General features: G+C 70.4%; 105 protein-coding genes, 1 tRNA gene and 7 pseudogenes (1 of these 113 cut by a window edge). 52 read left to right on the top strand and 61 right to left on the bottom strand.

Features of this window, described 5'->3' with window-relative positions; genetic code table 11:
* On the bottom strand, positions 1-885 hold the 5' portion of the coding sequence (locus ACH4SI_RS00565; protein WP_398290975.1) for a helix-turn-helix transcriptional regulator. Its footprint begins 66 nt before the window's first position; the window shows 885 of its 951 coding nt (coding positions 1-885); it begins with the start codon at positions 883-885; its stop codon lies off the left edge, out of view.
* Between the two features lie 63 nt (positions 886-948).
* Between ACH4SI_RS00565 and ACH4SI_RS00560 the strand changes: the two genes are divergently transcribed.
* A complete protein-coding gene (locus ACH4SI_RS00560; protein ID WP_398290973.1) occupies positions 949-3,183 on the top strand; it encodes an ATP-binding cassette domain-containing protein in 2,235 nt (744 codons plus the stop codon).
* Between the two features lie 724 nt (positions 3,184-3,907).
* Here ACH4SI_RS00560 and ACH4SI_RS00555 read toward each other — a convergent pair.
* The 16 genes from ACH4SI_RS00555 to ACH4SI_RS00480 all read right to left on the bottom strand — a co-directional run bounded on the left by ACH4SI_RS00555 (position 3,908) and on the right by ACH4SI_RS00480 (position 19,969).
* Positions 3,908-4,723, bottom strand: coding sequence for an SDR family NAD(P)-dependent oxidoreductase (locus tag ACH4SI_RS00555; RefSeq protein ID WP_398290971.1), 816 nt, complete (start codon positions 4,721-4,723; stop codon positions 3,908-3,910).
* A 520-nt stretch (positions 4,724-5,243) separates the two neighbouring features.
* Entirely contained in the window at positions 5,244-6,077 is an 834-nt protein-coding gene (locus tag ACH4SI_RS00550; RefSeq protein WP_398290969.1) for a DUF427 domain-containing protein, read from the bottom strand.
* A complete protein-coding gene (locus ACH4SI_RS00545) occupies positions 6,074-6,274 on the bottom strand; it encodes a hypothetical protein (protein WP_398290967.1) in 201 nt (66 codons plus the stop codon). Before ACH4SI_RS00545 ends, ACH4SI_RS00550 begins: the two co-directional genes overlap by 4 nt.
* A gap of 1,662 nt (positions 6,275-7,936) precedes the next feature.
* On the bottom strand, positions 7,937-9,481 hold the full coding sequence (locus ACH4SI_RS00540) for an NCS1 family nucleobase:cation symporter-1 (protein WP_398290965.1): 1,545 nt from the start codon (positions 9,479-9,481) through the stop codon (positions 7,937-7,939).
* A gap of 969 nt (positions 9,482-10,450) precedes the next feature.
* Complete coding sequence (locus ACH4SI_RS00535; protein ID WP_398290963.1) at positions 10,451-11,215, bottom strand: 2-keto-4-pentenoate hydratase; 765 nt, start codon at positions 11,213-11,215, stop codon at positions 10,451-10,453.
* On the bottom strand, positions 11,212-12,000 hold the full coding sequence (locus tag ACH4SI_RS00530) for a 2-keto-4-pentenoate hydratase (protein ID WP_398290961.1): 789 nt from the start codon (positions 11,998-12,000) through the stop codon (positions 11,212-11,214). The genes ACH4SI_RS00535 and ACH4SI_RS00530 overlap by 4 nt, the downstream gene beginning before the upstream one ends.
* Positions 11,997-13,028, bottom strand: a complete 1,032-nt coding sequence (gene dmpG, locus ACH4SI_RS00525) for a 4-hydroxy-2-oxovalerate aldolase (RefSeq protein ID WP_398290959.1) — start codon at positions 13,026-13,028, stop codon at positions 11,997-11,999. Before dmpG ends, ACH4SI_RS00530 begins: the two co-directional genes overlap by 4 nt.
* Complete coding sequence (locus tag ACH4SI_RS00520; protein ID WP_398290957.1) at positions 13,025-13,930, bottom strand: acetaldehyde dehydrogenase (acetylating); 906 nt, start codon at positions 13,928-13,930, stop codon at positions 13,025-13,027. The genes dmpG and ACH4SI_RS00520 overlap by 4 nt, the downstream gene beginning before the upstream one ends.
* 10 nt (positions 13,931-13,940) lie before the next feature.
* A complete protein-coding gene (locus ACH4SI_RS00515; protein WP_398290955.1) occupies positions 13,941-14,840 on the bottom strand; it encodes a shikimate dehydrogenase in 900 nt (299 codons plus the stop codon).
* Positions 14,837-14,983 carry a hypothetical protein gene (locus ACH4SI_RS00510; RefSeq protein ID WP_398290953.1) on the bottom strand — a complete coding sequence of 49 codons (147 nt, stop codon included), beginning with the start codon at positions 14,981-14,983 and terminating at the stop codon, positions 14,837-14,839. Before ACH4SI_RS00510 ends, ACH4SI_RS00515 begins: the two co-directional genes overlap by 4 nt.
* On the bottom strand, positions 14,980-15,435 hold the full coding sequence (gene aroQ / locus ACH4SI_RS00505; RefSeq protein WP_398290951.1) for a type II 3-dehydroquinate dehydratase: 456 nt from the start codon (positions 15,433-15,435) through the stop codon (positions 14,980-14,982). The genes ACH4SI_RS00510 and aroQ overlap by 4 nt, the downstream gene beginning before the upstream one ends.
* 9 nt (positions 15,436-15,444) lie before the next feature.
* Positions 15,445-16,791 carry an MFS transporter gene (locus ACH4SI_RS00500; RefSeq protein WP_398290949.1) on the bottom strand — a complete coding sequence of 449 codons (1,347 nt, stop codon included), beginning with the start codon at positions 16,789-16,791 and terminating at the stop codon, positions 15,445-15,447.
* 74 nt (positions 16,792-16,865) lie between these two features.
* The gene (locus ACH4SI_RS00495; protein WP_398290947.1) at positions 16,866-17,690 is read right to left on the bottom strand and encodes a sugar phosphate isomerase/epimerase family protein; all 825 of its coding nucleotides are present in this window, start codon (positions 17,688-17,690) and stop codon (positions 16,866-16,868) included.
* A complete protein-coding gene (locus ACH4SI_RS00490) occupies positions 17,687-18,655 on the bottom strand; it encodes a VOC family protein (protein WP_398290945.1) in 969 nt (322 codons plus the stop codon). The genes ACH4SI_RS00495 and ACH4SI_RS00490 overlap by 4 nt, the downstream gene beginning before the upstream one ends.
* Positions 18,652-19,101, bottom strand: coding sequence for a carboxymuconolactone decarboxylase family protein (locus ACH4SI_RS00485; RefSeq protein ID WP_398290943.1), 450 nt, complete (start codon positions 19,099-19,101; stop codon positions 18,652-18,654). The genes ACH4SI_RS00490 and ACH4SI_RS00485 overlap by 4 nt, the downstream gene beginning before the upstream one ends.
* 100 nt (positions 19,102-19,201) lie before the next feature.
* The gene (locus ACH4SI_RS00480) at positions 19,202-19,969 is read right to left on the bottom strand and encodes an IclR family transcriptional regulator (protein WP_398290941.1); all 768 of its coding nucleotides are present in this window, start codon (positions 19,967-19,969) and stop codon (positions 19,202-19,204) included.
* Positions 19,970-20,186: 217 nt separating this feature from the next.
* On the opposite strand from ACH4SI_RS00480, the pseudogene ACH4SI_RS00475 reads away from it, so the two are divergent.
* Positions 20,187-20,332: pseudogene (locus tag ACH4SI_RS00475) on the top strand (phosphotyrosine protein phosphatase); the annotation flags it as partial.
* Between the two features lie 237 nt (positions 20,333-20,569).
* Here ACH4SI_RS00475 and ACH4SI_RS00470 read toward each other — a convergent pair.
* The 3 genes from ACH4SI_RS00470 to ACH4SI_RS00460 form a co-directional block, all read right to left on the bottom strand.
* On the bottom strand, positions 20,570-22,174 hold the full coding sequence (locus ACH4SI_RS00470) for a carboxylesterase/lipase family protein (protein ID WP_398290939.1): 1,605 nt from the start codon (positions 22,172-22,174) through the stop codon (positions 20,570-20,572).
* Positions 22,175-22,309: 135 nt separating this feature from the next.
* The gene (locus ACH4SI_RS00465) at positions 22,310-24,769 is read right to left on the bottom strand and encodes a beta-glucosidase (protein WP_398290937.1); all 2,460 of its coding nucleotides are present in this window, start codon (positions 24,767-24,769) and stop codon (positions 22,310-22,312) included.
* A gap of 324 nt (positions 24,770-25,093) precedes the next feature.
* Positions 25,094-26,062 carry a hypothetical protein gene (locus tag ACH4SI_RS00460; protein ID WP_398290935.1) on the bottom strand — a complete coding sequence of 323 codons (969 nt, stop codon included), beginning with the start codon at positions 26,060-26,062 and terminating at the stop codon, positions 25,094-25,096.
* A 218-nt stretch (positions 26,063-26,280) separates the two neighbouring features.
* Between ACH4SI_RS00460 and ACH4SI_RS00455 the strand changes: the two genes are divergently transcribed.
* Together ACH4SI_RS00455 and ACH4SI_RS00450 are read left to right on the top strand one after the other, a co-directional pair.
* Entirely contained in the window at positions 26,281-26,928 is a 648-nt protein-coding gene (locus ACH4SI_RS00455) for a Tn3 family transposase (protein ID WP_398290933.1), read from the top strand.
* The gene (locus tag ACH4SI_RS00450) at positions 26,925-27,980 is read left to right on the top strand and encodes an aldo/keto reductase (RefSeq protein ID WP_398290931.1); all 1,056 of its coding nucleotides are present in this window, start codon (positions 26,925-26,927) and stop codon (positions 27,978-27,980) included. The genes ACH4SI_RS00455 and ACH4SI_RS00450 overlap by 4 nt, the downstream gene beginning before the upstream one ends.
* A 40-nt stretch (positions 27,981-28,020) precedes the next feature.
* Here ACH4SI_RS00450 and ACH4SI_RS00445 read toward each other — a convergent pair whose 3' ends face one another.
* The 4 genes from ACH4SI_RS00445 to ACH4SI_RS00430 form a co-directional block, all read right to left on the bottom strand.
* Positions 28,021-29,247, bottom strand: coding sequence for a PP2C family protein-serine/threonine phosphatase (locus ACH4SI_RS00445; RefSeq protein WP_398292283.1), 1,227 nt, complete (start codon positions 29,245-29,247; stop codon positions 28,021-28,023).
* Between the two features lie 419 nt (positions 29,248-29,666).
* A tRNA-Met gene (locus ACH4SI_RS00440) sits at positions 29,667-29,743 on the bottom strand.
* Positions 29,744-30,321: 578 nt separating this feature from the next.
* Positions 30,322-32,955: a family 78 glycoside hydrolase catalytic domain gene (locus ACH4SI_RS00435; RefSeq protein WP_398290929.1), complete on the bottom strand. Its 2,634-nt coding sequence runs from the start codon at positions 32,953-32,955 to the stop codon at positions 30,322-30,324.
* Entirely contained in the window at positions 32,952-34,244 is a 1,293-nt protein-coding gene (locus ACH4SI_RS00430; protein ID WP_398290927.1) for an MFS transporter, read from the bottom strand. Before ACH4SI_RS00430 ends, ACH4SI_RS00435 begins: the two co-directional genes overlap by 4 nt.
* 197 nt (positions 34,245-34,441) lie before the next feature.
* Between ACH4SI_RS00430 and ACH4SI_RS00425 the strand changes: the two genes are divergently transcribed.
* A complete protein-coding gene (locus ACH4SI_RS00425) occupies positions 34,442-35,164 on the top strand; it encodes a hypothetical protein (RefSeq protein WP_398290925.1) in 723 nt (240 codons plus the stop codon).
* A 189-nt stretch (positions 35,165-35,353) separates the two neighbouring features.
* Here ACH4SI_RS00425 and ACH4SI_RS00420 read toward each other — a convergent pair whose 3' ends face one another.
* The 15 genes from ACH4SI_RS00420 to ACH4SI_RS00350 all read right to left on the bottom strand — a co-directional run bounded on the left by ACH4SI_RS00420 (position 35,354) and on the right by ACH4SI_RS00350 (position 50,709).
* Positions 35,354-36,478 carry an LLM class flavin-dependent oxidoreductase gene (locus tag ACH4SI_RS00420; protein ID WP_398290923.1) on the bottom strand — a complete coding sequence of 375 codons (1,125 nt, stop codon included), beginning with the start codon at positions 36,476-36,478 and terminating at the stop codon, positions 35,354-35,356.
* 13 nt (positions 36,479-36,491) lie between these two features.
* A complete protein-coding gene (locus ACH4SI_RS00415) occupies positions 36,492-37,595 on the bottom strand; it encodes an LLM class flavin-dependent oxidoreductase (protein ID WP_398290921.1) in 1,104 nt (367 codons plus the stop codon).
* Positions 37,592-38,968 (bottom strand): NtaA/DmoA family FMN-dependent monooxygenase, encoded by a 1,377-nt coding sequence (locus tag ACH4SI_RS00410; RefSeq protein WP_398290919.1) that lies wholly within the window; start codon positions 38,966-38,968, stop codon positions 37,592-37,594. The genes ACH4SI_RS00415 and ACH4SI_RS00410 overlap by 4 nt, the downstream gene beginning before the upstream one ends.
* 22 nt (positions 38,969-38,990) lie before the next feature.
* On the bottom strand, positions 38,991-40,205 hold the full coding sequence (locus ACH4SI_RS00405; protein ID WP_398290917.1) for an LLM class flavin-dependent oxidoreductase: 1,215 nt from the start codon (positions 40,203-40,205) through the stop codon (positions 38,991-38,993).
* Between the two features lie 71 nt (positions 40,206-40,276).
* Positions 40,277-40,384, bottom strand: coding sequence for a putative leader peptide (locus ACH4SI_RS00400; protein WP_398290915.1), 108 nt, complete (start codon positions 40,382-40,384; stop codon positions 40,277-40,279).
* 196 nt (positions 40,385-40,580) lie between these two features.
* Positions 40,581-41,981, bottom strand: coding sequence for an LLM class flavin-dependent oxidoreductase (locus tag ACH4SI_RS00395; protein WP_398290913.1), 1,401 nt, complete (start codon positions 41,979-41,981; stop codon positions 40,581-40,583).
* Complete coding sequence (locus tag ACH4SI_RS00390; protein ID WP_398290911.1) at positions 41,978-42,886, bottom strand: carbohydrate ABC transporter permease; 909 nt, start codon at positions 42,884-42,886, stop codon at positions 41,978-41,980. The genes ACH4SI_RS00395 and ACH4SI_RS00390 overlap by 4 nt, the downstream gene beginning before the upstream one ends.
* The gene (locus tag ACH4SI_RS00385; protein ID WP_398290909.1) at positions 42,883-43,812 is read right to left on the bottom strand and encodes a carbohydrate ABC transporter permease; all 930 of its coding nucleotides are present in this window, start codon (positions 43,810-43,812) and stop codon (positions 42,883-42,885) included. Before ACH4SI_RS00385 ends, ACH4SI_RS00390 begins: the two co-directional genes overlap by 4 nt.
* Entirely contained in the window at positions 43,809-45,158 is a 1,350-nt protein-coding gene (locus ACH4SI_RS00380) for an ABC transporter substrate-binding protein (protein ID WP_398290907.1), read from the bottom strand. Before ACH4SI_RS00380 ends, ACH4SI_RS00385 begins: the two co-directional genes overlap by 4 nt.
* Positions 45,159-45,177: 19 nt before the next feature.
* Positions 45,178-46,374, bottom strand: coding sequence for an acyl-CoA dehydrogenase family protein (locus ACH4SI_RS00375; RefSeq protein WP_398290905.1), 1,197 nt, complete (start codon positions 46,372-46,374; stop codon positions 45,178-45,180).
* Between the two features lie 12 nt (positions 46,375-46,386).
* Entirely contained in the window at positions 46,387-47,574 is a 1,188-nt protein-coding gene (locus tag ACH4SI_RS00370) for an SfnB family sulfur acquisition oxidoreductase (RefSeq protein WP_398290903.1), read from the bottom strand.
* Positions 47,575-47,925: 351 nt separating this feature from the next.
* A complete protein-coding gene (locus tag ACH4SI_RS00365; protein ID WP_398292281.1) occupies positions 47,926-48,006 on the bottom strand; it encodes a putative leader peptide in 81 nt (26 codons plus the stop codon).
* Positions 48,007-48,081: 75 nt separating this feature from the next.
* Positions 48,082-48,708 (bottom strand): ABC transporter ATP-binding protein, encoded by a 627-nt coding sequence (locus tag ACH4SI_RS00360; protein WP_398290901.1) that lies wholly within the window; start codon positions 48,706-48,708, stop codon positions 48,082-48,084.
* Positions 48,642-49,205 carry a hypothetical protein gene (locus ACH4SI_RS00355; RefSeq protein ID WP_398290899.1) on the bottom strand — a complete coding sequence of 188 codons (564 nt, stop codon included), beginning with the start codon at positions 49,203-49,205 and terminating at the stop codon, positions 48,642-48,644. The genes ACH4SI_RS00360 and ACH4SI_RS00355 overlap by 67 nt, the downstream gene beginning before the upstream one ends.
* 73 nt (positions 49,206-49,278) lie before the next feature.
* Positions 49,279-50,709 (bottom strand): FAD-binding oxidoreductase, encoded by a 1,431-nt coding sequence (locus ACH4SI_RS00350; protein WP_398290897.1) that lies wholly within the window; start codon positions 50,707-50,709, stop codon positions 49,279-49,281.
* A gap of 649 nt (positions 50,710-51,358) precedes the next feature.
* On the opposite strand from ACH4SI_RS00350, the gene ACH4SI_RS00345 reads away from it, so the two are divergent.
* The 7 genes and pseudogenes from ACH4SI_RS00345 to ACH4SI_RS00315 all read left to right on the top strand — a co-directional run bounded on the left by ACH4SI_RS00345 (position 51,359) and on the right by ACH4SI_RS00315 (position 58,547).
* Positions 51,359-52,348, top strand: a complete 990-nt coding sequence (locus ACH4SI_RS00345) for a methionine ABC transporter ATP-binding protein (protein ID WP_398290895.1) — start codon at positions 51,359-51,361, stop codon at positions 52,346-52,348.
* Entirely contained in the window at positions 52,345-53,004 is a 660-nt protein-coding gene (locus tag ACH4SI_RS00340; protein ID WP_398290892.1) for a methionine ABC transporter permease, read from the top strand. The genes ACH4SI_RS00345 and ACH4SI_RS00340 overlap by 4 nt, the downstream gene beginning before the upstream one ends.
* Positions 53,005-53,063: 59 nt before the next feature.
* Positions 53,064-53,969: a MetQ/NlpA family ABC transporter substrate-binding protein gene (locus ACH4SI_RS00335; RefSeq protein ID WP_398290890.1), complete on the top strand. Its 906-nt coding sequence runs from the start codon at positions 53,064-53,066 to the stop codon at positions 53,967-53,969.
* Positions 53,966-55,327, top strand: coding sequence for an LLM class flavin-dependent oxidoreductase (locus ACH4SI_RS00330; RefSeq protein ID WP_398290888.1), 1,362 nt, complete (start codon positions 53,966-53,968; stop codon positions 55,325-55,327). Before ACH4SI_RS00335 ends, ACH4SI_RS00330 begins: the two co-directional genes overlap by 4 nt.
* A complete protein-coding gene (locus ACH4SI_RS00325; protein ID WP_398290886.1) occupies positions 55,327-56,664 on the top strand; it encodes an NtaA/DmoA family FMN-dependent monooxygenase in 1,338 nt (445 codons plus the stop codon). Before ACH4SI_RS00330 ends, ACH4SI_RS00325 begins: the two co-directional genes overlap by 1 nt.
* Positions 56,661-57,881, top strand: coding sequence for an acyl-CoA dehydrogenase family protein (locus tag ACH4SI_RS00320; RefSeq protein WP_398290884.1), 1,221 nt, complete (start codon positions 56,661-56,663; stop codon positions 57,879-57,881). The genes ACH4SI_RS00325 and ACH4SI_RS00320 overlap by 4 nt, the downstream gene beginning before the upstream one ends.
* A gap of 67 nt (positions 57,882-57,948) precedes the next feature.
* Positions 57,949-58,547 (top strand): annotated as a pseudogene (locus ACH4SI_RS00315) (GNAT family N-acetyltransferase).
* Positions 58,548-58,568: 21 nt separating this feature from the next.
* Here the strand turns inward: ACH4SI_RS00315 and ACH4SI_RS00310 are convergent.
* The gene (locus ACH4SI_RS00310; RefSeq protein ID WP_398292279.1) at positions 58,569-59,390 is read right to left on the bottom strand and encodes an LLM class flavin-dependent oxidoreductase; all 822 of its coding nucleotides are present in this window, start codon (positions 59,388-59,390) and stop codon (positions 58,569-58,571) included.
* A gap of 37 nt (positions 59,391-59,427) precedes the next feature.
* On the opposite strand from ACH4SI_RS00310, the gene ACH4SI_RS00305 reads away from it, so the two are divergent.
* The 3 genes from ACH4SI_RS00305 (at position 59,428) to ACH4SI_RS00295 (ending at position 61,442) form a co-directional block, all read left to right on the top strand.
* A complete protein-coding gene (locus ACH4SI_RS00305; RefSeq protein WP_398290882.1) occupies positions 59,428-59,712 on the top strand; it encodes a hypothetical protein in 285 nt (94 codons plus the stop codon).
* 14 nt (positions 59,713-59,726) lie between these two features.
* Positions 59,727-60,764, top strand: a complete 1,038-nt coding sequence (locus ACH4SI_RS00300) for an aldo/keto reductase (RefSeq protein ID WP_398290880.1) — start codon at positions 59,727-59,729, stop codon at positions 60,762-60,764.
* A gap of 285 nt (positions 60,765-61,049) precedes the next feature.
* Positions 61,050-61,442, top strand: a complete 393-nt coding sequence (locus ACH4SI_RS00295) for a hypothetical protein (RefSeq protein WP_398290878.1) — start codon at positions 61,050-61,052, stop codon at positions 61,440-61,442.
* A gap of 74 nt (positions 61,443-61,516) precedes the next feature.
* On the opposite strand, the gene ACH4SI_RS00290 is transcribed toward ACH4SI_RS00295, so the two are convergent.
* A complete protein-coding gene (locus tag ACH4SI_RS00290) occupies positions 61,517-62,398 on the bottom strand; it encodes a LysR family transcriptional regulator (RefSeq protein ID WP_398290876.1) in 882 nt (293 codons plus the stop codon).
* Positions 62,399-62,494: 96 nt separating this feature from the next.
* Between ACH4SI_RS00290 and ACH4SI_RS00285 the strand changes: the two genes are divergently transcribed.
* From ACH4SI_RS00285 to ssuE, 11 genes are all read left to right on the top strand, one after another.
* Entirely contained in the window at positions 62,495-62,656 is a 162-nt protein-coding gene (locus ACH4SI_RS00285; protein WP_398290874.1) for a hypothetical protein, read from the top strand.
* 188 nt (positions 62,657-62,844) lie between these two features.
* On the top strand, positions 62,845-63,600 hold the full coding sequence (locus ACH4SI_RS00280) for an alpha/beta hydrolase (protein ID WP_398290872.1): 756 nt from the start codon (positions 62,845-62,847) through the stop codon (positions 63,598-63,600).
* Positions 63,597-64,448 carry a sulfurtransferase gene (locus tag ACH4SI_RS00275; RefSeq protein WP_398290870.1) on the top strand — a complete coding sequence of 284 codons (852 nt, stop codon included), beginning with the start codon at positions 63,597-63,599 and terminating at the stop codon, positions 64,446-64,448. Before ACH4SI_RS00280 ends, ACH4SI_RS00275 begins: the two co-directional genes overlap by 4 nt.
* A gap of 51 nt (positions 64,449-64,499) precedes the next feature.
* Positions 64,500-65,429 carry an ABC transporter permease gene (locus ACH4SI_RS00270; RefSeq protein WP_398290868.1) on the top strand — a complete coding sequence of 310 codons (930 nt, stop codon included), beginning with the start codon at positions 64,500-64,502 and terminating at the stop codon, positions 65,427-65,429.
* Positions 65,426-66,172, top strand: coding sequence for an ABC transporter ATP-binding protein (locus tag ACH4SI_RS00265; protein ID WP_398290866.1), 747 nt, complete (start codon positions 65,426-65,428; stop codon positions 66,170-66,172). The genes ACH4SI_RS00270 and ACH4SI_RS00265 overlap by 4 nt, the downstream gene beginning before the upstream one ends.
* On the top strand, positions 66,169-67,188 hold the full coding sequence (locus ACH4SI_RS00260) for an ABC transporter substrate-binding protein (protein ID WP_398290864.1): 1,020 nt from the start codon (positions 66,169-66,171) through the stop codon (positions 67,186-67,188). Before ACH4SI_RS00265 ends, ACH4SI_RS00260 begins: the two co-directional genes overlap by 4 nt.
* 8 nt (positions 67,189-67,196) lie before the next feature.
* Positions 67,197-68,297: an LLM class flavin-dependent oxidoreductase gene (locus tag ACH4SI_RS00255; RefSeq protein ID WP_398290862.1), complete on the top strand. Its 1,101-nt coding sequence runs from the start codon at positions 67,197-67,199 to the stop codon at positions 68,295-68,297.
* Between the two features lie 42 nt (positions 68,298-68,339).
* On the top strand, positions 68,340-69,377 hold the full coding sequence (locus tag ACH4SI_RS00250; protein ID WP_398290860.1) for an ABC transporter substrate-binding protein: 1,038 nt from the start codon (positions 68,340-68,342) through the stop codon (positions 69,375-69,377).
* Positions 69,374-70,549 (top strand): acyl-CoA dehydrogenase family protein, encoded by a 1,176-nt coding sequence (locus ACH4SI_RS00245; protein WP_398290858.1) that lies wholly within the window; start codon positions 69,374-69,376, stop codon positions 70,547-70,549. Before ACH4SI_RS00250 ends, ACH4SI_RS00245 begins: the two co-directional genes overlap by 4 nt.
* Positions 70,546-71,997, top strand: coding sequence for an FAD-binding oxidoreductase (locus ACH4SI_RS00240; protein ID WP_398290856.1), 1,452 nt, complete (start codon positions 70,546-70,548; stop codon positions 71,995-71,997). The genes ACH4SI_RS00245 and ACH4SI_RS00240 overlap by 4 nt, the downstream gene beginning before the upstream one ends.
* Positions 71,998-72,051: 54 nt before the next feature.
* Entirely contained in the window at positions 72,052-72,609 is a 558-nt protein-coding gene (gene ssuE / locus ACH4SI_RS00235) for an NADPH-dependent FMN reductase (protein WP_398290854.1), read from the top strand.
* A gap of 16 nt (positions 72,610-72,625) precedes the next feature.
* Here the strand turns inward: ssuE and ACH4SI_RS00230 are convergent.
* The 11 genes and pseudogenes from ACH4SI_RS00230 to ACH4SI_RS00180 form a co-directional block, all read right to left on the bottom strand.
* A pseudogene (locus ACH4SI_RS00230) lies at positions 72,626-72,778 on the bottom strand (LLM class flavin-dependent oxidoreductase); the annotation flags it as partial.
* A gap of 73 nt (positions 72,779-72,851) precedes the next feature.
* A pseudogene (locus tag ACH4SI_RS00225) lies at positions 72,852-72,941 on the bottom strand (transporter); the annotation flags it as partial.
* An 87-nt stretch (positions 72,942-73,028) separates the two neighbouring features.
* Entirely contained in the window at positions 73,029-73,310 is a 282-nt protein-coding gene (locus tag ACH4SI_RS00220) for a hypothetical protein (protein ID WP_398292373.1), read from the bottom strand.
* 205 nt (positions 73,311-73,515) lie between these two features.
* Positions 73,516-74,028 (bottom strand): annotated as a pseudogene (locus ACH4SI_RS00215) (SDR family oxidoreductase); the annotation flags it as partial.
* 56 nt (positions 74,029-74,084) lie between these two features.
* Positions 74,085-74,531, bottom strand: coding sequence for a type II toxin-antitoxin system RatA family toxin (locus tag ACH4SI_RS00210; RefSeq protein WP_398290852.1), 447 nt, complete (start codon positions 74,529-74,531; stop codon positions 74,085-74,087).
* Between the two features lie 36 nt (positions 74,532-74,567).
* On the bottom strand, positions 74,568-75,737 hold the full coding sequence (locus ACH4SI_RS00205; protein WP_398290850.1) for an acyl-CoA dehydrogenase family protein: 1,170 nt from the start codon (positions 75,735-75,737) through the stop codon (positions 74,568-74,570).
* Positions 75,738-75,956: 219 nt separating this feature from the next.
* Positions 75,957-76,610 carry an HAD family hydrolase gene (locus ACH4SI_RS00200; protein WP_398290848.1) on the bottom strand — a complete coding sequence of 218 codons (654 nt, stop codon included), beginning with the start codon at positions 76,608-76,610 and terminating at the stop codon, positions 75,957-75,959.
* A gap of 56 nt (positions 76,611-76,666) precedes the next feature.
* Positions 76,667-77,449: an ABC transporter permease gene (locus ACH4SI_RS00195; RefSeq protein ID WP_398290846.1), complete on the bottom strand. Its 783-nt coding sequence runs from the start codon at positions 77,447-77,449 to the stop codon at positions 76,667-76,669.
* Complete coding sequence (locus tag ACH4SI_RS00190; RefSeq protein WP_398290844.1) at positions 77,442-78,410, bottom strand: ABC transporter ATP-binding protein; 969 nt, start codon at positions 78,408-78,410, stop codon at positions 77,442-77,444. Before ACH4SI_RS00190 ends, ACH4SI_RS00195 begins: the two co-directional genes overlap by 8 nt.
* Positions 78,400-78,981 carry a hypothetical protein gene (locus tag ACH4SI_RS00185; RefSeq protein ID WP_398290842.1) on the bottom strand — a complete coding sequence of 194 codons (582 nt, stop codon included), beginning with the start codon at positions 78,979-78,981 and terminating at the stop codon, positions 78,400-78,402. Before ACH4SI_RS00185 ends, ACH4SI_RS00190 begins: the two co-directional genes overlap by 11 nt.
* Complete coding sequence (locus ACH4SI_RS00180; RefSeq protein ID WP_398290840.1) at positions 78,978-80,021, bottom strand: hypothetical protein; 1,044 nt, start codon at positions 80,019-80,021, stop codon at positions 78,978-78,980. The genes ACH4SI_RS00185 and ACH4SI_RS00180 overlap by 4 nt, the downstream gene beginning before the upstream one ends.
* Positions 80,022-80,252: 231 nt before the next feature.
* Here ACH4SI_RS00180 and ACH4SI_RS00175 point away from each other — a divergent pair, with 231 nt between their 5' ends.
* Together ACH4SI_RS00175 and ACH4SI_RS00170 are read left to right on the top strand one after the other, a co-directional pair.
* Positions 80,253-81,524, top strand: a complete 1,272-nt coding sequence (locus ACH4SI_RS00175; protein ID WP_398290838.1) for an aspartate aminotransferase family protein — start codon at positions 80,253-80,255, stop codon at positions 81,522-81,524.
* 73 nt (positions 81,525-81,597) lie between these two features.
* Positions 81,598-82,509, top strand: a complete 912-nt coding sequence (locus ACH4SI_RS00170) for a class I SAM-dependent methyltransferase (protein WP_398290836.1) — start codon at positions 81,598-81,600, stop codon at positions 82,507-82,509.
* 64 nt (positions 82,510-82,573) lie between these two features.
* Here ACH4SI_RS00170 and ACH4SI_RS00165 read toward each other — a convergent pair whose 3' ends face one another.
* Positions 82,574-83,104, bottom strand: a complete 531-nt coding sequence (locus ACH4SI_RS00165) for an IclR family transcriptional regulator (protein WP_398292277.1) — start codon at positions 83,102-83,104, stop codon at positions 82,574-82,576.
* Between the two features lie 36 nt (positions 83,105-83,140).
* A pseudogene (locus ACH4SI_RS00160) lies at positions 83,141-83,278 on the bottom strand (helix-turn-helix domain-containing protein); the annotation flags it as partial.
* A 273-nt stretch (positions 83,279-83,551) separates the two neighbouring features.
* Between ACH4SI_RS00160 and ACH4SI_RS00155 the strand changes: the two are divergent.
* Genes ACH4SI_RS00155 through ACH4SI_RS00110 form a run of 10 tightly spaced genes read left to right on the top strand, consistent with a single transcriptional unit; the run spans position 83,552 to position 93,439 of the window.
* Positions 83,552-85,156 carry a B12-binding domain-containing radical SAM protein gene (locus tag ACH4SI_RS00155; protein ID WP_398290834.1) on the top strand — a complete coding sequence of 535 codons (1,605 nt, stop codon included), beginning with the start codon at positions 83,552-83,554 and terminating at the stop codon, positions 85,154-85,156.
* Between the two features lie 12 nt (positions 85,157-85,168).
* Positions 85,169-86,428, top strand: a complete 1,260-nt coding sequence (locus ACH4SI_RS00150; RefSeq protein ID WP_398290832.1) for a radical SAM protein — start codon at positions 85,169-85,171, stop codon at positions 86,426-86,428.
* Positions 86,425-87,393, top strand: coding sequence for a phosphotransferase (locus tag ACH4SI_RS00145; RefSeq protein ID WP_398290830.1), 969 nt, complete (start codon positions 86,425-86,427; stop codon positions 87,391-87,393). The genes ACH4SI_RS00150 and ACH4SI_RS00145 overlap by 4 nt, the downstream gene beginning before the upstream one ends.
* Positions 87,390-88,385, top strand: a complete 996-nt coding sequence (locus tag ACH4SI_RS00140) for a hypothetical protein (protein WP_398290828.1) — start codon at positions 87,390-87,392, stop codon at positions 88,383-88,385. The genes ACH4SI_RS00145 and ACH4SI_RS00140 overlap by 4 nt, the downstream gene beginning before the upstream one ends.
* Positions 88,382-89,212, top strand: a complete 831-nt coding sequence (locus ACH4SI_RS00135) for a hypothetical protein (protein ID WP_398290826.1) — start codon at positions 88,382-88,384, stop codon at positions 89,210-89,212. Before ACH4SI_RS00140 ends, ACH4SI_RS00135 begins: the two co-directional genes overlap by 4 nt.
* Entirely contained in the window at positions 89,209-90,225 is a 1,017-nt protein-coding gene (locus ACH4SI_RS00130) for a thymidylate synthase (RefSeq protein WP_398290824.1), read from the top strand. Before ACH4SI_RS00135 ends, ACH4SI_RS00130 begins: the two co-directional genes overlap by 4 nt.
* Complete coding sequence (locus ACH4SI_RS00125; protein ID WP_398290822.1) at positions 90,212-90,736, top strand: nucleoside 2-deoxyribosyltransferase; 525 nt, start codon at positions 90,212-90,214, stop codon at positions 90,734-90,736. The genes ACH4SI_RS00130 and ACH4SI_RS00125 overlap by 14 nt, the downstream gene beginning before the upstream one ends.
* On the top strand, positions 90,733-91,587 hold the full coding sequence (locus ACH4SI_RS00120) for a hydroxymethylpyrimidine/phosphomethylpyrimidine kinase (RefSeq protein ID WP_398290820.1): 855 nt from the start codon (positions 90,733-90,735) through the stop codon (positions 91,585-91,587). The genes ACH4SI_RS00125 and ACH4SI_RS00120 overlap by 4 nt, the downstream gene beginning before the upstream one ends.
* Complete coding sequence (locus tag ACH4SI_RS00115) at positions 91,584-92,717, top strand: NAD(P)/FAD-dependent oxidoreductase (protein ID WP_398290818.1); 1,134 nt, start codon at positions 91,584-91,586, stop codon at positions 92,715-92,717. Before ACH4SI_RS00120 ends, ACH4SI_RS00115 begins: the two co-directional genes overlap by 4 nt.
* Entirely contained in the window at positions 92,714-93,439 is a 726-nt protein-coding gene (locus ACH4SI_RS00110; protein ID WP_398290816.1) for a TenA family protein, read from the top strand. Before ACH4SI_RS00115 ends, ACH4SI_RS00110 begins: the two co-directional genes overlap by 4 nt.
* On the opposite strand, the gene ACH4SI_RS00105 is transcribed toward ACH4SI_RS00110, so the two are convergent.
* From ACH4SI_RS00105 to ACH4SI_RS00095, 3 genes are all read right to left on the bottom strand, one after another.
* A complete protein-coding gene (locus tag ACH4SI_RS00105) occupies positions 93,400-94,734 on the bottom strand; it encodes an amidohydrolase family protein (protein WP_398290814.1) in 1,335 nt (444 codons plus the stop codon). The two genes, ACH4SI_RS00110 and ACH4SI_RS00105, sit on opposite strands and share 40 nt — an antisense overlap.
* 104 nt (positions 94,735-94,838) lie before the next feature.
* Positions 94,839-95,222 (bottom strand): inorganic pyrophosphatase, encoded by a 384-nt coding sequence (locus tag ACH4SI_RS00100; protein WP_398290812.1) that lies wholly within the window; start codon positions 95,220-95,222, stop codon positions 94,839-94,841.
* Positions 95,223-95,386: 164 nt separating this feature from the next.
* On the bottom strand, positions 95,387-95,722 hold the full coding sequence (locus tag ACH4SI_RS00095; RefSeq protein WP_398290810.1) for a MarR family winged helix-turn-helix transcriptional regulator: 336 nt from the start codon (positions 95,720-95,722) through the stop codon (positions 95,387-95,389).
* Between the two features lie 36 nt (positions 95,723-95,758).
* Between ACH4SI_RS00095 and ACH4SI_RS00090 the strand changes: the two are divergent.
* From ACH4SI_RS00090 to ACH4SI_RS00080, 3 genes and pseudogenes are all read left to right on the top strand, one after another.
* Positions 95,759-95,869: pseudogene (locus tag ACH4SI_RS00090) on the top strand (NADPH-dependent FMN reductase); the annotation flags it as partial.
* A gap of 127 nt (positions 95,870-95,996) precedes the next feature.
* Complete coding sequence (locus tag ACH4SI_RS00085; protein WP_398292371.1) at positions 95,997-96,143, top strand: hypothetical protein; 147 nt, start codon at positions 95,997-95,999, stop codon at positions 96,141-96,143.
* A gap of 6 nt (positions 96,144-96,149) precedes the next feature.
* A complete protein-coding gene (locus ACH4SI_RS00080; RefSeq protein ID WP_398290808.1) occupies positions 96,150-97,139 on the top strand; it encodes an amidohydrolase family protein in 990 nt (329 codons plus the stop codon).
* Positions 97,140-97,545: 406 nt separating this feature from the next.
* Here ACH4SI_RS00080 and ACH4SI_RS00075 read toward each other — a convergent pair whose 3' ends face one another.
* Positions 97,546-97,986, bottom strand: a complete 441-nt coding sequence (locus ACH4SI_RS00075; RefSeq protein WP_398290806.1) for an Hsp20/alpha crystallin family protein — start codon at positions 97,984-97,986, stop codon at positions 97,546-97,548.
* Between the two features lie 62 nt (positions 97,987-98,048).
* Here ACH4SI_RS00075 and ACH4SI_RS00070 point away from each other — a divergent pair, with 62 nt between their 5' ends.
* The 4 genes from ACH4SI_RS00070 to ACH4SI_RS00055 all read left to right on the top strand — a co-directional run bounded on the left by ACH4SI_RS00070 (position 98,049) and on the right by ACH4SI_RS00055 (position 100,419).
* Positions 98,049-98,537: an STAS domain-containing protein gene (locus tag ACH4SI_RS00070; RefSeq protein WP_398290804.1), complete on the top strand. Its 489-nt coding sequence runs from the start codon at positions 98,049-98,051 to the stop codon at positions 98,535-98,537.
* 163 nt (positions 98,538-98,700) lie between these two features.
* Positions 98,701-99,120, top strand: coding sequence for a CBS domain-containing protein (locus tag ACH4SI_RS00065; protein ID WP_398290802.1), 420 nt, complete (start codon positions 98,701-98,703; stop codon positions 99,118-99,120).
* A 118-nt stretch (positions 99,121-99,238) separates the two neighbouring features.
* Positions 99,239-99,640: a DUF2267 domain-containing protein gene (locus tag ACH4SI_RS00060; protein ID WP_398290800.1), complete on the top strand. Its 402-nt coding sequence runs from the start codon at positions 99,239-99,241 to the stop codon at positions 99,638-99,640.
* A gap of 467 nt (positions 99,641-100,107) precedes the next feature.
* Positions 100,108-100,419: a hypothetical protein gene (locus ACH4SI_RS00055; protein ID WP_398290798.1), complete on the top strand. Its 312-nt coding sequence runs from the start codon at positions 100,108-100,110 to the stop codon at positions 100,417-100,419.
* Between the two features lie 54 nt (positions 100,420-100,473).
* Here the strand turns inward: ACH4SI_RS00055 and ACH4SI_RS00050 are convergent, their stop codons facing one another.
* Entirely contained in the window at positions 100,474-101,196 is a 723-nt protein-coding gene (locus tag ACH4SI_RS00050; RefSeq protein WP_398290796.1) for an SDR family NAD(P)-dependent oxidoreductase, read from the bottom strand.
* Between the two features lie 266 nt (positions 101,197-101,462).
* On the opposite strand from ACH4SI_RS00050, the gene ACH4SI_RS00045 reads away from it, so the two are divergent.
* Entirely contained in the window at positions 101,463-102,377 is a 915-nt protein-coding gene (locus ACH4SI_RS00045; protein WP_398290794.1) for a LysR family transcriptional regulator, read from the top strand.
* A gap of 539 nt (positions 102,378-102,916) precedes the next feature.
* On the top strand, positions 102,917-103,075 hold the full coding sequence (locus ACH4SI_RS00040; RefSeq protein WP_398290792.1) for a hypothetical protein: 159 nt from the start codon (positions 102,917-102,919) through the stop codon (positions 103,073-103,075).
* A 48-nt stretch (positions 103,076-103,123) separates the two neighbouring features.
* Here the strand turns inward: ACH4SI_RS00040 and ACH4SI_RS00035 are convergent, their stop codons facing one another.
* The gene (locus ACH4SI_RS00035) at positions 103,124-103,594 is read right to left on the bottom strand and encodes a hypothetical protein (protein ID WP_398290790.1); all 471 of its coding nucleotides are present in this window, start codon (positions 103,592-103,594) and stop codon (positions 103,124-103,126) included.
* A 331-nt stretch (positions 103,595-103,925) separates the two neighbouring features.
* Between ACH4SI_RS00035 and ccrA the strand changes: the two genes are divergently transcribed.
* The 5 genes from ccrA to ACH4SI_RS00010 all read left to right on the top strand — a co-directional run bounded on the left by ccrA (position 103,926) and on the right by ACH4SI_RS00010 (position 109,503).
* Positions 103,926-105,269 (top strand): crotonyl-CoA carboxylase/reductase, encoded by a 1,344-nt coding sequence (ccrA, locus tag ACH4SI_RS00030; RefSeq protein WP_398290788.1) that lies wholly within the window; start codon positions 103,926-103,928, stop codon positions 105,267-105,269.
* Between the two features lie 123 nt (positions 105,270-105,392).
* Complete coding sequence (locus ACH4SI_RS00025; RefSeq protein ID WP_398290786.1) at positions 105,393-106,181, top strand: thioesterase II family protein; 789 nt, start codon at positions 105,393-105,395, stop codon at positions 106,179-106,181.
* A gap of 10 nt (positions 106,182-106,191) precedes the next feature.
* A complete protein-coding gene (locus ACH4SI_RS00020) occupies positions 106,192-107,373 on the top strand; it encodes a cytochrome P450 (protein ID WP_398290784.1) in 1,182 nt (393 codons plus the stop codon).
* Positions 107,374-107,405: 32 nt separating this feature from the next.
* Positions 107,406-108,596 (top strand): cytochrome P450, encoded by a 1,191-nt coding sequence (locus ACH4SI_RS00015; protein ID WP_398290781.1) that lies wholly within the window; start codon positions 107,406-107,408, stop codon positions 108,594-108,596.
* Positions 108,597-108,663: 67 nt separating this feature from the next.
* Positions 108,664-109,503: a phytanoyl-CoA dioxygenase family protein gene (locus ACH4SI_RS00010; protein ID WP_398290779.1), complete on the top strand. Its 840-nt coding sequence runs from the start codon at positions 108,664-108,666 to the stop codon at positions 109,501-109,503.
* Positions 109,504-109,669: 166 nt separating this feature from the next.
* Here the strand turns inward: ACH4SI_RS00010 and ACH4SI_RS00005 are convergent.
* A partial coding sequence (locus ACH4SI_RS00005; RefSeq protein WP_398290777.1) for a type I polyketide synthase occupies positions 109,670-112,783 on the bottom strand: 3,114 nt, incomplete at its 5' end.

Raw genomic sequence — 112,783 nt, 5'->3', positions numbered from 1 at the left:
GCGGAAGTCGGCGTCGAGGAAGGCGAGACGCGGCAGGAGCCACTGCCAGGAGTCGAGCATGAGGACGGCCTGGGTCCCGCCTCCGGCGGCCACCGTGAGGTCGATGTCCTCATGCGCGAACGCGTCCGCCACCTCCGTCATCGGGGCGTCGATCGTCACCACCACACGCTGCCGGTTTCTGTTGATGCCCTGGCGGAGGTATTCGACGCCGGTCCCCGCGGGCAGCACGCGCGGTGCGAACGTCCTGCTCTGTTCCTGGAGTTCACTGACGCGGTCGATGCGGAACACGCGCCAGTCCTCCTTGTCGGTGTCCCATCCCAGCAGGTACCACCTCAGGAGCAGGTGGATCTGGCGATAGGGCTCGACCCTGCGCGAGGTGGCCGTCCCGTTCGCGCCGACGTACTGGAACGTCACGATGCGCTCGTGCGCGATCGCTTCGGCGAGCGTGCTCATCGTCTCCGCGCTGATGCTCGGCGTCGGCGTCGGCGTCGTCTCCAGGCTGGTGCGCAGCGCGGCCACGCGGGGGCGGAGCCGTTGGGGCAGGTACTGATCGACCTTGCCGTAGGCGCGGATCGCCGCGTCGTCGACGCTGCCCTCGCGCGCATTGCCGGTCGCACCGAGGGCGGCCAGGCCCAGGAGGGTCGCGATGGCCTCGTCGTCGTCGAGCAGCAGCGGGGGCATGGTCCGCCCGGCCGTGAGCCGGTAGTAGCCGCCCGGGCCCGGCTGCGTCTCGACCGGGTATCCGTAGCCGCGGAGCCGATTGATGTCGCGCCGCAGGGTGCGCGGGGGGACGTCCAGCCGGGCCGCCAGCTCCTCACCCGTGAACGTCTTGCCCGATTGCAGCACGCCCAGCAGAGCGAGGATGCGTTGCATGACGTCGGCCATGACCGCATCGTCGCAGACAGTCGCGGCCACTTTCCGTCCACATCTCGCGATACGGTCCGGAATATGTCCAACCGAGCGATCCGGATCAGGCGAGCCCGTACCCACAATCTGCAAGACCTCGACGTGGACGTGCCCCGCTCACAGGTCGTGGTCTTCGTCGGCGTGTCGGGCTCGGGCAAGTCGTCGCTGGTGTTCGACACGATCGCAGCGGAGGCGGGCTACCAGCTGCACGAGACGTTCCCGCCCTACATCCGCAACCGGCTGCCGAAGTGGACCCGCCCCGAGGTCGGCGAGATCGAGGGGCTCTCCCCGGTGGTGGTGATCGACCAGCGGCGCCTGGGCGGGAACGCCCGCTCCACGGTCGGCACGATCACAGACACCTGGACCTACCTCCGGCTGCTGTTCTCACGGGTGAGCACACCGCGCGTCGGCGAGTCCAGCCACTTCTCCTTCAACGACCCGGCCGGCAGGTGCCCCACCTGCTCGGGCATCGGCGAGGTCGTGGCCAGCGCCGTCGACCGTTTCATCGACCTGGACAGGTCGCTGGGCGAGGGCGCCGTCCTGCTGCCCGGGTTCGCCGTCGGCGGTTACTGGTACACGAACTTCGCCGACATCGGCGTCTTCGACGTCGACAAGCCGCTGCGCCGCTGGAGCCGGACCGAGCGGGACGCGCTGCTGTACGGCATCGGGGCCGCCGGGTCGCCGGCGAACCGGCTTCCCAAGGGCTACCAGGGCATCGTCGAGCGGTTCGAGCGCATCTACCTGCGCACCTCCGACGACATGAACGACCGCAAGAAGCAAGCCCTCGCCAAGTTCACCCGTTCCGAGGTGTGCCCGGACTGCTGCGGGGACCGTCTCAACAAGGCGAGCCGGGCGGCCAGGGTGCTCGACCACACCATCGGCGAGATGGCGCGGATGGAGGTCGATGAGCTCGCGGAGCTGGTGACGGGAGTGACCGACGCGACCGTGGCACCGGTGGTGGCCGCGCTGACGGAACGTCTCCAGGCGATGATCACCATCGGGCTCGGCTACCTCCACCTCGGCCGCGCCACCACGACGCTCTCGGGCGGCGAGTCCCAGCGGATCAAGACCGTCAAGCACCTGGGCAGCAGCCTCACCGAGATGCTCTACGTATTCGACGAACCCACCGTCGGCCTGCACCCTCACGACGTCTCCTCCATGACCGAGCTGCTCAAGCAGCTCAGGGACAAGGGCAACAGCGTCCTCGTGGTCGAGCACGACCCCGCCGTCATGGCCATCGCCGACCAGATCATCGAGGTCGGGCCCCTCGCGGGCGCGCACGGCGGGACGCTCGTCTACCAGGGCAGCTTCCATGGCCTCCGCACGGCCGGCACCGCCACAGCGGCGGCGCTGTCACGACGCCGGCCCATCAAGAACGATCCGCGGGCGCCGCGGGGACACATCACCGTGGCCGACGCCACGCGCAACAACCTCAAGAACGTGACCGTGGACATTCCGACGGGAGTGACAACCGTGCTCACCGGCGTGGCCGGCTCCGGGAAATCCAGTCTCGCGAGCGAACTCGTCGCCCAGCACGACGCGGTCGTGATCGACCAGAAGCAGGTCAGCACCAACCGCCGCTCGACCCCCATCACCTACACCGGGATCGCGACCCCCATCCGTAAGGTTTTCGCACGCCACAACCAGGTACCGGCCAGCCTGTTCAGTGCCAACTCCGAGGGCGGCTGCCCCGAGTGCAAGGGCCTCGGGATCGTCTCCACCGACCTGGCGTTCATGGAGGATCAGGAAACGGTCTGCGAGACCTGCCAGGGGCGCCGGTTCACGCCCGAGGTCCTGGAGTACCGGGTCGACGGGCTGTCCATCGCCGACATCGACGACCTCACGATCACCGACGCCATCGACAGGCTCTCCGATCGCACGGTCACGAAGGCGCTGCGCCACCTCGACGAGGTCGGCCTGGGCTACCTCCGACTCGGTCAGCCCCTCACGTCCCTCTCCGGAGGTGAATGCCAGCGAGTGAAGATCGCCAAGGAACTACGGGAATCCACCGGCCCGACCCTCTACATCCTCGACGAGCCCACTACCGGCCTACACCTACGCGACATCGACACTTTGCTGAGCCACCTCGACAGCCTGGTGGACCACGGTCACACCGTCGTGCTGATCGAGCACAACCTCGACGTCATCCGACAGGCCGACTGGATCATCGACCTCGGCCCCGGCCCCGGGAAGCACGGCGGGCAGATCCTCTATCAGGGGCCCGTCGCCGGCATCTCCTCCACGGCCACCGCCGAGGCGCTGCACGAAACCGTCTGATCCCGTCGCCATGGCACCGCCCGGGACCGCTGCACATCTCATTGCAGAACCTGAAGCCGATCCCGCGCACCGTGACGATCCTGCGGGTGCCGGTCATTCATCCACGCAGGTGAGCGCTTGATCAGAGGTCTTCGACTTTGGCCGACGCTCGTACCAGCGTCTTCAGTTGTGCAAGGCCCCGGCGGCATCCTGACCTGCCTCGCCGCGACCAACGCTGCGCTTGCCGAAAATGTCATCCGCCCTGGTGGGAGGGGGTGCGCGCGGTGCACCTGGCGCTCACCGCGTCATGATGATCGATCATGCTAGTGACCGGCTTACCTGGGCGTGAGAACGCGTTCGCGACGCTTCACCTGCTGCGATGTCCGGCCGGGACAAGTGCGCGGAGGTCCTCGCTGCGCCACAGGTCACGGATTTGGAACGTCAACTCGGCAAGGGCAAGGTCCGGTTCACGCCGAGCGATCGGGCGACGCATTCACGAATACACGCAGGTCGCATAGGGTGACACAGATTCCGGCACCCGCAAGGTCATGTCGCCTCCGTGAGGCCGCGACCCGAGCGCTCTGCAGGCCAATGGGATGCCACGTCGCCGGCAGTGAGATCCCCGGCGACGAGCACGGCTTCCGATGGGGCTCCGCTGAGGCCAGCCTCTTCCTGCGGGCCCCGGCCCCTGTCATGGGGTCAAGCCTGCCACGAGCCCTGTGGGACGGGCCTCTCCGGTCGTCCGCTACAGACGCGGGGTGCGCGCCTCGATCCGGTGGTCGAAGGCGGCACCGCCGACACCGACCGTGGTCACCCCGCCGTCGACGGCGAGGACGGCCCCGTTGGCGTAGGACGCGGCGGGCGACAGCAGCCAGTCGATCGCCTCGGCGACCTCCTCCGGCTCACCAGGCCGCCCGGCGGGAGTCAGCCGGTTTGCCTCCTCGTACGCCGCCTCGGCACCGCCTGCCAGCCCTGCCTCCGCCGCGAACCGCTCCATCCGCTGGTCGGCCATCTCCGTACGCACCCAGCCCGGGCACACCACGTTGGCCCGCAGCCCCTGCGGCCCGTAGTCGACGGCGAGGGAGCGGCAGAGGTGGAGCAAACCCGCCTTGGACGTCGCATAGGCGGCGTTGCCGACGCTGTTGCGGAGCGCGGCGGCCGAGGCGACCGCGACCACCGCACCGCGGGCCGCCAGCAGATGCGGCAGTGCGGCACGCAGCAGCAGGAACGGGCCGGTGAGGTTGGTTCGTATCAGCTCTTCCCAGTCCTCGACCGTGGTGTCGCCGATCGCGCCGCCCCGTCCAATTCCGGCGTTGAGCACCACACCGTCGAGTCTCCCGTAGGCCGTCACCGTCGTCTCGACGAGTTCACGCACGGCCTCGGGGTCGGTGGCGTCGGAAGGGTGGGCCAGCGCTCCGGTCTCCTCGGCCACCCGGCGCAGTGGCTCGGGCCGCCGCCCGGAGATCACCACCTGGTGTCCGGCGGTGCGCAGGAGCCGGGCGGTGGCGGCCCCGATTCCTGTTCCCCCGCCCGTCACCAGGACAACACGCTGTTCCGACATAGTCGTTCGCCTCCGAAGATCGACTTCCGGTTCCCCCGCACTGCGAGCATACGAAGCCACCCATAGACAGCTGGAGACGGGCGTCGCCAACTTGGCAGCCCCCTACCTGTACCGCTCACACGGCTACCAGCCCATTGAGGCCATACAGGCCCGGACGAAATCCCGCATTGAACCGCGCACTCCGCAAAACGCTGCAAGGATCCATCCGTGCTCTTGTGCTACCTCCCTCGGGATCAAGGTGGCCGCCGCCACCGTGTGGAACATCCTCAAGGAGCACGGCATGGACCCAGCACCGGAACCGATCATCGAACCCGACCAGCTCACCCATCTCCACGTCCATCGACGCGATCACCTCGACGGCCTTCTGCACGAGTACCGGCACGGGGCGTGACCAGCACGGACGCAGCTCTTGGCACCTACAGGGTTCTGCGAGTGGAACTGACGGAGCGTCACGTTTATTGCCGGGACACGCGGATGGGCCCTGGGCAGCGGCCCAGAGCCCTTCCGGGCAGGAGGTGTTCTACGCCTGGCGGTGTTCCGTCTCCCAGTTCGCCCTGCTGATCGGGTCGGGCCGGGGAAGTGCCCTGCCATCCAGATAGAGGTCGACCTTCTCGTTGTAGAAGGCGACCAGCCCCGCGATGGGGGACACCTGGCAGGTCGGGAAGTCATAGGCCCACGCGAGGTCCGGATGGGTGGCGGTGTCGGTCCGGACCGACCAGTAGCCGCTCGTCATGCCCTTGTAAGGACAGCTCGTGACGGTCTCGGTGGGTACCATGCGCGTCCAGTCCAGATGCACCCGGTCCAGGTAGTAGCGCGTGGGGAGCCCCGTCTCCAGCACCATCACCGCGCTCGGGGCGTCGGCGAGCACGACGCCGTCCAGCTCGACGCGTACGGCACGGCCCGACCGGAGCGCGTCGACGCGGGTGTACGGGCTCCTGGGGTGGACGAAGACCTGCTCGTCCTCCTCGAACCAGGCGTCGAGGGCCTCCCAACGGAAGCTGACATGGCCCACGATGCCGGAGGGCGCGTCCTCGCCCCACTCCCAGGCCGCGCCGGGGCGGGTGAGCGAGCCCAGCTGGAGGGTCTGGCGGCGCGCTCCGCCGACCTTCAGCGCCATGCTCCGGCCCTCGTCGGCCAGCGCCCCCTCGACGATGTCGCCGCGAGGCACGCAGTACTGCGGATAGCCGGGCCAGAGCCACACATAGCGCGCCCGCACGGTGTCGAAGATGGGACGCCCGGCCACGAAGCCACGGATGCGGCGCGGTACGGGCTCCACATGCCCGACCGGAACGATCATCGAGGGGAAGTCCGGCGCGTTCGGTGGGTGGGGCGTGTCCGGTGTGCGCTGTGTCATGCCTCTTCCAGTGCCTCTCCGAACTCGCGCAGCGCCTTCCCGTGCTGGCTGTGGGCCAGCCCGTGCCCGATCGCTATGGCCGCCGCGACCGGCCATTCGATGATCCCGATGGCGGCGATAACGCCGAGCCCGGCGAGGAAGCAGAGCTGCTCCTCCGACGGCAGCTCCATCCGCCGCCCATCGATCTCGACGGTCACCGAATGGCGCGCGCACACGACCTCGGCCGCGGCGCGGGGACCGCGGGGGCGTTTCCTCGCGGCCGGAGCCGATGCCTGCCCCCGGGAGGATGCGCCGGCGCGAGGGGCTGTCTTGGTCGGTCTGGTCATTGCTTCGATCCGTTCAGATCCGCTCATCGGCCTAGGACGGACATCCGCGCGATCACTCTTCCACCGTAAGCCCACCTCCCGGGCTGATGCGCGTTGCGGGGGCGGCTCGGGCGGCGAGGTCAGACCTGATCGTTCCGTGGTGGAGTGCGCAGCAGGTGCCGGGTGCGGCGGATGACGTCGAGCTGAGCGGGGTCTCGCCTGCCTGACCGACTCCTCCAGAGCAAGGTAAGGTAAGGCTGACATAAGAAATCCGCGGCTCCCCAGACCTGGACACCTACTGGCGTCGTCACATCAGGCTGTCGTGATTGCGGCGCTGCCCTTGCCGGAAACCTCATCCCTCCTGGTGGGAGCCGGTGCATCGAGCTTCCCGAAATCTGGCCGCAGTCGCTCGAGTTGGCGCTCTCGCGCAGCTGCCGTCAGCGCCCCATGATGATCGATCGTGCTGCTGCGACTGGCTTACCCGGGTGTGTCGAACGCGTTCGCGATGCTGCGCCTGCCGCCGATGACCGACCGGGACACGGAGGCGGGGATCCTCGCCCTGCGCCACCAGATCACCGTACTGGAACGCCAACTCGGCAAGGGCAAGATCCGGTTCACGCCGAGCGATCGCGTTCCTGGCGGCGCTGCTGCACCGGCTGCCCCTGCACGTCCTGCGACAGTTACGGCTGCTCGTACGCCCCGACACGATACTGCGTTGGCACCGCCCCCTCATCGCGCGCCGCCATGCCGCCTCCTGCCGACCCAAACGCCCGGGACCGCCACGCACAGTGCGCTCCATCCGCGTCCTGGTACTTCGCTTGGCGAAGGAGAACCCGAGCTGCGGGTGCAGACGCCTGCACGGGGAACTGCTCGTGCCGGGTGTGAAGGTGGGCGCGTCCACCGTCTGGGAGATCTTGAAGGAGGCCGGCATCGGCGGATGAAGTATTCGGAAAGCACAACGTCGGCAGACGGCAGGTGGTCGTCCTCGCTGAGGCTGTATGCATCGTCGGGGGTCCTGGGGGCCATCGGACCGGCTGGACTGTAGTGAGCATCGAGCCCGGTCCGGCCGGTGTTCTGCCGCTGGCAGAACAGCGCGGGTATCCCTTTGACATACGGCGGGGGCCCACAAGAACCGTCACAAACCCCGCCTCCACGGCAGCGCTATCGGATCACCTGCCCGGGCCACCGTGGAAGATCACCGTGTTCGTGAGTCGTCAGGCGCGACGGGTGTGCCGCGGGAGGCAGCGATGGCCAGACGCCGGTGCCAGCCGCGGCCGCTCGATCTGCCGACGAAGCACAGCGGCCTCATGACGAAGCACGAGGATCTCAGCATTGTTCGCGGCGGTCGACCGGCCCAGCAAGACCGCGACGAGCACACTGCCCGCTGGCCCTCCCGGCCCGGCTCCAAGGTGATCGGTGAGGAGGATTCCTCTGCTGCTCATAGCCATTCGTTCAGGCTTGCGACCAGCACGGTGCCCTCGTAGCGGACGGCCGAGAAGGACCAGATGTCGGGCTACGGGCGCCCCTGTCCACCGGTCAGGGGCGCCCGTGGCGTCAACCCGCCGCCGGCTCCGCGCGGGCGGCGCCTCCACGCATGAGCAGATAGTGCAGCGCGGCGCCGAGAGCCGCGCCGAAGATCCACGCGTACCCGGTCAGGCCCTTCAGTTCAGGCGCCCATACGGTGGAGATGGAGAAGATCGCGGCGAGCCCGAACGCGGCCAGTGCCCGGAGGTTCCATCCCTTGCTGTAGTAGTAGGCGGTACCGGGTTCAGCCGAGAACAGGTCCTCTAGATTGAGCTGCCGCTTCCGGATCAGGTAGTAGTCGATCACCAGGATCCCGTAGAACGGGGCGAGCAGAGCGCTCAGGGTCTCGACGAATTTCGCGATTCCCAGGTGGCTGATGACCGGGAGCCACAACGCACCGACGACGAACGCGGCCGTCGCCGTGATGACCCCGCCGGCGCGGGCGGTGATGATGTCGGGGTTCGTGTTGGACAGGTCGTAGGCGGGCGGGATGAAGTTCGCGACCATGTTGATCCCGACCGTGGCGGCGAAGAAGGTCAGCGCCGCGACGACCGTCAGCCAGGTGTTGTCGACATGCTTCACGATGTCGGTGGGGTCGGTCAGCGGCTTCCCGTACAGGACTCCCGTGCCCGCGGTGATGACCAGTGTCAGAAACGAGAAGAACGCGAGGCTGACCGGCAGCCCCCAGAGGTTCCCCCGCTTCATCTGCCGCTCGGTCTTGACGAACCGGGAGAAGTCACCATAGTTAATGATCACTGCGGCGAAGTAGGCCACCATCGTGCCGACCACGCTCACGAACGCCGAGACCGGTGCGCCGCCATCATCACCGTTTCCGGCGAAGACGTTCCCGAGCTCGGGCAGCAGTCGGTTCCCCGCATGGATCCAGATCATCACCACCAGCGCCACCATGACCAGGTACACCGCGGGAGCGGCCCAGTTGAGGTAGCGGGTTACCCATTCGATACCCCGGAGGAAGAGTCCTAGCTGAAACACCACCACGATGAAATAGGAGATCCAGGCGACAGAGCTCAGGCCGAGGAAGTCCCCGCCATCCGGCTCCGTGTACCCGGTGAGCGCGGTGATCAGCAGCGTGATCGCCGTGGAGGCGAAGTAGGTCTGCACGCCGTACCAGAAGATGGCGACGACGGCCCGCACCAGTGCGGGGAACTGTGCACCGCGCACGCCCATGCTCACCCGGGCCATGACCGGGTAAGGGATGCCGTACTTGACGCTCGCCTTCCCCGTCAGGTTCACCAGCAGCATCACGATCACCCCGGCGAGGATGACGCCCGCGAACGTCCACCAGCCGTTCAGGCCGGAGGTCGTGAACAGCGTGGCGGCCAGGGTGTAGCCGAAGAGGCTGTGAAGGTCGCTCGACCAGACGTTGAAAATCTCGAATGCGCCCCACTTACGTTTCTCGTAGGGCAATGGGGCAAGGTCGTCGTTGTACAGCGTGGGGTCGGGTCGGGTGACAGCGAAAGGATCACGATCCGTTGCGGACGGTGCGTGACCGGTAGGGCGAACAACGTTGTGGAACGAGGCTGGCACGTCGGTCGGAGACTCGTCGTGACTCACGAACTCTCCCGGAAGGGGGCAGGGCTGTCTGGAAAGATAATGATGCAGGGGTTGCGGATTCAGAGATCGGATTCGACCATCAGGTACGAACGAAGGTCAATACTCCTGGCGCTTCTGGTAAGCCATCGTAACCGAAGAGTCTCTCCCGGCAGCTTCACAGTTTTCGTCGACAAAACGGAAATCAATGCCCAACGGCACGGTATGGGAAGACTGTTCGGCTATGGCGCGGTAGCGGTGCCGACGAGGTGGCTGCCGCGACTGACCGTGTGGGTTGGCAAGCTCCGGGACCACTTGGATCCGGAGTAGCCCCTGCTGAAAGCCAAGGAACTCGACGACAGCAAGGTCACTGTGGGCAGTTCCTCGACGCTCCCTCAGAGGGCGTCCATGTGGGACCTGGGCCGTAAAGCGGCTTTTATGAGCGTCTGACTTTGCCCCTGTTTGGCCGTCATGCGAGTTTCCTCGCCCCTCCCCCGATCGGAGTTCGCCATCCCTTTCACTCTCTTCTGTTGCTGGAGTTCGTCTGGCTTTGAAGATGTACCAGAATTGTCCAATAGGTAGCGGAACGGCACCTTCCGCCCTCCCCGTGTCAACGCTACGGCGTGAGCCGGCGGAAGCCGTACCTCAGCGACCTTATGGGTGCCGGGAATTATGTCCTTCCGATGGCTTGCCCTGCTCGCCCGCTCAAATCCGACGAAAGACGCAGAGATCTCGATGCTTCGGCATCAACTCGCCGAGCGGGCCACCGAAGGGGGAACGTGTGAGCGCCACCACCCTGTAAACGAGAAGGCCCGGTTCTCTGCGATGGCTCGCAGAGAACCGGGCTTTCGTCGTTTCCGGGCACAAGACGGCGTGGCGGGCCGCTGGACGGACTGCTACTGGACGTGACCTCGCTGGACAGACGAACAGATCAGACTCTGAACCGACCGGAGGCTGGGCCCGCGCCGTGCTCGCCCTGCTTGCGGCGTTGGGTCACCGGCAGCCCAGCTCTACTGAGCCGAGGCGATCGATGGTCGCGGTGACGACGTCCCCGGGCCTGACCGGGACGGCGGCGGTGAGTCCGCCGGAGAGCACGATCTGCCCGGCGGCCAGCCCTTCGTCCTCGGCGGCGAGCTGCCGGACGAGCCAGGCGACCGCGGCTGCCGGGTGGCCCAGCGACGCCGCTCCGGAGGCGGTCGCGACCACCTCACCGTTCTTCTCCAGGAGGACGCCCACCAGGCGCAGGTCGATCCCGGACGTCGAGACCGGCACCCCGACGACGAACCGGCTCGCCGAGGTGTTGTCCGCGACAACGTCGGCCATGGTGAAGCCGTAGTCCACGAATCGGGAGTCGAGAACCTCGATACCGACGGCGACCCCCGACGACGCGGCGACGACATCGGCTGCGGTGACGTGCGGGCCTTTGAGGTCCCGACCCAGAGTGAACACGATCTCCGGCTCGCAGCGAGGCTGGATGAGTACCGAGGTGTCCAGTGGCTCGCCGAGGTCCACTTCCCCCGTGGCCGGCAGGAAGCCGTAGATCGGGCTGTCCACTCCGACCTGGGCTTGCTTGGCACGTGAGGTGACGCCGAGCTTCCAGCCGGCGATCTGTCCGGTCGCGGACCGTAGCTCGCGCTGCACCCGATAGCCGGTGGGGATGTCGAGGTCGGGGAACTCGTCGGTCAGCTTGGTAATGGCGGTACGATCCGCAACGGCCTTGCTCAGCCGGGCGGCCAACTCGCTTACGTTCACGCTCATGAGACCCTCACCGTCACCGGGCCCAGCCGGTCGAACTCGGCCCGGAACACGTCGCCCGGGTTCATGGGAAGGGCCGCGTGCAGCGCGCCCGTCAGAATCAGGTGCCCAGGCTCCAGGGCAACCCCGTGCTCGCCCAGGGTGTTCGCCAGCCACGCGACGACGGCGACCGGGTCTCCCAGCGCGGCGGCGCCGGCGCCCGTGTCGACCAATTCGCCGTTGCGGGTCAGAACCATCCCGGCCAGCCGGGGATCCCAGCTGTTCGGACCGTCGTCGAGCGGCACGATGCGACTGGAGGTGGCCATGGCGCCGTTCGACGCCAGGTCGGCGACGGTGTCGGCGAGTTTGATCCGCCAGTCCGCGATCCTGGAGTCGATGATCTCCATCCCGGCCACGGCACCCGCGATGGCGGCCCGGGCCTGGATGACGGTGACACCCGGGCCCTCGAGCCGGTCGCCCAGAACGAAGACGATCTCGGCCTCGACCTTGGGTGCGACGAACGCGTCGAGCGGGACCACGTCCCCGTCGCGGTAGAGGGTGGAGGCCAGAACCGGTCCGTAATCGGGAGTGTCGATGCCGAGCGCCTTCTGCATCGGGGCAGCGGTGAGCCCGACTTTGTGCCCCACGACCCGATCGCCGTCGGCGAGCAGGAGTTGCACAAGCTCCTGCTGGATGGCGTAGCCGTCGTCCATGCCGAGATCGGGTTCGGCGTCGGTGAACGGCGGGATCGCGGTACGGGTGCGCCGGGCCTCGTAGAGGGCGTGGGCCTTGGCCGTCGTATCGGTCATGTGGTCTGCTCCTCGGCCAGCGTGATGGCGATGTCGATGATCATGTCCTCCTGGCCACCGACGTAGCCGCGCTCGCCGCAGCGGCGCAAGATGGCGTGCGCGGGGACCTTGTACCGCTCGGCTGCGCGCTCGGCGTGCAGCAGGAAGCTTGAGTAGACCCCTGCCCAGCCCTGCACGATCGCGTTGCGGTCCATCTTCGGCCACCGGCTCAGGTACGGCCGGACGACCTCTTCGGCAGCGTCGAGCAGCAGCCCGGCGTCGAGCCCGGTCGCGACGCCGAGCCGGTCGAACACCGCCCCGAGCACCTCGGTGGGGGAGTTTCCCGCGCCGGCACCGAGCGCGCACAGTGAGCCGTCGATGTAGCGGACGCCGGCCTGGTGCGCGATCACGGAGTTGGCGACGCCCAAACTCATGTTCTGATGACCGTGGTAACCGACCCAGGCCTCGTCACCGACCTCGGCGACCAGGGCCTCGAAGCGAGCGCGCGCGTCGTCCATGAGCAGAGCGCCGGCGGAGTCGGTGACGTACGGTGCCTGGCATCCGGCGTCGACCATGATCCGGGCCTGCTTCGCCAGGTTCTCCGGGTCGGTCTTGTGGGCCATCATCAGGAACCCGGCGGTCTCCATGCCCAGCTCCCGGGCCACGGCGAAATGCTGCGGGGAGACGTCGGCCTCGGTGCAGTGGGTGGCCACGCGGACCATCTCGGCGCCGGCGTCGTGGGCACGTTTGAGGTCGTCGACCGTGCCGATGCCGGGGACCAGCAGGACGGCGATCTTCGCCCGGCGGGCCTCCTCGCGGGCAGCCTTGATCAGGCTCATCTCGTCGGTGCCGGAGAAACCGTAGTTGAATGAGGAACCGCCGACGCCGTCACCGTGGCTGACCTCGATCCACTCCATCCCGGCGGCGTCCAGCGCGCGGACCGTGTCGCGGACCTGGGTTTCGGTGAAGCGGTGCGCCACGGCGTGGCTGCCGTCGCGCAAGGTGGTGTCGATGATGCGGACGTCGTCGCGCAGCACGGGGCGGGTCATGCGGAGACCTCCAGCTTGGCGCGGGCCATCAGCTCGCCGATCCGGGCAGCCGCGGCGGTCATGATGTCGAGGTTCCCGGCGAAGGGCGGCAGGTAGTCGCCGTTGCCCTTCACCTCGAGGAACACCGCGACCCGGGCGTGCCCGCCCCAGGCCTCGGTCGGCTCGTCGAACTGGGGCTCGGCACGCAGCGTGTAGCCGGGCACGTATTCCTGGACCGCGGCGACCATCTCGTGGACCGAGGCGGTGATCGCTGCTCGGTCGGCGTCGTCGCCGATCATGCAGAACACGGTGTCCCGCATGATCATCGGCGGCTCGACCGGGTTGAGGATGATGATCGCCTTGCCACGGGTCGCGCCACCGACTTCGGCCACGGCCTGCCCGGTGGTATGCGTGAACTCGTCGATGTTCGCACGGGTGCCCGCACCCGCCGAGCGGGACGCGATGGATGCGACGATCTCCGCATAGGGCACCGGTGTGATCCGGGAGACGGCGTGCACGATCGGGATGGTGGCCTGGCCGCCGCAAGTGATCATCGAGATGTTGGGCGACGCGATGTGGTCAGCGCCGTTGACGGCCGGCGCGACCATGGGGCCCAGGTGCGCCGGGGTGAGGTCGACAGCCTGGATGCCCGCTTCCGCGTAGCGCGGGGCGCTGGCGGCGTGGGCCTTGGCCGAGGTTGCCTCGAACACGATCTGCGGGAGCGGGTCCTGTCGGAGCAGCCAGTCCACCCCTTCCGCGCTGGCCTCGATGCCGCGGGCGCGGGCGCGGGCCAGACCGTCGGACTCGACGATGCCCACGACATACCGGACGTCGATCACCTGGCTGTGGGCGAGCTTCGCCAGCAGGTCGGTGCCTATGTTCCCGGGGCCGACTATGGCCGCCGGGATCTTCTGCTGCCCCATGGTGGGACCGTCACATCCTCTCGATCGGGTGGGGGGAGAACGCCCCGCTCAGCGGAGCGCGGGAGACTTCAGGGGCGACGAGTTCGCGCAGGTGGGCGTACATCCGCGAGGGATCCGGCTCCAGGCCGGTGAACAGCCGGAAGGCATCGGCGGCCTGGTGGGCGTTCATCCGGCCGCCGTCGAGGCAGACCGCGCCCGCCTCGGCGGCGGCCGCGAGCAGAGCGGTGTGGAGCGGCCGGAACACGATCTCGGCGACCCAGAGGTCGGGCCGCAGGCAGTTGCCGGGCACTGCCTGGCCGGGGTGATCAGCCATCCCGACCGGGGTTGCGTGCACGACCCCGTGCGCGTGTCCGAGCAGCGTCGGGAGCTCGGTGAGTCTGCCACCGCGGACCCGGTACGGGTCGAGGTCGGCGGCGAGGCGAGCCGCCCGGTCCGGGTCGGCGTCGACGACGTCGAGTCGCTCAGTACCCAGGTCGAGCAGCGCGTAGGCTGCCGCGGCGCCCGCCCCGCCCGCGCCGACGAGGACGACCCGGCCCAGCGGGGCGCCCGCGAGCCCGTCGACGAGGCCGCGCCGGAAGCCGGTCCAGTCGGTGTTGTGGCCCGCGAAGCCGTCCTCACCGATGACCACGGTGTTCACCGCGCCGATCGCTGCCGCATCAGGGGACAGGGTGTCCAGGTGCGCGAGGACCAGCTGTTTGCAGGGATGGGTGATGTTGAGGCCCCGGTAGCCGGCATCCCTGGCTCGCAGCAGCAGGTCGCCGACATCACCCGGAGAGGCCCCCAGGGCGTGGAGGTCCCACAGGTCGTAGCGCAGCTCAAGGCCGAGGACTGTAGCCTCCCGCTCGTGCATCGCAGGGGACAACGAGAACCCGATCCCGCTGCCGATCAGGCCCGTCAGCAAAGTCGTCACGATTCCCCCTCGGGGTCGGCCGAGGCGAGCACGGGCTCGATGTCGTCGACGCCCATCAGGTCGACACCGGGGATCGCCTGAAGCGCGGCAGCGTGGTCGACGGCGATCCCGGTTCCGATGATGCCGGTCCGCAGCGCGCTCATAGGGCGTCCTTCCGTACGAGGGCACGGTCCAGCGCCTCGACCCCGTAGACGTAGCCCTGGATCCCGGCTCCGACGAAGACTGCCTCGGCGATGTCGGAGACGTAGGAGCGGTGCCGGAACGCCTCGCGCTTGTGCACGTTGGTGATGTGCACCTCGGCGATGAGCAGTTCGGAGGCGAGCAGCGCGTCACGCAATGCCACGGACGTGTGGGTGAACGCACCCGGGTTGATCACGACGCCGTCCGTGCCCCCGCGCGCCTCGTGGAGCCGGTCGACAAGCGCGCCCTCCCAATTGCTTTGCAGGAAGTCGGCTTTGTATCCGAGCGCCTCCGCGCGTTGCGCGGTGATCCGCTCGACGTCGGCGAGGGTGTCGGCACCGTAGAGGGCGGGCTCACGGGTCCCGAGCATGTTCAGGTTCGGGCCGTTCAGGATCAGCAGGCGGCCGTGCCGCATGGAGGCTCCTCACATGGTGGTGGTCACGCGGGCTGCGGGGGCTGCCGCGGTCGCCCGCGGAATGCGTCCCAGCTGTTGCAACGGCACGTGGGCGGTCTCGCGGCCTGCGAAGGCCGCCGCCGCGGCGAGCACGCAGAGCAGGGCGAGCAGGATCGCGAGCGGAACCCAGCCGAACGCACCCGTGCCGACCATGAGCGCGGCGATGGTGGGGAAGAAGCCCTGGGGCACGTTTGCGAACTGGGTCGAGACCGCCAAACCGGTGTAGCGGACCCGGGCATCGAACATCTCCGCGTACAGCGACGGCCAGACGCCGTTCGGCGCGGCGTAGCACACCGAGCCCAGCAGGACCGAGGCGAGCACGACGAGTGACCAGTTCGAGGTCGTGATGGCCCAGAAGTAGACGAACACCGACGCGGCGCAGCCCAGGGCGCCCACGGCGAACACCGGGCGGCGGCCGATCTTGTCCGACAGCTTGGCCCACAACGGGATCGTGACGACTTGGCCGATGTTGGAGATCACGATCGTCCACAGCATCGAAGAGCGCGAGATGTTCCACTGCTCCACCGCGTACCCCAGGCCGAACACGGTCACGGTGCTGGAGATCGTGGCGTAGAGGTGGCAGACGACGATCCGAAGGAACGAGCCCCAGTAGTGGCGAATGAAGACCATCAGCGGGAACTTGACGACCTCCTGGCTCTCCTTCATCTCCTCGAAGGCGGGCGGCTCCTCCAGCGTGCGACGCACGATCATCGCGACGATCACCACGATCGCGCTGGCCCAGAACGGCACCCGCCAGCCCCAGGAATAGAGGGCCTCGGTCGGCAGGGCCGCGACCGGGATGAAGGCCAGTGTCGCCACGACCTGCCCGGCCTGGGTCCCGGAGAGAGTGAAGCTGGTGAAGTAGCCGCGCCTGCCCTCGGGAGAATGCTCGAGGGTCATCGAGCTCGCGCCGCTCTGCTCGCCCGCGGCGGAGAACCCCTGCGCCACACGGCACAGCACCAGCAGGATCGGTGCCCAGACGCCGATGACGGAGTAGCTGGGAAGGCAGCCGATCAGGAAGGTCGAACCGCCCATGGTGGACAGCGTGAAGATCAGGACGCGCTTGCGGCCGATCCGGTCGCCGAAGTGGCCGAGGAAGAACGAGCCGATCGGCCGGGCGATGTAGGCGACCGCGAAGGTCGCCAGCGCGGCCAGCATGCCGGTGGCCGCGCTGGCGTCAGGGAAGAACACATGGCTGAAGACCAGCGCCGACGCCGATCCGTAAATGAAGAAGTCGTAATACTCGACCATGCTGCCCAGGAAAGAGGCGAGCGCGGCCTTCCGGGGCGTTTGGCCCGTTGTCTTCGTATGGGACACGAGACACTTCCTTGTGTCAGGTTCGAGCTGGATTTTGCGACAGATTCACGCCGAGCAGACCGGAGGTCCGCGGATCAGCCGTTGAGAACGGCGGTGGCGGAATCGAATGCCTGCCGGGCGGCCTCGTCGACCGGCAGGGCGCGGAACCACGGATCGTTGACCTCGACCGACCAGGGGCCGGTGTAGCCGAGGGTGCGGAGCTCCGCGACCAGCGCGCGGACGGGGAGCTCACCCCTGCCCGGCAGTAACCGGGTCGACCGGGCCTTGTGCAGCATGTCCGGGTCGTCCGGGCGGACCCGGGGACCGTCGTTGAGCTGGACGCCGGCGACTTCCCGGGCGTCGATGTCGTGGAGCACGGCGGCGTCGGCACCGGTGGCGAACCAGTGCCAGATGTCGATCATCACCCCCGCGTTCGGCGCTCCGCTGCGCCGGACCACGTCGAGTGCCGCGGGATAGTCGCACAGGGCGCCCCAGGCGAATGCCTCCACCGCCAGCGTGACGCCCAGGGGGGCCAACCGGGCAGCCAGCTCGGCGAGGCGGTCGGCCGCGTGTCCGGGATCGGCCGGTCCGGCGGCGAACTCGCCGGAGGTGACCCGGAGCGGCCCCCAGGCGCGCGCAGCCTCAGCGAGCGTGACCTCGGCGTCCGACGGCGCCGCAACCGACTCGGCGAGCGCCCACCCACCGAGGAACTCGGCCTCGGTGACGGCGAGCCCGGCATCGGCGGCCACGGTGCGCACGGCACCGACCCCACCGTGCGCCGCGAGGTCGGCGAACTGCACACCGATCCCGGTGAATCCCGCCCTCGCGGCAGCGGCGGCCCGCGCGGCGAAAGGAGTGCGCGCGGGATCGGTGAACCCGGCCCCGTGCAGCGTCACGTAGCTCGCGGTCAGCCCGGTCACGCGGACGCCCCTCCGAACGGCGGGGTCGCGTGGGTGTGGAACGACTCCGGCACGCCCAGGCCCCACGCGGTGCCGCGGCCTTGCGACTCGGTGTCCCACGTGACGGTCTCGAAGTCCGGCGCGAAGATGTGGATCCCGCCGGTGAACACCTCGATGCGGTTGCCGCCGGGCTCGTACACGTAGAGGAAGAAACCTTGAGTGCGCGAGTGCTTGGCGGGACCGAACTCGATGAACACGTCGTTTTCGAGGAAGACGTCGGCGGCGCGGATCACATCCGAGGTCTCGGGCACGGCGTAGGCCAAGTGGTGCAGCCGTCCGGTGGTGGGGGCGGGTTCTTTCGTGAGCGCGAGGTCGTGGGCCTTCGTCATGACCGACAGCCAAGCGCCGACCTCGTCGCCCCCGGCGGGGACGAGCCGCTCACGCGGCTTGAACCCGAGGACCTCCTGCTGGAAGCGGCTCGCCTCGGCGACGTCCGGCACCAGCAGGTTGATGTGGTCGATGCGCGCAGCAGCGGCGCCCTTGGGGGCGAAGCGCTGCGGCTGGTTCGGAAGGGCCGGCGCCTCGCCGGGCGGCGGCACGTACTTCTCGGTCTCGAAGTACACCTCCTGGACATGCCCGCCGACGCCAGTGTAGCGGTAGGCCTTGCCGTGGCCGAAGTCGCCGTCATGCCAGGCGCCCTCGACGCCGTACTTCTCCAGCGCGGCGACACGTCGCTCGAGGGCCTGCGGGCTGGTCGCCCGCCACGCCACGTGGCCCAGACCTGCCTCGGGGGCGCCCGTCAGGGTGAGTGAGGTCAGGACGTCGTCGTTCCAGGCACGCAGGTGCGCCCGACCGGGGTCCTCGCCGACGAGGGTCAGCCCATAGACCTCGGTGAAGAACGCGACGGACTCCTCGAGCCGGGGCGTGAGCAGCTCGGCGTGGCCGAGCTGGGCGATGTCGTACATCGGCTCCGGGTGGCTGCTCATCGCACCGTGCCTTCCTCAGCGATGGCCTTGGCTTCCAGCTCGGCGACGCCCTCCAGGATGGACGGCGCGTGATTGGCGATCGAGACCCCACCGAAGAGGTAGGCGAGGTTGATCGCAGCCTGCAGCTCTTCCCAGCTCGCCCCGGCCCGCCGGGCCGCATGTCCGTGGATCTTCGCCGCGTCCCGCAGCTGGACCGCCAGCACTGCGAACAGGATCAGCTGGACGGTCTTCTGATCCAGCACATCGGTGTAGGTGACGAGGTTGCGGACCTTCTCCTGCGCGAGCAGCAGCTCTGGGTTCGTCCGGCCCAGGCTGTCGAAACGAGCCTGGATACGCGGAGGCACGAAGCCCGCCATCTCGCGGTAAGTCTGCAGATAACGGTCGATCTCGTGCTGCTGCTCCGTGGTGGGGACCGCGCCCTCGGGGTCCGGTGTACTGCCAGTCATGGGTGACCTTCCCGTTTCGGTGGCAAAGGTCACAGTCGTGGCTGCGGCAGGTGCGGCGAAAGCCTGTGTTCCCGTTGAACGGGAGTGGGGAGCGGAAAAGTCAGGGATGGGAGCGAATCTGCTGGTCACGTAGCGAGCGGGAAATAGAGATGGCGGCGGTGCGTACGGCGGGCGCCAGCCGTTCCGGGCGTCCACCAGTGGTGTGCAGGACGACATCGAGTGCCGCGACAACCGCTCCCGAGGCGTCTCGAATGGGCGCGGCGACCGACAGTGACCCCAATGTGAGCTCCTCGTAGGCGAAGGCGACGCCCGTGCCGCGTACGTCGTCGAGGACCCGGACGAGCCGGCCGGGTTCGACGATGGTGTGTCGGGTGAAGCGCGCCAGTGGTGCCGCCAGAACCTTGGCCTGCACCTCTTTGGGCGCATGAGCCAGCAGCACCTTGCCGACCCCCGTGGCATGCAGCGGCAGGCGCCCGCCGCGGCGCGACTTCACCAGCAGCGCGTCGGCCCCGGAGATCTTCTCTATGTAAAGCGCCTGACTGTCCTGACAGACGGCGAGATGAACGTTCTCCTTGGTCCCCTCGAACAGGTCCTGCATGACCGAGAGGGCGACGTCGCGCAGCGACTCGCCGCGAGGGGCGAGCGATCCGAGCTCCCACATGCGTAGCCCGACCCGGTAGCCGGCACCGTCACAGCGCTCCAGCCCGCCCCACGCGACGAGCTCGGTGGCCAGCCGGTGCGCCGTCGACAAGGGCAGCCCGGTGCGGGCGCTGAGCTCGTTGAGAGTGAGCTCAGGGGAGTCAGGGCCGAAGGCGTCGAAAAGCGCGACGACCTTGCTCGTTACTGAACGCCCTGTAATCTCGGCCATGGCTCCTCCGTTCACCGCTTGAACCCGGGCATCTCCAGAGACGCCGTTCACGGGACAGACCCGCGTCACCCGCAGCTCTCGCCGTAGGTGGGTGTTCCAGCTGCGAGCAGCCGAACGGGTCCATTGGAATGCTGCGGTGATGCTGGTGTCCAGAGTCTCGCTCAAGACGGGGATGGGCAGGGATGAGGCCGGCGCAGGCATCACGAATTCCCGCAGCGGTACGCGGGGCCCGGTCTTCCCCGGCAAGAAGTGCCTCGACCGGCCCTCGAAGACCCGACGGGCAAGGGCGTCGAGGCCGTCCGCCCCCTCCGCGACGAGATCCACAAGCACATCGGATCCCCGATCGCCGAGATCGACGCGAAGGCCGGAGGACTGAGCGCCATGCCCGGCCGCAACGACGCACGCGAGGCCAAGGCTGCGCCGTTGCCGGTGGTCACGGACAAAACGCCCGGTTCAGCCCTCGGGTCACGGCGGTTCTCTCACCACGGGCAAACCGTTCGCCTGCCTCGTACGGGATCCGGCATCGACACGAGACAGTGGGGTGAGCAGAGTCGGGGACTGGCGCGGTGGCTGATGCTCCGATTCCAGTCCCCGGCCTCCTCAGGAGTGCTGCGTGCCCGGCATCGTGTCCCAGAACGCGCACTGGTGTTCCGTCGAGTACCGGTCGTCGTCGATCAGGGCGCTCCTGCCCCCAGCCCGCAGCGACAGCATCAGGCCCTTGCCCCTGTGGTAGCCAGGCCAGACCGTCTGCCGGGCGACGGCCGGCCGGCCGGTCTTCGTGAAGGCGCCCCAGTACCGCGTCATCTCGCGGGCGAGTCGGCGCTCGTCGGCGTTGAACAGCGGGGCGATGGGTGTGCCGTTGTTGAAGCTGGGCCAGATGTAGGCGAGTTCCGCGGCGTGCCCGGCCCCCCAGACGTAGCCGGGGATCTGCGTCAGGCCAGGGCCGGTCCGGTGGTCGAACTCGTACGCATAGGTGGGGGCGTACCGCTCAAGGGTCCGGGCGAGCGAGCGGAGCCCGCACCCGCCGATCCCCGCGACACTCCCCGAGTCGGTCATGATCGCGCCGATGAGGTACGCCGCGGTGTACCGGTCGGACGTATCGGGCCAGGGGTAACGGGCGAGGACCTCGTCGGCGCGGGCGCCGGCGAGGTTCTGGACGAAGGCGAGGTAGGCCTCCTTGCCCGCGCCTATGTAGCCCGCGGCGAAGGTGCGGCCCTCGTCACGGTTGGCGCCGACGACCACGGGCACGCGGGTGAACGCCCCACTGTCCACCGCCTCGCGTGGTCCCGTCGGGAACGTCGGAGTTCCGTCCACGAAGCCGGCCGAGAAGGTCCGGCTCGCGTCGAGGAGCGTACCCGCCGAGGCGGACCGCAGACAGTCGAGGACGGCCGCCTGAGCCGTGCCGTCGCAGCCCGCCTGCCGGGCGAACGCCGTCCCGGCGGCCTCCGCCCGGGCCTGCGGCCCGCTGCGACAGGAGCCGCTCTGGATCATGGCGCGGGCGAACAGCCCGCGCGAGCCGGGCGCCACGAGATGACCGCAGACGGACCAGCCGCCCGCGGACTCGCCGTCGATGGTGACCTCACCGGGGTTACCGCCGAAGGCGGCTATGTTGCGCTGCACCCAGCGCAGCGCGGCCTGCTGGTCCATGAACCCGTAGTTGCCGGACTCGCCGCCCTCCTCGGTGAGGGCGGGCAGGCCGAGGAAGCCGAAGGCGCCGAGTCGGTAGTTGAGCGAGACGCCGATGACGCCCGTCTCCTTGACGAGCTTCGACTCGTCGTTCTGCGAGCCGCTGCCGTTGGTCAGGCCACCGCCGTGGATGAAGACGTGCACCGGAAGACGGGCGCCGGCCCGCACACCCGACGGCCGCCACACATTGACGTCGAGACAGTCCTCGGTCTCGCTGCGTGGTCCGTTGCCGCTGGGCAGGACGGGGCAGGGATTGCCGAAGTCGGCCGCCTCCCGGACGCCGGTCCACCGCGCCGCGGGCCGCGGCGGCTTCCAGCGCAGGGAGCCGGTGGGCGCCGCCGCGTAGGGGATGCCGAGGAACCTCTCGACGCCTTTCGAGGTGGCGCCGCGCACGGCGCCCTTGTCGGTGGCCACCGCGGTCGGCGCCGTCGCGGACGCCGTCGCTGGCAGCAGCCCGACGACGGCGAGGGACATGACCAACGCGCCGCCCAGGGCAGTACGGATTCTGCTGGCAGTCATGGATGGGGACCTCTCTGGCCTGGTGCCGGCCGCACGGTGCGCCGGCACCCTTGGTGGTGGAGGGAAGGAGCCGGGCCGGGGCCGACCCGGCATCAGACGCCGCTCGGCACCCGGCCGATGCCGCGAGCCGGGCGGTCAGCGGGTGACGTGGACGCCGCCGTGCAGGGGGAGCGTCCGCGACGAGGAGCCGACCCACACCTGCCGGTGCCCGGTGCCGAGCTCCCAGGCGTGGGAGGAGGTGTTCCAGTACTTCAGCTGCTGTGCGTCGACCTGGATGCGTACGGTCTTCGACTGACCGGCGCGCAGATGCACCTTCTGGTAGCCGCCGAGCGAGCGCACCGCCTGGGGCGCGGTGGTCTTCGGGCTCGCACCGACGTAGACCTGGGCGACCTCGTCACCGTCGCGGGTGCCGGTGTTCTTCAGCGTGAACGAGACGGTCAACGTGCCGTGACTCTGCCGAACCGCGAGGTCGCGGTAGGCGAAGGAGGTGTACGACAGGCCGTAGCCGAAGGGGAACAGCGGGGCGGCCTTCTCCTTGTCGTACCAGCGGTAGCCCACGTAGATGCCCTCGGAGTAGTTCTCCTGGTTGTCCACTCCCGGGTACCTGAGCGGGTCGCCGGCGACCGGTGTGGCGGACTCGCTCGCGGGGAACGTCTGGGTGGTCCTGCCCGACGGGTTCACGTCGCCGTAGAGCAGGCGGGCGGTGGCCTCGGCCCCGTTTTCCCCGGGGTAGTACGTGTCGAGCACCGCCTTGACCTTGGACAGCCACGGCATGGTGATCGACGATCCCGTGTTGAGGACGACGATCGTGTTCGGGTTGGCGTCGGCGACGGCGGAGATGAGCCCGTCCTGGTCGGCCGGCAGGGAGAGGTTCTTCCGGTCGGCGCCCTCGGTACCGTCGTCGTGGGCGAAGACGATGGGCGTCTTCACCTGGCGGGCAAGGGCCACGGCCTGCTCCCGGGCGGCCTGCGCGGCCTCCGGGGTGACCCAGTTCAGCCGGATCTTGGCCGGTGCGCCCTGGATGGCTTGGGCGTTGGCCGCGAAACGGTGCGTTCCCGCCGTGAGGTGCACCGTGGCGCTGCTGGAGCCCAGGAAACCGGTGATGACGCTCTTGCCGTCGATCTTCAGCGCGCCGTACGCGGCGGGAAGGTCGTAGACGAAGGAGTAGTCGCCGTCGGCCGGCACCGTGAGGGTGCCGCTGTAGTCGAAGGGGCTGGCCGGGGTGACGGTGATCGTGCCGTCCGAGCCGGCCGGCAGGGCGGGGCTGAGGGCCGTCGCGGGAATGGGGGCGCCGGTGGTGTCGACGCCGGCCGCGTAGCGCACCGTGGCATTCCGGCCGGCCCGCTGCGTGATGGTGTCCAGCGGCGAGGCCGCGGAGTCCGGTACGACGTTGGAGCTGCCGCCGCCGGTGACCTTCGGTGTCTTCGCGGTCGGGCCGATGAGTCCGATGTCGGTGTCCTCGCCGGTCAGCGGAAGCGCCTTGCCGGTGTTCTTCAGCAGGACCGAGCCAGACTCGGCCACCTGCTGCGCGACCCTGGCGCCGCCCTGCGGGTCGCGTGCGGGCCGCCGGCCCGCGGTGCCGTCGAGGAGACCGAATCGGTTCATCTGGCCCAGGATGCGGGCGACCGCGTCGTTGAGCTCCGAGACCGGAATGGTGCCGTTCGTTATCGCGGTCTTCAGTTTGTCGCCCAGAAAGACGCCGCTGGGCATCTCCTGGTCGAGGCCGTTCACGATGTCGGTCGTCGCGTGGGCGGCGCTCCAGTCCGACATGATCCAGCCCTGGAAGCCCCACTGCTCCTTGAGGATCGAGTTGAGCAGTTCGTCACTGCCGCAGCCGTGACTGCCGTTCACCGAGTTGTACGAGCACATCACCGCACCGGCGCCGGCCTTGACGGCGGCCTCGAAGGCGGGCAGCTCGATCTGACGCAGGGTCTGCTCGTCGACGTTGACGTTCACCCCCATGCGGTTGTCTTCCTGGTTGTTCTCCGCGTAGTGCTTGACGGTGGCGATCAGGCCCTGGCTCTGAACGCCACCGATCTCGCCGGACACCATGCGGGAGCTGAGCAGCGGGTCCTCGCTGAAGGTCTCGAAGTTCCGCCCCGCGTACGGCACCCGGATGATGTTCGTCATCGGTGAGAGCAGGACGTCCTGGCCGAGCGCACGGCCGTCGCGTCCGATGACCTGGCCGAACGTACGGGCCAGTCGGTCGTCGAACGACGAGGCGAGCGCGACCGGCGCCGGCATCGCGGTGGCGTGCGCGTTGACCCGGACGCCCGCCGGACCGTCGGTGAGCCGCAGTTCGGGGATGCCCAGGCGGGGAACCCCGGGGATGTATCCGGCCTGGCCGAGGGCACGGGGATCGGTGCCTCCATGGACGAAGGACAACTTCTCGTCCAGCGACATCCGGGCGATGAGGGCAGCGACGCGGGGAGACACGCTGACGGTGCCCCGAGCGTCACCCGCGCCCACGCCCGAGGCGCCAGGGGCCACGGCCGTGCCCGCGGCAAGGAGCATCGCGCTCGCTCCCGCGATCAGGGCCGTGCGGCGCAACCGGCCTCTGCTGCGATGTCGCACCGATGTCCGATTGAACTTCATGCGGACTCCTCACCAACGAAAGTATTCGACGATTTGAGTCTGAACAATTCACGTCTCTGATAGACGAACTTGAGAGGGCGAATCGGGCTTCCGGGACTGTTCGAAGAGCCAGTCGATGACCACGTCGTTCTCGTACGTCTGGGCCCATGCGACGTGTGGGCTCACCGGTGTCGTTCCGGGCGTATGGCTTGTGAACAGGACGCGACTGCGCGGCCCGGGCCTGCCGTAGGAGCTCCCGCGACCGGGCCTCGAATTGCGCCTTTGGCAGATCGTCGGCCCACTCATCGCGGCTGACCCGTGCACCGGCGGCCTCGTGCGCCTTCATCAGTGTCCAGGTACCGGGGTTGCCGAACCGGCCCTCCCGGTAGGGGACGACCGGGCCGTCGACGGAGTGGTCGGCCCACATCGGAATGTGTGTGATCCTCTCCATGGCGGTCGGGTCGCCCCAGTCGGCAGTGGGCAGGGCAGCCGCGAACACCTCGGGTCGCTTCGCCGGCAGGCTGTAGATGCCACGCCCACCTGAGGACAGGCCGACGACGTAGAGCCTGTGTCCACGTTGCGGGAGTGCTCGCTCACGAAGGTGTCAATGAGTTCGATCAGCGCGGCCTGGACCTTGGCGTCGGTCCAGGCCGTGCCGTCGGGTCCGTCCATGGGACGGGGCAGAGGGATCTGCGGAGAGAGGACGAACGCGGGGTCGCGACGCTGTCGTTCCGGCTTGGCGAACGTGACCGCGATCCGGTTGGAGGTGAGCTGGGTCATGTTGTTGTCCGCGACTTCGCCACCGCCGTACAGGGTGACGACAAGCGGGTACCGCGTGCGCGTCTGAGGATTGCGTACGAATCCCTCGGGCCGGTACAGCCGGAAGGGCGGAAGGGGATCGGTGCCGGCGGCCCGCGCGTTGGAGTCGTTCGGGTCGAGTTCGACGATCAGGCGGTCCCCCGGCCGTCCGGGATCGGATCGGTCGTCCACTTCGGCGACGGTGTTGGGGTAGACCCGGGTCACCGTGCGAGCCGCTGTCTGCTTGCCCTTGCCCACAGTGGCCTTCACCTGGAAGGCGGTGGACGGGATCACCCCGCCGCGTAAGTCGATGCGATACGAGTACGGGATGGCGACGGCTGTCACCAGCCAATTGTTCCTCGGCGTCACCCGCGTGACGAGGTCCGTTCGCAGGACCGGATTGGGTCCGGAGGCCGCCTGTCGCCCTTTGGATGTCGCTGCCGTGGTGTCGGCGGCCGAGGCGGTCGCCGTGCTCACGGCCGGCGCCGTGACCGCACCTGCCGTGACGGTGAGCACCGTGCGTCTGGTGATCCCTCTCATGGGTCCTCGTCTCAGTCGGTGGGGCACCCGGGCCAGGTGCCTCTGTGTGGTTCCGGCGCCCGACTCCGCACTCCCGGCAGCGGGCGGCACGTTGTGGGCCCGAGCGGCACGTGCGGTGTCCGCACGGAGGCTCCGCTCGGGCCCGGGACGCCGGTCACAGGGAGAAAGCACCGGCCACCAGGACGCCGACGGTCATGACGAGGGTGGTGGCTGAGCCCAGGGGTGCCAGCATGGCGGCGCTCGCTTTCTCGGGGACGGCCCTCGGCGGCGGTGGGCGGGGCTGGTGGGACAGACCGAGGTGTTACGCGAGAGTGTCGAAGCAGCAACGGATCCGTGTCCAGCATCAAACCGAGATCTGTTCTTGCGATAAGCGCATCAATTCACGCAGGTGCGCCCTGTACTCGTGGGCCGTGGACCACCTTGCGTCAACTGGCGGCGTTACACCGCCGTCGCCCGGGCCGCGACCTCGAACGCGGCAAGCAGCCGGGCGACCGCAGCCGCCTCGAGCGACATCAAACTACCTCGACGCCGTCCTCACCCGGATGCGTACCGACGGCCCTGAGGTCCGCGACAACGATGCCGCCCGGCTCTCCCCGTTCCGCCACCGCCACATCAACGTGCTCGGCAAGTATTCGTTGCGCAGGCCGACCGCACCGGCACGGCTTCGCCGCCTTCGACGTGGACCCGGGCGGTGGCGGGCCCACCACCCCCGCCGGCGGGGGCCGGTCCTTCGGCTTGACTTCGAGCGCGCTCCAAGTCCTAGTTTCGGAGGCGTTCGTCAGTGTTCGTCAGTGCTCAAGGTACCGCCCGGTCCGCCGGGCAGGAGGAGTATCCGCCCATGATCACCCGAACCACGCTCGGCTCGCCCGGTCTCGCCGTCAGCGCGATGGGCCTGGGGTGTATGGGGATGAGCGAGAGCTACGGCGCCGCCGACTGGGACGGCGGCCTGGCCACCATCGACCGGGCCCTGGAGCTGGGCATCACGTTCCTGGACACCGCCGACGCCTACGGCACAGGGCACAACGAGGTGCTGGTGGGCCGGGCCATCCACGGCCGCCGGGACCAGGTGCAGCTGGCCACCAAGTTCGGCATCGACCGCAGCGCCGGCGACCGGGCACGCCGCATCCGCGGTGCCCGGGACTACGTGCTGCGCTCCTGCGACGCCTCGCTGCTGCGGCTGGGCGTCGAGGTGATCGACCTGTACTACGCCCACCGCCCGCCCCAGGACGTCGAGATCGAGGAGACCGTCGGGGCGATGGCCGAGCTGGTCGAGGCGGGCAAGGTCCGTCATCTGGGCTTGTCCGAGGTCGACGGCGAGCTGCTGCGCCGGGCGCACGCGGTGCACCCGATCACCGCGGTGCAGAGCGAGTACTCGCTGTGGACCCGCGACGTCGAGGCGGTCACCCCGGTGATGGCCGAGCTGGGGGTCGGGCTGGTGCCGTACTCGCCGCTGGGGCGGGGGTTCCTCACCGGCACCCTGGACCGCTCCACGCTGGGCGAGACGGACTTCCGGCGCACCAACCCCCGCTTCGCGGGCGAGGCGGGCGAGGCCAACGAGAAGATCGCGCAGACCGTGCGCGAGGTGGCCGACCGGCTGGGTGCCACCCCGGCCCAGGTGGCGCTGGCCTGGGTGTACGCCCAGGCCGAGCGGCTCAGGGTGGCGGTGGCGACCATTCCGGGCACCCGCAGCCCGGCCCGGCTGGAGCAGAACGCGGCCGCGCTGGAGCTCACCCTGGACGCCGAGGCGCTGGCCGCGCTGGACCCGCTGAACGACCAGGTGATGGGCGAGCGCTACACCCCCGCGCACACCGCTGAGGTCGCTCGGGGTCAGCCGGTGGGCTCGACGCGCACGACGTCCAGCTCGACGCCCAGGTCAACTACCGTATGGCAATAAAGACACCCTTCACGGGAGCCTGGCTCGGCCATCGAGGTGCTCAGTCAAGGACTGCGAGGTGGTCGGCGGCGCCTCCGCGCCACTCGACCATGAACAGAGTGGCGTCGTCGCTGGTGCGCCCGCCCCGTTCCTTCTTCAGCATGTGGGACAGTCGGCGCAGATCCGCCCGGATTCCCTCTGATGGCTCCTGGCCCAGCTGGTTGACGCAGCGGATGAGGCGTTCCTCACCGAAGGGCTCCCCGCCGTCGACGCGCTCCTCGATGATGCCGTCGGTGTAGCACAGCACCCGGTCGCCCTGCTGGAGTGTGTGCTCTCTGACGCGGGGCACCTCGCCTCCGAAGCCGACGGGAAGCGTCGTCGCGCTCTCCAACTGCTGCACGACCTGGCCGTCGCGGATCAGCAGCGGCGGGGGGTGGCCCGCGTTGACCAATTCCATCTCACCGGTAGCGATGTTCACGTGCATCAGCTGCGCCGTGACGAAGTGCTCGGCCCCGAATTGCCGGGAGATGGCCTGGTCCATGTACGCGTACTTCTCGGCCAGGCTGACGAACACACGCCGGGCATGGCGGTAGGCGCCGATGGCGATGGTCGCCATCGCAGCGGCATCCAGATCGTGGCCCATCGCGTCGACCACGGCCATATGCAGGATGTTGTCGTTGAGGGCGTAGTCGAAACTGTCGCCGGCGACGCGATAGGCGGGCTCCAGGATGCCTGCCACCTGAACCTGGGGCGCGGTCATCGTCAGCGGTGGCAGCAGACCCCACTGGATCTCCGCGGACACACTCATCGGCTCTCGACGCCGGGCCAGGAAGAACTGGTCGGTGTAGGCGTTTTTGGTGAGCAGCATGTCGGCGACCAGGCTGGCGAGCCGGCGCAGCAGCAGCCGGTCATCGTCACCGACGGTGTCCAGCGTCAGGGCAATGACGCCCACCTGATCGCTTCCGTCCAGCAGGGGCAGATACATCCGTACGCCACCGCCGGGCTGCCGCACCTCGACGGCGTCCGCGCGCAGGAAGGCCCGGCCGGCCGGGGAGTCGGCCATCGGCTCAGGCTGGCCCACGTGCAGCTTCCTGCCAGGAAGCGGCACCAGCATCTCCTGCGCGTAGTCCTGGAGCAGGATGGACACGTCACGACCGCCGATCCTGGCGACCTCCTCCGCGATCAGCGGGGCAATCAGCTGCGGCGGCAACAACCGCGCCCTGTCCAGCAGCACACCCAGCAGCCGCTCGCCGAAACCCTCCGACCGGTCCATGCTCCCCTCGTCCATCGCCCGGTCCGCCACCGCCTTCCCGCCATACACGCCACTCACTGCCTCCGCACAACCTGACCTGTTTGAGCCGCCGGAGCGGCTCATTAGGCCATGCGCGGCATGTCGGCTCGTGCTGCGATGAGCGTATGGGACACCGAGCCCAGAGGCCCCTGAGCCATGCGGCGGATCCAAGCCGTGTAGACCAGCACCGTCTGGCCCGCCAGCGATGGCACACCCCGGGCATCGCCGCCGCCATCACGATGATCTGGCCGCTCGCCTCACCTCTCCCCCGCTCGCCCGGGGCCCTCGGACACCCGGCCAGCGTAGAGGCCAGGCTACTCAGGACCGGGGGATGCAGCTTCTCGGGTCGGCTCCGTCGGGCAACGACCGGACGCACAACCGGCTCCCTCGACAAGGCGTCAAGGGAGCCGGTGCGTTGGTAGCGGGGACAGGATTTGAACCTGCGACCTCTGGGTTATGAGCCCAGCGAGCTACCGAGCTGCTCCACCCCGCGTCGGTCCGTCCACCCTACACGGCGCGGGCGAAGGGGTTCGACGTACTCCACGCCCCTGGTGTTCGGTGCGGGAGCGCCTCCTCTGGCTCCGGCAGTCTGACAAATGCAGCCGAGTCGAGCCCGACCTGGTGGTACGTCAGGATCCAAGGCGAACTGCGGCGGCTCGGTCATCGGACCGCGGCCGCCACGATCAGACGCGCCCTGCGCCGACTCGGTCTACCGCCCGCTTCCGGTTCCTCATTCGTGACCGGGACAGCAAGTTCACCGCGTGCACCGACCGGCTCCTCATCACCGACGAACGGCACCTGCGCGCGGTCCTCAACCAGTACGCCGAGCACTACAACGCGGGACGGGCCCAGCGCAGCCTCCGCCTACGAGCACCCGACGACGACCCGCACGAGGATCTCAGCATTGTTCGTGGCGGTCGATCGGCCCAGCAAGAGCAAGCAGCCGACAGAAGATCGGGAGAGCAGTCGCAGACCCACAATCATTGATCATGCCCACACGCAGGCAATCGCAAAGTCCCAGGTCAACCACCGTACGGCAATAAAGACACCCTTCACAAAGCACCGCTCGACTCACTCGGGACTGCTGAACGGATGCCGGATCGCGGCCGGCGGCCAGGCAGGAGCGGTATATGGCCGCCGGAAGCTGCGATGCCCGGAGCCAATCTCGAACGGCTCGCCATCTCCGGGCAGTTTGACCTCGGCCCTGGTGTTGGGCGGGACGCACACCTCCACCACCAGCGTCTCGCCCTCGATCCGCCAGCCCGCCTCTGCGCGGCCGTACGGCGTCTCGTGCGCCGCCTTGGCGAAGGCGAGGTCCGCGCCGGGGACGGGCGCGATACGCAGTCGGCGCCAGCCAGGTTCGGCGGCTTCGAGCCCGGCGACCCTCCGGTGCAGCCAGTCGGCGACGGCTCCGAGGGCGTAGTGGTTGAACGAGGTCATCTCGCCCGGGTTGATGCTCCCGTCAGGCAGCATCGAGTCCCAGCGCTCCCACACGGTCGTCGCCCCCATGGTCACCGGGTACAGCCACGACGGACAGCCCTGCTCCAGCAACATGCCATACGCCAGCTGCGGCTCGCCGCCCGCGCAGAGCGCGTCGCAGATCAGCGGCGTACCGGCGAACCCGGTGGCGATGCGGAAGCCGGTCTTGCGCACGAGGAACGCCAACCGCTCGGCGGCGCCGAGCCGCTGACGTTCCGTCGGCAGCAGCGAGAAACACAGGGCGAGCGCGTACGCCGTCTGCGCGTCGCTCGACAACCGCCCGCCCGGGGTGACGAACTCCTCGCCGAACGCGGCCCGTACGGACCGCGCCAGCTCCTCGTACCGCACGGCATCGTCCTCCTCGCCCAACAGCCGTGCGGCTTCTGCGAGTACGTCGGCCGAGCGGGCGACGTACGCGTTCGCGACGAGGTCGCCGTCGGTGCGGGCGGCTCCGGGGTCCTCAGGCGGGGCGGCCGGGTCGAGCCAGTCGCCGAGCTGGAAGTCCTGACGCCACAGGCCGCCACCTTCCTCGACGAGACGCGCGCTGGTCTCCACCCAGCCGCGCATGCTCGGATACTGGGTGCGCAGCACCCCCAGGTCGCCGAAGCGCCGGTAGAGCGTCCACGGCAGCAGCACGGCGACGTCGGCCCATACCGCGTGCGGGATCCCGCCGAACTCCAGCGGCAGCACGTCGGGGACCACCAGCGGCGGCACCCCATCGGCGCGGGCGAGCTGTTCGGCGGCGAGGTCGCGCAGCCAGCCGCCGAGCATGCCGGAGCAGTCATAGAGGAAGGACGCCGTGGGGGCGAAGACCTGGATATCACCGGTCCAGCCGAGGCGTTCGTCGCGCTGCGGGCAGTCGGTGGGGATATCCAGGAAGTTGCCCCGCATCCCCCAAACGACGTTCTCGTGAAAGCGGTTGACCAGTTCGTGCGAGGACTCGAACCAGCCGGTGCGGGCCATATCGGTGTGCAGGACGACGGCTTCGACAGCGGAAGGGTCCAATTCACCGGGCCAGCCCTCCACTTCGGCGTAGCGGAAACCGTGGAAGGTGAAGCGGGGTTCGTACGTCTCCACGCGTCGGCCCGCGAGTGTGTACGTGTCGGTGGCCGCGGCGAGGCGCAGTGGGCGTACGCCGAGTTCGCCGTGTTCCAGCACCTCCGCGTGCCGCAGGGTGATCGTGTGCCCGGCCGGTCCCGAGACGCGGATGCGCAGGCGGCCCACGAGGTTCTGGCCGAAGTCGAGCACTGTCCTGCCGGAGGGTGTGGTGATGACCTCGACGGGGGTGAGGGTCTTGGTACGGCGCACGGGCGGGCCGGTCGGTGCCACCAACTCGGCCTCAGGGGCGGGTAGTTCGGTGACTGGTGACCAGCCGGAGGTGTCGTGCCCCGGTTCGGACCAGCCCGGCCGCACCAGCCGGGCGTCGTACACCTCACCGTCGTACAGCTCCGACCGCACCACCGGACCGGTTGTCGCGCGCCACGCCTCGTCGGTGCGGATCGTGGTCACGGTGCCGTCGGGGTGGGTCACCTCTAGTTGGGCGAGGAGCGCGCGATGATCGCCGTAGAGGTTGCGGCGGCCGCCGTGGAAACCGAGCCGGCCCGTGTACCAGCCCTCGCCGAGGAGAGCCCCGATCGCATTGTCGCCCTCGCGCAGCAGGTCCGTGACGTCGAAGGTCTGGTAGCGCAGCCGGTGGTGGTACGAGGTCCAGCCGGGGGCGAGGACGTGGTCGCCGACGCGGGTGCCGTTGATCTCGGCCTCGTAGACGCCGTATGCCGTGATGCGGAGGCGGGCCGATGCGACGGCCTTGTCAAGGGTGAAGGTGCGGTGCAGCAGGGCCACCGGGAGCGAGGCGTCGGCAGGTTCCCGGTCGGGGGTGATGGGGCGGGCGGTCCAATCGGTACGGGTGAGCAGTCCCGTCTCCGCGTGGGTGACCGGCGACCAGGCGGAGGGCTCGGCGCTTTCGCCCCAGACCTGGACCCGCACCCCGACCCGGCTGCCGGAGCCGAGCGCCGGGCCAGGCCACGCCACCAGTACCGAGTCGGCGCTCGCCACACGCCCGGTGTCGGTGAGGACTGTCCCTTCGGCGTCCGTGATCTCGATTCGGTACGCCTGCTGGATCCAGCCCGGCGTGTCGGTCTCGCTGCGCCAGCTCAGGCGGGGACGGGACTCGCCGATGCCGAGCGGTTCGCGGTGGTGTTCCAGGACAGGCGCGGTGACCTTCATCGAATGGCTTCCTTCTCCCGTACGGCGGTTGCGACCGTGGCCCGGCCCTGCGGTGCGATGCCGCGGACGATCCACACACCCATCACACCGGAGACGGCGACGCACGCTGTGGTGATCCACAGCACCGCCGAGCCGCTGGCCGCGATCAGCGCGGGCGTCGCGAGGCCGGCGAGACCGCACAGGGCGCGGCTGAGGCCGTAGGTCAACCCCTGTGTGGTGGCACGGAGCTCCTCGGGGAACGCCTCCTGGGACCAGATCTTGTAGTTCGCCTCGCCGGCGAACTGGTTCACGACGTTGTACAGCAGCAGGAAGAAGATCATCGCCGCGATCACCGCACCGCCGGTCGAGGCGGCCACGGCGAAGGCGAGGACCTGGAGCGCCGCGCAGACGTAGAAGAGCCGGTCGCGCCAGGGGGTGTCGGCCAGCCGTACGAAGGCCAGCGAGCAGGCGAGAGCCACGGGGAGGCCGGCCAGGCCGATTCCTGTGGCGAGGGTCTGAGAGGCGCCGCTGACGGTGGTCAGGAAGTAGGTGCCGTACTGGCCCATGGTGTTGGCGGCGAGGTTCCAAGTGAGGTAGAAGCCGCCGGTCGCGAGGAGCGGCACGAGGATCGGCTTCGCGGCGAGGCGGCGTAGCGCTCGGGCGTCAATGCCTTCGGCCCCTCCGCCCTGCTCGGCCTCCTCCAGCACCGGAGACAGACGCAGGCGGTTGCGCAGAACCCAACTGATCAGGGCGACGACACCGAGGTGGGCGAAGAGGATCTGGGCGGAGAGGTAGCCCAGCGTGGAGGTGCCGAAGCCGATCGCGATCGCGGCCGTGATGCCGACGACCCACATGGTCTGGGTCGCGCCGATCAGCCGGCCCCGGACCGAGCGCGGCGAGTGCTCGGAGACCATGGCGAGCGAGGTCGGCAGATCGGCTCCGGCCGCGAGACCGCCGACGATCATGCCCGCGAAGAGAACGACGCTGTTGGGGGCGAAAACCAGCAGGACGGCACCGATGGCGTACACAAGGATGTCGATGCCGTACACACGCTTGCGTCCGAAGCGGTCGGCGAGGCGGCCGCCGACGAGCGAGCCGAGGGCGATGGAGAAGGTCAGAGCGGCACTCAGCGCGCCGACGCCCCAGGACGACAGGTGGAAGCGGCTCTGCCAGAAACCGAGTGACAGACCGGAGGAGACGATGATGCCGGAGTCCAGATAGGAGGCCATGCCGGACAGGACAGCCAGGCGCCACTGGGCGCGGGTCACTTGAGGCTTGCCGGGCCAGCCGGAGATGGCGTCGTTGCTCATGAGAGCGGCCTTTCGGGGAGCAGAATTCAGGGACGGAGGGCTGGATTCGTCACGGCGGGAATGACACGTGCAACCGCCCCTGAAGCAGATCGTGAAACGTTTCAATGCATCGTGAGCCCGTGACGGCACCCCGTCAAGGGCTCCGACAGAGGAATCTGCACAGCCTTGCGAACGGCCAGAGGCGCTCCCAGCTGCCGATGAGCGACCGGGACAAGGATGCGGAGATCCTGGCTCTCCGCCGCCAGATCACGGTGCTAGAACGTCAACTCGGCGGTGACCGAGTGCGGTTCGCTCCGGGCGACCGGGCGTTCCTGGCGGCCCTGCTGCACCGGTTGCCGTTGCCGGTTCTGCGGCGGGTGCGGCTGCTCGGACGTCCTGACACGGTGCTGCGCTGGCATCGCGACCTGCGTACCCAAGCGACGCGGACGCCCACGCACGATCCGATCCAGATCGACACCGTCCTCTTGCGGCGCTGGTTCGTGCTGTTCTTCATCGACCATGGCGCCCGCCGCGTGCACATCGCCGGCATCACTCGACAACCGACCGGCCCCTGGATCACCGAGCAAGCGCGGAACCACCTCATGGACCTGGGCGACCGCGCAGAGTCGATCAAGTTCCTCATCCGGGACCGCGGCGCCTACTTCACCGACAGCTTTGACGCCGTCTTCCAAGCGGCTGGCGCACGCGTCATCCCCACACTGCCCGCTGTGCCACGGGTGAACGCGATCGCCGAACGGCCAGGCCGACTCACCGAGTCCGAACCACTATCGCCACTGGCAAAACCCGCATCTCCCGACGCGATCGACTCAGCGGCCTCATCCACGAATATTCGCAGGTCGCATAGGGGTGACATAGATTCCGCCACGCACAGGCAAAGACTCCGGCCGGCGTTCTGCCGCCGTGCTGCCCTGCCCGGATGAGGCGGTGATCGCGTTCCAGCAGCGCGCCGGCCACCTCTCTCTCCCCGAGTTTCGGAGTCGCCAGGCACCAGGTGACGGGCATGCCCTCCGCTGTTGTGACCAGGTAGAGCCAACGCCGCGACCCGGCGGTGGGTCTTGCGTCGTGCGGCCCACCGCCGGTGGAGCGCCGGGCGCGGAGCCCGTTCCGGCTCATCTGCGGTGCCACTCCTGGGCGAGCAGTTCGTAGGAGCGCACCCGGTCGGCGTGGCGGTGGGTGATGGTGGTGATGAGCAGTTCGTCGGCCCCGGTGGCTTCCTGAAGCCGTTCGAGGTCATCGGCGACGCGCCCGGGCGAGCCGACGAACTGGGTGTCCACCCGGTCAGCGACCAGCTCCCGGTCCGCCTCGGTCCAGGAATGGGCGCGCGCCTCCTCGGGGGTGGGGAACGGGATGGCGCCCTCGGCGGTGCGAATGCTGCGCACCCACAGGCCGTAGCCCGTGGCGAGTTCGCGAGCGGCCGCGTCGTCCTCGGCGACGACGACGTCGGCGGAGACGCTGACGTAGGGCTTGTCGAGTACTTCGGACGGCTGGAACGAGGCACGGTACGCCTCAGCAGCCTCCAGGACGGTGGCCGGGCTGACGTGGTAATTGGCGGCGAAGCGCAGTCCGTTGCGCCCCGCGACCTGGGCGCTCTGTCCGCCGCTACTGCCCAGGATCCACACCTGCACATCGGCGCCCGCGCCGGGCGCCACATGTGCTTCGACGCCGTCCGAGGATCGGTACTCGCCCCGCAGCAGGGCGAGGATGTCGTCGATCTGCTCGCCGTAGTCCTGTGGCCGGGCGCCCGGCTGCTGGAGCAGCTGCCGCTGGAGTGCGATCCGGGGCGAATTGAGCAGCCGGTCGAAGGAGAACTTCGGCGGAATGCGCAGACCGTTGGGGGCGCGTCCGTCGGCGACGGGGGCCGTGACCGACGGGGACTCGGGGCGCTCGGCGGGACGTCCGCCCGAGCGGCCGAGGCCCAGGTCGAGCCGACCGGGATGGAGAGCGTCGATGAGACCGAACTCCTCGACGGTGGACAGCGCGGTGCGGTGGCCGAGCTGTACGGCGCCCGAACCGAGGCGGATGGTGGAGGTGGCGGACGCGGTCAGGGCCAGCAGGACGGCCGGTGAGGTCCCGGCCACGCCCGGGTTGAGGTGGTGTTCGGCGAACCAGTGGCGCGCGTAACCGAACCGTTCGGCCTGCTGGGCGAGATCGATGCTGTGGTGCAGCGCCTCCGCGGCGGTGGAGCCGGAGGAGATCGGGACGACGTCGAGGACGGCGAGGGGGATGCCGGACATGGTCGGGGTCTCCTCAGCGGTTGGCGGGCTCGGAGGCCGGCTCGGCGGAGGGCTCGGGCCCGGCGAGCACCGGCGCCCAGGCGAACGGCGGATCCGGGATGTCACGCCGTAGCACCGGCGCGATGTCGGACTGGAAGAGTTCGAGCGAGGCGCGGTGTTGGGCGTCGGTGAGCCCGTCCGCGTCCGCGTGCAGGTGCAGCACGGTGTGTCCGAACTCCTCGTGGTAGCGGTACACCTTCTCGATCACCTGCTGGGGGCTGCCGATCAGCGCGGAGCTGCGCTCGACGAAGTCCTCCAGGGTCGGGAACACCGGCTCCATGCCCATGCGTTTCTGAAGTGCGAGGCGGCCTTCGAACACCGGCCGGTAGGCGGCGATGGCCTCCTGTGAGGTGCGGGCGGCGTAGTATGCGGCGGTCCCCGCGCCGACCACGGCCCGGGCGGGGTCATGGCCATAGTGGGCCCACCGCTCCCGGTAGTGGCGGATCAGTTCGGCGTACGGCTCGATGGGACGGGTGACGTTGGCCGAGAACAGCGGGTCGCCGTAGCGGGCGGCGAGATCGACCGACTCCCGGCTGGTGGCACTGCCGTGCCAGACCCGGATGGGCCGCTGGAGGGGCCGCGGCCACACCTCGGCGTCGGTCAGCCCGGGACGGAAGCGCGGTGAGGCGGTCACCTTGTCCTGCCGCCAGATGCGGCGGAACAGCTCGTACGCTTCTGCGTTGCGGTCCCACTGGTCCTCGGAGGTGACGTGGAACAGCTCCCGCTGGGCGGTGCCGTTGCCCTTGCCGATGATCAGTTCGAGGCGGCCGGCGGACAGGTGGTCCAGCGTGGCGTAGTCCTCGTAGGCCCGCACCGGGTCGAGCAGGCTGAGGGTGGTCACCGCGGTGAACAGCCGGATCCGGGAGGTGAGCGCGGCGAGGTGGCTGAGCACGACGGGTGGTGAGGAGGAGATGAACGGCCGTTCGTGGCGTTCGCCGACGCCGAAGCCGTCGAAGCCGAGCTCCTCCGCCAGCAGCGCGTTGTCGATCACCTCGCGGAAGCGCTCATGTGTCGGCTTCTGTACGCCGGTCACCGGGTCCGGGGCGTGCACGATGAGGGTGATGGCCAGGAATTTCACGAGGCCGCCCGTTCCTCGTGCGCCTCAGTGTCGGGGTGGGCCAGGCCGAGGTGGTCGCGCAGGGTCGTGCCCTCGTACTCGGTGCGGAACACGCCGCGCTCCTGAAGCAGCGGGACGACGGTGTCGGCGAAGACGTCCAGCCCGCCCGGGGTGATGTGGGGGACGAGGATGAAGCCATCGCTGGCGTCGGCCTGGACGAGGGAGTTGATGGTCTCGGCGACCGTGGCCGGGGAGCCGATGAAGGTCTGGCGATTGCCGGTCTCGATGACGAGGTCCCGGATCGACCACTTGTTGGCCTGCGCCAGCTCCCGCCACTCCCGGGCGACGGCCAGCGGATCGCGGTACATCCGCACCTGGGCGCGGCCGCGGGCGATGGTGTGCTCGCCGGGGTCCGGGTCGATGTCGGGGAGCGGGCCGTCCGGGTCGTACGCGGACAGGTCACGGTTCCAGACGAACTCCAGATGCTTGATCGCGGTGGCGCCGCTGACCTGCTTGCGCCGCACCTCGTGGGCCAGCTCCTGTGCCTCGGCGTCGGTGTCGCCGAGGACGAAGGTGGCCGCGGGCAGGATCAGCAACTGGTCGTGGGTGCGGCCGTGGCGGGCGAGGCGGCTCTTGACGTCCGTGTAGAACGCCTGCCCTTCCTCGAGGGTTCCGTGCCGGCCGAAGATCGCGTCGGCGCCGGCCGCGGCGAACTCCCGGCCTTCGTCGGAGTCACCGGCCTGGAAGATCACCGGACGGCCCTGAGGACTGCGCGGGACGTTGAACCGCCCGGCGATGTCGAAGTGCTGTCCCTGGTGGGCGAAGGCTCCGGCCCGCGCGTCGTCAAGGAAGGTGCCGGATGCCTGGTCGGCGACGATCTCGTCACCACGCCAGGAGTCGAACAGTTCGGTGGCGGTCGCCAGGAACTCCTTGGCCCTGGAATAGCGCTCCTCCTGTGGGAGGAAACCACCGCGCCGGAAGTTCTCGCCGGTGAAGGCGTCCCACGAGGTGACGACGTTCCACGCGGCGCGCCCTCCCGACAGGTGGTCGAGGCTGGCGAACTGGCGGGCCACTTCGTACGGCTCGTTGAAGGTGGAGTTGATGGTGCCGGTCAGGCCGATGCGTTCGGTGACGGCTGCCAGTGCGGTGAGGACGGTGAAGGTATCCGGCCGCCCCACCACGTCCAAGTCGTAGATTTTTCCGCCCTGTTCGCGCAGGCGCAGCCCCTCGGCGAGGAACAGGAAGTCGAACTTGGCGCGCTCGGCGGTGCGCGCGAAGTGGGCGAACGAGCTGAACTCGATGTGGCTGCCGGCGCGCGGGTCGCTCCATACGGTGGTGTTGTTGACGCCGGGGAAGTGAGCGGCGAGATGGATCTGCTTGAGCGGCTTGCTCATGATCGGTGGTCCCTCCGGCTGCTCAGACGGTGGCGTAGCGGTTGGCGGGGCGCGCGAATCCCAGCAGCCCGCGCAGGGTGTCGGCCTCGTAGGCCGTGCGGAAGGCACCGCGGCGCTGGAGTTCGGGAACCAGCCCGCGGGTGATCGCCTCCAGGTCGTGGCCGATGACACCGGGGCGCAGCCGGAAGCCGGAGAGGCCGGCGCGCTGCCACTCCAGCAGCAGATCGGCGAGCTGCCCGGGGGTGCCCGTGAACACCTTCGCGTCACTGGTGTACGGGGAGCCCGCGAGGCCGTCCAGGCGCTCTCGGCGGCCGGCCGCCGCGCCGGGGGTGTCGTCCAGGAACACCACCAGGTCACCGAAGACGTGCAGGAGCTCCTCCGCGCGCCCCGCGTCGGCCTGCGCGGCGCGGATCTCGGCCACGACGGCCTCGGCCTGGCCGGTGTCGTGGGGGGTGATGTACCCGATGTCGGTGGAGCCGCCCACCAGCCGGTACGGCACGCTCTGGTGTGCCAGCGCGCTGACGACGGGCTGCCCCTGGGGCGGCCTGGGGGTGATCGAGGGGCCCTTGACGCTGAAGTGCCTGCCCTCGAAGTCGATGTAGTGCAGCTTGTCGCGGTCGATGAAGCGGCCGGTGGCGACGTCCCGGATCTCCGCGTCGTCCTCCCAGCTGTCCCACAGACGGCGTACCACCTCGACGTAGTCGGCGGCCTCCGCGAAGAGTTCGGCGGTCAGCTCCCGGGCGGCCGGAGTGTCCAGGTTCTCGGCGTCGAGGGGCGGGATCGTGCGGCGTCCGAAGTGTTCCGCCTCGTGCCGGCGCCTGGACACCCGGATCCGCAGTCCCGCGCGACCGCAGCTGACGTAATCCAAAGTAGCGATCGCCTTGGAGGTGTGGAACGGCTCGGTGTGCGTGGCGACGACGGTCGGCACCAGCCCGATGTGCCGGGTCAGCGGCGCGATCCGGGCGGCGGTGAGCACCGCGTCCAGCCGACCGCGGACCTGGTCGGTGCGGTCGTCGGGCTCGGTGCGGTGCGAGGACTGGAGCGCGAGCCCGTCTTCGAGGGTCACGAAGTCGAGCAGGCCGCGTTCGGACTCGGTGACGAGATCGGCCCAGTACGCGGCGGTGAACAGGTCCCGGGGCCGGGCCTGCGGTTCGCGCCATGCGGCCGGGTGCCAGCCGGCGCCGTCGAGCGCGACGGCGAGATGGAGCGGCGAAGGATGTGCAAGAGACGCGGACACGACAAGAAGTGCCTTCCTGATCGACCGTAGGGGACCGTCGGTCCGCTGTCAGGGCCGACGGGTGAAACGGATCAGGAACAACACAGGGCGGCGGCCACTCGCTGCAGATCGATGTGGGGCCGGGAGTACAGCCGGACACGGCGGCGGGGTGCGATGACCAGGACCCGCCGGCAGCTCACGTGCCGCACTCCCCTCACCTCCACCCCTCCTCGCCCGTCGGGACCCGAAGGTCCCGTCCGCAGCTCCGTCAAACGCTACGCAAGGCCGCGACGGCGCGCAATCGTGCGACCACGCGCATCCAGCCTGTCGGTTGCCAACTGCTGAGCCGGTCCGGACATTCCCTGAGAGGCTGAGGAGTTGGGGACATCCGGCCGCCTACGCATGACGTTCCCGGGCGGCGCGTTCGCGGTGCCGGGCGGCGGGATGGTCCGCGGGGACTTTGGCACTCCCCCGGCCGCCCACGTGCTCGCGCAGCGTCGCGCCGTCGTAGGCGTACGGTACGCGGCCACGTGCCTGCAGTTCGGGGACCACCAGGTCGACGAAGTCGGTGAAGGTGCCGGGGGTGATGGCGTACGCGAGGTTGAAGCCGTCGATGTCGGCCTCCTCGACCCAGCGCTCGAGTTCGTCGGCGACCGTTTCGGGCGAGCCGACGACGACCGGGCCGATACCGCCGATGCCCAGGTAGCGGGCGACCTGCTCGGGGGTCCACTCACGCGAGGGGTCAGCGGTGGAGAATATCGCCAGGGCCGAGCGGACGGCGTCGGTGTCGACGTACTCCAGCGGCTCGTGCGGGGCGAGTTCGGACAGGTCCAGTCCGCTCCAGCCGCCGTAGAGGGCGAGCGCGCCCTCGTAGGAGGCGTACGAGATCAGGTCGGCGTACTTGGCCCGGGCCTCCTCGTCGGTGGGTGCCGTGATCGCGGTCAGCAGGATGTAGATCTTCACGCCGTACGGGTCCCGGCCCTCGGCCTCCGCCTTGGCCCGGATGTCGTCCACGACGCGGCGCGTGGCCTGGGGGCTGACCGCGTTGATGAAGACACCCTCCCCGTGCCGGGCGGCGAAGGCCCGCCCGCGCGGTGAGGCACCCGCCTGGAAGATGACCGGGGTGCGCTGTGGCGAGGGTTCGCTGAGGAAGACCCCGGGCACGGAGAAGTACCTGCCCTTGTGGGCGATGTCGCGGATGCGGCCGGGCTCGGTGTAGACGCCGCGCTCGCGGTCGCGGACCACCGCGTCGTCGTCCCAGGAGTACTCCCAGAGCGCGTAGCAGACCTCCAGGAACTCCTCGGCCATCTCATACCGTTCGTCATGGCCGATCTGCTGGTCCAGCCCGAGATTGCGGGCCGCGCTGGCCAGGTAGGAGGTGACGACGTTCCAGGCCACCCGCCCCTTGGTGAGGTGGTCCAGGGAGCTCAGGGTGCGGGCGAGCTTGTAGGGCTGCTCGTAGGTGAGCGAGACGGTGATGCCGAAGCCCAGGTGCTGGGTCACGGCCGCCATCGCCGAGACCGCGGGCAGTGGGTCGGACAGCGGGATTTGCGCGCCCTGGCGGACGGCGGCGTCGCGTGAGCCCTGGTAGACGTCGTACACGCCGAGCACGTCGGCGATGAAGAGCGAGTCGAAGCCGCCGCGCTCCAGGAGCCGGGCGAGATCGGTCCAGTAGGCGAGGTCGGTGTAGCGGTGGGCCTGGTCGTCGGGGTGGCGCCACAGCCCGGGCGACTGATGGCCGACGCAGGCCATGTCGAAGGCGTTCAGATGGATACGGCGAACGGACGGACGGGTCATTTGACGGCTCCGGCGGAGAGGCCGGACACCAGCCGGCGCTGGGCGGCCACGGCGAGGACGTACACGGGCGCGATACCGACGAGGGAGACGACGGCCTGCTGGCCGAACTGCACCGACTTGTCGCCCTGGAAGAGCGAGAGCGCCACCGGCAGGGTCTGCGAACCGCTGTCCTGGGCGAAGCTGAGCGCGAAGAGGAACTCGTTGTAGCTGAGGAAGAAGCAGATCAGCGCGGCGGCCGCGACGCCGGGCCCGATCAGCGGCAGCACGATGCGGCGCAGGGCGGCCCAGGTGCCGAGCCCGTCGAGCCAGGCCGCCTCCTCGATGTCCTGGGGCACCGCGCGGACGAAGCCGTCGAGCAGCCAGATGGCGACGGGCACGTTGGCGAGCCCGTCCACGAGTATCAACCCGCTGACGGTGTTGTTCAGCCCCACTTCCCGCAGCAGGAAGAAGAGCGGGAGGATGGCCACCACCGGGGGCGCGCAGTAGCTGGAGAGGATCACGGAGGCCAGCCGCGCCCCGCGGCGTCCGGCGCGCGCGGTGAAGTAGGCGCCGGGAACCGCGATCAGCAGGGTCAGGACGATCGAACCGGCCGCGACCGCCCAGGAGTTGGCGATGTAGCGGCCGAGACCGAGGGCGTGGAAGGCGTCGGGCCAGTTCTGCCAGAACAGATGCGAGGGCAGCAGGCCGCCGTTGAGCACATCGTCCCTGGAGCGCACGGACAGCGAGATCACGTACAGCACCGGGACCATCGTGGCGACGGCGATGAGCGCCAGCAGCGCGGTGGCCGGGGCTCCGCGGCGGCGGGCGCGGCGCCGGCCGGGGCGCGGCACGGCAGGGGCCGGCTCGGAGCCGGTCGGCGCCGGCCCCGGTGTCGCGGTCTCGCGGGCGAGTTGGGCCGTGGTCATGCGGCCACCTCCTGACGGCGTGTGCGGCGCAGCGCGACGAGGCCGGTGACCACGCCGATGAGCAGGGAGAAGAACACCGTCGCGGCGGCGGCGCCACCGACGTCGAAGTCCTGCAGGGCGGTGCGCTGGATGTCGTACGTGCTGGTCGTGGTGGAGAAACCGGGACCGCCCGAGGTGACGACGTACACGATGTCGAACACCTTGAACCCGATCACGAGCTTCAGCGTCAGCACGGAGAGCAGGGTCGGCTCGATGTACGGCAGCACCACGGAGCGGACGGTCCGCCACCACCCCGCCCCGTCCAGAGCGGCGGCCTCGCGCAGCTCGTCCGGGACGCCGAGCAGGGCGGCGTACGTCAACAGCATGACGAACGGCGTCCACTGCCAGGTGTCGATGATGACCAGGGTGACGAACGCGCTGGTGCTGCCGCCGAGCGGGTTGACGCCGGGCAGGCCGAGGCCGTGCAGCGCTCCATTGAGGGCGCCGCCGACCGGCGCGAGCAGCAGTTTCCAGGCCACGCCGACCATGACGGGCGGGGTGACCATCGGCAGCAGCAGAAGGGCGCCGAGGGTACCGGGGTGCCGGGCCCGCGCCCGCAGCAGCAGCGCGAGCGCGACGCCCAGCACCATCTGTACGGCTGCGGCGGCCACCGCGAAGAGCGCCGACCGCCACAGCGAGCCGGTGAAGGACTCGCTCTCCAGCGCGGTGCGGAAGTTGTCGAAGCCGGTCCACCGCTGGAGCGGCTGGGCGAGGGTGGAACTGCTGAACGCCAGGCCGAGCAGATAGACCAGCGGATACCCGGCGAAGATCACCAGGAAGAGCACGGACGGTACGGCGAGGATGCCGGGGACGCGGGTGCCCGGTGCCGATGCAGGCCGAAGCCGGCGGAAGGTCTCCTTCGCGGCGTGTCCTGCGGGAGGGGTCATCCCGTGCCGCCCTTCAGCTGCTCGGCCCAGGAAGCCTGGGTCTTCTCCAGTGCCGTCTTCGCGCTCTGCTTGCCCTGAAGGCCGAGGGCTAGTTCGTCGACGAGGCTCTGCAGCAGTTGCGGCGCCTTCGGCACGGTCGGCCACGGGAGCGGGTCTCCGGCCAGGCCGGTGCGCACCACGTCGTACGAGTCGGGGGATGCCTTCTTGAACGCGTCGGCGTCGAGGGTGCTGGTGCGGATCGGGTCGGCGCCCGCGTCGTTCTTGCCGAGCACGAGGAGGTTCTGCTTGGCCGCCGTGGCCCACTTGATGAAGGCGGCCGCGGCCTCCTTCTGCTTCGACGCCTTGGAGATCGCGAGCCCGAACCCCGCGTCGAGCGAGGTGCGCGGCTTGGTGTTGTCACCGCCGACGGGCAGGGTGGTGACGCCCCATTTCCCGGCGACCTTGGACTGCTTGGGGTCCTCGGCGCGCTTGGCGAAGTCGGTCCAGAAGTCCAGCATGGCGCCCTTGCCGTCCAGGAAGGCGGGCAGGGCCTGGTCGAAGCCGATCTGCAGGGGGGTGGGCAGGGCGTCGGGCGCGGCGGCGAAGAGGGCCTCGGCGGCGGCGAGGGCCTCGGGGGTGTCCAGGGTGGGGTGGCCGGAGACTCCCTTGTCCAGGAAGGTGCCGCCGTATCCGGCGAGGCGGTTGGCGAAGGCGCAGCCGAGGATGACCGGGACCTGCTGTGCCTCGATGATGGCACCGTAGTACGCGCCTTTGGCGTCGCGGGTGATCTTCTTGGCGGCCTCGTTGTAGTCGTTCCAGGTCTTGGGGGGCTCGACCTTGTGCCGCTCGAAGATCTCGGTGTTGTAGTAGAGGATGTGGGTGTCCCCGTCGTACGGCAGTCCCCAGCGCTTGCCGTCGTAGCGGGTGTACGCGTCGTAGAGCGAGGGCAGGAAGTCGGCCTCGTCGATGTCCTTGTGGGCCTTGATGTACGCGGTCAGGTCCTCGATGACACCGCCCTGCGCGAGGGTGCCGACGGCGGCGTACCAGTACATGAAGACGTCGAACTGGCCCGCTCCGGACTGGACGTCGAGGATGGCCTTCGAGGTGAGCTTGTCGTACGGGACCGGTGTGACCTTGAGCTTGGCGCCGGTGGCTTCCTCGAAGGGTTTCCTGAGGTACTGGAACGACAGGGCGTTGGGCTGGTTGGCGAGGATCTTCAGGGTGACGCCGTCCAGGTCGGGCTTGGCGTTCGGGTCCAGGCCGGAACCTTCCGCGGAACCGCAGGCGGCGAGGAGGGGGCCGGCCGCGGCGAGGGTGGCGGCGCCGGTGGTGGCGCGGAGGAGCTGTCTGCGGGAGAGCGGTGACATGGGAGGTTCTCCTGGCGTGTTACGTGTACAGGGTGAACGGGGGGTGGGTGCCGTTGAGGAAGTGGTCGCCGACCTCGCGGAGCTTGTAGGCGACGGGGTCGTGCAGGGTGTGGGTGCGGGCGTTGCGCCAGAATCGGTCGAAGCCGTACGCGCTGGCGGTGGAGCGGGCACCGGTGACCTCGAGGATCCGGGCGGTGATGTCGAGGGCCGCCTTGGTGGCGGCGACCTTGGCGGTGGCGACGGTGGCGGCGATCTCGCCGCGCTCGTGCCCGGTCAGCTCGTGGCCGCGGTCCAGCCCGCGCTGGACGGCCTCGGCGGCCTGGTCGGCCAGGGCACGGGCGCCACGGGCGGCCACCGCGAGTTCGCCGTAGGTGGCGAGCACGTACGGGTCCTGGGTGGCCGACTCCACCCCGGACAGCAACCAGGGCCGGGTGGTGGTGCGGGTGTAGTCGCTCGCTGCGGCCAGCGCCCCCTCGGCGATGCCGACGTAGAAGTGGACGAACACCGCCTGGATGGCCGGGGTCACCAGGGTGGCGAAGGGAGACAGCGCCCCGTCGTCCTGGGAGAGGGAGCCGAGGATGTCACCGGCCGCGACCGGCACGTCGGCGAACTCCACGCTGCCGCTGGCCGAGAGCCGCTGCCCGAAGTTGTCCCAGTCGTCGTTGCGTACCACCCCTGGGTGGGCCGGGTCGACCAGGACGACCACGGGCTCCCCCGTGTCCGTACGGGTGGCTCCCGCCACCAGCCGGTCGGCGACCCGGGCGCCGGTGGCGAAGCTCTTGCGCCCGTCGAGCCGGAAGCCGTCCCCGTCAGGGGTGAGGACGACGTCGGGGTCGCGGGGGTTGAAGGCGCCGCCCCACAGCCACCGGCCCTCGGCCGCGGCACGCTCGACGCGCTCGGTGTGGGCGGCGTCGCCGAAGAAGCGGACGTTCCAGGAGAGGAGGTAGTGGTAGCCGATGAGCTGGCCGATCGAGCCGTCCGCGGCGGCGATCTCGCGGATGACGGCGTAGGCGGTGCGCCAGTCCGCTCCCCCGCCGCCGCGCCCGGTGGGGATGAGGAGGGTGAGCAGCCCGGCCTCACGGAGGCGGTCGGCCTCGTCGAAGGGCGGCTGGTTGGCCTGGTCGCGGGCTACGGCGTCGGTGGCGAGATCGGCGGCGACCGCGCGGGCGGTGGCCACCCATTCGTCGTGCGTGGTGGGTGGTGCGAGTGTGGTCATGGGCGTGGTTCCTCAGACGATGCCGTTGGCGGGCGGGTTGACGCCGTTGAGGGCGTGGTTCCCGAGGTGCTGGATCTTCCAGCGGCGCGGGTCGTGCAGCGTGTGGGTGCGGGCGTTGCGCCAGTGCCGGTCGAGGTTGCGGCCGCGCAGCGCGGACCGGGTGCCGATGAGGGCGAAGATGTCGCTGGAGACGGTGACGGCCGCCGTGTCGGCCTGGGCCCGGGCGGCGGTGACCGCGACCGACGCCTCCGCGGCCAGCCGCTCGTCGGCGGGCGCGCGGCGGGCCTCGTCGATGGCGGCGCCGGAGCGGTCGAGCAGCGCCTCGGCGGCCCGTACGAGCAGGGCGAGTTCGCCGAACTTCTGGATCACCAGTGGCTCCTCGCTCGCCCGGTCGGCCCCCGACTCCCCCCAGGGCCGGGCGATGTCACGGATCAGCTGCCCGCCCTCCTCCAGCGCCGCGCGGGCGATGCCGGTGTCGACGGCCGCGTGGATGAACTGGCCGAAGGCGCCGAACACTTCGGGCCGTTCGAAGGTGAGGTGATGCGGCACCACCCGGTCCTCGGGGACGTACACGTCCTCGAGCCGTACGGTTCCGCTGGCGGTGGTGCGCTGGCCGATACCGTCCCAGTCGTCGACGACGGTGACGCCGGGTGCGTCGTGCGGGAGGAACACGGCGGTGAGGCGGTCGTCGGGGCCGAGGGCGAAGACCGGGATCCAGTGGGCGAACAGCGCACCGGTGGCATAGTGCTTGACGCCGGTCAGCCGGTGGCCGCTTCCGGTGGGGTCCGGTACGAGCCGGGTGGCGAACTCCAGGGCGTGCTGGGTGCCCTTCTCGGCGAGGGCATTGCCGAACCTCCGCCCGGCCAGCAGCTCGGCGTAGAAGAAGTCGCGCTGCCCGGGCGTCCCGTTCTCCTTCAGCACGTCCACGAAGAAGAAGTGGTTCTGCGGGATCTGCCCGATACTCGCGTCGGCGGCCGACAGCAGGCGGATGACTTCGCCGAGGGTGCGGGCGCCGGCCTCGGCACCGCCATGGGCGCGGGGCACGGTGATGCCCAGCAGCCCGGACTGGGAGAGCTGGTCGAGTTCGGCGTGCGGGAGGACGCGCTCGGCGTCGCGCAGCGCGGACCCGCGGGCGAAGGTGTCGGCCAGCTCGGCGGCGACGGCGATCGCCTCCGCCTCGCTCGTGATCACGTGGGTCATCAGGAACTCCCGGCCCCGATGAAGGGGACCTGGGCGGCGGGCCGGTCGTCGGTGCGGGGCGTGGCGGAGGTGCTTCCGGAGAGGGACAGGACGGTGGCCATGCGGGCCCCTTCCAGGGTGAGGGACAGGCTTCGGCGGCCGCCGTCCCCGCACCGCCGCACGGACGGCGGGAGGGGATGTCGGCGGCGCGGAGACGGGAGGCGTCGCGGCAGAACTGGACGCGCCGGGATCACGGCAACGGGATGCCCGGGAGTGGGAGGTCAGGAAGGGGTGCGGTGATGGGGCAGCACCTGATCAAGGACCTGGGCCGGGGAAAGCGCTCCCGGGAAGGAAAGTTTTCCGGGGACTTGTTCAGACCCGGCGGCAACAGGTCGCGCTGGAGACGCGCGCGAGGTCGACGTGGCGCCGACGCGTGAACTCCTGTCGCTTCATGGCACCGATGGAACCAGTGGCAATCCAGATGGTCAACCATGTGCGTGTGTGATTCCACATCCCGGGACGGCCTGCTCAGGACGGCTCCCGCAGCCGTCGGCCCGGCAGCGAGGCCAGCAGCTCGCGCGTATACGGGTGACCCGGGGACGTGAAGACCTCCTCCACCTCGCCGCGCTCCACCACCTGTCCGTCCTTGAACACCAGGACGCGGTCGGTGAGGTGGCGCACGACGCCGAGGTCATGGGAGATGAACAGCAGGGACGTGCCCAGCTCGGACCGGAGATCCGCGATCAGGTCGAGCACCTGGGCCTGGATGAGGACATCCAGGGCGGACAGCGGCTCGTCGCACACGATGATCTCCGGCTCGGCGATCAGCGCCCGCGCGATCGCCACGCGCTGGCGCTGCCCGCCGGAGAGCGAGCGGGGGCGCCGCGTGAGGTGATCGGCCGTCAGGCCGACGCGTTCCAGGGCCTTGGCGGCGAGGTCGCGCCGCTGGGAGCGGGAGGGAGAGGGCCCCGGCCGGTGGATGTTCTCCTCCAGCACCTGGCCCACCGTCCAGCGAGGGTCGAAGGAGCTCAGCGGATCCTGCGGCACGTACTGGACCAGTCGGCGCGAGGCCCTGCGCTCCCGCTCGGTCAGCGCGCTCCACGGGCCGTCGTGCAGCCGCACCTCGCCGGAGTCGGGGCGGGTGAGCGCGAGCACGATGTCGGCGCAGGTCGTCTTGCCCGAGCCGGACTCGCCGACGATGCCCGCGCGAGGGCGTCGACATCGAGGCCGTCGGGACCGGTGGCGACCGGCAGGTACTCCACGTGGAAACGGCCGAGGACGCGCAGCGCGAGGGGGTAGACGGGGTCCTCGACGGCGACCAGGTCCCCGGGGTCGAGCAGCGCGTCGAAGACGAGCGACAGCGAGTGCAGCGCCCCGTTGGTGACGAACACCCGGTCCGCGCCGACCCCTTCGTGGTGGCCGATCCACTCGCGCAGCTCCGGGGTCCCCTCCGCACCGGAGTACTGGAACGCACCGGCCGCCGACGGGCCGCCGAGCACACCGGCGGCGGCCTCGGCCAGCTCCTTGACGGGCAGGGCCACGTCGGCGGGGGTGCCGCTGGTGAGCGGGAGGAAGCCGGGAACTCCGGTCGGCGGAGGGGTGCCGAACCCGCCCAGGGCGGTGGTGTCGGCGCCGCGGCGGGAGAGGGGCATGAGAGGTCTCCTGGTGAGGGGGTTACGGGACGAAGCGGGCGGGCGAGGCATCCGCGGCGATCAGCGTCCTGGGCTAGATGGCCTTGCCGGGGTTGAGAATGCCGTTGGGGTCGAACACGGCCTTGATGCTCCGCTGGAGCGCGAGCCCGGCTGCCCCGAGCTCGTCCTCCAGCCAACGGCGCTTCGTGGCGCCCACCCCGTGCTCGCCGGTGACCGTGCCGCCCAGGGCCAGCGCTCCGCGCACCAACTCGTCTTCGGCGACGTCGAGTTCGGGCGGTGAAGGGGCGCCGGGGTCGGTGCCTTCGGGCACGGGCCGCGAGAGCACGGGGTGGAGGTTGCCGTCGGCCGCGTGCGCGACGGCGGCGAAGTCCAGCGCGTGACGCCGCCCGATCCGCTCCAGTTCCTCGTACATGTCCGCCACCCGGGACTTGGGCACGGCCACGTCCTCGCCGACCGACCACACCGGGCGGATCCGGCCGCGCCCGGAGCGGCGCAGCTCCCACAGCCGCTCGGACTCCCGCTCGTCGGTCACCAGGTGTGCGTCCCCGCCCGCGCGGCGCAGCGCCGTGACGACATCGGCGGCCTCGGCCGCGGCGGCGTGTCCGTCCGTCCGCACCAGCAGCAGCACCTCGCCGCCGTCGGTCAGCCGGGAGCCGCTGTACTCGTCGATGTTGCGGAGACTGGCGTTGTCGATGAGCTCGGCGACCGCCGGAACGACGCCCGCCCGCGAAATTTCCCGCACGCCGCCCGACGCCGCCTGTACGGACGGGTAGTACGCGCTGACCGTGGCCGTGGCGACAGGGAGCGGACGCAGGCGCACGGTCACGCCGACGATCACGCCGAGGACGCCCTCCGAGCCGACGAACAGTGCCGTCAGGTCCAGGCCCGTGACGCCTTTGACGCTGCGGTGGCCGCGCAGGGCGGTTCCGTCGGCGAGGACGACATCGAGGGCGAGCACCGAATCGCGGGTGACCCCGTACTTCGCGCAGCGCAGCCCGCCCGCGTTGGTCGCGATGTTTCCACCGATCGTGGAGATGGCGTCGCTGGCCGGGTCGGGGGCGAAGTACAGCCGGTGCTCGGCGAGCGCCTTGTTGAGATCGGCGTTGATCACCCCTGGCTGGACGACGGCGACCTCGTCCTCGGGCGAGATCTCCACGATGCGGTCCAGCCGTTCGGTGCTGAGCACCACACATCCGTCGACGGCGGACGCCCCGCCCGACAGCCCCGTACCGGCGCCGCGGGTGACGACGGGGACGCGGTGACGGTGGGCGAGCCGGAGGACGGCCGCGACTCCGTCCGCGTCGGCGGGGCGTACGACGGCGAGCGCGCGGACATCGGTCCGCGCCGTCTCGCCCCCGGAGCGATCGTGGAGGTAGTGCAGGGCGCGCTGCCCGTCGACGAGCGACGCGCCGTCCTCGGCGAGAACGTCACCGAGATCCCGGAGAAACGCGCGCTCGGTCGCTTCGGCGGCGGCGCGGAGCACAGGTGCCTGATGAGTCGTCACGCTAACTCTCTCATGGGCCTCATGACCTCACCGGCGCACATCGGGCACTCGTCGGCACTCGGATCGACGTGGGGGGGGTGAGGACGGGGACGACAGGGCCACCGCTCACAGCACGGCCCTGGGAAGAAGTCGAACCTGAGGGACCCACCGGGAGGCTGGACAGCGACAGGACGCGCCGTCCGCACTCGTGCGAAGGGGTGCCCGCAGGCAGGAATCAGCGCCTCAACAACACTGCGCGCTCACCACTCGACCGAAGTCGACGTGGTGGCGGTGCACCAGAAACACGGAGGGCATGACCGTCACGAAACACCGCCATCCGTGGAGCGGTCAAGTGCCCACCGCCAAGCGCCGATCTCCCGCGCTCCTGCCCGTCTCATGATGCGGTCGGCCCTTGACCTGTGACGACGAGGGCTGTGAGCATCCATCCCCATGTCGCGGACCCGTCGCTTCACGCGCCGACGCACGGTCGATCACATGGTGATCACCAGTGCTGCTTGTTTCTCTCACTGAACCCCACCCCCGCTCGGGGCGAGCCGTCTGTCCCATCGACGTGCCCGCCCGCTCCCTCCCAGAGCGTCGAGGAGTCCACACGGTGATCCGTGTAGAGAAACTGCATAAGACCTTCGGTACCGGTACACGTGCGCGGCCGGTGCTCCATGGAATCGACCTGAATATCGCGCGGGGCACCATCGGCGCCGTCGTCGGCCCCAGCGGCGCCGGAAAGAGCACCCTGGCACGCTGCGTCAACCTGCTAGAACGCCCCACGTCCGGGCGCGTTTGGGTGACCGGTACCGATGTGACGGACCTTCCGGAGCGCGAGCTGCGCGATGCCCGGCGGGCCATCGGAACGGTCTTCCAGTCCGCCAATCTGCTGCGCAGACGCACGGCGGCGGAAAACGTCGCGATGCCGCTGCGGTATCTCGGCGTGACCGCGCGGGAGGAGAAGCACCGCGTCGCCGAACTGCTGGAACGGGTCGGCCTCACCGACCGCGCCGACTACTACCCCGCCCAGCTCTCCGGCGGCCAGCGCCAACGCGTCGGCATCGCACGGGCCTTGGCCCTGCGCCCCAGGGTGCTGCTGTCCGACGAGGCCACCTCCGGTCTCGACCCCGTCGCCACCCGCTCCGTCCTCGGCCTGCTGCGCGAGCTGCGCACGGACCTTGATCTGGCCATCCTCCTGATCACCCACGAGATGGAGGTGGTCCGTGAAGTGGCGGACACCGCCGCCCTGCTACGCGGGGGGCATGTCGTCGAGTCGGGGCCCGTCGACCGGCTCGTGGCCGATCCGCGGTCCGCGCTCGGCAACGCGCTGCTGCCCGACCGCCCGTTCACACGGGAGCGGACCGGGCGTGTCACCTGGCGCGTCACCTATCAGGGGCACGAGGTGCCCACAGACTGGCTGACGCGCCTCGGCGCGGACCACGGGCTCGATGTCCACATCCTGTCCGCGACCGTGGAGGAGATCGCCGGGCGGGTGGCCGGCCGGGCGACCATCGCGATCGACGAGGACCGGGCCGACGAGCTGACGTTGGCCCTGGACGGCTGGGGCATCCACGCCGAACCGCTGCCCCCGGAGGTACCCGACCAGCCGCTGTCCCCCGAGCCCGTACGCGAGGCAGTCACGGAGGCGGCCGTATGAGCACCGAACTCGACAACCTCTGGCCGCTGCTCTTCCCCGCGATCGGCCAGACCCTGCGGATGGTCGCGGCCGTCATGCTCATCGTGATCACCGTTGGCACTCCGGTGGGCGTCGTTCTCCACAACTCCTCGCCCGCCGGGCTGTTCCCGCACCGGACCCTCAAGGCCGGGCTCAGCTGGGTGGTCAACCTGGGCCGCTCGCTGCCGTTCCTGATCCTGATGGCCGCGATCATTCCGTTCACCCGCTACGTCTCGGGAACGACCATCGGCGTGTCCGCCGCGATCGTACCGATGTCGCTGGCGGGCATTCCGTACTTCGCCCGCCTCGTGGAGACGGCCCTGCGCGAGGTCCCCCGCGAAGCCACCGAGGCCGGTCGCGCCGCGGGCGGCTCACGCCTTCAGGTGATCGTCTCGGTGCAGCTGGCGGAGGCGCTGCCCGCGCTCGCAGGAAGCCTGACGATCGCGATCGTCGGCATGCTGGAGTTCTCCGCCATCGCCGGGACCATCGGGGCCGGCGGCATCGGTTACCTGGCCATCAGTTACGGCTACGAGCGCTTCGACACGACCGTCATGACCGCCACGATCGTCACGCTCATCGTCATGGTGCAGCTGATCCAGTTCACCGGCGACCGCGTCGTGCGCAGGCTCTCCCACTGACCGCAGCGCCCCGAGCCGCCACACCCCCATCAACTTTTCTCTCCCACCGGGGAACGACCATGCCTTTCGTACACGACCACGGGTTCGAGCTGAAGTCGCGAACCCCCCGGCGCATCGCCGTCACCGCCCTGGTCGGCGCCGCCGTCCTCGTCGTCGGCTCGCTCGTCGCGGCGCGGCTCGGCGGCGAGGACCACCCGCCCCTGGGGAAGACCCTCAAGGTCGGCTACAACCAGGGAAGCATCCCGCAGAGCGCCATCGTGAAGTACATCGCCGACAAGGTCGACCAGGACCACGGCATCACGGTCAAGCCGTATCCCGTCAACGACGCCAATCAGGTCAACGGCTCCACCGCGGACGGCAAGCTCGCCGCCAACATCACCCAGCACGCCGAGTGGCTCAAGGTGATCGTGGCCAATGAGGGCTACCAAGCGAAGGCCGTCCAACCCGTCTTCACCCAGGCGTTCGCCCTCTACTCGCAGAAGCACACCAGCGTGAAGGACCTCCCGGACGGCGCCCGGATCACCCTCCCCAACGACCCCGCGAACCAGACCCAGGCACTGCTGACGCTTCAGAAAGTGGGCCTGATCAAGCTCGACAAGGACGTGGACCCGCTCACCGCGCAGCTGGACGACATCGCCGCGAACCCGCACCACTTCACGTGGCACGAGGTGTCCCTGGACGCCATCGCCCGCTCCCTCCCGGACGTCGACGCCGCCATCAACTACGCCTACAAGTTCCGCGTCGCCAAAGTCCCGATCAAGCAGCGACTCCTGCTGCCACCGGCCGACGAACGGTTCGCCATCCAGCTCGTCGTCGGCACCGCCTATGAGGACGACCCCGCCATCACCCGGCTCAAGGCCGCCTTCGCCGACCCCCGGGTCGCGCGGTTCATCAAAGACGACCTCGACGTGGAGACCCAGCCCGCGAAGCTCCCCACCGACCAGCGACAGCGAGCCGCCCCATGACCCTCACTGCCGGCAGGCGCCACCTGCACCTCAACGTCAACATCTTCCAGTCCGGGATCTTCGCCGGCGCGTGGCGCGCCCCGGACGGCGACCCGCGTGCCGCCTTCTCCCTCGACCACTACATCGCCACCGCCCGCATCGCCGAGGCCGCGAAGCTCGACGCCGTCTTCCTCGCGGACACTCCCGTCCTCACCCCCGACGTGGCCCACCGCCCCGAATACGCACTCGAACCCACCGTCATCCTGGCCGGAATCGCGGCGCACACCAGCCGCATCGGCCTGATCGCCACCGCCTCCACCAGCTACAACGAGCCCTACAACATCGCCCGCCGGTTCGCCGCCCTGGACCACCTCAGCCGGGGCCGGGCCGGCTTCAACGCAGTGACCACGGCCGGTCCCGCCGCCGCCCGCAATTTCGGGATCCACCAGGCACCGGCCCACCGCGACCGCTACCGGCGCGCCGCCGAGTTCGTCGAGGTCGTCGGCGCGCTGTGGGACAGCTGGGACGATGACGCCCTCGTCGGCGACGCCGCGCGCGGCGTGTTCGCCGACCCGGACCGTATCCGCACGATCGACCACGAGGGCGAGTTCTTCCGCGTACGGGGACCGCTGAACACCCCGCGCCCGCCCCAGGGCCGCCCCGTCCTCGTCCAGGCCGGCGGATCACCCGACGGCATCGAGCTGGCGGCCGCGCACGCCGAGGCCGTCTTCAGCGCCGCGCAGACGCTCGACGAGGGCAAGGCGTACTACCGGGCGGTCAAAACCCGCGCCGCCGAACTCGGCCGTGACCCCGGCCGCATCGTCGTGCTGCCCGGCCTGTCCACGGTGGTCGCCGCCACCCGCGACGAGGCGCTGGAGCGGCTGAACAGCCTCCAGGACCTCATCCCGCTCCGCTACGGACTGGACCGGCTCGCCGCCCTCCTGGGCATCGACGCCGACGCCCTCGACCCGGACGCTGAACTACCGTGGGACCTCATCGGCCCCGCCGAGAACGTCCAGGGGCTGCAGACGTTCTTCACGGTCACCACCGACCTCGCCCGGCGCGAACGGCTGACCGCCCGGCAGCTGATCCGGCGGCTCGGCGGCGGGCTCGGCCACCGTGTCGTCGCCGGGAGCCCGGCCGATATCGCCGACACCATCGAGGAGTGGTTCAGCGAGGGCGCGGCCGACGGCTTCAACCTGATGCCCGATGTGCTCCCCAGCGGGCTCGCCGCCTTCGCCGAGCATGTGATCCCGGAACTGCGCCGCCGGGGACTGTTCCGTGACGAATACGCGGGCACCACACTGCGCGACCACTTCGGCCTGGCCCGGCCCCCGGTCGCCCGGCCCGCTCACGACACCGTGGAGGCGACCGTCTGATGCCACGTCCCCTCAGCTTCCTCGTGAACATCACGGGCGTCGGCAACCATCCCGGAGCCTGGACCCTGCCCGGCCGGGCCCCGGACGCGTACATCGACCCCGAACACCATCTGCGCGTCGCCCGGACCGCCGAGCGCGGCGCGCTCGACGGGGTGTTCCTCGCCGACATCCCCGCCCTGTACCACGGCATCGCCCAGGGGCCCGGGCAGGCCCTTGAACCGTCGATGCTGCTGACCTACCTCGCCGCCGCCACCGAGCGCGTCGGGGTCGTCTTCACCGGCTCCACCACCTTCAACGAGCCCTACAACCTCGCCCGCCGTGTGCTCTCACTCGACCACGCCTCCCATGGGCGCGCCGCCTGGAACGCGGTCGCCACCTTCTTCCCGGACGCGGCACGCAACTTCGGCCTCGACGCGCCCCCGGATCACGACACCCGCTACCGCAGGGCGGAGGAGTTCACCGGCCTGGTGCACCGGCTCTGGGACTCCTGGGAGGACGACGCGCTCATCGCCGACACCTCCGGCGCGCGCTTCGCCGACCCCGACCGCATTCACGCCACCGACCACACAGGCGAGTTCTTCGACGTCGCGGGGCCGCTCAACGTGCCCCGCTCACCGCAGGGACGCCCGGTGACACTGCAGGCCGGGGCCTCGCCACAGGGGCTGGCGTTCGCGGGACGCTTCGCCGAGGCGGTCTACACCCCGCTGCTCGACGCGGAGGCGGCCCGCGGCTACCGCGCCCGGCTCGCCGAACAGGCGCACCGGTACGGACGGGATGTGTCCGGCATCCGGCTGCTGCCCGGCCTCACCCCCGTGATCGGCAGCACCGAGGCCGAGGCCCGTACCCGCTTCGCCACGCTCGAGGCTGGCGTACCCGAGGACGCGCGGCAGATCGGTCGGGTGGCCCGTACGCTCGGCCTGGACCCCGCCACCACCGACCCCGAAGCACCCCTGACCGACGCCCGGTTGAGCGGACCACCGCCGGACCGGCTGCCCACCGGCTTCTTCCGCACCCACGCCGAGATCGCCCGCCGCGAGGGGCTGTCCCTGGCCGAGCTCGCCGCGCGCACCATCGGCGGCCACCGTTCGGTCGTCGGCACCCCCGAGCAGATCGCCGACGACATCACCACCTGGTGGTCTGCCGGTCTCGTGGACGGCTTCACCCTGCTGCCCGACGCGCTCCCCGACGGCCTGGAGGTCTTCGTCGACCACGTCGTGCCGATCCTCCGCGCTCGCGGCGTCTTCCGCCACGGCTACACCGGCACGACCCTCCGCGACCACCTGGGACTTCCCGTACCGGCACCGTCATACGAGCAGAAAGGGGCCACGGCCCTATGAGCACCAGTACCGCCCACCGGCCCGGAACGGTTTCCCTCAGGGACCTCCTGGACCGCGTACCGGAGCTGACCGCCTCCCTCGCCGTCGACACGGCGCGCCGCGAGGCGGCGCGGGAGCTGCCGTACGCGTCGATGGACGCGGTGCGGGCCAGTGGCATCGGGGGCCTGCGGGTTCCGGCGGCGTACGGCGGCCCGGGGGCGAGTCTGGTGGACCTCTTCCAGGTCGTCATCGACCTCTCGGAAGCGGACTCCAACGTGGCGCAGGCGCTCCGCCCGCACTTCGGTTTCGTCGAGAAGCTCATCAGCGACGGCACGGAGGCGGAACGCGAGCGGTGGTTCCCGGCGGCCCTCGCGGGCGAGCTGTTCGGCAACGCCACCGGGGAGACCGCGGCCAAGCACCCCGGCGACATCCACGCGACGCTGGCACCCGACGGCGGCCGCTACCGGCTGAGCGGCACGAAGTACTACAGCACCGGCAGCCTGTTCGCCGACTGGGTGGTGGTCGCCGCGAAGGACCACCGAGACCGGCGGGTGCGCGCCGTCGTGCCGCGCGGCCGCCCCGGTCTGCGGCTGGTCGACGACTGGGACGGCATGGGCCAGCGCATGACGGCCAGCGGCACCACGGAGCTGGACGACGTCGTGGTGCACCCGCACGAAGTCGTCGTGGACGAGGCCGTGGGGGTGCGCCGAACCCATCTCGGCGCGTATCACCAGCTCTTCCTCGCCGCCGTGGAGACCGGTATCGCCAAGAACGCGGCGCGCGACGCCATCGACTACGCCCGCGACCGTGCCCGCGCGGTCCGGCACAGCGGCGTCGAGCAGGCGGTCCAGGACCCGTTCGTGCAGCACACCGTGGGCGAGATCGCGGCGCTCGGGTACGGGGCCGAGGCCACCGTGCTCCGCGCGGCCGCCGCCATCGACCGGGCGCTCGCCGGCGCCCCCGGCGAGGACGGCGTCGCGGGCGCCGAACCGGCGCTGGCCGAGGCGGCTACGGATGTGGCACAGGCCCAGGTGGTCGCCGCCCGGGCGGCGCTGCGGGCGGCGGAGCGCCTGTACGACGTGGGCGGGGCCTCCGCCACCCGGCGCGAGTTCAACTTCGACCGGCACTGGCGCAACGCGCGCACGCTCGTCAGCCACAATCCGATCGCCCACAAGGCGCGCGTGGTGGGCGACTACCTCCTCAACGCCGAGGCCCCGCCCCTGACCGGCTTCTTCTGAGACTCGCCCGGTCGAGGGCACCCCACCCCGGTACCGGAGAGGGCCGACGCTCGTTCCTGACGTGGAGATGATGTCGGTCATGAGTCTTTCGATCGCGCCTGTCATCCCGGCGGGGAGTCTGTCCGGTTCGGTCCAGCCCTCTCTTGTGTCGTGTGATGGCGGTTTGCTGTTGCGGCCCTGGGTGCTCGGTGACGCCGCGGCCTTGCGGGGTGCCTTCCAGGACGCGACGATCCGGCGCTGGCACGTGAACCACCTGGCCTCGCGGGCCGAAGCCCACGAGTGGATCGCGGCCGCCGGCCGGCAATGGCAGGAGGAGCGCGCGGCCCAGTGGGCGATCACTCACGCGGTCGGCGGTGAGATCGTGGGCCGGGTGGCCCTGCGCTGGATGGACCTGTCCCAGGGGCTCGCTGAGTGTGCGTACTGGGTTCTGCCCCACGCCGGGGCCGGGGTGTTGCCCCTCGCGCTCTCAGCACGTTGTCCGACTGGGCGTTCACCGAGGCGGGCTTCCACCGCCTGGAACTCGCGCACTCCGACCGCAACGAGGCGTCCTGCAGGGTGGCGGCGAAGGCCGACTTTGCCTTCGAGGGCATTCGGCGCAGTGCGCTTCTGCATGCGGATGGCTGGCACGACATGCACCAGCACGCCCGGCTTCAGGGCGACGCCTGAGCCCGGGAGCCGCCGTGCTCCTCACACGGCCAGCTCCCGTAGCCGGTCCAGCAGTTGGTCACCGACGTGGCTGACTTGCTGCTTGTACGGGGTGTCGGAGAGCACGAAGTGGGTGATTCCGAGCCTGCGGTAGTTGTTCAGCGCCGCGGCGACGTCGTCGGCGGAGCCGACCAGCCAGGTGGTCCCCGCTCCCCCGCCGCCGAACGTGCCGGGGGTGGTGTACAGGCAAGTGTCGAGGACCTCACCACGCCGGGCGAGATTGAAGAGCCGCTGCTGCCCGACCGCCGTCCTGCGGTTCCCCGTCCAGTTCGTCTTGCCGGCACCGGCCGCCATCGTGGCGACTTTCTCCTCGGCCGCGCGCCATGCTTCCTCGGTGGTGTCGCGCACCAGCGTCGTCATCCGAAGCCCGAATTCGAGCGGCTTGTGCCTGCGGCCCACCTGCTCGCTCAATGCCTTGAGCCGCGCGATGCGCTCGGCGAGCCCGTCGAGTGGTTCGCCCCAGAAGAGTTGCACATCGGCCTCGCTCGCCGACACCCGCTCGGCGGCCTCGGATGCGCCACCGAAGTAGAGCGTCGGATGCGCCCTGGAATCGCCGGCGTAGGGGCGCGGTGCCACCGTTGAGCCGGTGACCTGGAAGTGCTCGCCGCGGAAGGTGACATCCTCCTCGGTCCACAGGCGCCGCAGGAGATGCAGGAACTCCTGTGTGCGTGCGTACCGCCCGTCAGGTTCGACGGTGGTGTCACCATACGCGGCCGGGTTGTCCAGCCCGCTGACGATGTTGACGAGGACGCGCCCACGGCTGAGCTGATCGAGCGTGGCCGCCGCGCACGCCGATACGCCCAGCGCTGCCCGTTGCTTCCATGGCGGCGCGCCACCCGGCTTGTCCCGGACATGCGCACCCTCCTCGACTCCGCCGCCGTCCCGCAGTGACTCGCCACTTGCACATCAACGTCGACATTCCACGAAGCACTACAGCACCGGTGGCCTCTACGCGGACTGGTTCGGCGGTACCGCGGTCGATGAGGACGACCGTGTCGTCCTCATCACCGTCCCCATCGACCGGGAGGGCGTCGAAGTGCTCGACGGCTTCGACGCCACCGGCCGACGGCTCACCGCCTGCGGCTCCACCCCGCTGACCGACATCCACGTCACCGCCACACTCTGAACGGAGACCGACCCATGACATCCGCCGGATCCTTCGAGACCGCCTACCAGGCGGCGGACGACCGCTACGAGAAGCTGGAGTACCGCCGCGCCGGCAACTCGGGCCTCGACCTGCCCGCCTTCTCCTTCGGCCTGTGGCAGAAGTTCGGCGCCGACCACCCCTACGCCACCCAGCGTGAGATCCTGCTGCACGCCTTCGATCTCGGCATCACCCACTTCGACAACGCCAATCGCTACGGTCCGCCGCACCGCGCCGCCGAGAAGGTCTTCGGTACGGTGCTGCGGAAGGACCTCGCGCCTTACCGGGACGAGCTGATCCTGTCGACCAAGGCCGGGAATCCGATCGGGCCGAGCCCCTACCTCAAGGGCGGCTCGCGGAAGTCGCTGCTGGCCTCACTCGACCACAGCCTGCGCGACCTGGGCACCGACTACGTCGACATCTTCTACAGCCACAGCCCCGACCTCTCCACCCCACTCGAGGAGACCGCCGGTGCGCTGGTCACCGCGGTCCAATCCGGAAAGGCGCTGTACGCCGGAATCTCCAACTACGCCCCCGAGCGCACCCACGAAGTGGCCGAGCTGCTCCGCCAGGCCGGCGTCCCGCTGCTGGTGCACCAGCCAAGGTACTCGATCTTCGATCGTCGCCCGGAACTCAATGGCCTGCTCAAGCTCGCCGCCCAAGACGGGTTCGGCCTCGTCGTCTACAGCCCGCTCGCCCAAGGCCTGCTGACCAACAAGTACCTCGACGGCACGATCCCCCAGGGCGCCCGGGCCCAGCACAGCGACTTCCTGACGCCTGACGCCATCGACGACACCTACCGCGAACGGGCGACGGCGCTGAACGGCATCGCCCAGCAGCGCGGACAGTCGCTGGCGCAGCTGGCGCTGCAATGGGTCCTGCGGCAGCCGCAGGTGACCAGCGCGCTCATCGGCGCGAGCTCAACCTGGCAGCTGGACCACAACCTGAAGGCGCTGGAGTTCCCGCCGCTGACCGATGAGGAGCTCGCGCTCATCGATCAACACGGGGTTCACGGAACGGGCGTCCGTGTGTGAGACGACCCGGCTGGCGGGAGCCGGGGCGGTAGGAGACCGGCTTCCGCCTTCACCTGGCCGTCTCACTCGACGGCCGTTTCACCTGTCCAAGGCGATCGCCACACTCGACTTCATCGGTCTCGGACGTGCCGGCCGGCAGGTGGCGGTCTCCGAAACCGAAGCGGAGGCGGCAACGGGCCGGTTCGTCGACCGCGACACGCTTCACTACACGGACCTCGAAGGCGAGTTCTTCTCCGTACGCGGCGCGTCGATCACACCACGGCCCCCGCAGGGAAGCCCTTGCTCGTGCGGCGCGCCGGCCGGCCCGAGGAGTTCGAGGTGGCGGTCCGGCGCGCCGACGTCATCAGGAGCACCGAACCCGATCCGGTGGCCGCAGCCCGGCAACGGGAGCGGATCCGGTCCACCGTGCTGACAGCGGGCCGCGACCCCGACGACGTGGTGGTCCTGGCCGATGTCACCGCCGTGCTGGAGGCCACCGGCGAGGGGGCGGCCCGCACCATGGCCCATCTGGACTCCCTCACAGCGACGCCCTTCACCGAGGCATCCCTGCGCTTCACCGGCACGCCCGAGGACCTGGCCGGAGTCCTTCAGTCGTGGTGCGAAGCCGGTGCGGCCGACGGCTTTTACTGCCTGGGTTGTGAGATGTACTTGCTCATCCGCCGCGGCCGAAGCGCCTGACCACGCGGGCCGGAAACCACCACCCCGCCGGGGCGATGAGGCCCGCCCGAAGCACGAGGTCACCGGGCGTCGGCTCACACCGCGGTGTCCGCCTCGCGGGAGGTGAGCAGGGCACGTACCGCCTCGATGGTGGCTCGGGCCAGGGAGGGGTCGCAGCCGCTGCGGGCCAGGGCGCTGAGGCCGACCGGGGGAACGGCGGGGAGGTCGTGGCGTGGTGTGAGGCCGTCAGGGTACGGGCTGCCGGGGGTGGCGAGCAGCGCGGCGCCGAGTCCGGCGCGGGCCGCGTCCAGGACCCCGGCGAGGTATCCGGCCTCGGCGACCACGATGGCGGGTGTGTGTTGGGAGGCGAGCGCGGTCAGGGCACGGCTACGGATCACGCACGGGTCGCTGATGGCGACCAGGGGCAAGGGGGCAGGGGCGGCGGGTGGTGTCCAGCCGGGGGCGGCGTACCAGCGCAGGGGCAGTTCGCCCACGGAGGTGCCCGGGGCGTGTGCCGCCTCGGTGACGTAGACGGCGAGGTCGAGTTCGCCGCGTGCGACGGCGTCCGACAGCCGTGCCGAGCGGTCTATGCGCACGCGGACCTCGGCGCCGGGCCGGGTGTCGCGTACGGCCGCGGTGAGTACGGGAAGGATCTGGTCGGCGCCGTGTTCGGTGGCGCCGATGGCGACGGGTGCCTCGTCGGGCTGGTCCTCCCCCATGAGCCGGCGAAGGGCGGCATCGTGTGCGCCGACGATCTGCTGGGCTTCTTCCAGCAGTCGGGCGCCGTGGGCGGTGAACCGGGTCTTCCTGCCGTCGCGTTCGACGATGGGGCGTCCGAGGGACTTCTCCAGCCGCCGAATGTGCTGGCTGACGGTGGATTGGCTGAGGGCGAGTGCGCCGGCGGCGCGGTGGAAGCCTTCGTAGTCGGCGACGGCGATGAGACTACGCAACGCCACGATGTCCAGTACCGGCCGCATGTGCGCAGGCTAACACCGATCGATCGCTGATCACGATCGATTTTGATGGCAAATCATCGTTGGACGCCCGACTCCGGGCTCGTGCATCCTGAGGTCATGCCACGCACACTGCTCGTGGCGGCCCGCCGGCCGCGCACGCACCGCACCGGATCCGGGCCTTCGGCCGCCGGACCGGCGGTGTGCCGCGCCCGGTGCGCCTGGCTGACCCGGCGGCGCGTGGTCGACTTCGGCCGCACCGGCGCCATGCGCTGTCGCTGACCAACAGCTCTCCCCGGCCCTCGCCGCCGGTCTTCGCTCGTTCGCCGTCGCCTGTTCGCCTGCTCGCTTCCGCGTCGGGAACGGCTTCGTTCCTTCATCTCCTCCTGTCCCGTCCGCGCCTCTGCGCCCGCGCGGCTGCTCCGCCTCGCTCGTGCGGGCGGGCGTCGCTGTCGATGAATCGAGTTCTCATGTCCTCTGCTCAGCCTGTCCACTTCTGGGACGAACCCGCAGGAATCGCCCCGCGTGGCACGCTCGTGCTCCTCCCCGGGCGGGGTGAACACGGCGGTGTGTACGAGCGGTTCGGCCGCCGGATCTCCGCCGACGGCTATCGCGTCCGCGCCCTGGGGGACGCCTCGTCCGACCCGGAGGCCATCACCGAGGCGGCCACCAAGCTGTTGCGCGACGAGACACACCCGGGTCCCCGCGTACTGGTCGGCTCCGACACCGGGGCGTCCCACGCGGCACGGCTCGCCGCCCTCGGCGCCACCGGGCTCGACGCACTGATCCTCGCCGGGCTGCCCACCGGGCCGCACCCCGCCGAAACGGCCACTTCGGACGCCGAAACGGCCGCTTCTGACTGGGAGGACGAGCTGGAGCGGCGCACCGCCTGCCCCACGCACCGTGGCAGGCTGACCGCCGACGCGGCGTTCCGGCGCGGCGCCCTGGCGGGCCCGTCGGCGCTGGAGTCGCCGGTGCTGGACGGGATCTCCGTTCCGGTTCTCGGGCTGCACGGCGCCGAGGACACCGTCAGCCCGCTCACTGACGTCCGCCGCGTGTTCCGCGGCCTGACCGGCGCGGAGCTGGTGAGCCTGGCCGGCACGCGGCACGACGTCCTCAACGACATGACCCACCGCACCGCCGCCGCCACGGTGGTCCTCTTCCTGGAGCGGCTGCGGCTGGATTCCGGTCTCGCACCCATCGCCGTCACGGAGGACCTCGGATGACCGCCCCCGTCCTCACCACTCCGGCCGAGCTGTACTCCCGGCTGTCCCACGGTGATCCGGCGCCCGTCGTCCTGGACGTACGGTGGCGGCTCGGCGATCCGCACGGCCATGAGCACTACCTCGCCGGACACCTCCCCGGTGCGGTCTACGTCGACCTGGACACCGAACTCGCCGCACCTCCCACCCCGGAGCGCGGCCGCCATCCGCTGCCGGACCCCGTCGCGTTGCAGCGGGCAGCGCGCCGCTGGGGGCTCACCACCGGTCGGCCGGTGGTGGTGTACGACGACAACGGCAACACCGCCGCCGCTCGCGCCTGGTGGCTGCTGCGGTGGGCCGGGGTCGAGCGGGTCTCGCTGCTGGACGGGGCGCTGGCCGCGTGGCGCGCGGCCGGACTTCCGGTCGAAGCGAACGAGCCCACTCCTCCGGCCGAGGGGGACGTCGTCCTCGCCGCGGGGCACCTGCCGGTGCTGGACGCCGACGCGGCGGCCGAAGTGGCCCGTACGGGCGTCCTGCTGGACGCGCGGGCGGCCGAGCGGTACCGGGGCGAGACCGAGCCTATCGATCCGCGCGCCGGACACATTCCCGGCGCCCTGTCCGCTCCGACGGGCGACAATCTGGCGCCGGACGGCACATTCGACAGCGTGGAGCAGCTCGCGCGGCGTTTCACCGCGCTGGGCGCCGACGGCACGACAGAGGTCGGTGTCTACTGCGGCTCCGGCGTCACGGCCGCCCACACGGTCGCGGCCCTGGCCCGCGTCGGCATCACGGCAGCGCTCTACCCCGGCTCCTGGTCCGCCTGGTCCTCCGACACCGCGCGCCCCGCGGCCGTGGGTGCGGCAGCGGGCTGATCCGCCGCCGGCACACCTCCTGTGAACACTTCCCGACCGAGAGGCCGCATCATGCCCTCCCCGCGCTCCTCCGTGTCCGGGGCCTCACCGCCCCCGCGCACCTCCGCACCCCCACCCCCCGGTGCGGCGAAGGACCCGACGCCGCCCGTCGAGCCCGCCGTGACGCGGACATCCCGCCGCACCGCCGCACGCGCCCGGCCCCGGACCCGCCTGCGGGTCCCGCGCGGGGTCCGGCGCGCCTCCGGACCCGTCGGACTGCTGCTGATCTGGTACCTGGCCGCCACGACGGGCGTACTCCCGGAGACCGTGCTGGCCTCCCCCGTCGACGTCGTGCAGCGTGGGGCGGACCTCATCGGCACCGGTGAGCTGACGCAGGCCATCGCAGCCTCCGGCCGACGCGCGGCGATCGGCTTCCTCATCGGCGCGGCCGTCGCGCTCACCCTGTCGCTCACCGCCGGGCTGTTCCGGCTGGGCGAGGACGTCATCGACGCCTCCATGGGCATGTTCCGGGCCATTCCCTGGGTGGGCCTGATCCCGCTGTTCATCGTCTGGTTCGGCATCGACGAGACCCCGAAGATCGCGCTGGTGGCGCTCGGTGTCACCTACCCGCTGTACTTCAACATCTACGGCGGCATCCGGTCCGCCGACGCGCAACTGATCGAGGCCGGGCGGATGGTGGGCCTGGGCCGCATCGGACTGATCCGGTACGTGATCCTGCCGTCCGCGCTGCCCGGTGCGCTGGTGGGGCTGCGGTACGCGCTGTCCACCGCGTGGCTGGCCCTGGTCTTCGCCGAGCAGGTCAACGCGGACGCCGGTATCGGCTATCTGATGAGCAACGCCCAGCAGTACTTCCAGACCGACGTCATCGTCCTGTGCCTCGCCGTGTACGCGGTGCTGGGGCTGCTCTGCGACTTCGCGGTGCGGTTGCTGTCCCGGCGGCTGCTGGACTGGCGGGCCTCGTTCGAGGGAGAGGGAGCGTGACCGCGGTGAACGGCACGAACAGCGTGGAGGTTCGCGGACTGACGCGCGCCTTCGGCGACAAGACGGTGATCGACGGGCTCGACATCACCATCCGGGAGGGCGAGTTCGTGGCCCTGCTCGGCCAGAGCGGCTGCGGGAAGTCGACGCTGCTGCGGATCCTCGCCGGGCTGGACAGCGAGACCGAGGGCGAGGTGGACGTACCGGAGCGGCGTTCGGTGGCCTTCCAGTCGCCACGGCTGATGCCATGGCTGCGGGTGTGGCACAACGTCGTGCTCGGTCTGCCGGGCGGGGACCGCGCGCTCGCCGAGCGCTATCTGTCCGAGGTCGGCATCGAGGAGTACGCGGGCGCCTGGCCCCGGACCCTCTCCGGCGGTCAGGCCCAGCGTGTCTCCCTGGCCCGTGCGCTGGTGCACGAGCCCGAACTGCTGCTGCTGGACGAGCCGTTCGGCGCGCTCGACGCCCTCACCCGCGGCAAGGCGCAGCGGCTGGTGGCCGATCTGTGGCAGCGGCACGGCTGCTCGATCCTGCTGGTCACGCACGACGTCGAGGAGGCGCTGCTGCTGGCCGACCGGGTGCTGGTGATGGACGACGGGCGCATCGCCTACGAGGCGGAGGTGGGCCTCGGCCGCCCGCGCGACCTCGGCTCCCCCGACTTCGTGGCGTTGCGCGGCGAACTCCTGCGGCGGCTGGGCGTCGACGACGCCTCGGCCCTTTCGCACCATCGTGAAGAGGTGACCGCATGAACCACATGAATCGCTTGAACACCCGGAACCGCAGGACCACGGCCGCGGCGCGCGCGCTCGGCGCCGCGCTGTCGCTCACCGCCCTCCTCGCCACCAGCGCGTGCGCGGGCGACAGCCAGGCGGCGTCCGAGACCGATCCGTCGAAGGTGACACTGACCCTCGGCGACCAGGCCAAGAACCTCAAGACGCTCTTCGACGCCTCCGGCGCCCTCAAGGGAACGCCGTACAAGGTGAAGTGGGCCGAGTTCGAGGGTGCCGCACCGCTGTTCCAGGCCGTGCAGGCCGGGGCCGCCGACACCTCGTACGCCGCCGATCTGCCCACTCTCCAGGCACTCGCCGGCGGGGTACGCGTCAAGGCCGTGGGAGCGCTGCACAACGACGGCACCCACACCGGGATCGTTGTCCGCAAGAACTCGCCCGTGAAGAGCGTCAAGGACCTCAAGGGGAAGAAGGTCGTCGTCTCCTCGGCCAAGGGGTCCATCGCCGAATATCTTCTGGCGCACGCGCTGCAGCAGGCGGGGCTGAGCTACTCGGACGTCCATGTGCAGTATCTGCTGCCCACCGACGCCCAAGCCGCCTTCACCTCCGGCAAGGTCGAGACCTGGGCCACGTTCGGGGTGTACAAGACGGTGGCCGAGCAGCACGGGGGCCGTCTCCTGGTCAACGGGGCGAACGGGAGGGTGAGCGGCTACGGCTTCATCGGGGCCTCCGAGAAGGCCCTTGACGTCCCGGCGAAGAAGAAGGCCATCACCGACTACCTGCGCCGCCTCGACAAGGCGCTGGCCTGGGCCCGCCGGCACCCCGCGGAGTACGCCAAGGCCATCCAGCACACCAACGGCGCCTCGGCCACGGTTGCCAAGGCCCTGGTCGACCAGGCCAACAGCGAACTGCTGCCGGTGAGTAAGCCGGTGATCCGGTCCGTGCAGAAGGTCGGCGACACCATGCACGACATCGGTGTGCTCACCCCCAGCCCGGCCGTCGCCGACCACGTCGACACCAGCCTCGTCAAGGAGTGACCGCAGCCATGCCCGTCGAGTTCATCAGCGCCGTCCACCCCAACCCCGCCACCGAGGGCGACCCCACCGCGGGTTCCGGAATCGATGTGGACTACGCCCGCCGCTACGCCCGTGCCCTGGACGACTCAGGCTTCGACTACACCCTGGTCACCTACCACTCGGCCGCACCGGACGCGCTCCAGCTGGCCCAGTTCGTCGCCCATCACACCGAGCGCATCAAACCGGTCCTCGCCCACCGCCCCGGGGTGGTCTTCCCCACCCACGCGGCCCGCGCACTGGCCACGTTGGACCAGATCAGCGCCGGGCGACTGGTGGTGCACATCATCTCCGGCGGCAACGACGAGGAGCAGCACCGCGAGGGCGACTACCTGGGCAAGAGCGAGCGGTACGCCCGCTCGGACGAGTACATCCAGATCCTGCGCAGGGTGTGGGAGGCCGATGGGCCGATCTCCCATGAGGGCCCGTACTACCGCTTCGAGGGCTTCCGCTCCGATGTCGCCCCGTACCACGGCACCATCCCCATCTCGGTGGGCGGCTCGTCGAGCGACGCGTACCGGGTGGGCGGGCAGCAGGGCGACATCTTCGGGCTGTGGGGCGAACCGCTGAAGGAGACCGCCGAGCAGATCGCCTCGGTGAACGCCTACGCGGACGCCGCGGGCCGCCCCCGGCCGCGCATCTGGGTGTCCTTCCGGCCGATCATCGCCCCCACCGACGAGCTGGCCTGGGAGAAGGCCCACCGCACCCTGGGCGCGGTCAAGGCCAACCACGCCGAGCGGGCCAAGCGCCGGCACTACCCGGCGGTCGGCCAGGGCACCCCGTCCAACGTCGGATCGCAGCGGCTGCTGGCCGTCGCCGAGCGCGGCGAGGTGCACGACCGCTGCCTGTGGACCGCGCCCGCCACGGCCACCAACGCCGCCGGCGCCTCCACGGCACTGGTCGGCTCCCCGGAGACGGTCGCCAAGGCGCTGCTCGACTACGTCGACATCGGCTGCGAGCTGCTGTCCATCCGCGGCTACGACCCGCTCAACGACGCCATCGACTACGGGCGTCACGTCCTGCCGCTGGTCCGTCAGGAGCTGGCGCACCGCGCCGCCACCTCGGCCGCCTGACATCCCTTCTCCCCCGTTCCCCTCATGAAAGGCATCACCGGCATGTCCAGGCTCCCGGCCCACCGTCCCCGGCGCGCCCGCGCCCGTACCGCTCTCGCCGTCGTCGTGGTGCTGACCGCCGGTGGCTTGAGCGCCTGTGGCGGCTCCGCGGGAGCGGATGGGGGCGGGAGGGGATCCTCCGTCACCCTCCGGGTCGGGGCGACCGGCTGGAAGGAGGAGGAGGCGCTGCTGAAGTTCGCGCATCTGGACGACACCCCTTACGACGTGAAGTGGAGCCTGTTCCAGGGCGGCGACCGGCAGTTGGAGGCGGTGCGCGCCGGTGCGCTGGACGTGGCGAGTTCCAGCGAGATCCCGCCGGTCTTCGCGGCGGCCGACGGAAAGCCGAACTTCAAGGTCGTCGCCGTGAGGCGCGGCAACACCCTCAACCAGGAGGTCGTGGCCCCCAAGGGGTCCCCGATCACCTCGATGTCGCAACTGCGGGGCAAGAAGGTTGGCTACGTCAAGAACACCACCGCCCACTATTTCCTCTACGAACTCCTGAAGCGGGCCGGACTCGGCTGGGACGACATCGAGGCCGCCCCGCTGGATCCCGACAAGGGGATCGCCGCGTTGAACGGCGGTTCCATCGACGCGTTCGCCGGATACGGCAACGCGGTCATCACCGCCCATCAGCGTGGCGCCCGCACCATCGGTTCCGGCAAGGACATCCTCTCCGGCAACTTCCTGTGGACGGCCTCGGACGACACCCTCGGCGGCGCGGCGGAGCGCAAGGCGCTGGCAAATCTGCTGGCCCGTATCGACAAGGCGTTCGCCTATGTGCGCGACGGTCGCCAGAAGGAGTACGCGAAGCTCATGGCCGCCGCCACCCACCAGCCGGTGGATCAGGCGCTGGAGGAGTTCACGGAGGGACAGGCCCAGCGCAGGACCGGGATACGGCCGGTGAGCCCAGGGGCCACCGCCTCCGAGCAGAAGGTCGCCGACGCCTTCGGTGACCTCGGCGCGGTGAAGCGGAAGCTGAAGGTGAGCGAATTCTGGAGCGACCGTCTGACCCCGCGACTGCGCAAGGAACTCGCCTCATGACCACCGACCTCTCGCTTCCCGTCCCGGACCTGACCTCGCTCTCCTCCGTGACGCGACGGCTCGCCACCACCGCGGCCGGGTACGACCGCGACGGCACCTTTCCGGCCGAGGGGATACGCGCCGCGCACGAGGCCGGGCTGCTCACCGCCACCGTCGACGAGCGGTACGGGGGTCCCGCCCTCGGGGTGGCGGCCACCGCGCGCATCCTGCACGCGCTCGGCGAAGGCGACCCGTCGGTGGCGCTGATCGCCGCCATGAGCCTCTCCGTCCACCGCCGCCAGGCCGTGCGGCCGCACTGGCCGGAAGAGCTCTACGGGCAGGTGCTGGCCGAGGCCGCTTCGCGGCCGGTGCTGCTCAACCATGTCCGTGGCGAGCCCGAACTCGGCTCACCCGCGCGAGGAGGACTGCCCTCGACGGTGGCCCGGCGCACCTCGGACGGCTGGTCGCTCAGCGGCCACAAGCGCTTCGCGACGGGTGTGGAAGGGCTGGACTGGCTGCTGGTGTGGGCCGCCACGGACGAGCCCACGCCACGGGTCGGCACCTTCGTGGTGCCCGGCACCGCCCCCGGAATCGAGGTCACCCACCGTTGGGACCATCTGGGGCTGCGCGCCAGCGGAAGCCATGACATCGCACTGCACGAGGTCGAGATCCCCGAGGGCAACGTCATCGACCTGACCGGGCACGGCGCCGCGGCGGAGCAGGACAACCGCGCGGGCGCGGCCCTCCATCTGCCGCTCGCCGCCCTCTACCTGGGCGTGGCGCGCGCCGCCCAGGGTTACGTCCACCGCTTCGCCCACGAGCGGGTCCCCGCCAACCTCGGCCATCCGGTGGCCCGTACCGAGCGCTTCCGGCGTGTGGCCGGTGAGATCGCGCTGCGGCTGGACTCCGCCGAACATCTGGTGTTCACGGGCGCGGAGCGGGTCGACGGGGCCGACGGCTCGTACACCGCCGAGCACGCGCTGGGCGCCCGGGTCCTGGCGGACCGGCACGCCGCCGAGGCGGTCGCCCTGGGAGTGCGGCTGCTGGGGAATCCGGGGCTGTCCCGCGACAACCCCCTGGAGCGTCACTTCCGGGACGTCCAGTGCGCCCCGGTCCACGCCCCGCAGGAAGACACGGCGCTGCTCGCCATCGGCGCGGCCGCGCTCGGCACACGAAGTGAGAGGCCGACATGACCGCCCCGCTGTCCGATCCGGATACGGCCGACCGCACGGGCTCCGCACCCGCGCATGCCGCCGATACGGATACCACCGACACGGCTGCCACCGCGCTGCTGGCGGCCCTGCGCCGCGCCCTGCCCGACGGGACGCTCGGCACCGGCCCCGAGGCCACCGGCCCGTACGCCACCGACCGCTCCGGCAGCAGGCCGGACGGCGTCCCGCTCGCGGTCGTCCACGCCACGCACACCGAACACGTCCAGACGGCTCTGCGGCACGCCCACGACCTACGGGTACCGGTCGTACCGCGCGGGGCGGGAACAGGTCTCTCCGGCGGGGCGAGCGCGGGCGCGGGCAGTGTCGTCCTCGATCTGTCACGCATGAACCGCATCCTGGAGCTGAGCCCCGAGGAGCAGATCGCCGTCGTCGAACCGGGTGTCATCACCGCCGACCTGGACCGCGCGGCGGGCGAGTTCGGACTGCGCTACGCACCCGACCCGGCGAGCACGGCGATCTCGACCATCGGCGGGAACATCGCGACCAACGCGGGCGGGCTCCGCTGCGCCAAGTACGGGGTCACCAGGGACGCGCTCCTGGGCCTTGACGCGGTGCTCGCGGACGGCACGCTGGTGCGGACCGGACGGCGCACGGTCAAGGGCGTCACCGGCTATGACCTGACCGCCCTGCTCACCGGCTCCGAAGGCACCCTCGGGGTGATCACCGCCGCCACCCTGCGGCTGCGCCCGGTACCGGAGGAGACCGTCACGGTCGCCGCGTACTTCGCCACGTTCGCCCAGGGTGCCGAGGCCGTCTCCGCGCTCACCGCCGCCCGTGTCGAGCCCGCCATGGCAGAGCTGCTCGACGGCCCGGTACTGGGCGCGGTGGACGATGCCCAGGGCACGGCTCTGCGGTCGCGCGGGGGCTCTCTGCTGCTCCTCCAGTGCGATGGGCGGGGCGCGGCCGCCGAGGCCGACGCGGCCGTACGGTGCTTGCGCGGGCAGGCGACTTCGGTCGAGGTCACCGGGGACCCGGCCGAGGCGGACCGGCTGCTCGCCGCGCGGCGGCTCACCCTGCCCTCGCTGGAGCGGTTGGGCCGGGTCCTGATCGAAGACATCGCCGTACCCCGGAACCGACTGGCCACGGCCGTACGCGAGATCGACGCCGCGGCCGACCGCCACGGGGTGCGGATCTTCACCTTCGCCCATGCCGCCGACGGCAACCTCCACCCCATTCTCGTCCTCGACCCGGCCCTCCCCGGCATCCCGGACGCCACCTGGCAGGCCGCGGGCGACATCTTCGGCGCCGCCCTCCGCCTCGGCGGCACGCTCACCGGTGAACACGGCGTGGGCACCCTCAAACGACGCTGGCTCGCCGACGAGCTCGGACCGGACCAGCACCGACTCCAGCGCCGTGTCAAGGCGGCCTTCGATCCGCGCGGCATCCTCAACCCGGGCAAGGCGCTCTGACGTCGTCCCGCGACCATTGATTGCCCCGCACCGACGATTTCGAGGTGACCCTCCATGTCCACCGTCCTGTCCGTCTCGGGAAGCCCCTCCGCCACCTCCCGCACCGCCCGTCTCCTGCGCCAGCTGGACTCCCGGCTCGCCGCACAGGGGCACCAGGTGATCCCCCTGGACATCCGCACCCTTCCGGCCGAGGCCCTGCTGCACGCGGACTTCGGACATCCGGAGATCGTCCGCGTCACAGAGCTCGTCGCGCGGGCCGACGCCGTCGTCATCGGCACCCCGGTCTACAAGGCCGCGTACTCGGGGCTGCTGAAGTCGCTGCTCGACCTGCTGCCGCAGTACGCGCTGGAGGGCAAGACCGTGCTGCCACTGGCAACCGGCGGCAGCACCGCTCATGTGCTGGCCATCGACTACGGGCTGCGTCCGGTGCTCGCCTCCATGGGGGCCGCACACATCACGCCGGGCTGGTTCGTGCTGGACAAGCACATCGAAGCGCGGGACGACGGGGGTGTCGTGGTGGACCCCACGGCACGGGAAGGGCTCGAACGGGTCGTCGACCAGTTCTCAGCGGTGCTGAGCAGCCCGGGTTCCGCCGACGCGGTCGCCGCGTGACCGACTCGGATCGGTGGCGTTGCCACTCCTCGGCGAGCAGTTCATAGGAGCGCACCCGGTCGGCGTGGCGGTGGGTGATGGTGATGATGAGCACTTCGTCGGCGCCGGTGGCTTCCTGAAGCCGTTCGAGGTCGTCGGCGACGCGTGGGGGCGAGCCGACGAACTGGCTTACTCGTTGTCGGAGGGGTTTGGCAGCATAGGGGTGGACGAGAGCCTTCCGAGCGCCGCCGACCTTCCCGCCACCGAGCCCGCCGTGCGGCCAACGCCCGGCCGCTGACGGAAGCTACCGTCTCAAGGCCGAGCAGGTCGCTCCCGAAGAGTCGGTAACGAACCGTCCGTCCACCGTGGACCGGCCCCGTGCAGTACTCGCTCGCCAGAAACCGCACGCCGCCTTCAGGCTCGACACCTTCCCTCCTCGGCTAAGCCCTGTCGTGGGTACCGACGGCGGCGGGCGCGGTACGCCGGCCGTTCCATGGCTGGGGAACCCGGCGGGCGGAGCTCTCGTGCGTCTCGGCCCAGCGCCGGATCGAGCGGAACAGTACCTGTTCGCTGTCCGCGACCTGGTGCGTGACGTCGAACGGCTCCGTCACCGACAGATAGCCCTGGTAGGCGCGGAAGGCGGTGACCCGCAAGAGCTGCGCACGGTCCAGGTGCTGCTCGGCGAAGGGCAGGTGGAAGCGGTTCCACTGCTCGGGTGTCACCCAGGGGAGGCGCTCCAGCAGGGGAACCCCGTGCTCCGAACGCCAGGAGTTGAGGGCGTCCCGGATGGTGTCGGAACACCTCCCCCACCTTCTGGGCCCCTTCACCGCGCCCCAGGACCGACAGCCGGTGGCCGTTCGGCGGGCCCGCGGCGATCAGCCGCGTGACGTGCCCGGCCACGTCGTCGGTGCTGACGATGTCCATCAGCCCCTTCTCCGCCGCCACCAGGGCGGGGACGGCGCCGCTGCACAGAGAGGAGGGCAGCCAGAAGAAGCCGCTGTAGCGGTCCAGCGCGCCATCGGCCCTGGCGCCCATCATGATGGGGAAGCGCAGGATGTCGGCGCTCTCCCGGGTGGTGCGCAGCAGGCGTTCGGCCGCGGCCTTGGACCACTCGTAGGAATTGCGGTAGGCGTCCGGGGAGGGCGAGGAGATGTCACCCCGCAGCCCGGTGACGTAGGAGGAGGACAGGTGGATGAGGTGGGTTTCGGGGCCGGTGAGGGCGAGCAGGGCGCGCAGCGGCCCGACGTTCGCTTCCTCGGCCTGCTCGTGCGGCAGGTTCCAGCGGGTGTCGGCGGCGCAGTGGACCACCGCGTCCCATGGGACGCGGAGCTCGGGAGGCGGCTCCTCCTGACCGGCCCGCCAGGCGTACTGCCGCGGCCCCGCTCCGCCGCGGCGGCTCACGCCGTACACCTGGTGGCCCGCCGCGTCCAGCGCGCGCACGATGACGGTGCCCACGCCTCCGGTGGCGCCGGTTACCAGGATGCGGGCGGGCGCGTTCACCGGGCCACCGTGATCCGCTGCTCGATGGCGCGCAGCATGTGCTCGGAGTTCTCCCGCAGCGCCCTGGCGGCGACGGGGTTGAGCATGTCGGCCAGCAGCGGGATGCCTATCTCGAAGTCGACCGAGAAGACGACCACCGAGGTCCCGTCCCCGGCGTCCTCGATGCGCCAGGAACCGGTGAACTCGTCGAGGTCGCCGGAGGTCTGGGAGAACGACATGACGCGGTTCTCCTCGTCGAGTTCGTCCTCTTCCACCCACTCCAGTACGGAGCCCTTGAGCAGCACCGACCACGCACTGGTGCGGACGCCGGACTCCGACTCCCCCAGGACGGTCACCGACTCGACGTTGTCCATGAACGTGGCGTAGTCCTCCAGCCGGGTGACGGCCTCCCAGGCGTCGGCCGCCGGAGCCTTGATCGGCAGATTGACCTCGACGTGGGGCATGGCTTGTCTCCTTAGGGAATCAACGCGGGGGGCGGCTCAGTTGGCCGGGTCGAAGCTGATCGCGCGCCCGGTGCTGAACGCGCCGACGGCCTCGTCGCAGGTCAGCAGCGACGGCGGATGGTGGTGGACGGCGAGCGAGTCGATCAGGAGCGAGGCGGCTTCCTGCCCGCGCCCATAGATGCGGCTGCCGACGACCGGGGTGACGGCGGTCAGCACCCGGTCGCGGGTGTCGCTGAGCGAGGCACGCAGGCCCATCGCCGCGGCCAGGGCCGCCTGCCCGCCGATCGCGCCCGACTCGAAGTCCGTGGCGAACTGGCGGCAGGCGCCGCCGAGGGTCAGCAGCTCGCGGGTGGCGCGGCCGAGCAGAGCGGTCCTGGGTCCGAACGCGCCCGCCCCCGTCACCTGCCGGTACGCCACGTCCAGCAGTCCGCTCAGGACTCCGTGGTACGTGGCCGTCAGCAGCACCACGAACCAGGCCATGCCGGAGATGACGGTCTCGTCGATGACATCGGCGGGGCCGCGGTGGAAGACCACCCGGTCGTCGATCTCCACGTCGTTCAGGACCAGCCGGGCCGTGTCGGAGTCCGTCATGCCGATCGAGGGCCACTCCCCCCCGATGTCCAGGCCCGGTGAAGAACGGGGGCACAGGGCCAGGATCGTCTCGTCGGTCCCGGCGACGCGGGCGGTCAGACACACCAGGGTGGCCGTGGTGGCGAGCGAGCAGGGGTACTTCACACCCGTCACGCGGTAGCCCTTGGCGGTCTGGACGGCCTCGGACCGGCTGCTCATGAAGTTGGGGCTGCCGCCCGGTTCCGCGAACGCGGACGCGACCAGGGCGCCGGACTCGGCGATCGCTTCCAGCAGCATCCAGGTCGTGTCCCGGTGCCGTCTCCAGTAGTCGGCCATCAGGCCCACCGTGAAGGCGTGCATGTTCAGGGCGATCGCCGCCGAGGGGTCGGCCATGCCCAGCGCCCGCTGGGCGGAGGCCGTCTCGACCAGGTTCGCGCCCGCGCCGCCGAACTCCACCGGGACCGGCAGCGCCGCGTAACCGCCGGCAGCGAGGTCGCGGATGCGTTCGGGACCGGTAGCACCCTCACGGGCCCGGGGGGCCTTCCACGCCGTGCTCCAGCCGGCGTCGAGCAGCGTCCGGTGCGGGGCCTCGCTGTCCGCGGAGTTTCCGGCGTCGTTCGTGGTGACCGTCGTCATGACTCTTTCTCCCGGGGCCGGGGCCGGTCCGGCGTCCTCCGCGCGGGGGAGGGCGGCCGGCGGCAGGGGATCGCGCGCGGCGACCGCTCTCGCACGACGTCCGGTCGTGGGCGGCATCAGGAACTCTAAGCAGAACGGCCGACGGGAATCAGCGGGTGTTTCCCTCTGCGGAACACCGAATCGAGCCAAGGTGAAGGCGCGGGGAGGAACGGCCGGTGCTCACAGGTCCAGCAGGGTGAGGAGTCCGGTCAGATCGGGGGCCCGGGGATCCACCCGCACCGTGTCCCAGCCGAGGGCGGCGGCCGGCGCGATGTCGAGCTCCTCGGAGTCGCCGACCATCACGCGCCGCTCGAAGGCGCCCTCCCCGATCAGCTCGAACGCGCGCCGGTCGGGTTTCTTCGGGCCGCCGTCCGCGGTGAACAGCGCCCGGTCGTACACCTCCGGCACTCCCGTCCGCCGCAGCAACCTGCGCATCAGGTTGCCCGGGAGAAAGCAGTTGGACAGCAACCGGACGGTGTGACCGGCGTCGGCAGCACGGCGCATCGCGGCGGCCGCCGGCTCGCACAGCTCGTACTGGTCGGCGTCCGTGCAGCCGTGCGCGTGCCACAACGCCTTCTCCAGGTCGGCTTCCGACCGCCGCTCGCCCTGCTCCCGCAAGGCCGACTCCAGCAGGCCGATGATCGGCGGCTGGAGCGCGGACCGGTCCGACATCGCCGCGAACACATGGGCGTAGACCGTCTCCACGGCCCGCGCCGCGCACCGCTCATCCAGCGTCAGCACCTCGGCGAGGCGGACGGTGAACGTCTCGGGTCCCGGCAAGGGCGGGGACATGATGAGGGTTTCGAAGCAGTCGAAGACCACGGCGGCGGGCATGGCCGGCCTCTCTTGTGTCGGAGTGTCGATGGCGCACCGCACGGAGCCCGCCCGCTTCAGGACCAGGAGAGCTTGCGGTGACCGGTGCGGAAGAAGACCAGGGTCACGACGGTGAGTCCGGCCGCGAAGGCGCACAGCACGCCGGCCGGGAGGAGGACCTCGGAAACGCCGCCGCCGTCGAGGATGACGGTGGAGAAGCCGCGCATCGCCCAGTAGCTGGGCACCCCGGGGGCGAGCGGGCGGGCCCAGTCCGGCAGCACGGACCGCGGGGTCAGCGCGCCACCGAGCCCGGCGAAGAGCAGTGCGAGGAGGTTGGCGATGACGCTGAGCTGGGCGATGGAGCGGCACAGCGCCACCAGCGCCATGCCGACCATGACCACGCACAGGGCGAGTGGCACGCCCACCACGGCCAGCGCCAGGCAGGAACCACGCACCCGCAGCCCGAACAGGAACCCGCCCGCGCCGAAGAACACGGCGAGCTGCACCAACGCGACCGCCAGCGGGATCAGCAGACGCCCGGTCACCAGCTCGAACGGCCGCGCGCAACTGGCCCGCAACCGGTCCCAGGTGTTCCAGCCGTGCTCCCGGAACATCGCGAAGCCCACGACGTTGACGAGGAAGAACAGGAACATCACCGCCATGCCGGGCACGCCTTGTTCGGCACCGTTGGCGTCGCGTATGTCGTCGGCCCGCAGGGCCGCGCGGAACAGCGGCTGCATGAAGCTCATGATGAGCAGCGGCATGACCGTACGGACGATCAGCGGCGCGGGATCGCGTACCAGCAGTCTCCAGTCCTGCCGGACCAGTGCGTTGATACGGCCCAGTGAACCGTCACCCATGGCGTCCCGCCTCGAGTTCGCGGGCCGTCAGGTGCAGGAAGGCACTTTCCAGACTGGGCTGCACCACGCGCAGGTTGACCAGGAGCCGGACCGACTCGCCCAGCGCCGCGAGCACGTCGGTCGTCGCCAGTTGCGGCTGTTCGACGTGCACGCGCAGCACCCCGTCCGCGCCGTGGGTCACCGGCCACGGAAGGCGCAGCGGGGGCACACCACCGTCGAAGGTCAGCTCCACGGCGCTGTCCCCGTGGCTGCGCACCAGCTCCGGGAGCGTGCCCCGGGCGATCAGGCGGCCGTGGTCCAGTACGGCCACGCTCGCGTCGAGCGCCTCGACCTCGGGAAGGTAATGGGTGGAGTAGCAGACGGCCGTACCGGAGCCGGCCAGCTCCTTGACGTAGCCGATGAGCCGGGCCCGGGTCTCCACGTCCACACCGGCGGTGGGCTCGTCGAGCAGGACCAGCTTCGGCCGGTGCAGCAGGGCCATGGCGGTGTGCACGCGCCGCTGCTCGCCTCCGGAGAGGGCGGAGACGCGGCGCTCGAGCAGGGCCGTGAGCCCGAACGGTTCGGCGACCTCCTCGGTGCGCGCCCGGGCCCGCCGGCCGCGCAGACCGGCCAGCTCCGCGAAGAACCGCAGGTTCTGCCGCACGGTCAGGGTGTGGTAGACGCCCAGTTCCTGCGGGGCCAGGCCGAGGTCGCGGCGGGCCCGGCGCGGATCGCTCCCGGTGTCGACGCCGCGTATCTCGATCCTGCCGGTGTCCGGCGTCAAGAGCCCCGCCACCAGCGACATCAGGGTCGTCTTGCCCGCCCCGTTGTGGCCGAGCAGGCCCATGATCTCCCCCTCGGCGACCTCGAGGTCGACCCCCTCCAGAGCCGTCGTGCCGCCGTACCGCTTGCCGACCGCGCGCAGGGACAGGGCCGGTATCGCGGCGCCGTCGGCACGCCGGGGTTCCGGATCAGTCGGCACGGCGGGTCCAGGCCTCCGGCAGCAGCCCCGGCAGTCCGACGCGGTCCAGCGCCGGCTGCCACGTGCGGGCCAGTTTGAAGCCCTTCATCAGGCCGCTCCCGGACCGCACGTTGGGAAGCGGTTCGGCATACCCCAGAAGCGCCTCGGTGTCGTGCAGATGGCGCCGGACCCGGTCCAGCCACTCCTCGCCGCCCTCGCCCACGGCCTCCCAGCCCTCCGCGGCGAGGTTCAGCCCGGCCTCGGCGTCCTCGGCCGCGACCCCGGCGAAGGGGTCGAAGGCCGCCTCGTCACGGCCGTAGACCAGTTCGCCCTCGGTGCGCAGTCCGCGGATGGACAGGGAGAGCTGCACCAGCTCGTACGCCATGAGGACGGCGACCTCCGCCTGTCCCGCGGTGACGGCGCCCTCGATGTCCTCCAGGCGGGACCGGCAGGTGAGCAGCAGGCGGGCCGCGCCGTGGGCGCGGAAGGCGAGCAGCCGCCGCAGATCGGCCGGGGCCGCGTCGGCGCACCCCGGATCCGTTCCGGAACCGGTGGCGGCATGGGCGGGCGCGAGGGCGTCGGGGTGCGTCACGCGGACACCTCCGGGTCGGGGAGTGCGACACCGAGCCACACCATGTTGTGGACGAACAGGGGCAGGAGGTCATCCGGAGGACAGGTGTCGAGCGGGCCCGACCAGATGACCGCGCCGCTGTCGTCGGGCGGGAGGTCCCGCCGCGGGACTTCGAGGGCGCGCATCTGCCAGCGGTCCACAATCGTACGGTCGTCCAGCGGTATCGTCCCGATGCCGGTGGACCAGCGCAGTACCGCGTGCAGGGAGGCGCCGTCACCGACCAGGCGCTCGACGGCGGCGAGGCGGTGTGGGACCCGGTCGCCGGACGTCGGCGGCGAGGTCAGCGCCTCACGGAGCAGGGCCAGGCCCTCGGTGTCGCCGAGCACCCGGAGCTTCTCGCCCACCCACTTGGCCGTGAAGTACAGCTCACCGCCCGCCGCGGCCCGCGCGTTGAGCGCGGCTACCACGGCCTCCCGGGCGCGGACCGCGGCCGCCATGGGTTTGGCGCCGAGCAGCCAGCGGGCGGCCAGCGCGAGCCGGTGCGCTTCCACGGTCCACCACTGGTGCACCGCGTCCGCCAGCCACGGACCGCGCAGCCCCGCGTACCAGTCGTCCCACGGCGGCGAGACCATCAGCGGCAGTCCGAGCGCCAGCCGGCTCGTGGTGTTGAGGGTGCGGCGCCGGTGGTTCCAGGCGTCCTCGGTGACCGTGGCGAACCGGGGCCAGGGCCCGGAGGCCAGTTCGGCGGCGCCGTTCCGCACCGAGCTGGCCCGGCGGATGCTGACGTCGATCAGCGTTCCGTGTTCGTGGGACTGGATGGGAAAGCGGGTGAGCTTGTCGTTCTCCACCAGGACCAGCAGATCGAGATCGCTGCGGTGGTTACCGAACCCCGTGAGGACCGATCCGGCGGCGACCGCGAGCGCCGGTGTGCCCATCCCCTGATCGGCTTCTTTCAGTACCGCGTCCCTGCTCAGTCCGCGCTGTTCCAGGAACAGGTTCAGACGCTTTTCCAGAGTGGCGGAGTCCGGGAACGCGACAGCGGTGGCTGATGTGGTCTCCATGCGGTCGGTAACAACCCTTCGGATGCAGATGACGGCAGCGCGGGGTCGGCGATCCCGCTGCCTCGCGCAGCCTCGCAGTCACCGACGCCCCGGTTCAATGAACGTTCCGGCAGCCGGAACGTGACTTCTCATCAACACGGTCCGGGAGTAAAACCATTGACCGGACAGCGGAACCCCTCAAACACGCGCACCGGATCCACCGGACGAGGAGACGAGGAAAGGACAGTCCCGATGACCGCGAACGCCAGACACGGGACCGCCCGGCATGCGCTGGACATGACGCGCAAACACCTTTCGCCCCAGCTGGCCCTCGTCTACGGAATGAACGGATCCGGCGCGATCGAGATGAGCGGCGAAGGTGCCCGCATTCGGCTCTCCGACGGCCGCACCACCCTGGACTTCGGGAGCTACGCGGTCACCCTTCTCGGCCGGGGCCACCCGGCCGTTCTCGCCTCGGTACGCCGTGAGCTGGAGATGATGCCGGTGTCCACCCGCGTCCTGGGCAACCGCACGACCGCGGATCTCGCCGGCGCGCTGGCGGACTGGGCCGACCCGGAGCGGCTGACCAAGGTGTGGCTGGGGCTGAACGGCTGCGACGCCGTCGAAGCGGCACTCAAGATGGCACGCTTCGCCACGGGGCGCACCCGTGTCGTCGCCGTCGAGGGCGCCTATCACGGGAAGTCCCTCGGCGCTCTGGCGGCGACCTGGAACGCGCGCTACCGCGGTTCGCTCGAACCGCTGCTCGGTGGCGTCACCCACATCGCCGCCGACACCTCCGCGATACCCGGCGCCTTCGCGGACGGCGAGGTGGCCGCCGTCCTCGTCGAGCCCGTCCAGGGCGAGGGCGGGGTACGGCCGCTGGAACCCGGGTTCCTGCGGGCCCTCGCCCACGCCGCGCACGAGCACGGGGCCTTCCTGCTGGCCGATGAGGTCCAGACCGGACTGCGCCGCTGCGGACCCCGCCTGACCAGTATCGACGCCGGTATCCGGCCTGACGCCGTCCTGCTCGGCAAGGCTCTCGGCGGCGGCGTGCAACCGCTGTCCGCCGTGGTGGCGACACCGGAGCTGTACGCGCCGCTCGCGGCCGATCCGTTCCTGCACACCACGACGTTCTCCGGGTATCCGCTGGGCGCCGCGGCGGGCATCGCGACACTCGCGGCGGTGGAAGAACTCGCCCCGCGCGGCGAGCACGTGGCGGGACTGTTCGCCTCGGGCCTGGCGTCGCTCGCCCGGCGGCATCCGGCCCTGATCACGGAGGTACGCGGCCGGGGACTGCTGTGGGGCGTGGAGTTCGCCACTCCCGCGGTCGCCGGAGACGTCTTGATGGAACTCGGCCGGCAGGGACTCGTGGTCTCCCCCTGCCTGGGCCGGCCGGAGGTGCTCCGGCTGCTTCCGCCGCTGGTCGCCACGGACGAGGAGGTGGAGGAGGCGCTCGCCGTCCTGGACACCGTCTGCGCCGCGGTGCCCGACGAATTCCGGCCTCCGGCCGTGGCAACGCCCTGAACCGGCCCGAGCCCGCCCGTCCCCGGCCACCGCCCTCCCCCGGGCAGGACCGCACCCACCGAGGAGTATCGCTGTGCCGACCACCGGAGTTCCCGGCCACGAGGTCCCGGCCGAGCAGGGCGGCGTCCAGTACCGCTACCACAGGAACCTGTTCCCGGCACTGCACGACTGGGACAACACCGAGCGGGCGATCGTCGGGTTCACCGGCGAGGACGGGCCCAGCGGTCTGCTCGGTCTCGACCAGATGGGCCACTTCGGGCCTCAGGGCTGCGATCTGGTCGTCGATACCGTCGTCGCCACGGCCGACGGTGGCCCGGGCGGTGACGGAGTGGACCTGTGCGAGCTGGGCAGCGGTTTCGGCGGCGCACTGCGGTACACGGTGGACCGGCTCTCCTCGCGCCAAGTCACCGTACGGCACGCCTACGGCGTCGATCTCGTCGCCGAGCACTGCGCGGTGAGCCGTCGCATCAGCCGCGCGCAGGGGCGCGAGGGGATGACGGAGATCTGCGCCTCCGCCACCGCTGTTCCTCTCCCCGACGCCTCGCTCGACGTGGTGGTGGTGACGGGATCGATGCCGCACTTCCCCAGGCCCGGCGACGTCCTGCGCGAGGCCGCGCGCCTCCTGCGGCCCGGCGGACTGCTCGTCCTCACCGAGGAGGTGAGCCTGACCCCCGGCGGCGGGACGCCGTCCGCGGCGTTTCGCGTGACCCATCCGTCCGAGGTCTTCTTCACCACCCCCCTCGCCGACCGGGTGCGCCAGCTCGACCAGGCCGGATTCGCCGACGTGGCACGGCGCGACCTGACGGAATGGGCCGTGACCCTGCTCGCCGAGCGGCTCAAGGTGATACGGATCTTCCGGGGAAGCGTTGCCGCGATCTACGGTTCCGCGTCGGTGGACCTCATCCGGGACACTCTCATGGCGGCTCGCGACGAATATCTGGCGGGGCGATTGCTGCCCGCCCTGTTCACGGCACGGCGCGTCTGACATGACACCGCGCCGCCGCTACGGCCGGTCGGGACCGCCGGCACCGACACCGTGGACGGCACGGTCACCCCACCGGAACGCCGACCAGTTCCGGGGTTCGCCGCAGCGCCTGTGAGACGGCGGCGCACGCGGCCCGCAGATGCGAGGCAGCCGTGACCACCTGCATCCGGTCGTGCGGCCCGACGACCGCCAGCGCTCCGACAGCCCTGCTCGACGTGGTCAGCACCGGCGCCGCGATACCGACGGAGTGCGCGCCGCGGACGGCCACGAACCCCTGGTGCCGCGTCCGGTCCCCCTCTCCCTCCGTCGCGCGCGCCCCTGGACGGGAGCGGACCGTGCCCGCGCCGGGCGCGCGGAGCGCCTTCTTCGCCGCCTCGGCCGCGGCCCAGCTCTCTTCGGCGCCGAGCCGGGCGTCGGCCGCGCCGTATGCGCGGCGCACCGTGTCCACCAGTGCCGCGTCGGCACCGAAGGCGTCGCAGATGAAGACGAAAACACTCCCACGCGTGCGGTGCTGCAAGCGTTCCGCGTACGGGGAGGCCAGATCGCGCAGCCGGAGTTGCCGGGGGACCCGGGCGCCCAGCATGAAAAGAGCCACGCCGAGCCTGAGTCCTTTCTCCCCCCGCTCCAGCACTCCCTCCCGGACTAGTTCGGAGATGATGCGGTGGGCGGTCGCCTTGGGCATGTCGGCGCGGCGCGCTAATTCGGAAAGCGGAAGTTCCGATTCCCCCGGCCGGAAGCAGCGCAGAATACAGAGGCCGCGCGCCAGCATGGAGCGGGAGGGATTCTCTGGGGACACGGGTTTTCTCCGTATCTAAGGGACTGGACTGGTAAGGATGCGCCATCGCCCCCATACCGTAACCGCGCGCCAGGATCAACTGGGTGCATATCAGCCAGGAGCAAGGGGTATACCGGCCATGTGGCAATGGTGAGCCCAAAACAATAGATGCCGCGCCTCGTTTCCTGGTTGACGAACGGATGAAAGGCTAGGCGTTTCCCTAAGCCCTCTTGACGTCAACTTTCTGCCTGCGTAACGTCAAATTTCGTGACCGACGCGAACTCGGAGCAGCGGAAAGGGCCTGCGGTGGTCCTGGCCACACCTCCGCCCGTCACCCACCGGACCGCTGAGGAAAATCTTGGGCTCGGCTATCTGGCGGCATTTCTGCGAGAGGCAGGACATACCGTCGAAGTCATCGACGGCTGGCTTGAAGGGCTCGACATTCCGACGCTGGCGCAGCGAATACTGGACGCCCGGCCGGGGCTGGTGGGATTCGCCTGCTATCGGAGCAACATGGACCGCGCCATCGAGACGATGCACCGCTTGAGCCGGGCCGGTGCCGATGTCCTGACCGTGGCGGGCGGGTACGGCCCCACCTTCCACGCCGACGACTTCCTGGAAGCCGGGTTCGACGCCGTCGTCCGGGGCGAGGGCGAGGTACCGCTCCGCCTCCTGGCCGATCACTTACGGGACGGGACACCGGCGCTCGATCAGATCCCGGGGCTCAGCCACCGGTCCGCCGGGGGCACGGTGCGGCACAGTCCGACCCCGGCGCCCAAACTGACCCTCGACGAACTGCCCCACCCCGCCCGGGACACCCTGCATCTCACCCTCGCCCGGCGCAGCATGGTCCACATCCAGACGGCCCGCGGCTGCCAGGCGTCCTGCACTTTCTGCTCCATCGTGGCCTTCGAGCGGGTGGGCGGCGGCGCGACGTGGCGCCAGCGGTCGGTCCCCGACGTGGTCGACGAGCTGGAGGCCCTGTGGCAGCGCGGCGCCACCCACTTCAAGGTGATCGACGACTCGCTGCTGGAACCGCCACGGGACGCCGCGTGGTCCACCGAGCTGGCCGACGAGATCGCCCGACGGGGCATCAAACCGCGGATGCGCGGGTCCATACGGGCCGACCGGGTGACCGAGAAGGCGATCGCCGAGCTGGCACGGGCCGGATTCTTCTCATTCTCCTGCGGTATCGAGAACTTCGCCCAGTCGGCGCTGCGCCGCATGGCCAAGCGGGCGGACGTCGAGCAGAACCGACGCGCCCTGGACATCTTCCGTGCTCACGGCATCTACGTACAGGCCGGGCACATCCTGTTCGACGACCAGACCTCCCTGGAGGAGCTGGAGGAGAACTACCACGGCATGCGCGAGTACTCCTGGACCATCTCCAAGGGCATCTTCACCGAGATGTACGCGGCGGCCGGGACCAACTTCACCCGCCGGCTCGGCCGGCAGGGCGCCCTCCAGGTCGACCGGGACAACCTGGGGAACACCCGCTACGAGGTCCTGGACGCACGGGTGCGGCCGCTGTACCGGGGGCTGAAGCAGTGGCACCGCGCACACTCGGCGATCTACGACAAGGCCATCGATCCGCTGTCGGCGCCCAAGGCGCTGGAGGCCGGCGAACTGGCCGTGATGCACCGGTTCGCGCAGGAACTGCGCCGGGTCGACCTCGACTTCTTCCGCTCGCTGCTGGACCTGGCCGCCGGCCGGTGCACCGCGGCGGCCCTGGATGATGCCGTCCAGGAGCTGGTGCGTGCCGAACTCGCACGCACCGCCGACTGGTACGGGCGTCTCGATGACCAAGTGGACCGTGCGTATCACGATCTCGGACTGGTCTACGACGCGGATGCCAATCCGTTTATCTGCTGAAGGGACATGTGCATGGCCGAAGAGCGCAGCAACCAGCAGGAAGACTACCCCTGGACCCGCAAGTCCCTCCCCCTGTCCGTGATCGACCCCAAGGAGCACTTCGACCGCCCGGTCGGTCCGATCGAGCACGAGGACGTCGACGAGTGCGCGATCGACATCAAGAACATCGGCTGGACGCTGGGGAACGACTGCCCGTACCGGTGCACCCACTGCTACTCCATGTCCGCACGGGAGAAGGGCATGGACTTCTCCCTCGAGATGATCGACCGCATTGTCGGGCAACTGGCCCTGAACAACGTGGAGACGGTCAACCTCGGCGGCAACGAGCCGCTGTTCACCAACGGGCCGAACCCGCGCGACACCCTGCTGCCACAGATCCTCGACGGCCTGAACGACGCGGGCATCATCGTCGGCCTCACCACCTCGGGCATCACCGGGCTGCACCTGGAGCGCGACCACAACGCGCAGTGGCGGCGCCTGAACGACCTTGACGTGAGCCTGGACTCCCCCTTCGAGGACGAGCACAACGCCAACCGGGGCGCGAAGATCTACAAGCAGGCGATCCGTACCCTGGAGCTGGCCAAGGAGTACGGGATCGACCACACGATCATCATGTGCGGCATGAACTGGAACTTCACCCGCCGCCACCTGGAGCGGCTGCTGGAGCTGGCCATCCAGTACGACGCGCACATCCGGATCAACCCCATCAAGCCCGTCGAGCCGGCCCACATGGAATCGCTGCTGCCGGCCGAGCAGTACTACGAGGGGTTCTCCTTCCTGATGGAGAACTGCTCCCCTGTGGACCTGGGTGAGCCGCCGATCGCCGCCGTCACCGACTACCAGCAGGCCAAGGGATGCCCCTGCGGCCGCACCTCGTTCCGCATCCACTCCATCACCCCCGACGGCCGCATACCGGTCTCCCCCTGCGTCTACCTGCACGACTACAAGGTCGGTGACCTGCGCACGGAGGACCTGTACGACATCATCAGGTCCCCGCAGTTCCGGTCCTTCCGGCGCCGCAACGCCAACCCCCATCTGCTGGAGGGGTGCGAGGGATGCGGCATGCTCCAGCAGTGCCGCGGCGGCTGCGCCGGCCGGTCCTACCTGCACCACGCGCACGAGACGGGCCAGCGATCGCTGTTCGTGCGCGACCCGTACTGCCCGCGCGACATCGCGCCCAAGCAGACCTTCCCGCAGCGCCCCACCGTCCCCACGGACAAGCGCCTGGTGCACATGGACTACTTATGCACCTGGATCGGCAAGCCCCTGTGACGGTCGCCACATCGGCCGGCGACGGTCTGCTCGACGGGGGTCTGGTCGGCGTCCTGCCCGCGCGGGTCGCCGACCGGCTGGCCGCCGCCTGCCGCGCCACCGGGCTGCGTCAGGTGCCGGCCGGTTCGTTCAAGGAACGCTCCAGCAATGCCTGGTTCCGGGGTGAGGTGCGAGGCGAGGAGGTGTTCGTCAAGCTCTACGCCCGTCCGGAGCGGGCCGCCGCCGAACGGCTGGTCGCCTCATCCCTCGCGCCCGGCGTCGCCCCCCGGCTGCTGGCCGGCGGCCGGGCGGACGGCCTCGGGGAGTACGCGGTGTTCCGCTGGCAGTCCCTCACCCCGCTGCCCGCGACGCCTGAGTCCGCGGCCGAAGCCGGCCGGCTGCTGGCTGCCGTCCACGACACCGATCTGCCGGGGCCGGGCGCCGACGGCCCGACGCCCCGGCCGCCCGGGGGCGGGCAGGGGACCACCGCCCTGTCCGCCCCCGAGGTGGGCGAGGAGGCGTTCGGGAAGCTGATCGCGGCACTTGCCCGGCAGGCCCCCGGCCTGTTCGCCGAGGTGCGGGGCAGGCTGACCGGGCCGAAGGCCACCGCCCTGGTGCGGGACGCCGGCTGGACGGCCGGCCGGCACCCGCCCGTCCTGCTGCACGGCGACTTCTCCCTGCGCAACACCGCCCGGAACCAGGCCGGCCATCCGGTGGTGTTCGACTTCGAACGCGCCGAATACGGGCCGGCCGAGCACGACCTGCGGCGGATCTGGGACCGGGAACTGGCCGCCATACCCGCGGGACACGACACCTTCACCACCGCCTACCGCAACGCCCGGGCCCACGACCCCGGCCCACCGGACCGTATCCAACTCGACTACGCGCGGCTGGCCTGCGCGGTTACCACCCTCACCGCCGCGCGCCGGACACATGACACGCGGTTCGAGGCAGAGGGACGAAAGATTCTCGAGGCAGTCACATGACGACCAGCGCACCACCGTACGACCTGCTCGCCGTCCCGCACGCGGGCATCACCTTCGCCGTACGCGGCGAGGCCGGCGCCCTCGCGAGGCTGCGGCAGTTCACGGCCCCCTTCTACCAGTCGGTGGCCGAACCGAGCGGCCAACTGTGGGAGCTGAACCTGGAGTTGACCGACGAGAAAGCCGGTCACGAGCCGTCCGACGGCTCGGAGCCCGACCACCGTGCCGAGTTCGACGCGGTCGCCCGCACCCTCACGGTGACGTGTCCGTCGCCGCGCTGGCTGCCAGTGCTCGGTCTGCGCTACACCCGCACCATCGTGCGGACCCTGGCGATCGCCGCCGGGTCGGTGCCGCTGCACGGCGCGGGCATCGACGCGGCCGGGGTGGGGCTGATCCTCGTGGGTGACAAATGGGCGGGCAAGACCACGGCCGCCTTGTCGCTGGTCCGCTCCGGCACCGCCGCCCTGGTGTCCAACGACGACGTGCTGCTCCATGAGGTCGGCGTCGGCTGGCAGATGGTGGGCGGGCCGCGGTCGATGGGCGTGCGCACCTCCTCGCTCGGCGAGCACCGCCCGCTGCTGCACCCGGCCGAGCTGCGCGCCGCCGCCGGGCTGCACCCCGCCAAGCGCCCGGACAAGGCCTTCCTGCTCCCCGGCGCGCTGACCGCGCTCGGCGGGGCCGTGCGGGCCACCGGCCCGGCGCACGCGGTCGTCGAGCTGGTGTGCCGGCCCGGCGAGCCGGTCCGCCACGACGAGTTGTCCGGCCCGCAGGCGGCCGGCGTACTGCGCCGATACCTGGAGACCAGCGCCGACCGGCGCCGCCTGGCGCTGGTGGAGGCGCTCGGCGCGCCGGCCCCGGCACTCACCGACCGCACACTGGCCTCGCTGGTGGGCTCGTTGCGGTTCCACCGCTTCACCCATCCCGTGGACGGATGGATGGACGGCTTCCTGGCCTTTGTGAACGAACACGTGGGATTCGAGGGGACGGCTGCATGAAGCTCGGAGTGGTACTGCGCGCCGAACGGCTCATCCGCGGCGACGGATTCCGGCGCACCCGGCTCGCCACCCCGTACGGTCCGGTGGACCGGATCTTCAGCGGCGAGCTGCACGGCACCGAGACCCACTTTCTGTACGGCCGGTTCCCCGGGCAGCGCACACCGAGCTGGGAAATCCCCTACGAGGCCAACCAGAGCGCGTTCGACGCGCTCGGGGTCGACCACATCATCGGCACGTTCGTGGTCGGCGGCGTGGACAAGGAAGTCCGCGGCGGCGATCTGGTCATCCCCCACGACCTGGTGAGCTTCGCCGGGCCGCGGACCAGCCTGCCGCCCCTTTCCGGCCGGTTCTCCAACGCCCATGTCATCCCGTCGTTCTGCCCGGTGCTGCGGCGGCTGCTGATCCGCGGCGCCGACGAAGCCGGCGTCCGGGTCCACCAGAGCGGGGTGTACTTCAGCTTCTACGGGTTCGCCCGGATCGAGACCCTGGCCGAACTGGAGCTGATGGAACGGCTCGGGGCCCGCCTGGTCGGTCAGACCATGGACCCGGAGTTCACCCTCGCCCGCCAGCGCCACCTGCACTACGGCGCCATCGCGGTGGCCATCGACTCGTACCACGACATGAAGACCGAGACCGAGACCGACCCGGAGGTCTTCCGGGCACGCTCCCGCCAGGCCATCGCCGACGGCCGGCGGAATTTCGAAGCGATCATCGAGGCCGGGCTCGCCACCCGGGGCGCGGACGAGGTGGAGGACTGCGCCTGCGCCCAGGTGGCCAAGGGCAAGCACAAGGACATGTTCGCCTCCTTCCCCGAGGACCTGCTGTGACGAGCTTCCCCGGCTTCCAGGACGCCTATCTGCACCACGTGTCCGACCTGCTGCACGATCCCCAGTTCCACAACGCGCCGCGCGGCTTCCACAGCCAGGAGCGGCTGGGCGTGGCCTTCACCCTCGAGGACCCGCGACGCCGCCTGATCACCCACCCGGCCCGCCGCACGAACCTCGTATTCAACGTCGCCGAGGCGCTGTGGTACCTGGCCGGCCGCGACGACCTCGGCTATCTGGCGTACTACGCGCCCAGCGTCGCCCGCTACTCCGCCGACGGACGGCGCCTGACAGGCACCGCCTACGGGCCGCGGATCTTCCAGTACGGCACGCGGGGGCTCGACCAGTGGGCCACCGTCGTCGACACCCTCCGCCAGGACCCGGACAGCAAACGGGCCGTCATCCAGATACTCCACCCGCACGAACTGCGGGTGGCGGACAACCCGGACGTCGCCTGCACCCTGTGCCTGCAGTTCCTGCTGCGCGAGGGCCGACTGCACATGGTCGGCTACATGCGCGCCAACGACGTGTACCGCGGCATGGTCAGCGACGTGTTCTCCTTCACCTTCCTCCAGGAGATGATGGCGCGTCAGCTCGGTGCGGAGCTCGGCGGCTACACCCACGTGGCCGGCTCGCTCCACCTGTACCGGCCGGACCTGCCGGCGGCCCGCCGGCTGGACGCGCCGCTGCCCGCCGACCTGCCCGCGGACGCCATGGAGCCGCTGCCCGAAGGGGACAACCGCCCGTACCTCGCGCACGTGCTCCGGATCGAGGAGGAGCTGCGCACCGACGCTCTGCGTCTGGACCGGGACCGGCTGGACGCGCTCGACCTGCCCGGATACTGGTCCCAGGTCGTGGCGCTCTTCGAGCTCTACCGGCGGGTCCGGCACGGGACCGCGCCGGACGACGGGCTGGTGGACCGGCTGTCCCCGCTGTACCGGCAGCTCATGGTCACCCGTTTCCCGGCGCTCGCAGCGCCCCAGCACCCCCTGGAGGTATCCGATGCCGCTCGCTGACCCCGCCGACCCGGCCGGCCGGACGATCACCGTGTTCCTCGGCGGCCCGTTCAAGGGGCTGATCGACCCGGCCACCGGCGCCGTGCCCGACGCCGCGCGGCACCGCTACGAGGGGCTCACCGACGCCTTCGCGGCCCGCGGCTGGCGCGTGCTCAACGCGCACCGCACCGAGGGCTGGGGGCTGGCCGAGGTCTCCGACGTCGAATGCACCCGCCGCGACTTCGCGTGGATGCACGAATGCGACGTGTTCGTCGCCTTCCCCGGTGACCCCGCCTCCCCGGGCACCCACGTGGAACTCGGCTGGGCCACCGCCCTCGGCCGGCCCACGGTGATACTGCTGGAGCCCGGGGCCCGGCACGCGGCGCTCGTCACCGGGCTCCCCGCGGTGTCCGACGTCCATCTGCTCGAGTACCGCCCGGACCCGGACTTCCCCGAGCAGGTGGCCGCGGAGGTCGCCGCGCTGCTGCCGACCGCCGGCACCGCGGAACCCGCGTCGGCCGCCCGCCCGTGACGGTGCCCCGGCCGCCGCACCGCACCCGCTGCCTGACCGTCGGGTCCTCCGACTCCAGCGGCGGTGCGGGCATCCAGGGGGATCTGAAGGCGTTCGCCTCGGTCGGGGCCTATGGCGCCACGGTGGTGGTGGGTGTCACCGCGCAGAACACCACCGGGGTGTCCGCCAGTGCCCCGGTCGCCCTGGATCTGGTCGCCGCGCAGCTCGACGCGGTGCTCACCGACATCGGGACGGACGGCGTCAAGGTCGGCACCACCTGGAGCGCGGCGCTGGTGCGCCTGGTCGCCGACCGGCTGGCCGGCGTACGCGCACCGGTCGTCGTCGACCCGGTGCTGGTCACGGCCGCCGGTTCGGACCTGGGCGGTGGCCAGGACGCCGTCGATGCCCTCTGCGAGCGGCTGCTGCCCATGGCGGCGGTGACCACCCCCAACCTCGCCGAGGCGCGCCGGCTGACCGGGCTCGCTGACGAGGCGGACCCGGCGGTGCTGGCCGAGGCGCTGGCCGGCCGGGGCGCCCGCGCCGTGGTCATCACCGACGTCCCCGGCGGCGGCGACTGGCTGTTCGACGGCCAACGCCACCGGGCCGTCCCCGGGCCGCGCCACACCACCGGATGCGAACACGGCGCGGGCTGCGCCCACTCGGCGCTGCTGACCGCGTTCCTGGCGCGCGGCGTCGCGCTGCCCGAGGCCGCCGAACGGGCCCACCGGGCGGTCGCGGCCGGGGTGGCGCACGGGGCCGCGGACATCGGGCGGGGCCGGCACCCGGTCGACCTGCCGGCCGCGACCGGCGCCGACACGCCGTCGGCGGCCGGCGGAGCCGTCGCGGGAGGGGACCGGGTGAGGCCGGCGTGAGCGACGTGACGGTGGTCGGAGCGGGGGTCGTGGGCCTGTCCGCGGCGTGGTCGCTGGCCCGCCGGGGAGCGGCCGTCACCGTGGTCGACGCCGGGCCGGTGGGCGGCGGCGCCTCGCACGCCGCCCAGGGCGAGCTCGTACCGTCCTCGGCGGTGCTCGCCCCGCTGTGGCGGCGGAGCCTGGAGCTGTACGCCGAGCTGTCCCGGCAGACGGGCGTGTGGTGGGACGAGGAACCCGTCGGAACCCTGGTGCTGGCCGCCGACGACCCCGGCGAACTCGCGAGGCGTCAGGCGGCCGAGGAGGGCCGCACGCTGCGCGGCGCGGCGCTGCGGACCGCGGAGCCGGCCCTCGCGGACGATGTCGCGGCGGGGCGGCTGCTGGCCGAGGGCCGGCGGCTGGAGCCGGCCGCGGTCCTGGACGGCCTCGCCAGCGCCGCCCGCAGCGCCGGCGTCGTGATCAACGCGGAGCGCGGCCCGGTCCGCCTGGAGCGGGACGGTACCGGATGGGCGGTGCGGTGTCCCGACGGCACCCGGTCCCGTTCGCCGTACGTGCTCCTGGCGACCGGTCTCGGCACCCGCGACCTGCTGCTGCCGCTCGGCCACCGGGTGCCGCTGGCCGGTGTTCGCGGCACCGTCCTGGTCACCGAACCCGCTCCGTTCACGCTGCGCCACCTGCTGGCCGAGGCGGTGATCGGCCGGCCCCGTTCGGTGGCGCTGCTGGCGCACCAGATGCCGTCGGGGCGGCTGGTCCTCGGCGGCTCCTGGCACCTGGCGGAAGACCCCGAACCGGCCGGGCTCCCGGCGGCGATCATGGACCGGGCGGCACGTCTGGTGCCCGCGGCCGGGGCCCTGAGCGTCGTGGCCCGGCGTTCCGGGACCCGCCCGTGCCTGCCCGACCGGCTGCCGGTGGCCGACCGCGTCGAGCCCGGCCTGTACGGTTGCTTCGGCCACGCCGGAGAGGGGTTCATCGCCGGTCCGGGGTCCGCCGCGCTGGTCGCCGACCTGATCACCGAGGCCGCGGACGGAGTGTTGAGTGACTTTCGGGAAGCGCCCGGGCGGGCGCCGTTCGCCTTCGGCCGATGGAGCGATGACGACGGCGCCGGGGCGCGCCGCGAGGGGAGCAGCACGTGACCTTTCTCGACGCCTGCCGGACCCGGTGCGCGGACGTATGGGACGCCTACCGTCACCACCCCTGGATCGAAGCGATGGCCGAGGGCCGTCTCCGCACCGAGCAGTTCGTGTTCTTCCAGCTCGACGACGGCCCGCACGTCGCCGAATTCAACCGCACCCTCGCGCTCGGCATCGCCAAGGCACCGGTCGGCCATCCGTGGGCGAAGGCCGCCGCGCATGTGCTCGACGACTTGTCCACGGTCGGTGAACTGGCGGAGAAACGCGCTCTGGTGGCCGAGCTGGGCTACCCCGACGACACTCCGCACGACCGCTGGACCTGCTCGCCGGCGCGCGAAGGATACGTCAACCACCTGGTGCGGGTGGCCTACGAGGGGACGTTCCCGCAGATCGCGGTGAGCGTCTACCCATGCTCGTTGTTCACCGAGGTCATCGGTGAGCGGTTCCGCGGGGTGGAAATCCCCGGTCCGCCCGCGTACCGGCGCTGGGCCGACATGTACGTGCGGCGTACCCGGACCGCGATGTGCGCCGCGCACGCGGCCGTGGTGGAGGAGGCCGCGGCGCGCGGCGACGAGGCCGACCGGGAGGCGCTGCTGCGGCTGTACCGGCGCAGCCTCGAACACCAGGTGCGGGTCTTCGACGCGGCGTGGGCCCTGGAGGGCGGCTGGCCGGGCGGCGGCGCGGCTCACGCCTCCGCGGCGGCCTCCCGGACCACGGCCGGCTGACGGCCGAAGTCGACCGCGCCCGCGGCGAAGTCCCCGGTCAGCTCCGACCGGGCCGGCCGGGTGCGGGCGACCTCCCGGCCACCGCGGAAGACGTGCAGCCGGGCCGGGAGCAACCGCAGCGCCTCGACGGGGTCGGCGGTGTCCAGCACCACGAAGTCCGCCGGGGCGCCCTCCTTGATGCCGTACCGGTCGCCGAGCCGCATCAGCCGCGCCCCGGAGTCGGTGACCAGCGAGATCATCTCCCGCAGTTGGCCGTCCCCGGTGCGGTGGCCGAGCAGCGCGCCGAGCTGGGCGACCGCCAGCAGATCGCCGGTGCCCAGCGGCAACCAGGCGTCCATGACCGAGTCCTGGCCGAGCCCCACGGTCACGCCCGCGTCGAGCAGCGGACCGATGGGCGCCATGCCGCGCCGCACGGGGGGTGCGTCGCCGCGTCCCTGGAGTACGACGTTCACGAAGGGGTTGGCCACCACGCCCACCCCGGCGTCGGCCAACAGCGCCGCGGTACGGGCCATCAGAGCCGGCTCGTAGCCCGCCATCGCCGTGCAGTGGCTGACCACGACCCGGCCCGGCCGGCCGCGCGCGACGGTCTCCCGGGCGACCAGCTCCGCGTACCGGGAGTCCGGGTCGTCGGTCTCGTCGCAGTGGGTGTCGATATCCGCGTCGAAGTCCTCCGCCACGTCGAACAGCGTGCGCACATGGGCCCGTCCGAGGTCCGGGGTGGGCTCATAGTGCGGGATGCCGCCCACCACGTCACAGCCGAGCGCCATGGCCTCCCGCAACCGCGCCACCCGCTCCGCTCCCCGGGAGAGCCCGTCCCCGTACAGGCCGTCCTGCGGGAAGGCCACCAACTGCACGTCGCAGACGCCGCACACTTCCTCGCGCAGGTCCAGCAGCGCCCGGAGGGCGTCGAGTCCGGGCGTGGAGACGTCGACGTGGCACCGCACGTGCAGGGTGCCGTGCGCCACCATCCAGCGCAGCACCTCGCGGGCGTTGGCGCGGACGTCCCGCCCGGTGAGGGTGGCCTTGCGCGCCGCCCAGACGTCGATGCCCTCCCACAGGGTGCCCGAGTGGTTGGGGTGGCGCGGGTCCAGGGTGAGCGCGGAGTCCAGATGCATATGGGCGTCGACCAAGGGCGGGACCACCAGGCGGCCGGCCAGATCGAGGGAGCGCGCCGCCGCTTCGCCGGCCTCCGGGCCGATGCGGGCGAACCGCCCGCCGCGCACCAGGATGTGGACCGGGTCCGGGCGGTCGCGCAACCGCGCGTCGCGCAGCACCAGTTCGTCCGTCGACTCCACCGTGCCCTCCCTCAGGTGTCCTGCCGGCGCCTTCCGGTCCCGCTCACGATACTGGGCCGGCCGGTACCGGTGGCCGGCGCCGGCCGGGCGGCCGACGCCGTTGGTCAGGCCGCCCGGCCGTCCTCCCGCAGTACCAGCAGGCCGCCGATCTCCAGGACGTCGTCCAGCAGGTGCCGGATGTGGCCGATCTCGTCGCCGGTGCAGTCGAGCAGGACCTTCACCTCGACGTCGCGCTTCACCGGGTCCGCGGTGACGAAGACGCCGACCACACCCGCACCCTCGGCGCTGCCCCGGAAGACGTCCACGCCCTCCCCGTCACCGCCCGTCGTGCCGTCCAGATAGCCGTAGTCCACCGGGTACACCGCCTGCGGCACCCGCGGGTGCCGGCTGTCCTTCGGACGGTCCACCACGAGTCGGGCGGAGGCGCAGATGCGGTCGAGGTTGGTGAAGAACCGCTGTCCTCGCGGTACCTGGGTGTGTGTGGTCATGACGAGGATCCTGGCACACCGACCGCTCGGCACAGCACGGCGGCCGCCGCCCCGGAAGCGGGGTGGCGCCGGTGGTGCGTGGGGGGGGGCGGTGGCCGTGGCGGTCGTACCGCCGATGAGGTGCGATGAGGCGAGCGCGCCGAGGGCGCCGATGCGGGCTCGCTTCACCCTGAAGACTCGATGCGGGCGAGCACCTTGTCGGAGATCCGGTGCAGCGTCCGTAGCTCGTCCGGGGCCAGGACGTTGATGAACAGGTCCAGCACCTGGCTGACGTGTCCAGGGGCCGCGTCTGCCAGGTACGCGAAACCGGCTTCGGTCAGGATGGCCTGCGTGTAACGCCCGTTGTGCGGGTCGGGCTCGCGGCACACGAACCCGCGCTTCTCGAGCCGACCGATCATGTGGGACAGGCGGGACAGTTCCGTGTTGGCCAGGACCGCGAGCTCGCTTATCCGCAGGCGCCGCCCGGGCTGCTCGGACAGGTGCGCCAGCACGTTGAACATTCAAGTGTGAGCGTGTCCCGATCGGAAGGACTATCCATGAGCGACCTGAATCTCGCCATCATCCTCGGCAGCACCCGCCCCGGCCGTAACGGTGAAGCGGTGGCGAACTGGGTACTGGCCAAGGCCAAGGAGCGGGCGAACGCCGACTACGAGCTGATCGACCTGCTCGACTACCCGCTGCCGCACCTGGACGAGGCCGTGCCGGCGAGCAGGGGCGTGTACGCGGGCGATCGAGCACCTGCGCGCGATCTCGAGCGAGTTACAACTGGCCCACGTGCGCCAGCAGATGTCGTTCTCGTTGCTCACCGACTTCGAGAATTTCTCGGTGTTCAGGCCCTCCGTGATGCACGACCAGGCTGCTTCCGTCCTGTTCGACCAGCTCGAGTCCTGGGCCGGCGCGCTCAAGTCCGTCCGAAGCTGAGTCTCGATGAAGCTTTACGGGCTCGAAGAGCACTTCGTCACCACCGACGTGCTCGATGCGTGGAAGCGGCGCGACCCCCAGCTCGCCGAGCCGATGATGAAGTGGGCTGTCGCCAGTGACATCACGCCGGCGTTGCTGGACCTGGGCGGCGGACGCATCGCCGCGATGGAGGACGCCGGGATCGACACCGCGGTGCTGTCGCTGACGACGCCGGGGCTGCAGAACCTCGACGCGGCGGAGGCAGTCCGCTTGCAGGCGCCCACGAACGACGCGATCGCTGCCGCCGTGCGCCGCCACCCGGGGCGATTCCAGGGGTTTGCGGCGCTCGCCACCTCCGCACCGTCGGCCGCGGCCGAGGAATTGCGGCGTGCGGTCACCGAGCTGGGACTCAACGGCGCGCTGGTCAACGCGAACTCCGGTGGCCGGGCTCTGGACGCGCCCGGATTCTGGGACGTCTATGAGGCTGCCGAGCATCTGCGCGCACCGATCTACCTGCATCCCAGTGTTCCGTTCCCGGCTGTCACCGCGGCCTACTACCGCGGTTTCGGTGAGCCGGTGGACAGCATGCTGGCGACCGGGGCGTTCGGTTGGCACTACGACGCCGGGCTGACCGTGCTCCGGATGATCGTCGGTGGCGTGTTCGACCGGTTCCCCAAGCTGCAGGTCATCCTGGGGCACTGGGGCGAGGTGGTGCTGTTCTACCTCGACCGCGTCGCGACCATGGACAAACTCACCGACCTGCGGCGTCCGATCGCGGAGTACTTCCGCTCGAACATTTTCATCACTCCGGGCGGCATCTCCAGCCACAAGTACCTGCGGTGGAGCCTGGAGACGGTGGGGATCGAGCGGATCATGTACGCCTCGGACTACCCGTTCAACCGGGAGCGCACCGGATCCGCGCGGCGTTTCCTGGAAACGGCGCCGATTGACGAGGCCGACCGCCAGCGTATCGCCTTCCGGAACTGGGAGAAGCTCGTCGCCGGTATCCGGCGCTGACCGACTGTACCGAAAGGGGTTTCGCATGACGTTCTGCCTGGTAAAGATGGCTCGCTGTCTTCACCGATTCGGGTAGAGGCGAGGGTGCAGTCGTGTTCCTGCACCCCGCCTCGGGCTCAGCTGACAGTTGGGTGCACCAGGTCGGCGAGTTCGTCTCGGCCGGCTTCCGGGTCGTCGCCTACAACCGCCGCGGCACGTGTCGCCCTCCCCGCGCGGAAACTGTGGATCGCGTCGACGATGCGGCAAACTACCTGCTGGACCACCTCGGTGTGAACACGGCGCGCCTGGTCGCCGCGGCCGCTGGCAGACATCTGCCCAGCGGAATTCCGCGTACTCGACGAGGTCGGTCGGCGCTCTGGGAAGCTCCGCCGGAGTGGAACGCCGCCGCACTCGATTTCCTGACGTGTCACCGCGTCCGCCCGAACCGCACTGTCAGCACACCGTCGCGAAGGGCCGCGCTGACGCCTTCGGCGTTGACCTCGCCCGGAAGAAGGGCCCGGTACTCGAACCGGCCGGTACGGCGGGTTCCGCGCCGCAGGAAGCCGGCACGTTCGCGTTCCCTGAGGTCGCCGCTGATGACCAGTTCCTGCCCCGCCATCTCGATGTCGATGTCCTCGCGCTTGGCGCCGGGGAGGTCGACCTCGATCCGGTAGGCGTCATCGGTCTCGGAGACATCGGCCAGCGGCGACCACGTCACCCCCGCGGTCACCGGCGCCAGGGTGCCACCCACCGTGGATTCCAGCAGGCTGCTCATGCGGCTGAACAGATCGTCGAACTCCGCGAGCGGGCTCGTGGCCCAGCCCGGGGCACGGCGTTCGGCCAGCGGCGCCTGGCTGCCGCGTCGCACAGGAAGCGTTATTTTCGTCCACCTCCGCCCTCTGTAACCTGTACGTCCTGTTTCATTCCCGGGTGCGGTGGCCTCCACACGACCGTCTTGCAGGGCCTCCAGCCTGCCTGGGGCGGTCTGGAGGCCAGCCTTACGGGGAGCGGTCAGGAAACACGGCAAGATCGGAAGGTGAGCACGGCCACGTCTGCGTCAGGAGACGTGAGCACGCCGGTCCTCCAGGTGGACGGGGAACTCGACCTCGCGACCGGGACCAACTGCGGCACCAGCTCGATAAGCTCATCGCCGCTCGCAATCCGGCCAGAGTCATCGTCGACTTCTCCCGGCTGCGCTTTTGTGACGCGAGCGGCCTGAGCAGGCTCGTAGCCGCAGACCGGGAAGCCCGGAGGCGTCACGGCGGACTGCGCCTGGTGTGCCCTGAGGGAAAGGTCCGGCGCCTGCTGAGGTTCACGCGACTGGCCCGGTTCATTCCGGCCTTCGACAGCCTCTCCCCGGCCATCCCCGACGGCGAAAGCGGCCCGTATGCCACCTCACCACGTCAAACGGTGGAGTGATTACCTCGGCCGATTCTTGATCCCTGTCTTTGGCCCCCACCTCCGAGGACAGAAACCTTCCCACAGAATGAGGTACAAGCCGTTCGCCGGGTACTCGGAGCCGCGAAGGCTGCTGTACAGGCCAAGGGGGGATTTGCACCTTCAGGCACTGAGGAGCGTTTCCATGGCACAGCGCATTCGAGAGATCATGACCAGTCCTCCTGTCACGGTTCAGCCGCAGACCCCTGTGGCCGATGTCGCCCGCCGCATGCGGGAGGAGAATATCGGCGACGTCCTGGTCACCGAAGGCGATCAGCTTCGCGGCCTGGTCACGGACCGGGACCTGGTGGTACGGGCGCTTGCCGAGGGCGGGGACGCCGGCGCCAAGCCCGTTCAGGAGATCTGCAGCGAAGACCTGATCGCCGTCTCCCCCGACGATGACACCGACCGAGCGGTGCAGCTGATGCGGGAGCGGGCCATGCGCCGACTGCCCGTCGTCGAAGAGAACCGGCCGGTGGGCATCGTCTCCCTGGGCGACCTCGCCCTTGAGCGCGACCCCGACTCCGCGCTCAGCGACATCAGCGCCGCCCAACCCAACCAGTAGCCACCTGGCCCCTGGCCGCGCCATCGAGGCGGCAAACCGCCGAAGACAACGCCCCCGCTGTCCCAGCGGTCACGCCAGGGACACCGGCGAGAGCACCGGGCCCTACACATCAGGAGGAATGATCGTGCGCACACAGTGGGACGCCTTCCTGGCAGCGGTCGAGGAGCGAGGCGAATACGGCTCACGGCAGGAGGCCGAGCGATCATCGCGCGTCGTTCTCGCTCTGCTGGGGGCTCACTTGGTGGGCGATGTGCGAGCGGAACTCGCGGCCCGGCTCCCGGAGACGTTCGCGCTGGTACTGCTCAACCCACTCCAGGCGCATGAACCTCTCTCCCCCGAGCGGTTCATCCGCGCGACAGCGGCATGGATTGAAGGAGCCACCGAGAAGACCGCGACGTGGGATGTCAGCGCCGTGCTCAGCGTCGTGGCCGACCTCGCCGGCGATGACCTGACGAACCAGATTCTCCTCCAGCTCCCCCGGGGCTACGACCTGCTGTTCGGTCGGCCACAACCCATCTGACCGAGACAGGCCTGTGCCGTTCAGGAACGCGTCGCTGCAGGTCGTAGACGGTCTGGCGGGGTTTGCGGGCGCGCTGGGACCAGCGGTGTTGCTGCGTCGGCGGATGGCCAGAGAAGCTGAATTGCTCGTGCTCCGGCACGAGAACCCGGTGCTGCGCAGGCAACTTGCGAGTCCGGTGCGGTACCAGTGGGTGGACCGGTTGTGGTTCGCGGCATTGTCCCCGCCGATACCCCGGGCTCGCTGGGCGCAGGTGTTACCTGTCACGCCAGGGACGTTGCTCCGCTGGCATCGGCGTCTCGTTACACGCAGGTGGGACTACAGCGAGTGCCGGACCAGGCCGGGCCGGCCGGCGACAGCGGAAGTGGCGAAGGAGTTGGTGCTGCGGCTGACGCGGGAGAACCCGCGCTGGGGCTGCCGCAGGATCCAGGGGGAACTCGCCCGGGACCGGCAACTCGCACCAGCGGATCGTGCGCCTGACTTCCGAACTGCGCACCATCGCCCAGGGCGAGCAAGCTCCGGGGCTGCGTGCCGAGCTGGCCGCTCGGCGGGACATCGTGGAAAGCTCCTTCCCCGCGGGCATCGGCCGCAGCGTCATCGACGAGGGATTCTCGATGGACCGGGGGACACTGCAGCGCACGGACAAGCGCCGCTGTCGCTGGGTCACCAGGGTCACCGACGCGCTGATCGGATTCCAGTACGACCGCTGCCTCATCGCTCAACCCATCACGCCAGGTGACAGCGCCGCTGTCGACCACGTCTTCCCCTGCTCCCTGCGTTGAATCTGCTTCAGGCCACGACGCGGTGATACGGCAGGGTGCGGGGCGAGGCTGTCATCAGACGGCGAGGCGCCCACCGTCGACGGGCAGGACGGCGCCGTGGATCATCCCGGCGCCGGGTGACGCGAGGAAGACGATCGCGCGAGCGACGTCCTGCGGCGTGCCGACCTGGTTGGCCGGTGCTTGCGCGGCCGTCGCCTCCAGCATGTCGTCATGGCCCGCCATGCCCTCCGTGCGGGTGGGACCGGGGCTGACGGCGTTGACCCGCACCCCGGCGGAACCGAACTCCGCCGCCCAGGACTTGGTGAGCATCTGCAACGCCGCCTTGCTGGAACCGTACAGAGAAAACCCGGGGATACCCCGGTTGGCCACGATCGTCGTGACGTTGACGATCGCGCCGTCACCGCGCTCGGCCATTCTCGGCGCTAGCACGCCCACCAGCAACAGCGCGGCGCGGACGTTGACCGCCACGACGGTGTCGAACTCATCGGCCTTGACGTCCGCGGTCGCCGCGTAGGAGAGCAGGCTGGCATTGTTGACCAGCACATCCACATGCCCGCCGCCGAGGTCGAGTGCCTGATGGGCGAGGTAGAGCACGCTATCGGCATCGGCCAGGTCCGCAGCGACGAAATGGGCACGACCGCCGTCCTGGGCGATCACGGCGACCGCTTCCTCCCCACGGGCCCTGTCCCGGCCGGTGATGATGACGCGGGCACCGCAGGCAGCGAACTGCCGCGCCGTCTCGCGGCCGATACCGCTTGTCGAACCGGTGATCAGCACGGTTCGACCGGCGAAGTCCTGGCACATGAAGATTCCTTCCACGAGGTCGACCCACGAGGTCGACGGGCAACGATGCGACGCGAGCGGCGTCCCGAAAACCCGCCGGAGCGCGAAAACGAGAGCGAGCCGGTGCAGCCACCCCGCACGCCCGCTCCGTATCCCCGATACTGCGGAGCCCCCCTCCCCACTGTCCAAGCCCTGATCCGTATCGAGTTACACGAAACAGGCATACCTGCACGTCGCGGCTTCCGCGATACGGTTCTCCCGTGCCCAAACCGTCGGCGGACCTCGACCTGCGCCTGGTGCGCTACTTCACCGTGCTCGCGGAACACCGGCGGTTCGTCAGCGCCGCCGAGCAGTTGCGCATCACGCAGCCCTCACTGAGCCGACAGATCAGCAAGCTGGAGACGCAGGTCGGCGCCCGGCTGCTGGAACGAACCGCCCGGGGCAGCCGACTCACCGAAGCGGGCGAAGCGTTCTTGCCCCGCGCCAAGGCGTTGCTCCGTTCGGCCGCTCACGCCACGGCCGCTGCCCGCGCAGCGGCACAACCGCAGCGCATCACCATCGGCTACACCGCGGACCTGCTCATCACCGCCGCCGTACGCCACATGCGCCACCACCACCCGGACGCCGACATCCACACCTCGTACCTCAGCTGGGACAGCCCACGCGAGGCACTCCTTGATCACCGTGTCGACGCTGTGGTCACCCGGCTGCCACTGACCACCGACGGCCTGGCGGTCACCACCCTGTACGACGAGGCCCGCGTGCTGGCGGTCTCCCTCGACCACCCGTTGGCCGGCAGGGAATCGGTCACACTCGACGACATCGCTGACGAGCCGCTGCCCCGGGTGCCCGACCCGGCATGGAACGCCTACTGGCGCATCGACCCCCGCCCCGACGGACGCCCCGCCCCCGGTGGTCCGCTGGCCCAAGTGGCCGAGGACAAGCTGGAATTCGTCGCTTCGGGACAGGCGGTGGCCATCATGCCGACCACCGCCCGCCTACGACCCGACATCATCACGATCCCCCTGCGTGGCGTCGATCCCGGTCACGTCGTGCTGGCCACCCGCGCCGCCGACCCCAACCGGTTGCTCGCGGCGTTCCGGCGGTCGGCCCGCACCCACCTCACCGGCCCCGTAGCTCTCCAAAATGGCTTCACCGGGTTTGACCTGAGGTAACGCAACTGACCAGCAGGTATCCGGCACGATCAGTCCTCGTGCTGGTTCGACTTGTCTACCTCATCGGCACGCGAATCTTCGCGTGGCCGTTCCCACGGGACGGCGCAGCCGTACGGCCTGCCGCCTCACACCTGGGCCACAGCGCGGCGGGCGCGGCCCCTGGCGGGCTTGATGGACGTCGGCGACCGGACGGTCGGAGTTTCGGCGGGGATGGGCGCGGCCTCGGGGGCCGGCGGGTCGAGCAGTTGCAGCGCTGCCCCCGAACGCGTCGAGGTCGATGCGTCCGACGAGTTCGCCGATTGTGAGGGTCATGTGAAACCCCCCGTTTCTTTTGGTGCTTTCTGGCGAAATGCGTCATGCGCGCACGGTGGCTCGACTGGTTCGGTCAGTACTTGGCGTGCTTTCATCGCGTCGGCACGGGCTTACGTGAACGCCCATCGGCTTCAGGCTGGCAAATGGCAGTCATGCGGCTGGTGAGCGCTTGTTCAATCGTCCGTATGTCATTTGTGAAACATTCCATTGCAAAGGAAGGGAAAGTCATGGACTTCACCCGAGTCGAGACCGCCGAGATTTCCGACGCCGAGCTGGACAACGTCGCCGGCGGCTTCGGCATCGGCGTTGCCGTCAACGCCGACGTCAACGCTGACACCCCCACCATCAGCATCGAGGCCCCTGGCGTCGGCCCCGTCGCCGTTTGAGTGAGTCGGGCATGCGGCGCCTAGTCAATAGCGGGCGCATTGCTCGGCCTATTGCTGCACAAATTCATTTTTGAGGATGTAGCGATAGATTTTTTCACGGGCGCCGGCACATAATGCGGCGCTGCTTCCGCGGTGTCTGCGGGCCCAGAAACGACGAATGTGTCTCTGTCCGGTCGAGAACCCGGGCACAGGCACATTCGTTTCTGCGTTACGAGCGGCGGCGTTTCGCCCGGGCGGCATGACGGTCTGCATGCGCATGACCAGTCGCAGGTCTCTGGCCTGTGTCTTCTCCGCACAGGCGGCGGCCTGCACCGCGCCTGGGATGATCCGCCGATGCCGCTGTCGATCGTCACCGCGCTGGTCCGGAACCTGATCAAGGTGCGCGCTGCCGTGCTGCGCAGCCAGCTTCGACACCGTCTTCCAAGCGATCGGCGTACGGGTCATCCCGACACTGCCGGAGGTGCCCCGGATGAACGCCACCGCAGAACGCTGGATCGGATCATGCCGCCGCGAGGCCACGGACCGCATCCTGATCACGGGAGAGCGCACCCCGTCTCGTCGTCGCCTTCCGGCTGCGGGCGCCAACCGAGCGCCGCATCCGTCCGGTGAGCTGTCGTGAGAAAGCACCTCAAAGCAGGGTGGTGACAGCGCCCGGCACCCACTCGATCACCCGAAACGAACCGCCCCAGCCTTCGAGGCTAGTGATTTCCGGGGAATTGAGACGCTACCTTGCACGGGCCCGTCTCAGCGATCGTTGACGCGGCGTGCGTGGAAGGAACTGTGCACACTGTGCATGACGCGGGATTAGTCGAACGCCTTCCTTTCATCCCGACCCGAGGACCGGAATCTCGTGAAAGAAATCATCAGCGCCGTTCTCTCCGATGACGCTGTCTCCGAAGACTTCGCCGCGCTCCCCGTTCCTGATTCCTATCGCGGAGCGCTCACGCTGAAGGAGGAGGCCGGGATGTTCGAGGGGCTCGCTTCCTCGGACAAGGATCCGGAGAAATCGCTGCACATCAGCGAGGTTCCGACGCCGTCGCCCTGCGCCGGTGAGGTGCTGATCGCGGTCATGGCGAGCGCTATCAATTACAACACGGTGTGGAGCGCGATCTTCGAACCGCTGCCGACCTTCGCCTTCCTGGAGCGCTACGCCAAGGCCGGGCCGGAGGGTGCCCGGCACGACCTGCCGTATCACGTCGTCGGATCCGATCTGGCCGGGGTCGTGCTGCGCACCGGGCCCGGGGTGCGGCGCTGGAAGCCCGGGGACCGGGTGGTGGCGCACTGTCTGTCGGTGGAGTTGGAGAGCTCCGACGGGCACAACGACACGATGCTCGACCCCGAGCAGCGCATCTGGGGCTTCGAGACGAACTTCGGCGGCCTCGCCGAGATCGCCCTCGTCAAGTCCAACCAGCTCATGCCCAAGCCGGCACATCTGACCTGGGAGGAAGCGGCCTGCTCGGGGCTGGTGAACTCCACCGCGTATCGGCAGTTGGTGTCCCGGAACGGTGCCGGGATGAAGCAGGGCGACAACGTGCTGATCTGGGGGGCGAGCGGCGGACTCGGCTCGTACGCGACCCAGTTCGCCTTGCACGGCGGCGCCAACCCCGTCTGTGTGGTGTCCTCGGACGCCAAGGCGGAGCTCTGCCGGTCCATGGGTGCCGAGGCCGTCATCGACCGCAGCGCTGAGGACTTCCGATTCTGGTCGGACGAGCGGACCCCGAATCCGAAGGAGTGGAAGCGCTTCGGAAAGGAGATCCGCGAGCTGACCGGCGGCGAGGACGTCGACATCGTCTTCGAGCACCCCGGCCGGGAGACCTTCGGCGCTTCGGTGTACGTCACCCGCAAGGGCGGCACGATCGTCACCTGCGCCTCGACCTCCGGCTACACCCACGAGTACGACAACCGCTACCTGTGGATGCAGCTGAAGCGCATCATCGGCTCCCATTTCGCCAACTACCGCGAGGCATGGGAGGCCAACCGCCTCATTGCCAAGGGAAAGATCCACCCCACCCTGTCCACCGTATTCCCGCTGGCCCAGACCCCGGCGGCGGTGCGGCGGGTCCAGGAGAACCGGCACAGCGGCAAGGTCGGCGTACTGTGCCTCGCACCGACCGAGGGCCTCGGCGTCCAGGACCCTCAGGCCCGCGCCCGTCACCTGCCGTTCATCAACCGGTTCCGCGAAGCCGCCGAGTAGTGTCCCCCGGCCTTCCCGCTGCCCGCACCGAGGCCGGCCAAGACTAAGGATTTGCGGGTGCGGTTCGGACTCCACTGAAGACAGCGCGACAGCGCGATCTGGATCGGAAGGGACCGACGAGACTTGGAAACGAAGGACGACGCCACAACGGCCTGGATCCGCCGGTATCACTCATCCGGTGGCAGTACCGTGCGGCTCATTTGCTTCCCTCACGCGGGCGGTTCGGCGAGCTTCTTCCACCCGGTGTCGGCACGATTCTCGCCCGACGCCGACGTGGTGGCCCTCCAGTACCCCGGCCGTCAGGACCGGCGCCGCGAGCCGTGCATCGAGGACATCGGCGCGCTCGCCGACCTGCTCGTCGAGGAGATCCAGGCCCTCAGCGACAAGCCCACGGTCTTCTTCGGGCACAGCATGGGTGCGGTGCTGGCCTTCGAGACCGCTTTCCGGCTCGAACAGCAAGGAGCCAAACCGCCCCACTCGTTGATCGCCTCCGGGCGGCGCGCCCCCTCGACCCGCCGGGACGAGCAGGTACACAAGCGCGACGCCAACGGCATCATCTCCGAGCTCAGGCTGCTCAACGGCACCGACTCGGCGGTGTTCGGCGATGACGAGCTGCTGAGGATGGCGCTGCCCGCGATTCGCGGCGACTACCGGGCGATCGAGACGTACACCTGCGAGCCGGGCCGGAAAGTCCGCTGTCCCATCACCGTCCTGACCGGCGACGCTGACCCGAAGACGACGCTGGAAGAGGCGATCGCCTGGCGGCCGCACACCGAGGGCTGGTTCCAGGTCAAGGTGTTCCCCGGGGGCCACTTCTTCCTCGCCGACCATCAGGCCGAGGTGAACAACGAGATCGCCAGAGAGCTCGAAGCGGCCCGTTCGGCGGGACAGAGCGCTTCGGCAGGACATTGAGGAGGGGCCTGTGCCGACATCCCCAGAGCTGCCCGCCCTGACCACCGAGGCGCGGCCCGTGCTGGACCCGAGCCCGCTGCGGGAGCTGCGGGCGAGCGCTCCGGTCTGCCGGGTCCAAACGCCGGCGGGTGACGAAGCCTGGCTGGTCACCCGGCATGCCGAGGTGAAGAAGCTGCTCCACGACGAGCGGCTGGGCCGCTCCCACCCGAGCCCGGAATCCGCTCCCAGGTACGTCAAGAACTCCCTGCTCGACCTGCTCGTCGCCGACGACCCGCAGGTTGCGCGCGAGGCGCACGCCCGGACACGCGCACTGTTCACACCGAACTTCTCGGCGAAGCGCATCCGCGCTCTGCGCCCGCGCATCGAGGAGCTGGCGAGTGACCTAGTGGAGGACTTCGCAGCGCGGGAACGGCCGGTCGACCTGCACGCGTACTTCTCGTTGCCGTTCTCCCTGCGGATCCTGTGCGAGCTGATCGGGGTGCCGGACGAGGGCCGGGAGCGGTGCGCGGCGCTGCTGGCCGGCATGGGTCAGATCGACACCGGGCAGTCCATGGCCACCGGACCGAAAGCCCTGTTCGATCTACTCGCCGGGGTCTCCGCGCGCAAGCGGGCGGAGCCGGGCGACGATGTGATCTCCCGGATGTGCGCGGCGGGCCTCCCGGACGACCATGTCGGTTCGCTGGCCGCGGTCCTGTTGTTCGCCGGACTGGAGAGTGTCGCGACCCACATCGATCTCGGCGTGGTGCTGCTGTCCGCCCACCCGGAGCAGCGCGACGCGGTGCTCCGGGATCCGGCCCTGCTGACCGGCACGGTCGAGGAGGTCCTGCGGTCCGCCAAGCGAGCCGGGGCGACCTTGCCGCGGTACGCGAGTGAGGACATCGAGATCGCCGGCGTGACCATTCGCGCCGGGGAGCTGGTACTGCTCGACTTCGCGCTGGCGAACTTCGACGAGCAGGCGTTCAGCGAGCCGGAGCTGTTCGACATCACCCGCTCGCCGAACCAGCACCTGACCTTCGGCCACGGGATCTGGCACTGCGTCGGCGCGCCTCTGGCCCGGGTCGAGCTGAGCACCGCGTTCACCACCCTGTTCTCGAGGCTGCCCGAACTGCGACCCGCGGCCCCGTTGGGCGAACTGCGAACGCGGGGCGGCGAGTTGGTCGGCGGCCTCGCCGAACTGCCGGTGACCTGGTAGCCGGTCCGGACCGGATTGCGAAGCGGAGAGAAATGGGAACTGCTGACATGTCGGACGCCGCCGCGAAACTCGTCGACTTCCCGCTGAGACGACCCGGTGACCCCCTCCCGCCCCCGCAGTACGAGGACTTCCGCGAGCGGGCGGGGCTGGTCTGGTCCACCATGCCCACCGGTGCCCGGGTCTGGCTGGTGACGCGGTACGAGGACGTCCGCGCGGTGCTCACCAACCCGAAGATCAGCTCCAACCCCGGACACGAGGGCTTCCCCAGCCCCGGCCGGACCGGCGGGCCGCCCGCGCAGGACCAGGTGCCCGGCTGGTTCGCGGCGCTGGACCCGCCCGAGCACGACCGGTACCGCAAGGTCCTGATCCCGGAGTTCAGTGTCCGGCGCATCAAGGAGTTGCGGCCGCGGATCCAGGAGGTCGTCGACGACTGTGTCGAGGCGCTGCTGGCGAAGGGCAGTCCCGCAGACCTGGCCTCCGACTTCGCGGTGCCGATCCCCTCTCTGGTGATTTGCGCGCTGCTCGGGGTACCGCAAGCGGACCGTGGTTTCTTCGAGTCGCGTATCCGTGTCCTGGTCACGCTGAGCGCCACCGACGAGGAGCGCGACGAGGCGTCCAAACAGATCCTGCGCTACTTCAGCAGGATGATCGCCATCAGGAAGCGGCGCCCCGGCGACGACCTGATCAGCGTGATGATCAAGTCGGAGACGATGACCCCGATGGAGATCGGCGGCGCGGCGATGCTGCTGGTCATCGCCGGCCAGGAGACCACGGCCAACAACATCGCGCTCGGCGCGAGCACTCTGCTGTCGAACCGTCAGTGGATCGGCGACGACCGGGTGGTCGAGGAGCTGTTGCGCTACTACTCCGTCGCCGACCTGGTGCCGCTGCGCGTTGCCCTGGAGGACGTGGAGATCGCCGGGCAGCTCATCAAGGCCGGTGAGGGCATAGCCCCGCTGGTCGCCGCGGCCAATCACGACGGCTCCGTGTTCTCCTGCCCGCACCAGTTCGACCCCGGCCGCTCGGAGCAGCACCACATCGCGTTCGGCTTCGGCCGGCATCTGTGTCTCGGGGCGCATCTGGTGCGCACCGAGATGGAGCTCGCCTACCGGACGCTGTTCGAGCGGATCCCCACGCTGGAGCTGGCCCGGCCCGTCGAGGAGTTGTCGTTCAGGAACAACGGCGTCCTGTTCGGCCTGGATTCGCTACCGGTCCGCTGGTAGTGCCCTGTGTCCCTGCCCTCCCTCTGTCCGTGACCCTCCTCCGATGAACAAGGAGCCTGGAATTCCCATGGCCATACGTCTCGCCCGGCTCCCCGCCTCGTCCACGGTGGCCGAAGTCTCCGCGGCGCTCGACCGCGACGGCGGTGTGATCGTGGAAAACCTGATCGACAAGACCACCCTCAGGGGGCTCTGGGACGACCTGGGTCCCGCCCTGGAGAAGACCGGGTACGGGGACAGCTCGTTCGCCGGACAGCGGACCAAGAGGCTGTGCTCGTTGTTCGCGCGTTCCCGGCATATGGAGGAGGTGGCGCTGAACCCGCTGTTCCTCGGCGCCGCCCGCGACCTCATCGAGCGACCCGTACCCAGCTGGTTCGGTCCGCAGCGGACCGAGCTCGCGCCGAACGTACAGGTCAGCATCACGCAGGTGATCCAGATCTGGCCCGGGGAGACACCGCAGCCCGCGCACCGCGACGACATCGCGCACATGCTGCCCTCCCCCGGGCCGACCAACCGCGTGCAGATCATGCTGGCGATGGACGAGTTCACCGACGAGAACGGCGCCACGATGGTGTATCCGGGCAGCCACGCCTGGGAGGCGGAACGCGGCCCGCGGCCGGAGGAGGCGGTGCAGGCGGAGATGGAGCCCGGCTCCTGCCTGATCTGGGTGGGCGGGCTGTTTCACGGCGGCGGGCCAAACCTCTCCGAGGATCCGCGGACCGGTCTCACCATGGCCCTGGTGCGCGGCAACCTCCGCCAGGAGGAGAACCAGTTCCTGGCCGTGCCGAAGGAGATCGTCCGGGAGTACCCGGAAGAGTTGCAGCGCCTGCTCGGCTGGGGCCTGTGCCCGCCGTTCATCGGCTGGTACGAGCACGCGGACCCGAACCCCCTGCTCCGCGCCGAGTCCTGAGCGCACCGCGCGCCTGACCGGGCGTGTCAGGCGTCTGACCGGCCGCGTCAGGGACCCCGGGTGCCGTCCCGAGGCCGACGACCGGATACCGAAGGCCACCGTGAGGGATTCTCCTCCCGCACGGTGGCCTTCGGCATTGGTCACCGGTCCGTGCCGCCGCCGCGCTTCATCCTTGCTCGTTCAGCCATTCGTGCACCCGCTGCGCGGTCGTCTCCGCGTCCGCCTCCAGCAAGGTGAAGTGATTGCCGGTCACTTCGAGCACCTCGTGGTCAAGCGGCCAGGACGGCCGCGTGGCCTCGAGGAGCAGCTCAGGCACGAACTCGGCAGCCTGTACGAAGAGCGTCGGGGTTTCGATCGGACGCGGCCGCCAGTCCATGAACAGCCGTGCGTAGTGCGCCATCGCGGTGAGCTGGTCATCGTCCACCGGGATCTGGGGGAATCGCCGCATCAGCCGGTGAGTGGTGGCCGCCATGCCCAGTGCGAGGTTGTCGCCGGCGCCCGCGGGAGTGTCCAGCAGGACCAGCGCCCGCGGCGGTGTTCCAGCCGCCTCCAGTCGCGCGGTGAGGGTGTGGGCGAGCCAGCCCCCCGAGGAGTAGGCGACGAGTGTGAGCGGTTTGTCCCCGAACGCGCGCAGCACCGCGTCCGCCTGCCGGGCGGCGGTGGCGTCGAGATCGGCCGGAAGTGCCTCGCCCGGGCCACAGCCGGGTGTGGGCAGGACCCAGACGTCGCGGGTGCCGCGCAGGGCTTGGGCGAACCGGGCGAACTGGTACGGGCTCGCCGGGGCCACCAGCGACGGGACGCACAGCAGGGGCTCGGCCGCCGAGCCGTCCGACAGCCGCACCGGCTCGGCGCCCGTCGGCCCCTCGCCTCCGGTGTCATGGACCTGGAACCTGGGGCGCGTTCCTGCCGCGAGGTCGAGCAGGTCCAGCCCGCGCCCGTGCTGCTCCCGGTCGAACGCGTGCCGAAAGAGGTGTGTGACGGTGCCGCACCGCGCCATGCCGTCCGCTCGTTCCGGCCCGGCGGTGGCCGCCGGGTCGGCCGACCCGGCCAGTCCGGCCAGAAGATGGGTGGCGAGCGCGCGCGGCGTCGCGTGCTCGAACAGCGCCTCCGCGGTCAGGGCCAGTCCGGTCGCCCGGCTGAGCCTGGTGCGCAGGTCGGTGATCGACAGGGAGGTGAAGCCCATTTCGAGGAACCTGCGGCCGGTTTCCACCTCCGTCACGTCGGTGTGGCCGAGAACGGACGCGATCTGCGAGGTGATCAGACCGAGCAGTGTCCGGTCCTGTTCCTCGGCCGTCATGCCCCGGAGACGGGCGGCCAGTTCGCGGTGGTCCTCGACGCGCTCCGCCCCCGGAAGGGCCGAACTCCGCTCATGGTCGCCCGCGCCCCACCGCGAGAGGAGCGGTGTCGTCCCCGGCTCGGCCGCCCGGTCCGCCAGCCAGAAGCGGCGGCGCCGGAAGGCATACGTCGGCAGCTCGGTCCGCTGGGCGCCGGTCCCGGTGAAGAGCGCGGCCCAGTCCACGTCCGTGCCGCGTACGAACATCTCGGCGGCGGCGGTCAGCAGGCTCTCGATCTCGCCGCGGTCCCGGCGCAGGACCGAGACCGCGGTCTCCACATCGGACGGTACGAGGGAGGTGAGCACCGGATCGGGGCCGACCTCCAGCAGGCGGGTGACGCCCAGCTCTCCGGTCGCGGTCCGCACCGCGTCGTGGAAACGGACCGGACGGCGGATCTGTCGCACCCAGTAGTCTCCCGTCGCCCAGTCCCGTTCCCCCACCGGGCCCCCGGTGACGGTGCTGACCGCTGGGAGCACCGGCTGCCGGTAGGTGACGCTTTCGGCGATACGGGCGAAGTCCGCCAGCATCGGCCGCATCAGCGGTGAGTGGAAGGCGTGGCTGACCCGCAGCCGGGACACCCGGCGGTCCTCCGCACGCGCCACCGCCATCGCCCGCTCGACGGCGTCCTCATCCCCGGAGATCACCACCGCCGAGGGGCCGTTCACTGCCGCGATCGCGGCCCGCCCGCCCTCGGGTGCCGCCTTGGCGGCCTCGTCGAGGATGCGCACCACCTCGTCCTCACCGGCCTCGATCGCGGCCATCGCACCCCCCGTGGGCAGTGCCTGCATCAACCGGGCGCGCGCCGCGACCAGTCGGGAGGCGTCGACGAGGTCGAAGACGCCGGCGGTATGGGCCGCCACCAGCTCGCCGATGGAGTGCCCGAGCACGACATCCGGGCTCATGCCACAGGAGCGCAGCAGCTCCACGAGGGCGGTCTGCACCGCGAACAACGCCGTCTGGGCATACCCAGTCCGGTCCAGCAGCGCCGCCTCGTCCGAGCCGTCCGAGGCGAACAGCGCCTGACGGACGGTGATATCGAATCCGGCGGCGCCGTCGAGTTCCGCGTCCAGATGGGCGCACACCTCGTCCAGGGTCCGGGCGAACACCGGGAACCGGTCGTAGAGTTCGCGGCCCATGCCGATGCGCTGGCTGCCCTGTCCGGTGAACATCCACGCCGTGCGGCCCTCGGACACGACGCCCGACACCACGGAGGCTTCGCCGTCGGCCAGAGCGGTCACGCCCGTACGGAGCGCCGCGTCGTCGGCACCCAGCACCACCGCGCGATGGTCGAGCAGCGCGCGGGTCGTCGCCAGCGAGAAGCCCACGTCGACCGGGGATCGATCCTGCGGTCCCCGCTCATCGAGGAAGCATGCGAGGCGGCCTGCCTGTGCGCGCACCGCGTCCGGGCTACGTCCGGACAGCACCCACGGCACCACCGGCAGCGGTGCCGACGGCCGCTCCTCCACGGTGGCGGGAGCGGTCTCGGGAGCTTCCTCAAGGATGACGTGGGCGTTGGTCCCGCTGATACCGAACGACGACACACCCGCCCGACGTGGCCGCTCACCTCTCGGCCAGGCACGAGCCTCCGTCAGCAGCCGCACCGCCCCCGACCCCCAATCCACATGCGACGACGGCGAGTCCACATGCAGCGTCGACGGCAACTGCTCCGCGCCAAGCGCCATCACCATCTTGACCAGCCCGGCCGCACCCGCAGCAGCCTGAGTGTGACCGATGTTGGACTTCACCGAACCCAGCCACAACGGATCCCCCTCACGATCCCGCCCATAGGTCGCCAACAAAGCCTGCGCCTCAATGGGATCACCCAGACTCGTACCGGTGCCATGCGCCTCCACCACATCCACATCCGACGCCGAGACCTTCGCCGCCCTCAACGCCTGACGAATCACCCGCTGCTGCGACGGACCATTCGGCGCCGTCAAACCATT

This window comes from Streptomyces sp. NPDC021212, assembly GCF_044332925.1.
Lineage (GTDB): Bacteria > Actinomycetota > Actinomycetes > Streptomycetales > Streptomycetaceae > Streptomyces.
This window is presented reverse-complemented; position numbering and strand designations above follow the sequence as displayed.

Excerpts from the sequence above, each read along its gene's own strand:
- ACH4SI_RS00560 (WP_398290973.1), top strand. The coding sequence starts at position 949 with ATGTCCAACCGAGCGATCCGGATCAGGCGAGCCCGTACCCACAATCTG.
- ACH4SI_RS00555 (WP_398290971.1), bottom strand. The coding sequence starts at position 4,723 with ATGTCGGAACAGCGTGTTGTCCTGGTGACGGGCGGGGGAACAGGAATC.
- ACH4SI_RS00550 (WP_398290969.1), bottom strand. The coding sequence starts at position 6,077 with ATGACACAGCGCACACCGGACACGCCCCACCCACCGAACGCGCCGGAC.
- ACH4SI_RS00535 (WP_398290963.1), bottom strand. The coding sequence starts at position 11,215 with ATGAGCGTGAACGTAAGCGAGTTGGCCGCCCGGCTGAGCAAGGCCGTT.
- ACH4SI_RS00530 (WP_398290961.1), bottom strand. The coding sequence starts at position 12,000 with ATGACCGATACGACGGCCAAGGCCCACGCCCTCTACGAGGCCCGGCGC.
- dmpG (WP_398290959.1), bottom strand. The coding sequence starts at position 13,028 with ATGACCCGCCCCGTGCTGCGCGACGACGTCCGCATCATCGACACCACC.
- ACH4SI_RS00520 (WP_398290957.1), bottom strand. The coding sequence starts at position 13,930 with ATGGGGCAGCAGAAGATCCCGGCGGCCATAGTCGGCCCCGGGAACATA.
- ACH4SI_RS00510 (WP_398290953.1), bottom strand. The coding sequence starts at position 14,983 with ATGAGCGCGCTGCGGACCGGCATCATCGGAACCGGGATCGCCGTCGAC.
- aroQ (WP_398290951.1), bottom strand. The coding sequence starts at position 15,435 with ATGCGGCACGGCCGCCTGCTGATCCTGAACGGCCCGAACCTGAACATG.
- ACH4SI_RS00490 (WP_398290945.1), bottom strand. The coding sequence starts at position 18,655 with ATGAGCAGCCACCCGGAGCCGATGTACGACATCGCCCAGCTCGGCCAC.
- ACH4SI_RS00485 (WP_398290943.1), bottom strand. The coding sequence starts at position 19,101 with ATGACTGGCAGTACACCGGACCCCGAGGGCGCGGTCCCCACCACGGAG.
- ACH4SI_RS00480 (WP_398290941.1), bottom strand. The coding sequence starts at position 19,969 with ATGGCCGAGATTACAGGGCGTTCAGTAACGAGCAAGGTCGTCGCGCTT.
- ACH4SI_RS00470 (WP_398290939.1), bottom strand. The coding sequence starts at position 22,174 with ATGACTGCCAGCAGAATCCGTACTGCCCTGGGCGGCGCGTTGGTCATG.
- ACH4SI_RS00465 (WP_398290937.1), bottom strand. The coding sequence starts at position 24,769 with ATGAAGTTCAATCGGACATCGGTGCGACATCGCAGCAGAGGCCGGTTG.
- ACH4SI_RS00455 (WP_398290933.1), top strand. The coding sequence starts at position 26,281 with ATGACGAGGGTGGTGGCTGAGCCCAGGGGTGCCAGCATGGCGGCGCTC.
- ACH4SI_RS00450 (WP_398290931.1), top strand. The coding sequence starts at position 26,925 with ATGATCACCCGAACCACGCTCGGCTCGCCCGGTCTCGCCGTCAGCGCG.
- ACH4SI_RS00445 (WP_398292283.1), bottom strand. The coding sequence starts at position 29,247 with ATGGACGAGGGGAGCATGGACCGGTCGGAGGGTTTCGGCGAGCGGCTG.
- ACH4SI_RS00435 (WP_398290929.1), bottom strand. The coding sequence starts at position 32,955 with ATGAAGGTCACCGCGCCTGTCCTGGAACACCACCGCGAACCGCTCGGC.
- ACH4SI_RS00430 (WP_398290927.1), bottom strand. The coding sequence starts at position 34,244 with ATGAGCAACGACGCCATCTCCGGCTGGCCCGGCAAGCCTCAAGTGACC.
- ACH4SI_RS00425 (WP_398290925.1), top strand. The coding sequence starts at position 34,442 with ATGAGCGACCGGGACAAGGATGCGGAGATCCTGGCTCTCCGCCGCCAG.
- ACH4SI_RS00420 (WP_398290923.1), bottom strand. The coding sequence starts at position 36,478 with ATGTCCGGCATCCCCCTCGCCGTCCTCGACGTCGTCCCGATCTCCTCC.
- ACH4SI_RS00410 (WP_398290919.1), bottom strand. The coding sequence starts at position 38,968 with ATGAGCAAGCCGCTCAAGCAGATCCATCTCGCCGCTCACTTCCCCGGC.
- ACH4SI_RS00395 (WP_398290913.1), bottom strand. The coding sequence starts at position 41,981 with ATGACCCGTCCGTCCGTTCGCCGTATCCATCTGAACGCCTTCGACATG.
- ACH4SI_RS00390 (WP_398290911.1), bottom strand. The coding sequence starts at position 42,886 with ATGACCACGGCCCAACTCGCCCGCGAGACCGCGACACCGGGGCCGGCG.
- ACH4SI_RS00385 (WP_398290909.1), bottom strand. The coding sequence starts at position 43,812 with ATGACCCCTCCCGCAGGACACGCCGCGAAGGAGACCTTCCGCCGGCTT.
- ACH4SI_RS00380 (WP_398290907.1), bottom strand. The coding sequence starts at position 45,158 with ATGTCACCGCTCTCCCGCAGACAGCTCCTCCGCGCCACCACCGGCGCC.
- ACH4SI_RS00375 (WP_398290905.1), bottom strand. The coding sequence starts at position 46,374 with ATGACCACACTCGCACCACCCACCACGCACGACGAATGGGTGGCCACC.
- ACH4SI_RS00370 (WP_398290903.1), bottom strand. The coding sequence starts at position 47,574 with ATGACCCACGTGATCACGAGCGAGGCGGAGGCGATCGCCGTCGCCGCC.
- ACH4SI_RS00365 (WP_398292281.1), bottom strand. The coding sequence starts at position 48,006 with ATGAAGCGACAGGAGTTCACGCGTCGGCGCCACGTCGACCTCGCGCGC.
- ACH4SI_RS00355 (WP_398290899.1), bottom strand. The coding sequence starts at position 49,205 with ATGCCCCTCTCCCGCCGCGGCGCCGACACCACCGCCCTGGGCGGGTTC.
- ACH4SI_RS00340 (WP_398290892.1), top strand. The coding sequence starts at position 52,345 with ATGAGCACCGAACTCGACAACCTCTGGCCGCTGCTCTTCCCCGCGATC.
- ACH4SI_RS00335 (WP_398290890.1), top strand. The coding sequence starts at position 53,064 with ATGCCTTTCGTACACGACCACGGGTTCGAGCTGAAGTCGCGAACCCCC.
- ACH4SI_RS00330 (WP_398290888.1), top strand. The coding sequence starts at position 53,966 with ATGACCCTCACTGCCGGCAGGCGCCACCTGCACCTCAACGTCAACATC.
- ACH4SI_RS00325 (WP_398290886.1), top strand. The coding sequence starts at position 55,327 with ATGCCACGTCCCCTCAGCTTCCTCGTGAACATCACGGGCGTCGGCAAC.
- ACH4SI_RS00320 (WP_398290884.1), top strand. The coding sequence starts at position 56,661 with ATGAGCACCAGTACCGCCCACCGGCCCGGAACGGTTTCCCTCAGGGAC.
- ACH4SI_RS00300 (WP_398290880.1), top strand. The coding sequence starts at position 59,727 with ATGACATCCGCCGGATCCTTCGAGACCGCCTACCAGGCGGCGGACGAC.
- ACH4SI_RS00290 (WP_398290876.1), bottom strand. The coding sequence starts at position 62,398 with ATGCGGCCGGTACTGGACATCGTGGCGTTGCGTAGTCTCATCGCCGTC.
- ACH4SI_RS00285 (WP_398290874.1), top strand. The coding sequence starts at position 62,495 with ATGCCACGCACACTGCTCGTGGCGGCCCGCCGGCCGCGCACGCACCGC.
- ACH4SI_RS00280 (WP_398290872.1), top strand. The coding sequence starts at position 62,845 with ATGTCCTCTGCTCAGCCTGTCCACTTCTGGGACGAACCCGCAGGAATC.
- ACH4SI_RS00275 (WP_398290870.1), top strand. The coding sequence starts at position 63,597 with ATGACCGCCCCCGTCCTCACCACTCCGGCCGAGCTGTACTCCCGGCTG.
- ACH4SI_RS00270 (WP_398290868.1), top strand. The coding sequence starts at position 64,500 with ATGCCCTCCCCGCGCTCCTCCGTGTCCGGGGCCTCACCGCCCCCGCGC.
- ACH4SI_RS00260 (WP_398290864.1), top strand. The coding sequence starts at position 66,169 with ATGAACCACATGAATCGCTTGAACACCCGGAACCGCAGGACCACGGCC.
- ACH4SI_RS00255 (WP_398290862.1), top strand. The coding sequence starts at position 67,197 with ATGCCCGTCGAGTTCATCAGCGCCGTCCACCCCAACCCCGCCACCGAG.
- ACH4SI_RS00250 (WP_398290860.1), top strand. The coding sequence starts at position 68,340 with ATGTCCAGGCTCCCGGCCCACCGTCCCCGGCGCGCCCGCGCCCGTACC.
- ACH4SI_RS00245 (WP_398290858.1), top strand. The coding sequence starts at position 69,374 with ATGACCACCGACCTCTCGCTTCCCGTCCCGGACCTGACCTCGCTCTCC.
- ACH4SI_RS00240 (WP_398290856.1), top strand. The coding sequence starts at position 70,546 with ATGACCGCCCCGCTGTCCGATCCGGATACGGCCGACCGCACGGGCTCC.
- ssuE (WP_398290854.1), top strand. The coding sequence starts at position 72,052 with ATGTCCACCGTCCTGTCCGTCTCGGGAAGCCCCTCCGCCACCTCCCGC.
- ACH4SI_RS00210 (WP_398290852.1), bottom strand. The coding sequence starts at position 74,531 with ATGCCCCACGTCGAGGTCAATCTGCCGATCAAGGCTCCGGCGGCCGAC.
- ACH4SI_RS00205 (WP_398290850.1), bottom strand. The coding sequence starts at position 75,737 with ATGACGACGGTCACCACGAACGACGCCGGAAACTCCGCGGACAGCGAG.
- ACH4SI_RS00200 (WP_398290848.1), bottom strand. The coding sequence starts at position 76,610 with ATGCCCGCCGCCGTGGTCTTCGACTGCTTCGAAACCCTCATCATGTCC.
- ACH4SI_RS00195 (WP_398290846.1), bottom strand. The coding sequence starts at position 77,449 with ATGGGTGACGGTTCACTGGGCCGTATCAACGCACTGGTCCGGCAGGAC.
- ACH4SI_RS00180 (WP_398290840.1), bottom strand. The coding sequence starts at position 80,021 with ATGGAGACCACATCAGCCACCGCTGTCGCGTTCCCGGACTCCGCCACT.
- ACH4SI_RS00175 (WP_398290838.1), top strand. The coding sequence starts at position 80,253 with ATGACCGCGAACGCCAGACACGGGACCGCCCGGCATGCGCTGGACATG.
- ACH4SI_RS00150 (WP_398290832.1), top strand. The coding sequence starts at position 85,169 with ATGGCCGAAGAGCGCAGCAACCAGCAGGAAGACTACCCCTGGACCCGC.
- ACH4SI_RS00140 (WP_398290828.1), top strand. The coding sequence starts at position 87,390 with ATGACGACCAGCGCACCACCGTACGACCTGCTCGCCGTCCCGCACGCG.
- ACH4SI_RS00135 (WP_398290826.1), top strand. The coding sequence starts at position 88,382 with ATGAAGCTCGGAGTGGTACTGCGCGCCGAACGGCTCATCCGCGGCGAC.
- ACH4SI_RS00125 (WP_398290822.1), top strand. The coding sequence starts at position 90,212 with ATGCCGCTCGCTGACCCCGCCGACCCGGCCGGCCGGACGATCACCGTG.
- ACH4SI_RS00100 (WP_398290812.1), bottom strand. The coding sequence starts at position 95,222 with ATGACCACACACACCCAGGTACCGCGAGGACAGCGGTTCTTCACCAAC.
- ACH4SI_RS00095 (WP_398290810.1), bottom strand. The coding sequence starts at position 95,722 with ATGTTCAACGTGCTGGCGCACCTGTCCGAGCAGCCCGGGCGGCGCCTG.
- ACH4SI_RS00080 (WP_398290808.1), top strand. The coding sequence starts at position 96,150 with ATGAAGCTTTACGGGCTCGAAGAGCACTTCGTCACCACCGACGTGCTC.
- ACH4SI_RS00065 (WP_398290802.1), top strand. The coding sequence starts at position 98,701 with ATGGCACAGCGCATTCGAGAGATCATGACCAGTCCTCCTGTCACGGTT.
- ACH4SI_RS00060 (WP_398290800.1), top strand. The coding sequence starts at position 99,239 with ATGATCGTGCGCACACAGTGGGACGCCTTCCTGGCAGCGGTCGAGGAG.
- ACH4SI_RS00040 (WP_398290792.1), top strand. The coding sequence starts at position 102,917 with ATGGACTTCACCCGAGTCGAGACCGCCGAGATTTCCGACGCCGAGCTG.
- ACH4SI_RS00015 (WP_398290781.1), top strand. The coding sequence starts at position 107,406 with ATGGGAACTGCTGACATGTCGGACGCCGCCGCGAAACTCGTCGACTTC.
- ACH4SI_RS00010 (WP_398290779.1), top strand. The coding sequence starts at position 108,664 with ATGGCCATACGTCTCGCCCGGCTCCCCGCCTCGTCCACGGTGGCCGAA.